This is a genomic window from Virgibacillus xinjiangensis (assembly GCF_042643145.1).
Classification (GTDB): domain Bacteria; phylum Bacillota; class Bacilli; order Bacillales; family Amphibacillaceae; genus Virgibacillus_O; species Virgibacillus_O xinjiangensis.
On record NZ_JBHRSA010000009.1, the window covers coordinates 1 to 88,340 of the forward strand.

89 protein-coding genes, 12 tRNA genes and 1 other annotated feature are annotated in these 88,340 nt (G+C 45.2%); of the genes, 23 read left to right on the plus strand and 78 right to left on the minus strand.

Annotated features, from left to right (window positions below; genetic code table 11):
- Window positions 1-140 precede the first annotated feature (140 nt).
- From ACFOGI_RS03355 to ACFOGI_RS03415, 13 genes are all read right to left on the minus strand, one after another.
- Window positions 141-214, minus strand: a tRNA-Ile gene (locus ACFOGI_RS03355).
- Between the two features lie 10 nt (window positions 215-224).
- Window positions 225-298, minus strand: a tRNA-Gly gene (locus ACFOGI_RS03360).
- 38 nt (window positions 299-336) lie between these two features.
- Window positions 337-413, minus strand: a tRNA-Pro gene (locus ACFOGI_RS03365).
- 3 nt (window positions 414-416) lie between these two features.
- A tRNA-Arg gene (locus tag ACFOGI_RS03370) sits at window positions 417-493 on the minus strand.
- A 58-nt stretch (window positions 494-551) separates the two neighbouring features.
- Window positions 552-635: transfer RNA gene (locus ACFOGI_RS03375), tRNA-Leu, on the minus strand.
- Between the two features lie 52 nt (window positions 636-687).
- Window positions 688-772: transfer RNA gene (locus ACFOGI_RS03380), tRNA-Leu, on the minus strand.
- A gap of 18 nt (window positions 773-790) precedes the next feature.
- A tRNA-Lys gene (locus ACFOGI_RS03385) sits at window positions 791-866 on the minus strand.
- A gap of 13 nt (window positions 867-879) precedes the next feature.
- Window positions 880-954 (minus strand) — tRNA-Gln (locus ACFOGI_RS03390).
- A 4-nt stretch (window positions 955-958) separates the two neighbouring features.
- Window positions 959-1,035 (minus strand) — tRNA-Asp (locus tag ACFOGI_RS03395).
- Window positions 1,036-1,059: 24 nt separating this feature from the next.
- A tRNA-Glu gene (locus ACFOGI_RS03400) sits at window positions 1,060-1,131 on the minus strand.
- 8 nt (window positions 1,132-1,139) lie between these two features.
- Window positions 1,140-1,230: transfer RNA gene (locus tag ACFOGI_RS03405), tRNA-Ser, on the minus strand.
- Between the two features lie 3 nt (window positions 1,231-1,233).
- A tRNA-Asn gene (locus tag ACFOGI_RS03410) sits at window positions 1,234-1,308 on the minus strand.
- Window positions 1,309-1,568: 260 nt separating this feature from the next.
- Window positions 1,569-2,033, minus strand: a complete 465-nt coding sequence (locus tag ACFOGI_RS03415) for a SprT family protein (protein ID WP_390268417.1) — start codon at window positions 2,031-2,033, stop codon at window positions 1,569-1,571.
- A 216-nt stretch (window positions 2,034-2,249) separates the two neighbouring features.
- Here ACFOGI_RS03415 and ACFOGI_RS03420 point away from each other — a divergent pair, with 216 nt between their 5' ends.
- Entirely contained in the window at window positions 2,250-3,713 is a 1,464-nt protein-coding gene (locus ACFOGI_RS03420) for a catalase (RefSeq protein WP_390268420.1), read from the plus strand.
- Window positions 3,714-3,796: 83 nt separating this feature from the next.
- Here ACFOGI_RS03420 and ACFOGI_RS03425 read toward each other — a convergent pair whose 3' ends face one another.
- From ACFOGI_RS03425 to acpS, 14 genes are all read right to left on the minus strand, one after another.
- Window positions 3,797-5,974, minus strand: coding sequence for a Tex family protein (locus tag ACFOGI_RS03425; protein WP_390268423.1), 2,178 nt, complete (start codon window positions 5,972-5,974; stop codon window positions 3,797-3,799).
- 195 nt (window positions 5,975-6,169) lie between these two features.
- On the minus strand, window positions 6,170-6,766 hold the full coding sequence (locus tag ACFOGI_RS03430; RefSeq protein ID WP_390268426.1) for a SpoIIE family protein phosphatase: 597 nt from the start codon (window positions 6,764-6,766) through the stop codon (window positions 6,170-6,172).
- The gene (gene sigB, locus ACFOGI_RS03435; protein ID WP_390268429.1) at window positions 6,763-7,554 is read right to left on the minus strand and encodes an RNA polymerase sigma factor SigB; all 792 of its coding nucleotides are present in this window, start codon (window positions 7,552-7,554) and stop codon (window positions 6,763-6,765) included. Before sigB ends, ACFOGI_RS03430 begins: the two co-directional genes overlap by 4 nt.
- A complete protein-coding gene (rsbW, locus tag ACFOGI_RS03440; RefSeq protein WP_390268432.1) occupies window positions 7,526-8,002 on the minus strand; it encodes an anti-sigma B factor RsbW in 477 nt (158 codons plus the stop codon). The genes sigB and rsbW overlap by 29 nt, the downstream gene beginning before the upstream one ends.
- Window positions 8,002-8,334 (minus strand): STAS domain-containing protein, encoded by a 333-nt coding sequence (locus tag ACFOGI_RS03445; RefSeq protein ID WP_390268435.1) that lies wholly within the window; start codon window positions 8,332-8,334, stop codon window positions 8,002-8,004. The genes rsbW and ACFOGI_RS03445 overlap by 1 nt, the downstream gene beginning before the upstream one ends.
- Before the next feature lie 126 nt (window positions 8,335-8,460).
- A complete protein-coding gene (locus tag ACFOGI_RS03450) occupies window positions 8,461-9,474 on the minus strand; it encodes a PP2C family protein-serine/threonine phosphatase (protein WP_390268438.1) in 1,014 nt (337 codons plus the stop codon).
- Window positions 9,475-9,581: 107 nt separating this feature from the next.
- Window positions 9,582-9,983, minus strand: a complete 402-nt coding sequence (locus ACFOGI_RS03455; RefSeq protein WP_390268441.1) for an anti-sigma regulatory factor — start codon at window positions 9,981-9,983, stop codon at window positions 9,582-9,584.
- A 2-nt stretch (window positions 9,984-9,985) separates the two neighbouring features.
- The gene (locus ACFOGI_RS03460) at window positions 9,986-10,342 is read right to left on the minus strand and encodes an STAS domain-containing protein (RefSeq protein ID WP_390268444.1); all 357 of its coding nucleotides are present in this window, start codon (window positions 10,340-10,342) and stop codon (window positions 9,986-9,988) included.
- A 6-nt stretch (window positions 10,343-10,348) separates the two neighbouring features.
- Window positions 10,349-11,227: an RsbT co-antagonist protein RsbRA gene (locus tag ACFOGI_RS03465; RefSeq protein WP_390268447.1), complete on the minus strand. Its 879-nt coding sequence runs from the start codon at window positions 11,225-11,227 to the stop codon at window positions 10,349-10,351.
- A gap of 238 nt (window positions 11,228-11,465) precedes the next feature.
- Window positions 11,466-11,825 (minus strand): type II toxin-antitoxin system PemK/MazF family toxin, encoded by a 360-nt coding sequence (locus tag ACFOGI_RS03470; RefSeq protein ID WP_390268450.1) that lies wholly within the window; start codon window positions 11,823-11,825, stop codon window positions 11,466-11,468.
- Between the two features lie 4 nt (window positions 11,826-11,829).
- Window positions 11,830-12,120, minus strand: a complete 291-nt coding sequence (locus tag ACFOGI_RS03475; protein WP_390268453.1) for a CopG family ribbon-helix-helix protein — start codon at window positions 12,118-12,120, stop codon at window positions 11,830-11,832.
- A 393-nt stretch (window positions 12,121-12,513) separates the two neighbouring features.
- Window positions 12,514-13,533 (minus strand): outer membrane lipoprotein carrier protein LolA, encoded by a 1,020-nt coding sequence (locus ACFOGI_RS03480; protein ID WP_390268456.1) that lies wholly within the window; start codon window positions 13,531-13,533, stop codon window positions 12,514-12,516.
- A gap of 50 nt (window positions 13,534-13,583) precedes the next feature.
- Complete coding sequence (locus ACFOGI_RS03485; protein WP_390268459.1) at window positions 13,584-15,101, minus strand: NAD(P)H-hydrate dehydratase; 1,518 nt, start codon at window positions 15,099-15,101, stop codon at window positions 13,584-13,586.
- A gap of 58 nt (window positions 15,102-15,159) precedes the next feature.
- Entirely contained in the window at window positions 15,160-15,516 is a 357-nt protein-coding gene (gene acpS / locus ACFOGI_RS03490) for a holo-ACP synthase (protein WP_390268462.1), read from the minus strand.
- Between the two features lie 141 nt (window positions 15,517-15,657).
- Between acpS and ACFOGI_RS03495 the strand changes: the two genes are divergently transcribed.
- The gene (locus ACFOGI_RS03495; protein WP_390268465.1) at window positions 15,658-16,428 is read left to right on the plus strand and encodes a rhomboid family intramembrane serine protease; all 771 of its coding nucleotides are present in this window, start codon (window positions 15,658-15,660) and stop codon (window positions 16,426-16,428) included.
- 85 nt (window positions 16,429-16,513) lie between these two features.
- On the opposite strand, the gene ACFOGI_RS03500 is transcribed toward ACFOGI_RS03495, so the two are convergent.
- The 3 genes from ACFOGI_RS03500 to ACFOGI_RS03510 form a co-directional block, all read right to left on the minus strand.
- Window positions 16,514-17,968 carry a PH domain-containing protein gene (locus tag ACFOGI_RS03500; protein ID WP_390268468.1) on the minus strand — a complete coding sequence of 485 codons (1,455 nt, stop codon included), beginning with the start codon at window positions 17,966-17,968 and terminating at the stop codon, window positions 16,514-16,516.
- On the minus strand, window positions 17,961-18,440 hold the full coding sequence (locus ACFOGI_RS03505; protein WP_390268471.1) for a PH domain-containing protein: 480 nt from the start codon (window positions 18,438-18,440) through the stop codon (window positions 17,961-17,963). Before ACFOGI_RS03505 ends, ACFOGI_RS03500 begins: the two co-directional genes overlap by 8 nt.
- A 115-nt stretch (window positions 18,441-18,555) precedes the next feature.
- The gene (locus ACFOGI_RS03510; protein WP_390268474.1) at window positions 18,556-20,022 is read right to left on the minus strand and encodes a DEAD/DEAH box helicase; all 1,467 of its coding nucleotides are present in this window, start codon (window positions 20,020-20,022) and stop codon (window positions 18,556-18,558) included.
- A gap of 441 nt (window positions 20,023-20,463) precedes the next feature.
- Here ACFOGI_RS03510 and ACFOGI_RS03515 point away from each other — a divergent pair, with 441 nt between their 5' ends.
- Both ACFOGI_RS03515 and ACFOGI_RS03520 read left to right on the plus strand, forming a co-directional pair.
- The gene (locus ACFOGI_RS03515; RefSeq protein ID WP_390268478.1) at window positions 20,464-21,378 is read left to right on the plus strand and encodes a DMT family transporter; all 915 of its coding nucleotides are present in this window, start codon (window positions 20,464-20,466) and stop codon (window positions 21,376-21,378) included.
- A gap of 53 nt (window positions 21,379-21,431) precedes the next feature.
- A complete protein-coding gene (locus tag ACFOGI_RS03520; RefSeq protein WP_390268481.1) occupies window positions 21,432-22,286 on the plus strand; it encodes a DegV family protein in 855 nt (284 codons plus the stop codon).
- Window positions 22,287-22,323: 37 nt separating this feature from the next.
- Here the strand turns inward: ACFOGI_RS03520 and ACFOGI_RS03525 are convergent, their stop codons facing one another.
- The 4 genes from ACFOGI_RS03525 to ACFOGI_RS03540 all read right to left on the minus strand — a co-directional run bounded on the left by ACFOGI_RS03525 (window position 22,324) and on the right by ACFOGI_RS03540 (window position 24,916).
- On the minus strand, window positions 22,324-23,010 hold the full coding sequence (locus tag ACFOGI_RS03525) for an alpha/beta hydrolase (RefSeq protein WP_390268484.1): 687 nt from the start codon (window positions 23,008-23,010) through the stop codon (window positions 22,324-22,326).
- A 173-nt stretch (window positions 23,011-23,183) separates the two neighbouring features.
- Complete coding sequence (locus ACFOGI_RS03530) at window positions 23,184-23,549, minus strand: YppG family protein (RefSeq protein ID WP_390268487.1); 366 nt, start codon at window positions 23,547-23,549, stop codon at window positions 23,184-23,186.
- A 71-nt stretch (window positions 23,550-23,620) separates the two neighbouring features.
- Entirely contained in the window at window positions 23,621-23,911 is a 291-nt protein-coding gene (locus tag ACFOGI_RS03535; RefSeq protein ID WP_390268490.1) for a glutaredoxin family protein, read from the minus strand.
- Between the two features lie 93 nt (window positions 23,912-24,004).
- Complete coding sequence (locus tag ACFOGI_RS03540) at window positions 24,005-24,916, minus strand: diacylglycerol/lipid kinase family protein (RefSeq protein ID WP_390268493.1); 912 nt, start codon at window positions 24,914-24,916, stop codon at window positions 24,005-24,007.
- A 264-nt stretch (window positions 24,917-25,180) separates the two neighbouring features.
- Here ACFOGI_RS03540 and ACFOGI_RS03545 point away from each other — a divergent pair, with 264 nt between their 5' ends.
- Window positions 25,181-26,749 (plus strand): bifunctional metallophosphatase/5'-nucleotidase, encoded by a 1,569-nt coding sequence (locus ACFOGI_RS03545; protein WP_390268496.1) that lies wholly within the window; start codon window positions 25,181-25,183, stop codon window positions 26,747-26,749.
- A 114-nt stretch (window positions 26,750-26,863) separates the two neighbouring features.
- Here ACFOGI_RS03545 and ACFOGI_RS03550 read toward each other — a convergent pair whose 3' ends face one another.
- The 3 genes from ACFOGI_RS03550 to ACFOGI_RS03560 form a co-directional block, all read right to left on the minus strand.
- Window positions 26,864-27,451 carry a PepSY domain-containing protein gene (locus ACFOGI_RS03550; protein WP_390268499.1) on the minus strand — a complete coding sequence of 196 codons (588 nt, stop codon included), beginning with the start codon at window positions 27,449-27,451 and terminating at the stop codon, window positions 26,864-26,866.
- A gap of 78 nt (window positions 27,452-27,529) precedes the next feature.
- Window positions 27,530-28,885, minus strand: coding sequence for a sensor histidine kinase (locus ACFOGI_RS03555; RefSeq protein WP_390268502.1), 1,356 nt, complete (start codon window positions 28,883-28,885; stop codon window positions 27,530-27,532).
- Window positions 28,885-29,574, minus strand: coding sequence for a response regulator transcription factor (locus ACFOGI_RS03560; protein WP_390268506.1), 690 nt, complete (start codon window positions 29,572-29,574; stop codon window positions 28,885-28,887). Before ACFOGI_RS03560 ends, ACFOGI_RS03555 begins: the two co-directional genes overlap by 1 nt.
- Window positions 29,575-29,685: 111 nt before the next feature.
- On the opposite strand from ACFOGI_RS03560, the gene ACFOGI_RS03565 reads away from it, so the two are divergent.
- On the plus strand, window positions 29,686-30,321 hold the full coding sequence (locus ACFOGI_RS03565) for a VOC family protein (protein WP_390268509.1): 636 nt from the start codon (window positions 29,686-29,688) through the stop codon (window positions 30,319-30,321).
- Window positions 30,322-30,367: 46 nt separating this feature from the next.
- Here the strand turns inward: ACFOGI_RS03565 and ACFOGI_RS03570 are convergent, their stop codons facing one another.
- Together ACFOGI_RS03570 and ACFOGI_RS03575 are read right to left on the minus strand one after the other, a co-directional pair.
- Window positions 30,368-30,688 carry a thioredoxin family protein gene (locus ACFOGI_RS03570; protein WP_390268512.1) on the minus strand — a complete coding sequence of 107 codons (321 nt, stop codon included), beginning with the start codon at window positions 30,686-30,688 and terminating at the stop codon, window positions 30,368-30,370.
- A gap of 78 nt (window positions 30,689-30,766) precedes the next feature.
- Window positions 30,767-31,576: a DUF368 domain-containing protein gene (locus ACFOGI_RS03575; RefSeq protein WP_390268515.1), complete on the minus strand. Its 810-nt coding sequence runs from the start codon at window positions 31,574-31,576 to the stop codon at window positions 30,767-30,769.
- Window positions 31,577-31,804: 228 nt separating this feature from the next.
- Between ACFOGI_RS03575 and ACFOGI_RS03580 the strand changes: the two genes are divergently transcribed.
- The 3 genes from ACFOGI_RS03580 to ACFOGI_RS03590 all read left to right on the plus strand — a co-directional run bounded on the left by ACFOGI_RS03580 (window position 31,805) and on the right by ACFOGI_RS03590 (window position 32,825).
- Window positions 31,805-31,963: a YfhE family protein gene (locus ACFOGI_RS03580; RefSeq protein WP_390268518.1), complete on the plus strand. Its 159-nt coding sequence runs from the start codon at window positions 31,805-31,807 to the stop codon at window positions 31,961-31,963.
- Between the two features lie 129 nt (window positions 31,964-32,092).
- Entirely contained in the window at window positions 32,093-32,524 is a 432-nt protein-coding gene (locus ACFOGI_RS03585) for a DUF4064 domain-containing protein (RefSeq protein WP_390268521.1), read from the plus strand.
- Window positions 32,525-32,645: 121 nt separating this feature from the next.
- On the plus strand, window positions 32,646-32,825 hold the full coding sequence (locus ACFOGI_RS03590; protein ID WP_390268524.1) for a hypothetical protein: 180 nt from the start codon (window positions 32,646-32,648) through the stop codon (window positions 32,823-32,825).
- Between the two features lie 36 nt (window positions 32,826-32,861).
- Here ACFOGI_RS03590 and ACFOGI_RS03595 read toward each other — a convergent pair whose 3' ends face one another.
- From ACFOGI_RS03595 to ACFOGI_RS03635, 9 genes are all read right to left on the minus strand, one after another.
- Window positions 32,862-33,134 carry a YkvA family protein gene (locus ACFOGI_RS03595; RefSeq protein WP_390268526.1) on the minus strand — a complete coding sequence of 91 codons (273 nt, stop codon included), beginning with the start codon at window positions 33,132-33,134 and terminating at the stop codon, window positions 32,862-32,864.
- A gap of 86 nt (window positions 33,135-33,220) precedes the next feature.
- Window positions 33,221-34,903 carry a glycoside hydrolase family 13 protein gene (locus ACFOGI_RS03600; protein ID WP_390268529.1) on the minus strand — a complete coding sequence of 561 codons (1,683 nt, stop codon included), beginning with the start codon at window positions 34,901-34,903 and terminating at the stop codon, window positions 33,221-33,223.
- 50 nt (window positions 34,904-34,953) lie between these two features.
- Window positions 34,954-35,667: a trehalose operon repressor gene (gene treR / locus ACFOGI_RS03605; RefSeq protein ID WP_390268532.1), complete on the minus strand. Its 714-nt coding sequence runs from the start codon at window positions 35,665-35,667 to the stop codon at window positions 34,954-34,956.
- Window positions 35,668-35,679: 12 nt separating this feature from the next.
- Window positions 35,680-37,338 (minus strand): alpha,alpha-phosphotrehalase, encoded by a 1,659-nt coding sequence (gene treC, locus ACFOGI_RS03610; RefSeq protein WP_390268535.1) that lies wholly within the window; start codon window positions 37,336-37,338, stop codon window positions 35,680-35,682.
- A 30-nt stretch (window positions 37,339-37,368) separates the two neighbouring features.
- Window positions 37,369-39,321 (minus strand): PTS system trehalose-specific EIIBC component, encoded by a 1,953-nt coding sequence (gene treP / locus ACFOGI_RS03615; protein ID WP_390268538.1) that lies wholly within the window; start codon window positions 39,319-39,321, stop codon window positions 37,369-37,371.
- Window positions 39,322-39,561: 240 nt separating this feature from the next.
- The gene (locus tag ACFOGI_RS03620) at window positions 39,562-41,061 is read right to left on the minus strand and encodes a glycine betaine uptake BCCT transporter (protein ID WP_390268541.1); all 1,500 of its coding nucleotides are present in this window, start codon (window positions 41,059-41,061) and stop codon (window positions 39,562-39,564) included.
- A gap of 140 nt (window positions 41,062-41,201) precedes the next feature.
- A complete protein-coding gene (gene typA, locus ACFOGI_RS03625) occupies window positions 41,202-43,031 on the minus strand; it encodes a translational GTPase TypA (protein ID WP_390268544.1) in 1,830 nt (609 codons plus the stop codon).
- An 83-nt stretch (window positions 43,032-43,114) separates the two neighbouring features.
- Complete coding sequence (locus ACFOGI_RS03630) at window positions 43,115-44,443, minus strand: sensor histidine kinase (RefSeq protein WP_390268547.1); 1,329 nt, start codon at window positions 44,441-44,443, stop codon at window positions 43,115-43,117.
- 2 nt (window positions 44,444-44,445) lie between these two features.
- Window positions 44,446-45,132, minus strand: coding sequence for a response regulator transcription factor (locus ACFOGI_RS03635; RefSeq protein ID WP_390268550.1), 687 nt, complete (start codon window positions 45,130-45,132; stop codon window positions 44,446-44,448).
- Window positions 45,133-45,269: 137 nt separating this feature from the next.
- Here ACFOGI_RS03635 and ACFOGI_RS03640 point away from each other — a divergent pair, with 137 nt between their 5' ends.
- A complete protein-coding gene (locus ACFOGI_RS03640; RefSeq protein ID WP_390268554.1) occupies window positions 45,270-46,580 on the plus strand; it encodes a S1C family serine protease in 1,311 nt (436 codons plus the stop codon).
- A 71-nt stretch (window positions 46,581-46,651) separates the two neighbouring features.
- Here ACFOGI_RS03640 and ACFOGI_RS03645 read toward each other — a convergent pair whose 3' ends face one another.
- A complete protein-coding gene (locus tag ACFOGI_RS03645; protein WP_390268557.1) occupies window positions 46,652-47,332 on the minus strand; it encodes a TraR/DksA C4-type zinc finger protein in 681 nt (226 codons plus the stop codon).
- A gap of 64 nt (window positions 47,333-47,396) precedes the next feature.
- Window positions 47,397-47,843 (minus strand): GNAT family N-acetyltransferase, encoded by a 447-nt coding sequence (locus tag ACFOGI_RS03650; protein ID WP_390268561.1) that lies wholly within the window; start codon window positions 47,841-47,843, stop codon window positions 47,397-47,399.
- 136 nt (window positions 47,844-47,979) lie between these two features.
- On the opposite strand from ACFOGI_RS03650, the gene ACFOGI_RS03655 reads away from it, so the two are divergent.
- The gene (locus ACFOGI_RS03655; RefSeq protein WP_390268564.1) at window positions 47,980-48,873 is read left to right on the plus strand and encodes an NAD(P)-dependent oxidoreductase; all 894 of its coding nucleotides are present in this window, start codon (window positions 47,980-47,982) and stop codon (window positions 48,871-48,873) included.
- A 25-nt stretch (window positions 48,874-48,898) separates the two neighbouring features.
- On the opposite strand, the gene ACFOGI_RS03660 is transcribed toward ACFOGI_RS03655, so the two are convergent.
- The 5 genes from ACFOGI_RS03660 to ACFOGI_RS03680 form a co-directional block, all read right to left on the minus strand.
- Window positions 48,899-49,201 carry a hypothetical protein gene (locus ACFOGI_RS03660; protein ID WP_390268567.1) on the minus strand — a complete coding sequence of 101 codons (303 nt, stop codon included), beginning with the start codon at window positions 49,199-49,201 and terminating at the stop codon, window positions 48,899-48,901.
- Window positions 49,202-49,207: 6 nt separating this feature from the next.
- On the minus strand, window positions 49,208-49,888 hold the full coding sequence (locus ACFOGI_RS03665) for a class I SAM-dependent methyltransferase (protein ID WP_390268571.1): 681 nt from the start codon (window positions 49,886-49,888) through the stop codon (window positions 49,208-49,210).
- A 107-nt stretch (window positions 49,889-49,995) separates the two neighbouring features.
- Window positions 49,996-50,193 (minus strand): cold shock domain-containing protein, encoded by a 198-nt coding sequence (locus tag ACFOGI_RS03670; protein WP_390268574.1) that lies wholly within the window; start codon window positions 50,191-50,193, stop codon window positions 49,996-49,998.
- 179 nt (window positions 50,194-50,372) lie between these two features.
- Window positions 50,373-51,248 carry a metallophosphoesterase gene (locus tag ACFOGI_RS03675; protein WP_390268577.1) on the minus strand — a complete coding sequence of 292 codons (876 nt, stop codon included), beginning with the start codon at window positions 51,246-51,248 and terminating at the stop codon, window positions 50,373-50,375.
- Window positions 51,249-51,322: 74 nt separating this feature from the next.
- Window positions 51,323-51,886, minus strand: a complete 564-nt coding sequence (locus ACFOGI_RS03680) for a YkoP family protein (protein ID WP_390268580.1) — start codon at window positions 51,884-51,886, stop codon at window positions 51,323-51,325.
- Between the two features lie 145 nt (window positions 51,887-52,031).
- Here ACFOGI_RS03680 and ACFOGI_RS03685 point away from each other — a divergent pair, with 145 nt between their 5' ends.
- From ACFOGI_RS03685 to ACFOGI_RS03695, 3 genes are all read left to right on the plus strand, one after another.
- A complete protein-coding gene (locus ACFOGI_RS03685) occupies window positions 52,032-53,147 on the plus strand; it encodes an MGDG synthase family glycosyltransferase (protein ID WP_390268583.1) in 1,116 nt (371 codons plus the stop codon).
- Between the two features lie 149 nt (window positions 53,148-53,296).
- Window positions 53,297-54,262 (plus strand): oxygen-dependent tRNA uridine(34) hydroxylase TrhO, encoded by a 966-nt coding sequence (trhO, locus tag ACFOGI_RS03690; RefSeq protein WP_390268586.1) that lies wholly within the window; start codon window positions 53,297-53,299, stop codon window positions 54,260-54,262.
- Between the two features lie 122 nt (window positions 54,263-54,384).
- Window positions 54,385-54,864 (plus strand): glutathione peroxidase, encoded by a 480-nt coding sequence (locus tag ACFOGI_RS03695; RefSeq protein ID WP_390268589.1) that lies wholly within the window; start codon window positions 54,385-54,387, stop codon window positions 54,862-54,864.
- Between the two features lie 81 nt (window positions 54,865-54,945).
- On the opposite strand, the gene proS is transcribed toward ACFOGI_RS03695, so the two are convergent.
- From proS to ACFOGI_RS03740, 9 genes are all read right to left on the minus strand, one after another.
- The gene (gene proS, locus ACFOGI_RS03700; protein WP_390268592.1) at window positions 54,946-56,385 is read right to left on the minus strand and encodes a proline--tRNA ligase; all 1,440 of its coding nucleotides are present in this window, start codon (window positions 56,383-56,385) and stop codon (window positions 54,946-54,948) included.
- Window positions 56,386-56,482: 97 nt separating this feature from the next.
- Window positions 56,483-56,709: a binding site (T-box leader), on the minus strand.
- A 42-nt stretch (window positions 56,710-56,751) separates the two neighbouring features.
- The gene (locus ACFOGI_RS03705; RefSeq protein ID WP_390268595.1) at window positions 56,752-57,291 is read right to left on the minus strand and encodes a GNAT family N-acetyltransferase; all 540 of its coding nucleotides are present in this window, start codon (window positions 57,289-57,291) and stop codon (window positions 56,752-56,754) included.
- Window positions 57,292-57,302: 11 nt separating this feature from the next.
- Entirely contained in the window at window positions 57,303-58,145 is an 843-nt protein-coding gene (thiD, locus tag ACFOGI_RS03710; RefSeq protein ID WP_390268598.1) for a bifunctional hydroxymethylpyrimidine kinase/phosphomethylpyrimidine kinase, read from the minus strand.
- Between the two features lie 27 nt (window positions 58,146-58,172).
- The gene (locus ACFOGI_RS03715) at window positions 58,173-58,658 is read right to left on the minus strand and encodes a DUF456 domain-containing protein (RefSeq protein ID WP_390268601.1); all 486 of its coding nucleotides are present in this window, start codon (window positions 58,656-58,658) and stop codon (window positions 58,173-58,175) included.
- Window positions 58,659-58,715: 57 nt separating this feature from the next.
- Complete coding sequence (locus ACFOGI_RS03720) at window positions 58,716-60,233, minus strand: ABC transporter ATP-binding protein (RefSeq protein ID WP_390268604.1); 1,518 nt, start codon at window positions 60,231-60,233, stop codon at window positions 58,716-58,718.
- Window positions 60,175-61,002, minus strand: a complete 828-nt coding sequence (locus tag ACFOGI_RS03725; RefSeq protein WP_390268607.1) for an ABC transporter permease — start codon at window positions 61,000-61,002, stop codon at window positions 60,175-60,177. Before ACFOGI_RS03725 ends, ACFOGI_RS03720 begins: the two co-directional genes overlap by 59 nt.
- Complete coding sequence (locus ACFOGI_RS03730) at window positions 60,999-61,988, minus strand: ABC transporter permease (RefSeq protein WP_390268610.1); 990 nt, start codon at window positions 61,986-61,988, stop codon at window positions 60,999-61,001. The genes ACFOGI_RS03725 and ACFOGI_RS03730 overlap by 4 nt, the downstream gene beginning before the upstream one ends.
- Window positions 61,989-62,016: 28 nt before the next feature.
- The gene (locus tag ACFOGI_RS03735) at window positions 62,017-63,603 is read right to left on the minus strand and encodes an ABC transporter substrate-binding protein (RefSeq protein ID WP_390268613.1); all 1,587 of its coding nucleotides are present in this window, start codon (window positions 63,601-63,603) and stop codon (window positions 62,017-62,019) included.
- Between the two features lie 137 nt (window positions 63,604-63,740).
- On the minus strand, window positions 63,741-65,129 hold the full coding sequence (locus tag ACFOGI_RS03740) for a glycoside-pentoside-hexuronide (GPH):cation symporter (RefSeq protein ID WP_390268616.1): 1,389 nt from the start codon (window positions 65,127-65,129) through the stop codon (window positions 63,741-63,743).
- Between the two features lie 138 nt (window positions 65,130-65,267).
- Between ACFOGI_RS03740 and ACFOGI_RS03745 the strand changes: the two genes are divergently transcribed.
- Window positions 65,268-66,467 (plus strand): helix-turn-helix domain-containing protein, encoded by a 1,200-nt coding sequence (locus ACFOGI_RS03745; RefSeq protein WP_390268619.1) that lies wholly within the window; start codon window positions 65,268-65,270, stop codon window positions 66,465-66,467.
- A gap of 242 nt (window positions 66,468-66,709) precedes the next feature.
- Here ACFOGI_RS03745 and ACFOGI_RS03750 read toward each other — a convergent pair whose 3' ends face one another.
- The 9 genes from ACFOGI_RS03750 to larC (ACFOGI_RS03790) form a co-directional block, all read right to left on the minus strand.
- Entirely contained in the window at window positions 66,710-68,188 is a 1,479-nt protein-coding gene (locus tag ACFOGI_RS03750; RefSeq protein WP_390268622.1) for an MFS transporter, read from the minus strand.
- Window positions 68,189-68,441: 253 nt separating this feature from the next.
- A complete protein-coding gene (locus ACFOGI_RS03755; protein ID WP_390268625.1) occupies window positions 68,442-69,443 on the minus strand; it encodes a Gfo/Idh/MocA family protein in 1,002 nt (333 codons plus the stop codon).
- Between the two features lie 164 nt (window positions 69,444-69,607).
- The gene (gene larC / locus ACFOGI_RS03760) at window positions 69,608-70,090 is read right to left on the minus strand and encodes a nickel insertion protein (protein ID WP_390268628.1); all 483 of its coding nucleotides are present in this window, start codon (window positions 70,088-70,090) and stop codon (window positions 69,608-69,610) included.
- Between the two features lie 3 nt (window positions 70,091-70,093).
- The gene (gene larB / locus ACFOGI_RS03765) at window positions 70,094-70,852 is read right to left on the minus strand and encodes a nickel pincer cofactor biosynthesis protein LarB (protein WP_390268681.1); all 759 of its coding nucleotides are present in this window, start codon (window positions 70,850-70,852) and stop codon (window positions 70,094-70,096) included.
- A gap of 108 nt (window positions 70,853-70,960) precedes the next feature.
- Window positions 70,961-72,436, minus strand: a complete 1,476-nt coding sequence (locus ACFOGI_RS03770) for a gluconokinase (protein WP_390268631.1) — start codon at window positions 72,434-72,436, stop codon at window positions 70,961-70,963.
- A gap of 145 nt (window positions 72,437-72,581) precedes the next feature.
- Complete coding sequence (locus tag ACFOGI_RS03775; protein ID WP_390268635.1) at window positions 72,582-73,352, minus strand: SDR family oxidoreductase; 771 nt, start codon at window positions 73,350-73,352, stop codon at window positions 72,582-72,584.
- Between the two features lie 19 nt (window positions 73,353-73,371).
- Entirely contained in the window at window positions 73,372-74,640 is a 1,269-nt protein-coding gene (locus ACFOGI_RS03780) for a lactate racemase domain-containing protein (protein ID WP_390268638.1), read from the minus strand.
- A gap of 334 nt (window positions 74,641-74,974) precedes the next feature.
- Window positions 74,975-75,376 carry a methylglyoxal synthase gene (gene mgsA, locus ACFOGI_RS03785; protein ID WP_390268641.1) on the minus strand — a complete coding sequence of 134 codons (402 nt, stop codon included), beginning with the start codon at window positions 75,374-75,376 and terminating at the stop codon, window positions 74,975-74,977.
- A 26-nt stretch (window positions 75,377-75,402) separates the two neighbouring features.
- Complete coding sequence (gene larC, locus ACFOGI_RS03790; RefSeq protein WP_390268644.1) at window positions 75,403-76,236, minus strand: nickel pincer cofactor biosynthesis protein LarC; 834 nt, start codon at window positions 76,234-76,236, stop codon at window positions 75,403-75,405.
- A gap of 235 nt (window positions 76,237-76,471) precedes the next feature.
- Here larC (ACFOGI_RS03790) and ACFOGI_RS03795 point away from each other — a divergent pair, with 235 nt between their 5' ends.
- Window positions 76,472-77,671 carry an ROK family protein gene (locus ACFOGI_RS03795; RefSeq protein ID WP_390268647.1) on the plus strand — a complete coding sequence of 400 codons (1,200 nt, stop codon included), beginning with the start codon at window positions 76,472-76,474 and terminating at the stop codon, window positions 77,669-77,671.
- Window positions 77,672-77,797: 126 nt separating this feature from the next.
- Entirely contained in the window at window positions 77,798-78,634 is an 837-nt protein-coding gene (gene larE / locus ACFOGI_RS03800) for an ATP-dependent sacrificial sulfur transferase LarE (RefSeq protein ID WP_390268650.1), read from the plus strand.
- 130 nt (window positions 78,635-78,764) lie between these two features.
- On the opposite strand, the gene gndA is transcribed toward larE, so the two are convergent.
- Both gndA and uxaC read right to left on the minus strand, forming a co-directional pair.
- Window positions 78,765-80,174 carry an NADP-dependent phosphogluconate dehydrogenase gene (gndA, locus tag ACFOGI_RS03805; RefSeq protein WP_390268652.1) on the minus strand — a complete coding sequence of 470 codons (1,410 nt, stop codon included), beginning with the start codon at window positions 80,172-80,174 and terminating at the stop codon, window positions 78,765-78,767.
- 35 nt (window positions 80,175-80,209) lie between these two features.
- Window positions 80,210-81,607, minus strand: a complete 1,398-nt coding sequence (gene uxaC / locus ACFOGI_RS03810) for a glucuronate isomerase (RefSeq protein ID WP_390268655.1) — start codon at window positions 81,605-81,607, stop codon at window positions 80,210-80,212.
- 275 nt (window positions 81,608-81,882) lie between these two features.
- Between uxaC and ACFOGI_RS03815 the strand changes: the two genes are divergently transcribed.
- Complete coding sequence (locus tag ACFOGI_RS03815; RefSeq protein WP_390268658.1) at window positions 81,883-82,455, plus strand: M15 family metallopeptidase; 573 nt, start codon at window positions 81,883-81,885, stop codon at window positions 82,453-82,455.
- Window positions 82,456-82,522: 67 nt separating this feature from the next.
- Entirely contained in the window at window positions 82,523-83,101 is a 579-nt protein-coding gene (locus ACFOGI_RS03820) for a GbsR/MarR family transcriptional regulator (RefSeq protein WP_390268661.1), read from the plus strand.
- A gap of 79 nt (window positions 83,102-83,180) precedes the next feature.
- Here ACFOGI_RS03820 and ACFOGI_RS03825 read toward each other — a convergent pair whose 3' ends face one another.
- Complete coding sequence (locus ACFOGI_RS03825) at window positions 83,181-84,155, minus strand: Gfo/Idh/MocA family protein (protein WP_390268663.1); 975 nt, start codon at window positions 84,153-84,155, stop codon at window positions 83,181-83,183.
- Window positions 84,152-84,313 (minus strand): YtzI protein, encoded by a 162-nt coding sequence (gene ytzI / locus ACFOGI_RS03830; protein ID WP_390268666.1) that lies wholly within the window; start codon window positions 84,311-84,313, stop codon window positions 84,152-84,154. The genes ACFOGI_RS03825 and ytzI overlap by 4 nt, the downstream gene beginning before the upstream one ends.
- A 422-nt stretch (window positions 84,314-84,735) precedes the next feature.
- Here ytzI and ehuB point away from each other — a divergent pair, with 422 nt between their 5' ends.
- The 4 genes from ehuB (at window position 84,736) to ehuA (ending at window position 87,940) form a co-directional block, all read left to right on the plus strand.
- Window positions 84,736-85,641 (plus strand): ectoine/hydroxyectoine ABC transporter substrate-binding protein EhuB, encoded by a 906-nt coding sequence (gene ehuB / locus ACFOGI_RS03835; RefSeq protein WP_390268669.1) that lies wholly within the window; start codon window positions 84,736-84,738, stop codon window positions 85,639-85,641.
- Window positions 85,642-85,827: 186 nt separating this feature from the next.
- A complete protein-coding gene (locus ACFOGI_RS03840; protein ID WP_390268684.1) occupies window positions 85,828-86,454 on the plus strand; it encodes an amino acid ABC transporter permease in 627 nt (208 codons plus the stop codon).
- Window positions 86,454-87,173 carry an ectoine/hydroxyectoine ABC transporter permease subunit EhuD gene (gene ehuD, locus ACFOGI_RS03845; protein ID WP_390268672.1) on the plus strand — a complete coding sequence of 240 codons (720 nt, stop codon included), beginning with the start codon at window positions 86,454-86,456 and terminating at the stop codon, window positions 87,171-87,173. Before ACFOGI_RS03840 ends, ehuD begins: the two co-directional genes overlap by 1 nt.
- On the plus strand, window positions 87,170-87,940 hold the full coding sequence (gene ehuA, locus ACFOGI_RS03850) for an ectoine/hydroxyectoine ABC transporter ATP-binding protein EhuA (RefSeq protein WP_390268675.1): 771 nt from the start codon (window positions 87,170-87,172) through the stop codon (window positions 87,938-87,940). The genes ehuD and ehuA overlap by 4 nt, the downstream gene beginning before the upstream one ends.
- 57 nt (window positions 87,941-87,997) lie before the next feature.
- On the opposite strand, the gene ACFOGI_RS03855 is transcribed toward ehuA, so the two are convergent.
- Entirely contained in the window at window positions 87,998-88,270 is a 273-nt protein-coding gene (locus tag ACFOGI_RS03855) for a hypothetical protein (protein WP_390268678.1), read from the minus strand.
- Between the last annotated feature and the right edge of the window lie 70 nt (window positions 88,271-88,340).

Sequence of the window (88,340 nt, forward strand, 5' to 3'; positions counted from 1 at the left end):
TTTAATAGAAAAAACGAGTTGTTTCTTCTTGACATACTGGTTGTTTTGTTCAGTTTTCAAAGAGCAAATTTTAACATCAACTTCTTAAGTTTAACACAAGCTCAAAGTTGAGTCAATATCCTTTTTCGCTCAGGGCGAAATGGGCCTGAGTGGACTCGAACCACCGACCTCACGCTTATCAGGCGTGCGCTCTAACCAACTGAGCTACAGGCCCGAATGAAAAATGGAGCGGGTGAAGGGAATCGAACCCTCGTCATCAGCTTGGAAGGCTGAGGTTTTACCATTAAACTACACCCGCAGGCACTAAGGTATATAATGAATATAAATGAAAATCGATGGTCGGGAAGACAGGATTCGAACCTGCGACCCCATGGTCCCAAACCATGTGCTCTACCAAGCTGAGCTACTTCCCGTAATGGCGCGCCCGAGAGGAGTCGAACCCCTAACCTCTTGATCCGTAGTCAAACGCTCTATCCAATTGAGCTACGGGCGCTTAAAGCAACGTTATCCAATGTAACATATCGTCTATGAAGTGTCAATAGAAAATTGAGTGCGGTCGAGAGGACTTGAACCTCCACGGGAAAAATTCCCACTAGGCCCTCAACCTAGCGCGTCTGCCATTCCGCCACGACCGCGTATAATAGTAGTAAGAAAAAATAATTGCCGTGAATATCACAGCAACAGTGATGCGGATGAAGGGAGTCGAACCCCCACGTCCTAAACGGACACTAGAGCCTGATTCTAGCGCGTCTGCCAATTCCGCCACATCCGCATAAAATAGAAAATAATATGGTGAGCCATGGAGGATTCGAACCTCCGACCCTCTGATTAAAAGTCAGATGCTCTGCCAGCTGAGCTAATGGCTCAATAAATTCAAAGTGGCTGGGCTACCAGGATTCGAACCTGGGGTACACGGGATCAAAACCCGATGCCTTACCGCTTGGCTATAGCCCAACAGTGGCGGTCCGGACGGGACTCGAACCCGCGACCTCCTGCGTGACAGGCAGGCATTCTAACCAACTGAACTACCGGACCCAACCTATATTTTTGTAAAAAAGATGACCCGTACGGGATTCGAACCCGTGTTACCGCCGTGAAAGGGCGGTGTCTTAACCACTTGACCAACGGGCCATGTTAGATGGCGGAGAAGGAGGGATTTGAACCCTCGCGCCGCTTACGCGACCTACACCCTTAGCAGGGGCGCCTCTTCAGCCACTTGAGTACTTCTCCGAATGGCTCCACAGGCAGGATTCGAACCTGCGACCGATCGGTTAACAGCCGATAGCTCTACCACTGAGCTACTGTGGAATGTTATACTCTTCGTATAAAACATGCTTCGCTCATGAGGTTTTGAATCTGTGAAGTTCCTGCGAACTTTGTCGCAATTCGTTTTCTGCAACGTTTATTATAATACATTGTTTTTCATCGTCTGTCAACAGTTTCTTTCAAAAATTTATTTGAAAGTCTGTCGCGTTTTGCTGTCATGTCTTGCTTCAAAATGTCAGCTTAATAAATTTATCACGGATGATTCGATTCGTCAATAGATTGTTTTAAAAAATGTATTTTACTCAAGAACCATCTGTAACTGCCGTCAATTTCCCTTTGCATTTCCCACAGGTATACTTTTTTACATCTACACGACGGACTCTTCTATATTCCGTCTTGCATTTAGTGCATCTATATATATGTTTATGTCGATTTTCCTGGGATGGCAGCGGGTTGCAGTGTCTTGGTGAGCCTGTCTGACGAAGCAAACGCTTGAATTCAGGGTCACCATGCCTATAGCCTTTTCCTTCTATATGAAGATGGTAATGGCATAACTCATGTTTAATGATCCCTTCCAATTCGAAGCGGTCCATTTCTTCTGCATATTTTGGGTTCAGCTCCATCAGTTTTTTGGCAGGAATATACCTTCCCCCGGTGGTTCGCAGCCGTGAGTTGAATCTTACTTCATGAAGGAAGGGCTTAGAGAAATATTCCCTGGATAGATGGTCAACTAATTGATGCAGTCCTTTCTGAGTTAACAAGTTCATATTCGTACTACCCTCTTTCTAGGTAATGCTCCTCTTATCATAAAACTTGATTCTTTACTTATCAATAAGTATATGATGACACCATGAGTGACACAAAACAAAAAACCGTTATTTATAATAGATATAAATAAATATTGATTTTTATTTGGGATGTATTATAATTAGATATAGGCAAGAAATTATTTATTATATAGATAAAGGAGAGGGGATCCATCGATGAGTAATGATAGAAAAACACTCACAACCGCTGCCGGTGCTCCGGTAGGGGACAACCAGAATTCCATCACCGCAGGCCAGCGAGGCCCTGTATTAATACAAGACTTCCACCTACTTGAAAAACTTGCGCACTTCAACAGGGAACGCATCCCAGAACGGGTCGTCCATGCTAAAGGTGCAGGGGCTTTTGGCTACTTTGAGGTCACAAACGACGAAATCTCAAAATATACCAAAGCAGACTTTCTTAGTGAAAAGGGAAAACGTACGGACATGTTCATCCGTTTCTCCACTGTAGCAGGAGAACTCGGTTCCGCTGATACAGTACGTGACCCCCGCGGTTTTTCGGTCAAGTTCTACACGGAAGAAGGTAACTATGATTTAGTAGGAAATAATACCCCTATCTTCTTCATCCGTGATGCTATTAAATTTCCGGACTTCATCCATACACAGAAGCGCCATCCAAAAACAGGATTAAAAGACCCTAATATGGTTTGGGACTTTTGGTCACTATCACCAGAATCACTTCATCAGATTACATACCTTCATGGTGACCGCGGAATTCCTGCGACTTACCGCCACATGAATGGATATGGAAGCCATACATTCAAATGGGTGAATGAACAAGGAGAACAGTTCTGGGTGAAGTACCACTTCGTCAGTGATCAGGGAGTGAAAGGGCTGGATCCTGAACTGGCTGATAAAATCGCCGGCGAAAACCCTGACTATCATCGCGAAGACTTGTACAATGCAATTGAAGAAGGTAATCATCCATCTTGGACCCTATATGTTCAGATCATACCTTTCGAGGACTACAAGAACTATAAATGGGACTTGTTCGATGTAACAAAAACTGTTTCCAAGCAAGATTATCCGCGTATTGAAGTTGGGAAAATGGTATTGAACCGAAACCCCGAGAATCACTTTGCTGATGTGGAGCAGGCTGCATTTGCACCAGGACAGTTTGTACCTGGTATTGAGGCTTCTCCGGACAAAATGCTTCAAGGTCGCCTGTTCAGTTATGCGGATGCCCACCGTTACCGTCTTGGTGTGAATAACCACCAGATTCCGGTAAACCGCCCGAAAAATGAAGTGAACAACAACCAGCGTGATGGTTATATGTCCGTAGACGGAAATGGCGGAGGCAAACCAAATTATGAGCCAAATAGCCTGAGCGGTCCGGCAGAAGATCTAACCAAGAAATCCGCCCCGTTTGAAGTAGAAGGTCAAGCCGACAGTGTAGCTTATAATAGTGAGGACCATTATACGCAAGCCGGTGACCTTTACCGTCTGATGAGTGAGGATGAGAAAGCACGTCTTATTAAAAACTTTGCAGACCATATGAGACCTGTTGAGAGCGAAGAAATCAAGCTGCGGCAGATTGAGCATTTCTATAAAGCTGACCCTGAATGGGGAAAAGCAGTTGCCGCAGATTTGGGACTATCCGTTCCAGAAAGTGTAAAATAAATATCAACTACCCAAAAAGGGATAATGCCTGATAGGCATTATCCCTTTTTATGAGAAACCCGCCTGTACCATCGGGTTTTCCCTTACTTCTCACTATTCACCATGGTTAAAGCAATCCTTCCCTTGTCGACATCTACTTGCTCGACCCATACGGTAATGACATCTCCAACCGATGCGATGTCCATTGGATGTTTGACAAAACGATCAGCCATTTTCGAGATATGCACCAAGCCATCCTGTTTGACTCCGATATCCACAAAAACACCGAAATCCACCACATTTCTTACTGTTCCCTGCATTTCCATCCCGGGCTTGAGGTCTTCCAGACTCAAGACATTGCGCTTCAAGAGTGGTTGAGGAAAGTCATCACGCGGGTCCCTTTCCGGGCGGCTCAGGGCTTGAATGATATCGATTAAAGTAGGTTCTCCTATATCCAGTGTCTCAGCCGTCTCCTTTGTATCGAGTGAATGAAGCTGCTCCTGCAACTTCTCCGTACCTATATCCTCTCTTTTACAACCAACAAGATCAAGCAGCTTCTCGGTTTGAGGATAGCTCTCCGGGTGGATTGGAGTACGGTCGAGCGGATGTTCCCCCTCTGGAATACGAAGGAATCCGATTCCCTGCTCATATGTTTTCGCCCCTAGACGCGGTATTTTCTTCAATTGTTTGCGATTCGTAAACTTACCTACTTCATTTCGCTGGTTTACGATATTATTTGCAACTGTCTTACTAAGACCGGCTACATACTGCAGGAGCGATGAAGAAGCAGTATTTACATTGACTCCTACTTGGTTGACAGCTGTTTCTACGACAAAGGACAGAGAATCATTCAACGCCTTTTGGCTGACGTCATGCTGATACTGCCCGACCCCTATGGATTTAGGATCTATTTTTACCAACTCGGCAAGTGGATCCTGTACTCGCCTGGCGATCGAAGCAGCACTTCTTTCTTCTACCTGGAGGTCCGGGAATTCCTCCCTGGCCAATTTGGAAGCAGAATAGACGCTGGCTCCCGCCTCATTGACGATGATATATGGGATATCAAGTCCATTTCCCTGAATGACATCTGCTATGAATTGCTCTGTTTCCCTAGAGGCAGTACCATTCCCTATGGCAATTAATTCGATTTCATGCTTTTTTACAAGTTCCCTCACGATTTTTTCAGCGCCAGCAGTATCCTTTCGTGGGGCTGTAGGATACATCACCGTTACATCCAGTACTTTCCCCGTCTCATCAACTACTGCTATTTTACAGCCCGTACGAAAAGCTGGATCCACTCCTAGTATTTTTTTATCCTTCAATGGCGGTTGCAGAAGAAGATTCTTCAAATTCATGGAGAATACCTCAATTGCCTGTGCTTCCGCCTTTTCAGATAGACTATTTCTTACTTCTCTTTCAATGGAAGGTTGGATCAATCGTTTATAGCTGTCTTCAATAGAGGCCTCTAAAATGTCTTTTGCTTCTTGATTGGCATTTCTTTTGATCAGCTTCTTTAGCAAGAAGCCATGGATTTGCTCGACCGGAGTCTGGATGGATACCTTCAATACCCCCTCCTTCTCCCCGCGATTGACGGCTAAGGTTCGGTGGGAGACCATGGATTTCACCGGTTCATCAAACTCATAATACATCTCATATATGCCTTTTTCATCTTTACTTTTATCTTTCGCTTCGGAATGGACGATCCCTCGTTTAAAGGTCTCCTCCCGGATACAATTTCGGAAGATGGGGTCATCAGATATCCATTCGGCGATTATATCATTAACTCCTTGAATGACATCCTCCACTGAAAGGAGTTGATGATCATCGGATAAATACTCTTCCGCTTCCTGTGAGATATCGACGGATGTTTGATCCCATACCTGCTTTGCCAAAGGCTCCAGACCTTTCTCTTTAGCAATCGCCGCTTTAGTCCGCCTCTTCTGTTTATATGGACGGTAAAGGTCTTCCACCCGCTGCAGTTGGACGGCTTCATTGATCTCGCTTTCCAGCCCTTTTGTCAATTTCCCCTGTTCTTCAATAATCCGAAGAACTTCTTGCTTTCTATTTGCTAGATTCTGGGCATATGACCACTTGTCCTGCACCTCTTTAATTTGCACCTCATCCAGACCGCCAGTTGCCTCTTTGCGGTAACGGGCAATGAAGGGAACGGTGTTTCCCTCATCTAATAGAGCTATTACTTTCTCTACTGTTTTCGTATGTATGTTGGTCTCTTCAGCGACCCATTTGGTCAAATCCACTATATTACCTCCTACAATTTCCATTCGCTATTGTCTTAAGTGCTTTGACTGACTAATTTCCGTTATAAAATAGGACTTCCACGAATATCTAAATGAAATTATATATCCTCTTACCAATAAAAAATAGCATACCAATCACGATCGATTTGGTATGCTATTCCACTTGTCCATTCAGTTTTCTCCCTCTTCGCAAATAGGATGCCGACCTTTGCTCGGGTATCAGCTGTTATAGCGGATTGCAATCAATGTTGTGTCGTCTTCTCTGACTTTATCGCTAACCAATTCGAAGGTTCGTGTAATGTCTTTGACGTTCTTATTCAATAGATACCGTTGGGACAGATCCTTATCTGTTACTCCGTCTGAGAACATAATGAAATTCGTTTGCGGCTCCAATTTCTGCTGCACTACTTTGAAAGGCCTTTGATATCCGGCAAGGTAACCACCATTGGGAATATTACGTTTCTTTTTCTGATCATTGGTTATCGTCATTACGCCAATATTGCCAATGGAAGAAAAAGAAACCCTTTCTGCTCGATAATCCAACTTTAGTATTCCGATTACCACGCCTCTTTTTCCAGATAATTCCTTGTTGCAGATTTTTACGAGCTGTTCCACCGTTGCATGAATATTATCTTTGATAATATCGATTACAATCTGTGAAGACTCCTTGGCATATTCTCCACTTCCCAGACCATCTGCCAGAGCACAGACAAACTCTTCATCGGATTCTGTGTAGAAATAACTGTCACCGCAATAATAATTGCTTTTCTTAGGTCGCTGGAATACAGACACTTCTACTCTACTCGATATTGTCAATCAAATACCTCCGAGCTTTCCGATTGAATGGCCTCACGGAGTTTGCGCAGTGCACGACGCTGGAGTCTGGATACGTGCATTTGGGAAATGCCTAGCATTTCTCCGGTTTCTTTCTGGCTTAGATTATCAAAGTAAGTGCATTGCAGGATTTGCTGCTCTCGTTCAGAGAGGATGGGCAGGACTTTTTCCAGAATCATCCTCTGGTCTATATTCTGGTACCCATCTTCCTCGTTTCCGACTAGGTCGAGGATGGATACCGTACTGCCATCTGAATCAGCCTCTATTTTATGATCTACAGAAAGGGCTTTATAACTCTTGCCCATTTCCATCGTCTCCAATATATCTTCTTCTGAGGCATCCAGATATTCAGCAATCTCTTTCACAGTTGGAGACTTCTGGTTTGCGGTGGTTAGTTCATCCACCGCTTTTCGGATTTTTGGTCCTAGTTCCTTGATTCTTCGGGGGACATGCACACTCCATGTCTTATCACGGATGAAACGCTTGATTTCCCCAATGATGGTAGGGATAGCGAATGATTCAAAGGATTTACCAAAAGATGCATCGTACCTTCTGACTGCTGCCAGCAATCCAATCATCCCGACTTGTACCAAGTCTTCATGGATGGTACTGTTTTTGGAGTATTTTCTGGCGATGGATTCGACAAGATCCTTATACGTGAGTACAAGCCTCTCCTGAACTACTTCATCGGTGGGATCTTCTTGCAGATATTCAATCCATTGGTAAACCTCATCTCTACCTCTATTGTGTGGTTGAGATTTGGTCGTCATCTAAACCCACCTCTGTTTCATTCAGATACTTGGTCATCAGCACTATGACCCCGTAATTGCTCTTAATCTGTACTTTATCCATGAGTGCGTCGATCAGGAACAGACCAAAACCCCCTTCTCTCAGACTTTCGACAGATTCCGTGTTTTTATACGGGCCAATTCCCTCTTTTATTTCATTAAGGTCAAAACTGCCACCATGGTCTGCAACCATCACTTCCAGACGATCATCGTACACTCCAAAGCCGACGGTCACTTCTCCGTCTTCCTGTTCCTGATAGGCATGATCCACTGCATTGGTGATGGCTTCGGAGATTGCCACTTTGAGATCCTCGATATCCTCATAGGAAAAACCCATCCTGTTTGCAATGCCGGAGACACTTAGACGGATGACCCCGACATATTCAGCCTTGGCCGGAACTTTCATCTCCACAAAATCAAATTGTTCCATTATTCACTTCCACCTCGAATCGTTGCGTTAATGTCCATTATTTCATCCAACGCTGTAATTTTGAAAAGGCGGTAGACCCTGTCTTGGATATTTACCAACTTCATCTTGCTGTCATTCTCATTGGTCGACTTGAGGGCACTGATGAAAATACCCAAACCTGTACTATCCATATAGTTGACATTCTCCAGGTCTACCTCCACCGTATGACCGGCATTTCTGGTCAACGGCAGCAGGGTTTCTTTCAGTTTCGGCGCTGTATAAGCATCTATTTCTCCAGACAAGTTTACGATTGATTTATCATTGCCTTCCACAACATTAAGTTCCAAATTCATATTATTAACCTCCTGGATCGCTGATGATATGTAGTAAAGCTAACATATAAGCGAACTGTATCTTATTATTTGCTTCATTTCGTTTTTTACCACATCTCATTACTAAATACCCAACATACCGAGGTTTTAAACTTCCTTCCGTAAAATCAAAAGGGTGAAATCATCTCTCAGCTGAAAATCCTGCAACCGTTCAAAATGTTTAAACACCTGGTTGACCATTTCCTGTGCCGGCAGATGAGCGAATTCCCGTATCACATCCAGTACCTCATCCATCTCGATGAACCGTTCTCCGTCGCGGCATTCTGTCACTCCGTCAGTCAACAGTATGATCATATCTCCTTTATTTATTTCCTGTTCATACTGTCGATATGCCGCATCCGTTGAGACCCCGAGGACCAACCCTCTTGCTTCAATCTCACGGAAAGAATCCGTCTCTGCATTATAGTAGAACCCTGGCTCATGTCCTGCCGAGGCATACCGCAGTTTACTCAACTCCGGCAGATACTGGGCATAGAACATGGTGATGAACATGCTCGGATCCACATTCCTCTCAACTACTCGGTTCAAATTCTTCAATATGGCTTCAGGGGACATGGATTCCTCTGGGTAACTGTCCATGGCGTATTTGATCATGGACATGCATAAAGCTGCTGGTATCCCCTTGCCGATCACATCAGCAATGGCTATGCCGATGGAACCGTCCTTTCCTTTGACAAAGTGATGATAGTCCCCATTCATTTGGTGGGCAGGAACGCTCACCACACCAATGTCCAATCCTTCTACTTCCGGTTTGGATGTACCCAGAAGTGTGTCCTGCATACTAGCAGCTACCGAAATTTCCGATTTCAAAGCAAGCTGCTGTTCTCTCAGCATCTGAATCTCCTGATGAGCCAGTCCATAAGATATCATAGCTTCCAAGAGGAAGTTCATCGAATGTTGAAATTCCTCGGAAAGTCCCGGATATAATTCGGACAGTGCTTGGATATGCAAATTCACTATTTCTTCGGGAAGGATATGGTTTTTGATAAATGATTTACTGACTTGCTCCACTCCGTATAACGACTGTTCATCTTGTGTCTGGATATAATGTTTCAATAAATCCTTATATGTGGCTGCATCTAGTTTAACAACCTCATCCATGGTTCGTTCCTCCCCCCGTTCTACGCTGAACGGCATGTTCCCTGCAATTATGGTTACATTATTCCCATTACAGCAATCAATTCATAGTCTGTCCAACTACACAACAACTATCGAACCCATTTAATTGCTTTTATTCTGGTACCTTTTTCTGCTTCCGACTGTATATCGAATTCATCCATCAGGCGTTTCACACCCGGCAATCCCGCTCCCAGCCCTCCGGATGTGGAATAGCCATCCTGCATGACTTGGCTGATATCCCCGATTCCAGGACCGGAGTCTACAGCAAGCATCGACAGACCTTTATGCTCCATATTATCGATTACTTCGAAGCAAACCTGCCCATCTTCCGCATATAGATATATATTACGGGCCAATTCGGATATCGCTGTAGCAATACGGGCCTGGTCAACTGTACCGAAACCAATTTCTTTTGCTATATCACGGCCCAGTTGTCTCGCTCCGACGATATCCCATTCTTTTTGTATATTTACACATGATTGGGGTTTCATACCTATTCCCCCAGTTCCTGATAAAGTTTAATAAGACCCTGTTCCAGGTCCAACGCAGTTGGGACGTTTTTTAAATGTATACCCAAATCAATCAGGGTCATTGCAACTGCAGGCTGGATACCGGTTAAAACCACTTTGGCCCCCATGAGGTCTGACATTGTCACTACATCGCCTAATACTTTAGCAATAAATGAATCGATGATTTCTACAGAGGTTAAGTCAATGACAACCCCTGAAGCACCGCTTTGATGTATTTTATTTAAAAGATCCTCCTGAAACTGGATGGCTGTCTTATCATCTATTTCTGTCTGTATCGATATCAGCAAATAATTGTTCAGTTTAAGAATAGGTATACGCAATGAAGATCACTCTCCCTGTACTTTCTGTATAGAATTAAGAATTTCATCGATATTGTTATCTTTGTTCTCGATTTCAACGATCTTCCTGTCAGTAAGTTCCAAAGCACGTGTGAATCCTTTTTTCAGTGAGCTTTTTGTCGGGAATTTACTTAAATCGATACCAAGATTCACAATGGTCTGCGCTATCTCCGGACGGATACCTACAAGGATGCACGTTGCTCCTATCAGGCGGACTGCCTCGGCGGCCTGGATGATGTGATGGGCAACCATGGTGTCAACCACAGGGACACCAGTAATATCGATGAGCACTACTTCTGAGCCGTGCTTGATTACGCCTTCCAGCAGATTTTCCATGATGAGCTTGGCTCTCTCCGTATCCACCGTACCGATCAAAGGCATGACCGTAATGCCTTCTGTAACAGGAATAAGTGGTGCAGACAGCTCTTGCAAGGCTACTCGCTGCAAGGAAACAATATGCTCCCAACTGCCGGAATACTCATTGACCAGCTCGCGTATAATAGGTTCCACCCATTTATCAACGCTCATCAGCACTTCGGAGATGAAATTGGAGTCCACCTTTTCAGACTGACTCAGTATATAATCAATCGTCACTCTCCTGAAGACTTGAAGACCGTCGGTAATATAACTTAGTGGCCAGCCAAGGTTTATTATTTTCTCAGAGAAGTTCTCCACAGTAGAGGTGGCGCCCTGACTTTTAATACTGGTAAATATGACATTGACAAATTCACGGTTGGTGCTTTCAAAAAGTTCATCGGAAATTGTCGCCGTATAATTTCCATCCTTCAAAGAATCAATCTCTTCCAGCCACATTTGAACTATGGTGTCGCTATTATCTAACGCGATACGCTTAAATTTCTCGTTCATGATATTCCCCTTCCACTTCCTGATTGATTATGGCAATTGTCACATGCCCGCACATTTCGTGCAAATAATACTTTTTTCTCCCGCAAAACCATCATTTTAATGTTAATGTTTATTGTATCATAAATTCAAGTATACACTTAACGAAAGCAATCATGACATTCCGTCCACAATGCGGCACCGTGTCTGTCCTGCATCAACACATTAAAAGACCCCTTGCAATTATTTACAAGGGGTCTGCCTATTGATCATACAAATCTTTAAGTCCTAGACTTATTTCTAATGCCTGATCTATCTTTTTCATCATTTCTTTATCCAACTTCGTTATCTTATCCGTTAGACGCTGCTTATCCAGAGTCCGTATCTGTTCCAGCAATATAACGGAATTGCGGTCAAATCCATAGCGCTTTGCATCTATTTCTACATGTGTTGGTAGCTTTGCTTTCTGTATCTGCGCTGTAATTGCCGCCACGATGACGGTGGGACTAAAGCGATTGCCTATATCATTTTGCAGGATCAATACCGGGCGTACGCCTCCCTGTTCTGATCCGACCACAGGGGAAAGATCGGCGAAATATACTTCGCCTCTTTGCACGATCAAGTTGTTACACCCCGATCACAGTGCGCTCTGAGGTGTGGACAGCCTCCTCTTCAGCTTGAAAAGCTTCTGAAGCAATTGTAAGGTTGATCCGTCCCATTTCTTCGTAACCCTTTTGCATTGCTTCGCGGAAATGCTGCACATGTTCTTCTTTCTTGTGCTGCAAATAGCTCTTTGTCGCCTGGCATATGAAATCACTTAAGTCGCTGTTCTCGTATTTCATAACTCCATCCACCTCATCCAATAGGTTTGTTGGTAATTTAACTAATATCTCCTGTAGACTCTCTGACAAAACCATACACCTCCGCCAACTGATGAACGATCTCTCTGAAATTCATTTTTAATCATATCATTGAAGATGGACTATTGCAAAGGGGTATCGCGAGATTTTTGAAAAAATCTTTGTTTTTGTCGTTTAGCTTCTTTTTTGAGGTGGTATATACAAATTGTTTGAAAGACTTCCGCCGGGCAATCAATATATAGATGAAATGAATGCAGAAGATCCGCGGCAGAATTCCTCCTCCCACCATTATTGTCATCCCTTCTTTATTTCATAACACTCCAATTAAATATATGCTCTTACTTGCCAAACATGCATGGTGTCTGATAAATGCTATAGGTTTCAGAGCAAAAATAAGAGCAGACCTCCTCTCCACAGCAGGAGTGTCTGCTAGTTGTCCAATTTTCCACTTTATTTCACTTCTCTGCCTTGCACCGACCTGGCTACTTCAATGAACTCCTCCCGTGTCAAGTCTTCACTGGCTACGGTATAATCCACTCCATTGTGGTGCCACTCGATCCTATTATCTGTTATTGCGGCAACTGCCGCTCCCAGATTTACAATGTCTCCGTTAACCGGCTCAGGAGAGGAAAGAGTCGGTAGGGTCTCTGCCGTCTCTTCTATCAAGGTGAAATTTTTCTCCCCAGTATACGTCATGATCACCCTTTTGCCGTTATCCAAATCTACTTCTTTTTCTTCCTCCAACTCAGCTCCTGCGGCGAATGTCGGATAAACGACTTCCATTGTATCCTGATCCCCTTGACCCGATACAGGCGTGTCACTTGCCGATGTAGTCATGTTTTTATCCATAGAGAAGTCATCTTCTCCGAATTCCGGATCCATTTCAAACTCTGAAAAACTGACTTGAACGAGAGCATTCCTGTCTTTATCCATCACTTTTACAAGTGTTGGTGTATAGTTGTCCTTATCGATATGGATCTCCTGGTATGGCAAATTGTTGTTGCTCTGATAGTTCGTTTTGGTCGTGAAGATATAATGGGTATCCGTTGCCTCGAAGGAAGCTTCCTCATCTGTAGAGACATCATTCACAAGCGATTGGTATAAATAAGGCTGACTTGAATTCTCCGGCCATTCTGATTGAAACTTGAAGCTTTTGTTCAGTGCCGGAGTCAATACGAACACACCGTCTTCATTTTTCAGAATGATTTGGTTCCCTTTTTCCTCTTGGTCACTTGTTAACGAGACACGGTACATATCCTCTTTCTTGTGCCATATATCAATCTGGAACACCTGGTCTTCCTGCCCTGTACTCATTACCATCTCTGCTTTCGCCTTATATCCCGACATATCCTCCAGGTTATCCTGCAGTTTCGAAACGACATCCTCCTGCGATTTTTCTCCACAGGCTGCCAGTACAAACACCAGTCCCAACATCATTATCATCATATTGCGTATACTCTTCATTGACATATCTCCCTTGTTGTCTCAGTCAAACATTAGGGAACATTGCCACGCATACATCAAGAAATCGCACGATAGACCATCGATATGCCCTCAATAACGTCCGTCGCCATCAAATCATGGCAGGCACGACTGTTTTCCACCATCCAGTCAGCTGCCGCACCGTGGACAAAACATGCATTGCACAGTGCCTGGAATATTCCTTGTTCCTGCATGACCATGGCATGGACGATTCCCGTCAATACATCACCACTTCCACCCTTGGCAAGCCCCGGGTTGCCAGTGTCGTTCACTGCCTGTCGTCCATCAGGGGCTGTAATGAGGGTATGTCTTCCTTTTAATATCACATACACATTGTACTTCTCTGCAAATTCCGCCGATAGTCGGAAAGGGTTTTTCAGCACTTCCGGAATGGATACATCCATCAATTCAGCCATTTCGCCCGGATGGGGCGTCAGTACAGTTGGGTGCTCTCTTTGGGCCAGTTGATCGAGCAGCGGCTTCACATGATAAAACCCATCGGCATCCACGATCAGTGGACCATTGGTATCCTGAACGGCATGACGGAAAGCTGCAGCACTCCGGTTGCTGCGTCCCATTCCGACACCAATCGCCACCGCGTCATAATCACTAACGGAAAGATCTGGATCATCCGTCAAGTAGCCGTCCGATTCCGGAACAGGCTGATACATAGCCTCCACGCAATGAGAAGCGATCATCCGTATGACTGTTTCAGAGCTCGCAACCGTCAATAAGCCAGTCCCTGCCTTCAGCGATGCTTTTGCTGCCATGGCTATCGAACCCGGCATTTTGGAGCTGCCTCCAATGATCAGCCCTTTTCCATGCTTCCCCTTATGAGCATACTTCTCCCGCTCCGGCATCGTCTCTCGGTACTGCTCTTCACCCCACAACTCTCTGCTAGAGCACATAGGGAATGAACTGGCGGGGAATCCAATATCCACCTTTTCCCAACCCCCATAATAAGGACTCGTGCTCTCCAGGAAAGCCGTCATTTTGGCTGCTCCTACCATATAGGTATAGTCTGCCTGCACTGATTGGAAGTTGGAGATGCCTTCGTCTGCCGGCAGACCAGAGGGCACGTCCACTGCAATTACGGTGGCATCGGATTGATTGATTCGCTCAGCAATATCGGATATCGGTGCCCGTAATTTGCCCGAAATTCCTATTCCTACCATTGCATCCACGATCACATCGGTTTCATCCAAGCGACTCACCAAATGGCCATGGTCATCTGACGAAAACACTCGCCCGCCGTAATTCAAATAAAGAAGTTTGTGATAATGGGCATCCCCGGTGATTTTTTGATCCGGAACTACCTGGAATACCTGGACATCATACGACCTGTTGTATAACGTCCGGGCGATGACAAAGCCGTCTCCTCCATTATTGCCAGCCCCTGCAAACACAGTAATTTTGTTTGATTTGTCCATGAACTTTTCCATTCTTCCGCTGATGGCCCTTCCCGCGTTTTCCATGAGAATCTTCCCGTCCAACCCTGCTTCATGCATCGTGTAATGGTCAATATCGTACATTTCTTTTGCGGTGACAATAAACAACTTGTTCCCTCCTACCCGCACTAAACTATATGAGACAACCTAAGCAAATATGCAACTGTCATTCCTCGATGATCACTTGAGCCGCAGCATAATCCATACTGTGCGTAATGGATACGAACAGCTGATTTTGTTCATACCCCCGCACATGGAGAACAGGCGCACCATCTTCCGTAGAGGAGGTTTCTATATGCTGGAAACTCAGTCGCCCGATGCCTTTTCCTGCGGCCTTAGCCATAGCTTCTTTTGCTGCAAACCTCCCAGCAAGGTACTCTGCCTGCCTGCGTGGGCTTGCCAATTCATCGAACTTCTTTCTTTCTTTTGCAGTGAGGATCCTGTCGGCCAGGCGTGTCCCCCTGTTCAAACTTCTGTCAATCCGTCTGATTTCCACAATATCCAAACCGATCCCTTTTATCATCCTGCTCCATTCCTTCCTGAGTAATATCTCAAGCCGAGGATTCTCGAGTACTTTCAGTTGGTTATAAGATCCATCTTTTATTATTATAATAATAGAAACAGGTAAATAAAAAAATAAAAATTCATTTGCAGGAGGATCTGCATGTTCATCCGTAACGAAAAGAGCATCAAAGAATTCATCCAATTATATCCTGTCACAGGAATTCTAGTGATCATCAATCTTTCCCTTTGGCTTCTGATCAACTTTCTGCAGCTCCCTATCGGGCAGTCTATCTATCAATGGGGTGTGGGGAGCAACTTCTTTATTGAGCATGGCCAGTACTGGCGACTTGTAACGCCTATTTTCCTTCATGGTAATCTCATGCACGTACTATTCAATTCATTTGCCCTTGTTCTCTTTGGCCCTGCTCTAGAACAAATGATGGGAAAATGGAAGTTCGTTGCAGCCTATCTCGGCGCGGGAATAGCAGGCAATATCGCTACCTACTTGCTCGGCCCAGCGTCCATCATGTACACGCACCTAGGCGCCTCCGGAAGCATTTATGGACTCTTTGGGTTGTATCTGTATCTCATCATCTATCGCAAACATCTGATTGATCCAGGCAGCAAACAGATTGTCCTGGTTTTTCTGCTGATCGGGGTAATGATGACTTTCCTGCGACCGGGGATCAATGTCCATGCCCATATTTTCGGTTTAATCGGGGGTTTTGTGCTGGGTACTATACTTCTTTCGAACGCAAGCCCTTATTCCCCTTGGAGAAACAGGCCCCATTTCCGTCACGCAGAAGAAAACGATATAGGATTCGACCCAAACCGCTGGAAGAAAAAACGTATGGACCCAACGACAAAAAAGAGAATTATTTGGGGCATCGTCATTTTGCTTTTCTTAATCGCCTGGTGGAACAGAATGTGAAGTATGATGGGAAGTCAGAGGCAGAAATTCATGGGTGGAAGAAAAGGCATTGCCAGAGCAGCAATGCCTTTTCTTGTGTCACCATCTATTGATCCATTTTTTGCCCTTCGCCGTCCCGATAGGAATACCACTCCGCCAAGCGGATGGCGTCTGATTCATCCAGCTGTTTAAGATAATAATGTTTCCCGGCTCCAAACTTACCGATGATCGATACTTTTTGAGTAGCAAGGCTCTGCATCTGCTGTAACTTGTGCTGCCTGATTTCAAATGCCTGGACCCGTTTATGGAACATTCTCACCGTAATTCGACCAAAAGTCCGATATCGCATACTCAACCTATTCCCCTTCACTAGAAAACCGGTATCCCGATACTGCAAGTAACCATAGCATAGGGCTGCTGTCGCCAGTAAAAGAACTGCCCAGAGCAGCGGAGAGAACACGAACCAAATGACTGCCCCTACCAGAAGAAAAGGCAGGACAGCACGGAGCATGTAAAACTTCCCAGCCCGTCTCGGCAACGGCTCAAAGCCTTCTTGAATACCTGCATAGTCAGGCAGGATGTCCTGCAGGAAAGGTTCCACTTCCTCTCGTTTCATGATCGGGAATAAAACCGTGGAAAATTCTTCCCCTTTATCCAAGGACCCTCCAGCTACCTCCGCAAAGACAGAAGCATAACCGAACGGCTGACGGATTGGACTTTCAGCAAACCCGACAGCTTGGATGCGTTTCAGCGGAATCGTTATTTGCTTTTTCTCCAACAGTCCTCGGGTGATGAACAACTCGTCACCCTTTTTGGTTATCGTAAAGTTGCCGTATTTTAACATGGTGCCAGCAATTCCTAGGACCCATAGTAAAAGAAGCACCAGGATGCCAAAGCCGACAAGCAGAACAATGCTCAATCCCACTACCCAATCGACTGTCGAATCATAGAACCTTTCCGGGATGAACTGCTGAATTTGCGAGAAGAAAAAAGCAAAGACAGCCAGGACTACCCCAGCACTCCCGGAAGTCGTTCCTGCCAGGAAGAGGCGCTGGAACGTAATTCGATGGGATGAATCCTCTGATTCTTCCTCCGCCCTGTCCAAGCTCTCCTCCAAATCTCCCTCCAGTTTGCTCTTCAACTCATCCCGTAACTGCTCTGCTTCAGGGAGTTTCACTGCTTTTAGTGAGGCTTCTGCCTGCATTCCGCTTCCCGCCGTCTCAATCTGAACCTTTGTCAGGCCGAACACCCGGTGGATAACCCCCGATGTCAGATCGATGGATTGGATCCGATTAACAGAAATGAACCTTTTCTTTCGGATAAAAACACCATATTCAATACGAAGCTCCCCATCCTCCACTCGGTAGGTAAACCTGTACCAGGACAGGATGCTGGAGACAATCATGATGACCAGAACCGCTGCACCCGCCAACAGGAAATAAATCATCGACTCGTTTCTGAAGGTGACAAATCCGAAAACAATGGGAAATATTGTCTCTCTTAATACCTTAAAGAAGTTAAAAAGTATACCAGCAGGGTGCATCCGTTTCGGCTCAGACATCATCTTCATCCACCCTTGCCAATGCAGAAAGCCGGTCCCTCAGCTCAGAAGCGTCTTCCTCCAATAGGGCTGGTATTTCGTGGGTTGTAGCAGCTGAAGATATGGTTACGGAAGCAAGGCGGAACTTTTTCAAGATTGGCCCCTGCTTCGTATCCACATGCTGCACCCGTATCATCGGCACCAACGTTCTGGTAACGATAAAGATACCATGTTGTATGTAAATTTCCTGTTCGAACACTTCATATCTCCATCGGCGCCACCTTATTTTCGGCAATAAAAACACAAATAGATAGGTACAAATAACACTGATGGAAGCGGCGGCAATCACTATGCCCCACGGAAAGTCGAACATATAAGCCAAGACCACTCCCGCAACAGTCAGCACCCATAAAACAATTGCATAAATAGCTGCTGTGATTTTCCATGCTTTGATCGCATCTTTAGCAATAGTATTTTTTGGCGGCTGTCTCATTCCTTCTCCCCCACTCCCTTCTGACTATCTTCCTATTACGGCCATAGCTTCATGAAAGTTTCATTTCATTAAAAAAAGCCCCTATAATTAAAGGAGCTTTTCTCTGTTGGGTTCATTAATCACGGTTGCGGCGCTTTTGGAAATTCCCTTTCCGATTGCGTCCGCCCTGGTTCCGACCACCTTGGTTTCGGCCTCCGCCTTGTCCACGCTTGCCGAAATAACGCTTATTATTAGAACGGCGGTTGTCTTTCGCTTTTTTCACACTGATAGGCGCAGCAGAAGAAATTTTTACTGGTGTATCCCTGCGTTCCTTGGTCAGCATCTTCAAAGCAGCAGAAATGACGGTCACAGAATCATGGTCTTCCAGCAACTCATTTGCTGTTTCATGATAAGACTTCAAGTCTGTCTTTTCGATGGTTTTTCTTATTTTTTCCAGTGTCACCTGCTGTTGACCGCGCTCTGCATCCTTATTGGTCGGCGGGGTCAAACGTTTCATCTTGCTCTTGGTAGTTCTTTCAATCACCTGCAGGTGCGCCATTTCTCTTGGAGTGATGAATAAGATTGCTTCCCCGGTCCGTCCTGCTCTGCCTGTCCGTCCGATCCGGTGGACATAGCTCTCTGGATCCTGAGGAATATCAAAATTATACACATGGGTCACCCCGGAGATGTCCAGCCCACGGGCAGCCACGTCTGTAGCGACAAGCACATCCACCCGGTTGTTTTTGAACTTGTTCAGTACTGACATCCGTTTTCCCTGAGTCAAGTCGCCATGGATTCCCTCTGCACGGTAACCTCGGGTCTGAAGGCCTTCCGCTACTTCATCCACACGTTTTTTCGTCCGTGCAAATACTATAGCAAGCTCCGGTGAATGGATGTCCAAATGATTATTGAGTGTATCGAATTTGAATTTCTCTGGAATCTCAATAAAGAATTGATCGATGTTCTCCACGGTCATTTCTTTTGCTTTGACCTTGATTTCTTTCGGTTCTTTCATTAGGTTGGTAGCGATATCTCGGATTTCTTTCGGCATGGTTGCAGAAAACAACAACGTCTGCCTTTCTTCCGGGATGCCTTTCAGGATGTCACGGATATCATCGATGAATCCCATGTTCAGCATTTCGTCCGCTTCATCCAAAATAGCCACTTCCACTGAATTGATCCGGATAGTTTTTCTGCGCATATGGTCAAGAAGCCGTCCCGGTGTAGCCACCACAATTTGTGGGCCGTCCTTCAGTGCTCTGATCTGTCTGTCCATATGTTGGCCACCGAATACCGATAATGCGCGAATCCCTGTAAACTTGGCAATACGGTTGAGTTCTTCAGCTACCTGTATGGCCAGTTCTCTTGTCGGTGCAACTACCAATCCCTGTACCTTGCGTTGCTTCGGATCAATCTTCTCAAGCATCGGGATACCGAATGCCGCAGTCTTCCCTGTACCAGTTTGCGCCTGTCCGATGACATCATTACCCTCCATCGCAAGAGGGATTGTTTCCGCCTGTATTGGTGTTGCTTCTTCAAATCCCATATTTTCCAACGCTTTTAGAATAGGGTTTGAGATACCAAGTTCATTAAATTTCATCACTTGAACTTCTACTCCTTCTTTTCATCAAAATTTATTCTCAAAAGAGGCCTGTCATTTTTCACATATAAATTCATTACTAATTATCCCCGCCGACAACACAGAATAAACGTATTAGCCGATTGCCGTGAATGATTTCTGCTCTGCCACCCGGGGTTTATGTTATGGGAAAACTTAGCTTGCGCCATATCTGACGCTGCTGCCGCTGACTAGTTGCACATGCGGGAAACACAAACCTGGACCAACCATGGTCTGATTTGCCCTCATGCCTGCAAAATAGGCTTCGCCAGTTTCTGGCAAGAGGCCTCGCTCGAAAATGATGCAATGTTCATCATAACATAATTTTCCTCAAGTCACTAACTATGTGAAATGATTTTTTGGACGAGGCATGGTAAAATGAACAGGATTATACAGTCATGAATGCAAGTTAAAGGAGGTTTCAGATTGCGACGCCCTCCATTCAATCCATACGCAGCTATCGTGGTAGGGGTGCTCAGCATCTCTGCTTCAGCTATACTCGTCAAGCTGGCGGACCAGGCACCAGCAGCTATTATCGCTAATTACCGCTTGCTGTTTGCCGTACTGTTGATGCTTCCAGTAGTATTATTGAAATACCGGCAGGAATTCCGCCTTATCAGCAAAAAAGACTGGATACTATCCATATTGGCAGGTGTTTTTCTCGCCCTGCATTTTATTCTCTGGTTTGAATCCCTCAATTATACATCTGTAGCAAGTTCGGTTGTTCTTGTGACATTGCAGCCCATCTTTGCTTTTTTGGGGACGTACTTTTTCTTCCAGGAACGATTCTCGGCAGGAGCCGTCATCAGTATGCTGATTGCACTTTTCGGAAGTGTCATCATCGCTTGGGGAGACTTTCAATTGAGCGGGATTGCCCTTTGGGGAGATCTGCTCGCATTGCTCGGTGCTATAGGTGTAACCATCTATTTTTTGATGGGACAGACAGTAAGAAGAAACCTTTCCTTGATGACCTATACCTTTGTTGTATATAGTGCCAGTTCTGTGACGTTGATTCTTTACAACCTGGTGCTTCAACACCCGTTTTTCGGCTATCCTGCAGACCATTGGTGGCTTTTTCTCGCTCTGGCTGTCTTCCCTACCTTTCTCGGCCATTCATTGTTTAACTGGGCCCTGAAATGGCTAAGCACCTCGACAATTTCTATGGCCATTGTGTTTGAACCGGTCGGTGCCTCCATACTGGCATACTGGATCCTGGGTGAAGTCATCACTTGGCCCCAGCTTCTTGGCGGGACAATTGTTATTTTCGGCCTGTTCTTATTTATTATGAGTACGACTCGAAAAGCAAAGGTTACCATCGCCAAGAAAGAGGGAAACAATTAAACAAATAAAGAACGTCAATAGTTCATATACTTTTAAAAAAAGCAGGTGAGGTCATGAATATACAGTTAATGACTGACAGCGGAGCCGATATTCCCAAACGCTTGAGGGAGGAGATCCCTCTTACCGTTGCACCGCTATATCTACATTTCCATGACGGTCAGTATCGTACAGGGGTGGATATGGACCTGGAAAATTATCATAAAAAAGTGGAAGAAGCTAAAGAACTTCCCCGCTCAGCCGCTCCAAGTCCAAGTGATTTTTACGAAGCCTTCAAAGAAGCTGACCCGGCAAAGCCCATTTTAATGCTCAGCCTGTCCAAGGGATTGAGCAGTACTTACGAAAACGCGGTAATGGGCAAGAATATGCTGTTGGAAGAAGAGCCTGAGCGGAGAATAGAAGTAATCAACACGAAGACCGCATCCTGCGGAATTGCTCTACAGCTTCATGAAGCGGCAAGGAAGATCAGGGAAGGTCTTACCTTCGAAGAACTTGTCCCCCATATGGAGGAGCGGATCGAACAGACAGCGACCCTGTTTGTACTGAAGACGCTGGAAAACCTGATCATCGGCGGCCGTCTGGATAAGGTGAAGGGTACCATCGCTAAAACGTTGAACATCAAATTACTGATGCAAGCTAGCGAACAAGGAACCATTGAGGTCACCGAAAAAGTCCGTGGCGACAAAAAATCTATTCGCCGGTTCATTGACCAAATCGGCGAACATATTACCAATGCGAACAAAAAAGTCATCTGTATGAGTCACTGCAATGCGGGAGAAAAAGCACAGAAAGTCATAGAAGAAATTTCTGGAAAATACAGTTTTGACGACGCCTATTTGATGGACATGGGGCCTTTGATCGCCACTTACGGTGGGGAAGGTGCGCTAGTGATTTCCTTCTACAAAAATTAAATAGCAGCACCTGTGTGGACAGGTGCTGCTATTTTTCTTATCCTGTCAGGAAGTCGAATACCATTTGGTTGAGAGTATCCTTATCATCTCCCAGGCAAATTAGATGTCTGGATCGCTCAAAGAAGACAACCTCTTTCTTTTCGGAAGGGATTTCCTTATCGAGATAGTAGGCCGTCTTATAAGGAACCATTCCATCCTGTTGGCCTTGTGCAATTAATACCGGTGACTTTACCTTCTTTAAATAGCGGCGGGTAAATTTCACCAGCTTCAGAAATTCCAGGTTGGCCTTCAAGGGTACTTGACCCATTTTTTGCCGATAATGCTGATATAACTTGTTCTTATCCAGATTGCCCTTCATTCCGTCTGCGAGGACCGAAGCTGCATCTAAGCCTATTTGCCGGAATGACAGGTATTTTCCAGATGTGGCAAGCAATACAAGATTATCGACTTTGTATTTTGCTGCAAGATAGGAAGCGATCATTCCTCCCATCGAAAATCCGATTAGATAAATTTTGCTGCATTGTTCCTTTAATTGCCTCAAGGATTTTTCCGCGGTCTTGATCCATTTCTTATAGGAGGCACCTTCCAGATCCAATTCCCTGCCATGTCCTGGGAGTGTCGGTACTTCGATCCTCCAGTCTGTGTGTTCCCTCAGGAAATCAGCCAGGGGACCTACCTCATACGGCCCTCCGGTATAACCGTGAATAATTAAACATCCTACCATCTTCTCTTCTCCTTCTCTTGCTGTTCCATATTTTCTTTTCCCCTGATTCTACCATTGCTATGACAATTCAAGATGAAATCCAACATATTTCTTCTTCCATTTTACCCTGTTTTTAACAGGAATAGGAAGAAAAAAAGCTGATATGCAGGTGGACTGTACATCAGCTTTGTAGATTATCGGATATTTTTCAAGATGGATCCAAATTCTTTTACAATGGGGGAAACTTGGTGATAAGTGTTGGCAAGCTGACTGACCGTGCCAATCATTTTTTCAATGTCTACTTGCCCCTTATTGCCCTGGAAGTAGGCGAAGAGATTGCTGCCCGGCTTCCCACCGGTGAATGATGAATAGCCCAATTGTCCTGCGTGCGGCCACTGTTCCGGATGCTTTGGTTTGGCGAATGCTTGATAGGGAGTCTGCGGGGGGACCTGCATAGGTATATTTTGTGGTGGGTACTGCGATGAATACTGGATATAAGATGGGTTTGGCTGTATGTGGTCCGGCCGCGGAGGATAACCATTAAAACCAAAATAGCTCATATACACACCCTCTTCCCCTGTTATGATCTACTATAATTTATGCGCAAGGGATATCAATTGTGTCCACGGCCTTAATAGCTGCTGTAACCATTGTAGCTTGCATCATAATGACCATCACTGCCCAGACCCAAGTTGCTCTTGATTCTGTTTTTCTGGTATCCCAAAACAGGCGCTTCATCCTCATTGATAAAGGTTGCAGGAGTTCCATAGATACCCATACCTTGCAGTTCCCTCATATACTTGCTGTCTTTGGATACATTTTTTGTTTCATAGGGTACATTCCATTCTTCCATTTGCTGAAGCAGCTTGTTGCATTGTGAATTATTTTCACTTATATAAATTGTTACCTGCTTATCCTTCATAGATGACTGACTCCTCCTGGGTATATATTGGCTGATCCCTCATATAGACTGCGTACCCATGTGGTTTTGCTGGTAAACCCTTGACTCGGATATTCACTGCTGACTAAATCCGATGATTTGGAGGTGATGGGGCAAAATCGAGATATTCGCCGGTGTTGCCCCTACAAGTTCTCCATCCATATCGGCTTCCTTTGAAGCTTGCGTTGTTATGTTCACTTCTTTTGCCTGAAAATGTTCCAGCTCTCTGAATCTCTCCATATCCGCATTCGGGTTCCGTATAGATAGGAGCTCGCGAAACGAGGCGAGGGTCGACGTTTTTACAACCAGTACATCAAGAAGGCCGTCATCTGCCTGAATCGAGGGGATTGGAACCTCCCTTGTCCCTAAAAATTTCCCATTCAACACAATGACTAGGACCGCCTCATCTTCATAGGTTGCTCCATCAGCTACGATTTTATAGTAAAATGGCTCCGCCTGATTGACCGTGCGGATTGTACTCATGAAATAGCTCAAAACCCCTAAGTTCCTTTTCTGCTCTGCGTCTATATTTCGAGAAGTCTCAGCAACCAATCCTATACCCCAGAAATTTAGAAAATACCTTTCATTTTCTGTCCCTACATCAATATTCATTACCTCTCCCTCCAGGAGGGCGGCAGCTGCCTGTTCCAAGTCCTGCGGCATTCCAAGCATTCTGCTGAAATCATTGGAGGTCCCCCCTGGAAGGATTGCAAGTACTGGACGATGGGTGAGGCCTGAAATACTATTAATGCACTGATGAACCGTCCCATCTCCACCCAAGATAATCAGCAGATCAACTTCTTTACTATGCTTTCTGCATACGTAAACGGCTTCCTCTGCAGAACTGGTCATCACCACGCGCAAGTCTCGGATGCCTTCAGCCAAAACAGGAAGGGTTTTCGCCAGTTTCCATTTGAGTTCATCGTTACCTGCATTCCCATTATATAAAAACAATGCTTTATCAAATTTGACATCTGTTTTTTCCATTTCCCACTTTCCTTTCCATTCCTATATGTATATATATTTCCGTCCACTGTACTTTGGAAACCCACCCGGATACCGGAATACCAATATGAACTAATTTACCTGCAGCCAATTTGTTTAAAAAATGTAAAAAGGAAGAAATAGTATGGAAATCTATGGCAGGATGTTATTTAATAGCAAGTGTAAGAAAATACCAATAATACCTGCAACCTTTTCAGGGAGGACCTCCTTCCTTGCAGGGGCTTTTATTCGGAAAGGAAGTTGACGATGAATACAGCAACGATTCAGATACTTTATACCAGCGATGTTCACGGTCATGCCATGCCTGTCACCTATGGAACAAAAGTGGATGGAGGACTGGCATCATATGCCACCGCCGTCAAAAATGCGAGAGCCAAAAACCCTGACATATTGGTAGTAGATAATGGGGATTTGATCCAGGGAACACCCTTGATGACCCATTACGTAAAGGAGCATGCTTCCAAGGAGAATCCAATGGTCGGTATCATGAACCGGATTGGAATAGATGCCGGTGTTCCCGGCAACCATGAATTCAACTTCGGAAAGAATATTTTTCAAGCAGCCGTAGATCAATCCGACTTCCCTTGGTTGTCTGCCAATATTATGGATAAGCGGTCAGGGCAGCCTTACTTTGGTCAGCCATATAAGATCTTTGTGATGGATCACGGTGTTCGCGTAGCCATTATCGGAGTCACGACACACTACATACCGAACTGGGAGGATCCAGAGCATATTTCTACTCTGGATTTTGCTGATGCTTTATCCACATTAGACACTTGGGTAAAACACCTCCGGCAACAAGAGAATCCGGATATCATCATAGGCATGTACCACGGTGGATTGGAAAGGGACCCTGACACGGGCGAACCGACAGAGAACCCAACAGGAGAGAATCAAGGCTTTGAAATGTGTGAAAAAATAAATGGGTTAGACATCCTCCTTACCGGTCATCAGCATCGTCAGTTGGTCTCCACTATTAATGGGGTTTTAGTCGTACAACCAGGCCACAACGCGCAGGCGTATGGAAATGTCACCATCCACCTGGAGAAGATGGAGGATCAATGGAGATTGGCCAAAAAACATGCCTCCATCGAAAAATTGAGCGGGACTGAGGCTGACTGTGGGATTTTGAACTACTTGGAAGAGATCGAATCATCCACACAGAACTGGCTGGATGAGCCGGTAGGATATATTGAAGGAGATATGACTATCGACGATCCACTTCAGACAAGAATAGAAAAACATCCGTTCATTGAATTTATCCAAAAAGTACAGATGGAAGCAAGCGGTGTGGATATCTCTGTGACAGCCCTGCTGAATAATGAAGCTGGAGGTTTTAAAGGACAGGTGACTATGCGAGATATCGTATCCAATTATATATACCCGAATACCTTGGTAGTGCTTGAACTCACCGGAAGGGACATACATGCTGCATTGGAAAAGAGTGCTGACTATTTCACTCTCGATGAAGACAGAAACATAGCGGTCAACCCTTCTTACATCGAACCGAAACCGCAGCACTATAACTATGATATGTGGGAAGGTATTGAATATACGATTGATGTGGCCAAACCAACTGGGGAAAGGATCGAAACCATTACCTATCATGGAGAACCGCTCCGCGAAGAACAGACATATCAGGTCGTATTGAACAATTATCGTGCCTCAGGCGGCGGAAACTACGATATGTTCAAAGGCAAACCCGTACTAAAAGAAATTCAAAAAGATGCCGTAGAATTGATCCGCAATTACTTTGAAAAACATCCATCAGTTCCAGCTACAGTTCGGAAAAACTTTTACGTAAAAAAAAGTTAATGAAAGGCAGCCCGCCGACGTCGGGCTGCCCCTATCTATTGGTGCTATCGCCGATTTCCTGCGTGTCCTGCTGATAAAACCTGCGTCTCTACAGGGGAGCCTCAACTGAATCCGTTAGTCTTCCTGGTCGATTTCCAGGACGATAATATCGCCTGTATAAGCATCTATCACAAGCTCCGCCTCATCTTCTCCATTGACCAGGTCGATTTCATAAACCATCCGCCCGTCGTCCTCTTCCAGTTCCAGCTGCTCCACCACTGTCCCTGGAAATTCTTGATGAGCTATTTCCTTTGCCCGCTCATAGCCGAGCAATGCACTGCCTGTATCTTCTTCCTTCCTATCCGCTTCTTCCTGTTCCGGCGGCTCTTTCTGCTCATTCTTTTCCCGTTCTCCCTGGCTCTGTTGAGGTTCTGAAGAATCATCGATCACTTCAAGGTTCAGCACCTGGCCGCTATGTCCATCCAAATGGAGGGCATATTGCTTTCCTGCCGATTCCACGTCAATAATGTAAATCGGCTCACCATCTTCATTCACAAGTTTTACTTCCCCTATGGTACCGGGATATTGATCACCAGCCATCTGCTTTGCCTCTTCCTTGCTGATGGCTGGTTCCCTTGAAATAGCTCCGGATTGAAAGATTCCTATGCCGAAAATGATCAGGACGGCAACAACCGCCAATGTAACAACCGACTTCTTATTCATCGCCCACCCTCCTTACTTTTCACTATACTGGAGCCTAATAAAAAAAAGCTGTGAAGAAGATTAGAAATCAATGAGATTTTACTTCAGGAGAGGTAGGCGCAGGTAGAACGAGGCCCCTTCCCCTTCAACACTCTCCACGGTCAATTCTCCACCATGTTCCAAAGCAATCGACCTGGCTATCGCAAGCCCGAGTCCCGTGCCACCGGAGTCCCTGCTTCTCGCCTTGTCCATCCGGTAGAAGCGGTCAAAAATGCGTTCCTGGTCTTCTTTTGGTATCCCATTTCCATAATCTCTCACCACTATTACCGCTTCTCCATCTTCTTTCGAAACGAGAACTTGGATTTTCTCATTGCTGTATTTCAGCGCATTATCGATAAGAATGTACAGAACTTGTTCCAATTGGTCCGTGTCCCCCACAACTAGCAATTCTTCTGTATTTTTCTCCAGTTGAATCGGCCGGGAATAGGCTCTTCGGAAGGTATTTGTCGTTTCCTCTGCCAATGTGGTGATATTTAATTCCTGCATATTGGCAGATTGCTTATTCTTGGCAAGGGCAAGCATTTGTTCCACCAATTTCTTCATCCGTTCAGCCTCAGAATCGATGGCCTCCAAAGACTCATCAACCAGTGCTGGATTTTCCGTTCCCCTGCGTTTCAACAACTGGGAGTAACTTTTAATAATAGAAATTGGCGTCTTCAACTCATGTGAGGCATCCGACACAAAAATTTCCTGTTTTTCAAAGTTATCCTTCAGATAATCAATCATTTCATTAAATGTTTTTTCCATTTCATGCAGTTCATCATTGGACCGGTTATCTACAGAAATCTTTTCCCATTCTGATCGGTCGATATTTATTCTCATTGCTTTAGTCAGCTGTGTGATCGGCTGCAGCAGGAATCTGCTGAGTACAGTACCTGCTATTGCCACGGGCAGAAGCATGATAGCTGATGCAATCGACAACACATAGAATAGTGTGGTCATTGTATCGCTGAGTGGTTCCAAGTGGTTCGAGACTTGCAAGGAAGCAACTTCCCCGGTATTTTCTCCTGAACTCCAGATGATCGGCTTAGTCACGTAAGCAATGTCTGCTCCATCCTCTTGGGGAAGAATGGATGATGATTCTGTCGTCGAATAGGACCCTGGTTGGCTAAGATAGTCGCTGTTTCTAGTCTGCACCGTCCATACCTCCTCCCCTTCTCCCACAATGCGAATCATGCCATTGGTCGGTAGATAAGCATTTAGAAGGCCGCTGACATCTGTTGCTGAACTGTCTGCAAGTTCCTGTGCCAGTAAATCAGCCTCATTGGAAAGCTGTTCCAATTCACTGGTTGCCGCAATATGATAGAAAAGAAAATAAATGGACGTATTCACTAATAGAATCAGAACGAGCATGAATAAGGTGGAAAACAGTTGAATCTTCGTTTTCAGTTTCATCATTCACTATCCTTTATGGTATAACCGACGCCCCGCACTGTCTGAATCAACGGGGTATCATAGCCTTTATCCATCTTTTGGCGCAGATAACGGATATAGACGTCGACCACATTCGTATCTCCATAATAATCAAATCCCCAAACCTGCTCCATCAATCGGTCTCTGGTAAGTACGATATTTTTATTTTTCAACAGGGTGACCAGCAAGTCAAACTCTCTTGGCGTCAATTCCACCTGATTGTTCCCCCTGTGGACCTCTCGACGGCTGATATCCACCTGCAGATCCGCAGCAACAAGCTTATCCCCTTTTGCCTGACGACTTCCAGGGACGCGGAGATGGGCACGGACCCGGGCAAGCAGTTCTTCAATCTGAAACGGTTTGGTAATATAATCATTGGCACCAAGATCAAGCCCGCTGACCTTATCATGTACTTCGTCCCTTGCGGTCAATAGAATTACCGGTGTTTCTTCATCCCTGCGGCGAAAGCGCCGGAGCACTTCCAAGCCGCTCAATTCTGGAATCATGATATCAAGCAGGATCAAATCCCACTGTTTTTCCTCCATCAACTGGAGTGCATCTTCCCCGTTATCTGCGATCTTTGTTCCATAATTTTCATACCCAAGCTCCAACTCCAGGACTCGGCTGATTTTGCGCTCGTCCTCGACAATCAGAATCTCTTGTCCTGCCACCACGATCACCTGCACTTTTCTATTTTACTTGTACTATACCATGAAACAGACTTTCCAATATACCTGCTGCAAGCTACAATGAATATAGAACCTATTAGAAAGGATGGTCGGATGCTTGCATTGGATCACATCGTAATTGCCGCCAGAAACCCAGAGCACGCCGCGAAGGATTATGGAAATAGACACGGCGTGGTCACTGTTCAAGGTGGGAGGCATCACGAATGGGGAACCTCCAACCACTTGGCATTTTTTAAAAATGAATGCTATATAGAGTGGATTGGAGTGGAAGATTGGCAAACGGCTGAGAAATCAAAAAATCCGCTGATTCGACAAGTTGTTGAATCTCTGCAGGAAGAGAGAGAAGGAATCATCCGACTCGCTCTAAGGACAGAGGAGATGGACAAATACCAGCAACATTTCCAAGAGTCCAACATTCCATATACAGGTCCGTTCCCTGGAAGCCGGACTCGGCCGGACGGATCCCAACTGGAATGGAAAATGCTCTTCCCAGAAGGAGAGCCGGTACTTCCTTTTCTGATTGAGTGGGGCCAAGGGATAAACAGCCCAGAAGATCCCCGCCAAATCAACACGGAATCCATTTCTTCCATAACATGGCGGGACAAATCGCTTCAGCAGTGGAGCGACATCTTCTCGCTCGCTGAAGAAAACCAGGGAGTCCGCCTGTCAAACACCCACTTACAAGGGCAGGAAAACGTACACGCACCATTCTTGAACCTAGGTTTATGATTATAAAAAAACATGATCATCCTTTTATTGGATGACCATGTTTTTTTCAGCCAAGCTGCTGATGCAAGAAGTCACTGACAGACTCTGGCGTTTTCGTATAGGCACTATGCTGGTGGGCGAGCTTTTCACCATCTTTGAAGATCAAGATGCTTGGTATGCCCATTACCTCATACTCCTGTGCAAGCCCTTCTACCTCATCACTATTCACTTCATACCAGTCAAATTGCTTGAATTCATCCATTACTCCGTCAATGAACATATCCATCCTCTTGCAGTCCGGGCACCAGTCCGCGAAGAATTTCACAATTACCGGCTCATCACTCTGAATAATTTCATCAAATTTCTCTCTCGTATCTATATGTTCCATCCCGTACCATCTCCTTCTAAGTATTTGCCTTTATTGTAACGGTTCTCTCCAGTAATGTCTTATGACATGCTTGTCCCACTAATGTTCCAACCGTCCAAGGATATAAGCTGCAGCAAGACCTGCTGCAAACGTGCCCACACTGATCATCAATCCCGTGCCGGTATCCGGCCACCCTGGAAAGACTACAAGTACCGAACCTAGTACCAAGCCAATAACTACTGAAAACGTTCCAGTATAATAATGCTTCAGGCAATAATGGATCACTTTACTCATAACCACAATTCCTGCAGCAATGCCACACCCAATGACGGCAATCAAATCCAATTGAAGATTACTGATGGCCGACATTACGGTGGCATATACGCCGATGATCAGCAATATGAGAGAGCCGCTTATTCCCGGCAAAATCATGGCACTGCTTGCAATAAAGCCGGAAAAGAACAAAAGTATATAAGTGGACATCGTGATATTCTGGATGACAGCACCTTCTTCGGGTGTGATGAATGCCATCGATCCTACCAGTATGATACCGGCAATCAGCAAAATGATATGCTTCCCTTTGAAAGAGCGCTTGGCATCTGCCTTGTCGAACAAATAAGGAACCACACCCAATATCAGACCGAGAAAGAAAAACTGTGTAGGTCCAGGATGGTGCTCAAACAACCATTCCATCAAACTGGCAAGCAGGAAGATGGCTAGTACCACTCCAAGCCCCAATGGTATCAAGAATCCCAGATGCTTTTTCCACTCTTTGCTGAAAAGTCCGTTGACCGCTGCAATCAACCGGTCGTATATTCCAAGCACTACTGCTATCGTTCCTCCACTGACCCCTGGGACCACGTCACTCGTCCCCATCAGCATTCCACGATACAAATTTCTCCATTCCATACTGCCCATTCTCCTCAATGTATCTAGCTGTCTATTATCTTCAAACAACTCTATTATATCAAATTCAGCCTGATATTATTACTAAAATCTCATCAGCTTCCGTGCATGCGTATGACCGCACCTCAGCACTTTTCAGTCACCAGCCGATGCAGGGGATGTTTATGATCCATGCTTGAGGGAATAGGAATGATAAGAAATACTTTTTAAGAAAGGAATGAATATCCAATTATGGCTAAAGCACAATATCAGCCTACCAAAAATAAACAGCTTACAGACGCACAGGAAATTCGCTATGCGAAAGATTTTAAAAGGGCAGATGCGGCTGCCGGATATCGAAGACAGAGAGTACGGGCTGCAAAAGAAGATAACCCTGATTTAATCAGATAGCGGGAAAAAGACAAACACCTTGTTAGATGTAACAAGGTGTTTTATTATTGCATTAGCGTCTTTTGAAACTTTCCAACGGTGAAATCGTATAAATAAATAATAGATCATTATGGATAAAGGGGTGGCAGGATGAAACGCACAGGAGAAGTCATACTGGGAATTATCGGAATGCTGGTATACACGTTTTTCGCTATTGTCGGCGGATTTATGGTATGGATGGGCAACAATCGGTCCCTGTTTCAACAGTTGCCAGAGGAATTGTCACAACAAGGGGTGGAAATATCAGAAGCTGAATTGAATTCCATCGTGGAGACGATGGGCAACAGCGGCACGCTGTTCTTAATCACTTCTTTGGCCGCAATTATCCTGGGGATAGTTTCCCTTGTGTTGCTTAGAGGAAATAAAAAACCGAAGGCGTCAGGAATCATACTGATTGTAACAGCTGTTATCAGTTCCATTATCATGACGATTGTCGGTTTTGCCGGTGGGCTTTTCTACCTGATCGCCGGTATAATGGCTTTGGTCAGGAAACCGAAACCCGCCATACAGGATGGAGTATAACCACCCGGCTTCACATAGCCGGGACCCCGATTACATAACCTAGTCATTAGGAATCAGGTTTTCTCTTATTGATAATCGGGTAAATGAATTGGACTTTTACCTTAGCTAATGAGGTGTTGGAATGAAACGTTATTTAACGGCAATTTTTATCGCCATCAGTGTCGTCGTCATCATCATCGGCATCAGCATCGACTTATATTGGAGCGGCATTGCTGCCTGGGGCACTGCCCTCATTTGTCTGCTGTTCGCGGCATACTATACCAAATATATTCCCAATGAGAAAAAGAAGAGAAAATCATGAGGCAGGATTGCAGATGCAGTCCTGCCTCAAGTTTCATCAGAGTTCGTATTTATCCTTCAATGATATGGGGGCACTTTTTACCATCTGTTGTAAGAGGAAAGAGGCAACCGCAATATCATCCACCAACCCCAATCCCAACAGGAAATCGGGAATCAAGTCAAAGGGCAGGAGAACATAGCCTACAGCCAGTCCTGCAAACATGATTTTCTTCTTTTTATCCACTTCCCCGGATAAAATGAAATCTTTTATGAATGGTACAGATTTCCTGAACTTCAATAAAAACTTCATTCTTCTCCATAATCTCCACATTTGTCATTCACCTTCCTTACTCCTTTATTTCACCGTTCATCAAAAAAGAAAACGCGCGCCCGGAAAGTTTCCGAGCGCACGCCTTGTTATACCCCTTTATAGACCTGGACTTCATAAGGCTTGAGGGTGAAACCTGTGTAGCTTCCTGCCTCGAAGCCTTCGTAATTCCCGATGATGGCCTCGTTGGCGGTAAAGGAAATGTCCTCCGGCAGATGAAAGTCTACTTCCTCCTCACTGAAATTGGCTGTTACCAGCAATTTCTCCTCCTTATAATTTCGCATGTAAGCATAGATTTTATCATCGTTCGGCAGAATCAACTGATAGTCGCCATACACAATCACCGGATGCTCTTTCCGCAACCGGATCAGCTCTCTGTAGTAATGATAGATGGAATGTTCATCACTAACTGCTTGTTCCGCATTGATTGTTCGATAATTCGGGTTCACTTTCATCCATGGCTCGCCTGTAGTGAAACCTCCATGCTCCTGACTATTCCATTGGAAAGGAGTGCGTGCATTATCCCTTCCTTTGGCATAGATAGACTCCATGACCTTGGCTGGATCCTCTCCATTCTCTTCTACCTTTTCCTTATACATATTGAGCGTCTCAATATCTCTATATTCCTCAATAGAATCGAACTTTATATTGGTCATACCGATTTCTTCTCCCTGATAAATATACGGTGTGCCCTGCAGCATATGGAGGAATGTACCCAGCATTTTAGCTGATTCCACCCGATATTCTGTATCATTACCAAAACGGGAGACAATTCGAGGCTGATCATGATTATTCAAGTATAGACTGTTCCAGCCGACGCCATTCAATCCAGTCTGCCACTTAGTGATATTTTCCTTTAAATCGGTGAGTTCCAATGGCTTTAAATCCCACTTTCCATTCGGGCCAGAATCCAGATCCATATGTTCGAACTGAAAAACCATATTTAATTCATTTCTAGCTGGGTCCGTGTATTTTTTAGCCTCTTCAACACCGACACCGGGCATTTCACCAACAGTCATTACATCGTAGGAATCAAGCACTTCTTGGTTCATTTCTTGCAGAAATTCGTGTATGCGAGGGCCATCTCTGAAAAACTTGCTTCCAGAGGCATATGTTTCCCCCTGTTTTACTTCCCCATCAGGCAGTCCAGGGACCTTAGAAATGAAGTTGATGACGTCCATGCGAAAGCCGTCGATTCCCTTATTCAGCCACCATTTCATCATGTCATAGACTTCCTTGCGCAGGGTAGGATTTTCCCAATTTAAATCCGGCTGTTTCTTACTGAATAGATGAAGGTAGTATTCACCCGTTTTTTCATCAAACTCCCAAGCTGAACCGCTGAAGGAAGATTTCCAGTTATTCGGTTCTTTTCCATCCTTGCCTGGACGCCATATGTAATAATCCCGATATGGATTGTCCTTTGACTTCCTCGCTTCCCGGAACCATTCATGTTCGTCAGATGAATGATTGACGACTAGATCCATAATCAGTTTCATCTTCCTCTGGTGGAGTTCCTCGAGCAACTCTTCCCAATCTTCCATGGTTCCAAATTCATCCATAATCGCCTTATAATCGGAAATGTCATAGCCATTATCATCATTTGGCGATTGGTATACAGGGGATAGCCAAACAACATCTATCCCCAGTTCCTTCAAGTAATCGACCTTTTCAATGATACCTCTGATATCTCCAATGCCATCTCCATTGCTGTCATTGAAACTACGTGGATAAATTTGATAAACGACACTTTCTTTCCACCAGTTGTTGTCCATTATTATCCCTCCATATACAAACACCACCTCCAGGGTGATGAGGTGGTGTTCTAAATTTTGACTCTCCTTGCAAAGTCGACAAATCGGAACTTGTCCGGGCGGTGGCGTGATTCGGAGTATTGGAACAAGCTGGTATCTTCCAAATATACCTGACTTTTGATCACGACAATATTTGAAAAACCCTCCAGGTCCAATAACTCCTTATCCTCTGTGCTTGGCTCTTCTACGACAATCTCTTTCTGGGCAAAAGAGATCGAAAGCCCCAGCTCCCTTTCAATATATTGATAAATGGATGTTTCACATACTTCCACAGGCAGCTTGGGCACAAACTGTTCCGTGAAATAGTCTTTATCCAAAATGATTCGTTCGCCTGCAATCTTGCGTACCCTGCTGACATGCCAGATCCTATCATCCTCCGAACCGAGCATTTCAGAAACATCATCATCCCGATCCATATAACCGATATCTTCCACAATGGTCCTGCTCTTTAGGTTGAGGTTGTCATTCAATTCCTTGAAGCTGACAATTCCTGAAACAGGAAAGGATAACTTGTTCAGGTCAAGAACAACCGACCCTTTCCCCCTGATTTTTTGGATATATCCGTTATTGGAGAGAAGCTGCAAGGCCTTGCGGATTGTCTCCCGGGAAGCATCATACATCTCCGCCAATTCATTTTCAGAAGGAAGCAGGGATGCAGTCGGCCAAACATTGGATTGTATCTTCTCCGCCAAGTCTTCATAGATTGTTAAATACTTCTTTTTCATCAATAAACCCCATTATTTTATATAATATACAACAGATTCATATGGCCGTAAGACCAACTGCTGCAGGGATTTTTCGGAATCCTGATAGTTGGACAGCAGAATTTCCGGTTCTCCTGTATCTTCCACAGGGAGATTCACATGGGTTTCTTCGGCGCTGAAGTTATTGACTACGACCAGTTTTTCCCCATTCCAACTTCTTGTATAAGCAAAAACCCGCGGGTCCTCTTCCAGAAGCAGCTCATAATCCCCATACGTAATAATATCATACTCTTTCCGTAAGCGAATCAGCTGTTGGTAATGGTAGAAGATCGAATGAGGATCCTCTACAGCCTTCGCTGCGTTGATCTCCGGATAATTTGCTGCAGGCTGGATCCACGGTGTACCCGCGGAAAAGCCGGCATTCTCTTCATCCGACCACTGCATCGGCGTTCTGGCATTATCTCTGGATTTCTGCCGAAGAATATCCAGAATTTCTTCCTCAGATTTCCCCTCATCTTTCAAGAGTTCAAAAGCATTCAGAGATTCAACATCCCGATATTGTTCGAGGGAGGTGAATTTTGGATTGGTCATGCCTATTTCTTCCCCCTGATAGATATAAGGCGTGCCTTGCATCATATGCACCACTGTGCCTAGCATCTTGGCTGAGACCGTTCGGTATTTTCCATCATTCCCGAAGCGGGATACAGCACGTGGCTGATCGTGGTTGCACCAGAACAATGCATTCCAGCCACCACCTTTATGCATGCCTACCTGCCATTCAGACAGGATTTTCTTCAATTGAAGAAAATCAAATGGCGCTTTGGTCCACTTCTCACCATTCGGATAATCAACCTTCAAATGATGAAATTGGAATGTCATATCAAGTTCTTGGCGCTCAGGATTTGTATATAATACACAGTTTTCCAACGTAGTGGATGACATTTCTCCGACTGTCATCATATTGTTTGGTGTGAGGACAGCTTGGTTCATCTCATGCAGATACTCATGAACCCTCGGTCCATCTGTATAGAATTTCCTTCCATCGCCAGTGCCATCACTTGGGAATCGTTGATCCTTGGAAATTAAATTGATCACATCTAGGCGGAAACCATCAATACCTTTCTCCGCCCAGAATTGGATCATTTCATACAGTTTATTCCGCAGCTTCTCATTCTCCCAGTTCAAGTCTCCCTGGGTAACATCAAACAAATGAAGGTAATATTGGCCTGTATGCTCGTCATATTCCCAGGCAGGCCCTCCGAATTTGGACTGCCAGTTATTCGGTTTATCGCCCTCTACTGGGTCTTTCCATATATAGAAGTCCCGATATTCATTATCTTTGGAGGAAGCTGCCTGTTTAAACCACTCATGTTCCGTAGAAGTATGATTGATCACCAGATCCATGATCAGCTTCATGCCCCGTTTATGCGTTTCCTTCAGGAGCTCTTCAAAATCTTCCATGGTGCCATACGAGGGATCAATCGAATAATAGTCGCTGATATCATAGCCATTATCCTTCTGCGGAGATTCATAGACAGGTGTCAGCCATAGGACATCCACACCTAGATCCTTTAGATAATCCAGCCTTTGGATAATGCCTTGTATATCACCTGTACCGCTTCCCGTGGTATCCTGGAAACTTTTTGGATAGATTTGATAGACTGTTGCTCTCTTCCACCATGCTTCACTCATATTTCCACTCCTCCATATGCTCGGTCTATATTAGTGCGTGTTCAGCTTCCGTTTGGCGACAAAATAGGTGATTACGAATGGGATCACAAGCACAACGGCCATGCCGATGAAGAAGGATAACCAGTTTTCTCCGACAATGGACAGAAATGCCGGAAGACCACCGACTCCGATCGAAGTTGCCTGTACATTTTGCATCGTAATGAAGGCACCAGCAATGGCTGTCCCGATCAGTGCTGCCACAAACGGATATTTGAATCGGAGGTTGACCCCGAACATTGCAGGCTCTGTAACACCAAGGAAGGCGGACACACCGGATGTACCGGCCAAGCCTTTCAGTTTCTCTTCCCTTGCCACAAGCATCATCGCAAATACAGCAGAACCTTGAGCAATATTAGACAGTGCTACAATTGGCCATAGGAAGGTGGTACCTGTACTTCCGATAAGCTGCAAGTCGACGGCGAGGAATGTATGATGCATCCCGGTAATAACAAGCGGCGCATATAATGCTCCATATAATAGGCCGCCCACAAGTGGGAAGGCTTGGAAAATAGCTACAATTCCTCCTGTGATCCATTCACCGATAGTAAATGTTACCGGGCCGATAATAATGAACGCCAAGAATCCGGTAACCAATAATGCAATGGGGGCCACTACCAAGAGTTGAAGCGAATCAACGACACGTTTACGAAGCCAGATCTCTATCTTAGCCAGTACCCATGCAGCAACCAAAACAGGGAGAACCTGTCCCTGATATCCCATCTGGCTGATTTCAAGTCCAAACAAATTCCATGTAGGTGCTGTTCCTTCTGCTGCCGCCTGTGCATACTCACTGGCAGGCATTAAGGCAGGATGGACCAGAATCAGACCCAATACTATACCAAGCAAAGGATTGCCACCGAACCGGTTGACTGCCGACCAGCCAATCAATGCCGGCAGGAAGGTGAAGGCAGTATTGGCGATGATATTGATCATCTCTGCGACACCGGCCCACTGTGGATACATTTCAATAATAGGTTGGTCCGTGAACAACGGATTGACAAGTATGTTATTCAGTCCGAGCAGCAGACCCGCAGTTACGATTGCAGGCAGAATTGGGATGAAAATATCAGCAAGAACTTTCACCCCGCGCTGGAGGAAGTTCTGCTTGTTGCCGCCTGCTTCCTTCACTTCTTCTTTCGTAGCCTCACTGATTCCCGTCTCATCGACCATTGCTTTGTATACCTTATCTACTGTACCTTGGCCGATCACTACTTGGAATTGGCCATTGGCGGCGAAAGAGCCCTTTACAATATCCAAATTTTCCAATGCTTCCTGGTTGACTTTCTCCTCATCACCCAAGGCAAAGCGTAGTCTTGTCACACAATGGGTTGCTGCATTGATGTTTTCAAGGCCACCCACTGCTGCCACAATATCCTTGGCCTCATCAGCATACGGTGTGTCACTGATGGCGCTCTTCTCCGTACGCATATCAGCAGTTTCATCAGGGACCTGCCCTTCCTCGGACTTTTCCTCCCCTTTCATGCCTGCGCTCATGAGAACCGTTTCTCCTGCTGAAACATTTGACTCCTTGGTCTTTTCAAATGTTTCAAGCGCGTCCCCATTGGTGATAATGACTGGTGTTATATGGCTTGCCGCCTTCTCTTTGATGAAATCCAGATCAAATGTGATCAATGGATCGCCGGCCTTCACTGGATCTCCTTGAGAAACATGGGCTTCGAAGCCCTCTCCATCCAAGGCAACCGTTTCCAGCCCAATGTGTATAAGTACTTCTACCCCGGAAGCTGTCTGCAATCCGACTGCGTGCTTCGTAGGGAACACTTGGACAATCTGACCGTCAACAGGGGCTACCACTTTACCGTCAACAGGTTCTACTGCAAGTCCATCCCCCATCATCTTCTGTGCGAATGTGGGATCAGGGACATCTTCAAGCTGTATGACTTTCCCTGTTAACGGGGAAAAAATCTTCGTTATATCGTTAGCCATGATGAATCCTCCCTTAAACTTTCCATGTATATACCAACTTGTATGTACATGTTAGATATCAAGTATAACTTGTACATACAAGTTTTGCAACGGCTTTCACTTCATATTCTCTTTTTCTTTTTCCCGAATACATTGAACACTAATCACTTAAGAAGTGTGCCATATTAACCTCCCCGCCTGCACCCAAGGCTTTTACCTTTCCATGGAGAAAGGGGCACAACATTGTGCCCCTTTGGCTATCTAATTATTTTTTTTTTGCATAGTTGTTTCGAGCCTATCTTTCTTCAGCGCCTTATAGAAGGACAAGACCATCAACAGCATTAAAAATGAAAAGGGAAGGGCCGCAGAGATCAATGCATTCTGAAGAGCCTGCAGGCCCCCAGTATATAAAAGTACCGCTGCAATACCAGACTGTGCAAATCCCCAAACAAATTTCACCACTGTCGGTGGTGAAAGAGAGCCGTTCGTCGTCTGCATGCCGAGTACAAAAGTAGCCGAATCAGCTGAAGTAATAAAAAACGTACCAATCAGCAGGATGGCCAATAACGAGAGGACCATTCCCCACGGCAACTCATTGAACAATCCGAATAACACTTGTTCATCCGGAAGGCTGGCAAGGTCCGCGCCATTGTTCTGTGCATCGATTCCTGAAATGCCGAATGCCGAAAACCACATGAATCCTACAATAGACGGTACAAACATGACACCCGCCACAAATTCACGGATCGTCCTCCCCCTCGACACCCTTGCAATGAATATGCCTACAAATGGAGCCCAGGCAATCCACCATGCCCAGAAGAATACAGTCCAATCCATGACCCACGCACGTTCCTCCGTATCGTTGGGAGAGATTCGAAGACTTTCGGAAGGGAGCTGTTGAAAATAATCCCCGATACTGTGCGTCAAATTGTTGAGGATATAGAGGGTCGGGCCCAGTATAAGGACGGAGATGAATAATATGGCAGCAATAGCCATATTTGCATTGCTCAAATATTTTATCCCCTTGCTTAATCCTGTATAGGCTGACAGTAAGAACAGTACCGTTACCCCCCCTATAATCAGCAACTGGACCCAGAATGCATTAGGCACATCGAATAGGTAAGAGAAGCCTCCATTTATCTGTGTAGCACCGAAACCAAGGGTGGTAGCAACCCCTACAATGGTTGCAAAAACGGCAATGATGTCTACTACTTTCCCGAAGGTCCCCTTGACTCTTTTACCGAAGACAGGCTCCAGTGTGGCACTGACCAAGCCTGGTTTATCATGTCGAAAAATGAAGTAGGCAAGAACTAGCCCAGTAACGGCATAAATCGCCCAGGCGTGGATTCCATAGTGGAAAAAGGTCACTCTCAAAGCATCTTCCAACGCCTCCCTTGTGCCCGGTTCTGCTAGGGGCGGTGTTTTAGCGTAATGTGAGAGGGGAGATGCTACACCATAAAAAACCAATCCAATCCCCATTCCAGCACTGAACAGCATGGCAAACCAACTGATGTAGCCAAATTCAGGTTTCTCCCCCGGTTTGCCCAATCGTATTTTACCGAATGGGCTGAAGATCAAATAGAGACAAAACAGAAGGAACAACGTCACGATCAACAAATAATACCAGCCAAAATGAACAGAGATATAATTCATGATGTTCCCAGAGATTTCCTCGAACGGGTCAGGTGCGACCGCGCCGAAGAATGACAGAATCAAAGTAATCCCCAATGTTATCCAGAATACCAGGGTCAATTTTTTCATGTTCATCCGCCTTTCGAAACCGTATATGCCGTATAACGGCAATTCCTTTGGTTAGTATGGATGAAATGTTAGATTCCTATTCGGTTATGGAGAATACAAAAGCCGGGAGGAACACACTTTGTGTTCCTCCCGGCTTATCTTTATCCCAGTTTCGATCTTTTCGCTGCTTTTTCACGCTCATTCTTATTCAATATTTTCTTCCGCAAGCGGATCGTCTCTGGTGTAACTTCACAATATTCATCATCATCCAGGTACTCGATTGCTTCCTCCAAGGACATGTCACGGTTTTTCTTGATGACACTTGTTTGGTCTTTGGTAGCAGAACGAACGTTGGTCAAATGCTTTTCCTTCGTGATGTTCACAGTAAGATCATTTTCCCGGTTATGCTCACCGACAATCATCCCAGCATAAACCTCTGTACCAGGTTCAACAAAAATGACACCACGGTCCTCCAGCTGCATGATACCATAGGTGGATGCTTTCCCGTTCTCGAGAGAAACAAGCACACCTTCACGCCTTCCGCCTACCTGCCCTTTGACAAGGGGCTCATAGGCATCGAACGTATGGTTGATGATGCCATAGCCACGGGTTTGGGACATGAATTCCGTCGAGTACCCCAGCAGACCGCGGGAAGGGACTTTGAATTCCAGCCGGACCTGTCCATTCCCTTGATTGACCATATCGAGCATTTCGCCTTTACGTGCTCCCAGGGATTCCATAACTGCTCCTGTATAATCTTCAGGAACATCTACTTGCACTCGCTCTACTGGTTCGCATTTCACCCCATCAATTTCCTTGATGATGACCTGCGGTTTGGAAAGCTGCAACTCATAACCTTCCCTGCGCATATTTTCAATCAGAATGGAAAGATGGAGTTCCCCTCTGCCAGATACGGTCCAGGCATCCGGAGTTTCCGTCGGGTCCACTCGTAAACTTACATCTGTTTCCAACTGCTTCATGAGGCGTTCTTCTATTTTTCGGGCAGTTATATACTTTCCTTCTCGACCAGCAAATGGACTATTATTCACAAGGAAGGTCATTTGCAAGGTTGGCTCATCGATGCGGAGCCACGGCAGTCCTTCCGGATGGTCCGGCGGGCAGATGGTTTCCCCGACATTAAGGTCTTCCATACCGGCGAGTGCTACGATATCCCCAGCCTGAGCCTCTGTAATTTCCTTCCGCTTCAAGCCGATGAAACCAAACAGTTTACTGATACGGAAGGATTTCTCAGTTCCATCCTTTTTCAGAACGACCACTTGGTCTCCGACTTTCATGGTCCCCCGTACGACACGACCTACGCCAATTCGGCCTACATAGTCATTATAGTCCAGCAAAGTGACCTGGAATTGCAGCGGCTCATCCTTTGTATCTTTCGGTGCAGGGATATGATCCAAGATTGTAGTGAAAATAGGATCCATCGTCTCCTGCTGATCTTCTGGTTCTTCACCACTTGTCCCATTCAACGCGGAGGCATAGACAACTGGGAACTCCAGCTGTTCATCATCAGCTCCCAGCTCGATGAATAAATCAAGAACCTCATCCACTACTTCGGTCGGCCGTGCATTTGGCCGGTCTATTTTATTCAATACGACAATAGGAGTCAGTTTCTGTTCCAACGCCTTCTTCAATACGAAACGCGTCTGCGGCATGGTTCCCTCGTAAGCATCGACTACCAGGGCCACCCCGTCGACCATTTTCATGATCCTCTCAACTTCTCCTCCAAAATCAGCATGTCCAGGTGTATCCAATATATTAATGGTTGTATCTTTATAGTTGATTGCTGTATTCTTTGCCAGGATGGTGATTCCGCGTTCTCGTTCAATGTCGCCAGAATCCATAGCTCGTTCGTCTACTTGCTCGTTCTCACGGAAAGTGCCAGAGTATTTCAGCATCTGGTCAACCAGCGTGGTTTTTCCATGGTCAACGTGGGCAATGATTGCAATGTTACGAATATCTTCTCTTAATTGCATAAATTGTACGCTCCTCTGTAAATAGAGATGATTCAAACCAATCAATTATAACATATTTCCTTCTATAAATGTTAAAACATAGACTATTTTCGAAAAGAAACCACGAATTCAGCTCCCCCAAGCGTTGAATTTCCTAGCTGGATGGTTCCTCCCGACTGCTCTACCACAGCCCGGGCAATGGCCAACCCCAAACCGGTTTCCCCATTCTTCCCTTTAACAAACCTGTGAAAAATATGGGGAGCCATGTCGGCTGGTACTCCTTCTCCATCATCCTCGACGCGCAGCTGGACTGCACTTCCACTTCTTCGAGCTTCAACCCTTACTGTTGTATGCGCATGGCGAACTCCATTAAAGACAAGATTCAGCATGGCCTGCAGCAATTTTTCTTCATCTGCCATAATGGAAAGCCCCTCATCGGCGTGGTGGATCAACGTTATTCCACGCTCATTTGCAATGGGAAGTGCTCGATCGCTCACGCGTTCCAACAAGAGACCAAGATCGACCTCCACCTCATCATACACCTCCGGCGCACTGTCCAGTTTCGCCAAAAGGGTCATTTCATTAATGATTGATTTCAAACGGCTGACCTCTGTCACCATTACTTCCAGCCCTTTCTCTTTATCATTTTCATCAAAAATGCCGTCTTTTATCCCTTCTGCGTAACCTTGGATCGTCATTAAAGGGGTCTTCAATTCATGACTCGCATTCTGAAAGAAGGCTTGCTGGGAATGGATATATCTCTGAAGCTCCTGGGCCATTTCATAAACACTTTGTCCGACTTCTTCAATTTCTCCTGTTGCGTCAATTTCCTCAATCTGGTCAAACTGCCGCTTTTCAATTTTCTTCATCTGCCATTTCAGACGGGTAAGAGGCGTAACCAGACGATTGGTCAGGAAATAGCTGATCGCCACTGCAATTGCAGCTCCTATCAGGAAGACGACAGCGATTAAAAAGATGAAGTCCTGCTGAACAGCCGAGATATCGCTCATGGGTGTCAGAAGGATCAGTTCAAGCCCGAGGGATTCGGGATAAAAGAGAATCCTTGAGGTAACAAAATTACTGCCACCAAACTCCCATAAAGCCTCCGTATCATCGGAGAAATCATTTGTCCGGTAAAATCCCTCCGCAATATCCTCTGACATGGTCGAAAATAATACGGCATCCTGGTTTCTGTCGTAAAGGAACAATTGAAGGTCCTGCTGCTCCAGAACTTCATTGAAGTTTTGGATATTCATGCTTCCATACTGGTCTGTCATAAGGTTGACGATAATTTCGCCACTTTGCTCCAACTGCCGGCGTTCATCCTCAATCAGAAGATCCAGGATGAGAGAATAGATGACGATGCTAGCTATCCCCATGATGAGGACCAGCAGTGTAGTGAATGCGATGTTCAACTGATGTTGCAGCTTCATCGCTAATCCTCGTCCCTGCGAAGCCTATAGCCATATCCCCAGACGGTTTCCAGAGGCAAATCAGCAAGTTTCTTACGTATCCGCTTAACAAGATCATCTACCGCACGATCACTTCCGAAATAGTCATTTCCCCACACTTTGGTCAATAATTCCTCACGGGAAAAAGCCCGGTTGATATTCTCCGCGAACAACAGCAGCATATCGAATTCCTTCGTCGTGACCTCCTGCTCTCTTCCGTTCCAAAACAGGCGCCGCTCATTTCTATAAATCAGGAGCTTCCCAGCCTGAATCCTGTCATGGACCATATCATCCCTCCGCACGGCAGGCTGGGCTCTTTTGAACAGCCGCTTCACCCTTGCCACCAGCTCCCTTGGGCTGAAAGGCTTGGTGAGATAATCGTCTCCCCCTAATTCCAGACCAAGTATCTTATCAATTTCCTCATCCTTTGCGGAAATGATAATTATCGGAACATCGCTCTCTTCCCTGATTTTTTTACAAAATTCATAACCATCCATTCCAGGAAGCATAATATCCAGTATCCACATGGTAGGTGGGTCCTCTTTCCATAAATCCCACGCCGCTTCAGCCGACTCTATTACAGATACCTTGTACCCTTCCTTTTTCAAATAAGCGGAAACGATATTTTGGATATTCTGGTCGTCTTCCACTACCCCTATGTATTCGTTCATCTTTCATCACCTCGCACATATTCCTTTCCATCTTACCATAATTCTTTTACACATTTTTTCCACATTTTTACCGAATCTATCCTAACAGGGCGTTTTATACTATGAATATACAAGGACATAGAAAGGGTGGATGAATCATGAAAGATTTCGACCATGAACGTTCATTTGACCATACAGAAGAAAACAGTGATTCCATGCAGAAACAGCCGGAAAGGGATGCTTCTGGCGAAGAGCAGGTACAGGCAGAAAGCTATGTCCAACCCACCACAAAGGACCACGATAAACAGCCGAGTCGATTTTCCGGAAAAAATGCCTTGGTCGGCGGAGTTATAGGAGGAGCTCTCTCTGCACTTGCCGTTGCCCTCTTGTTCCTGTTTGTCATCATGCCTTCTGGTGCCTCAGGAAATAACCAAACCGGCAATAATGAGGTCCCCGCAACTTCCATGGTTGAAAATATATCCAGCGAAAATGCCGCAACATCTGAAAACATCAGTGAAACGGCAGAAGCAGTGGTTGGCATCGTCAACCTCCAACAACAGAATGTGTGGACAGACAGCCAGGAATCTGGGGCGGGTTCCGGCATCGTTTATAAGAAAGAGAATGGGAAAGCATATGTTGTGACCAATCATCATGTAGTAGAAGGTGCCGAAGAACTCGAAGTAGTCCTCAATGACGAGGAGAGGGTGTCGGCAAAGATTCTCGGTTCAGACGCATTGACCGACTTAGCTGTATTGGAAATTGACGGCTCCCATATAAATACAGTGGCCAGCCTCGGTTCCTCAACAGAGTTAAAGGTTGGTGAACCGGTCATGGCAATTGGGAATCCGCTTGGCCTGGAGTTTGCAAACACGGTAACCCAAGGGATTATCAGCGGCATGAACAGGTCTGTCAGTGTAGATACCAATAGCGATGGAAGGGCTGACTGGGTGACAGAGGTACTGCAAACAGATGCCGCCATCAATCCAGGTAACAGTGGCGGTGCCCTAGTAGATGCGGATGGAAAAGTGATCGGCATCAATTCCATGAAAATAGCCAGCCAGAAAGTAGAAAGCATCGGGTTCGCCATACCGATCGATGAAGCATTGCCGATTATGGAAGAACTTCGGACAAATGGAGAAATTGTGCGTCCCCTCATCGGTATAACGACCGCTTCCATGAATCAAGTTCCACCTCAAGTCATGTATGAGTTGAACCTGCCGGAAGATGTAGAAGGCGGAATGGTGATTGCGGAAGTGCAAGATGGATCGGCTGCCGACAAAGCTGGATTACAACGATTTGATGTCATCACCGCTATCAACGGAAATAAGGTCACCTCCATCTTGGAACTGAGACAGTACCTGTATTCAGAGGCCTCTATTGGTGAAACAGTTGAAGTCGAATTCTACCGGGACGGAACCAAAAAGACATTGAACCTTGAGCTGGAAGCCCGCGAAGACAATCAGATATAAAAGCGAAGCACCACCCATGCAGAAAGGCATGGATGGTGCTTCTATCTTTAGAAACATCTCTTATATGAGGATTAATCGTCCTGCCGGTCCAGCTCTTCTTCATATTTATTATGGTGGAAAGAAGGTCCTGTATAGCTGCCATCGATATCAGCTGACAGCCATCCTTCCAAATCCTCTGCTCCCCCGGTATTTTCCTCGTTGTTCGGAAACATTTCCTCATAGTTTTCTTTGTCGCCATAGAAATCCGAAGGGGATTCCGAAGTTCCATACCTGCTCACATCCTGCCAAGAATCCTCTGCATCATAATTCACCTGCTCTTCATCGGTGGTTTCATCCGGATTGATATTCGGGCTGAATACCCCCTCTTCAACTGTCCTGGCACTTTCAAATGTATTGTCTGTAGCATGCTGCACACATCTATCCGTCGTAGGTACAGCCATCAGCCGCTCAAAAGGAATATCTTCTCCGCATTTGCTGCAGATTCCGTAAGTCCCCTGATCGATGGCATTCAATGCTTCATTGATTTCTTCCAGTTCTTTCTCAGCATGTTCATTCAGCGCAATATCCTTTTCCCTTTCATATAATTCCGTACCGAAATCACCGGGATGATTATCATAATTGGATAATTCACTCATTGATTCTTTGACCGCTTCCAGTGAATTTCCAAAGTGGTCTTCTACATGGGGAATCAATTCATTTTGTCGGTTCAATAGCGCGGCTTTGCACTGTTCCATCTGGTCGGTCGTGATCATAGAGATCATCCTCCATTAAATAGTATGCTACTTATACTATGTGTAAAAGCCGTGTATTGATTCTTTAGGAGCGTTCCCAAATCATGTCAATATGAGGAATATTATCCTCCAAATACATCTCGGAAGCCTGACGGAATCCCAAAGACATATAAAATTGTTTCAAATATTCCTGAGCCATAATATGAATGCTATCCTCTGACCAGACCTCCGTTATGTATGCCATCGCTCTTTTCATTACTTCTTTGCCATAGCCTTTGCCACGGTGTTTCTCCGCTACCATCACCCGGCCAATGGATGGATGTTCAAATTTGCTCCCTGCTGGAAGGAGTCGGACCAGCGCTGCCGGTTCCCCCTTTATATCCAAGTAGCAATGGACCGCCTTTTGGTCGTAATCATCCAATTCCGGATAGGGACAATCTTGTTCCACCACGAAGACCTCCACCCTAGCTTTCAATAGGTTGTATAACTCATTATTGCTGAGCTCATTAAATTTTCGATAATGCCATTCCAACCTTACTCTCTCCTTTTTATTTTAACTATAGCAGACCCCGCAAATTTGTAGAAGGGCCGTTAAAATTTCTTCCCTTAAGAGGAATCAGCCCACTTTTTGTCGAAATAGTTGGTAAAAGAAAAAGGAGGAATCCTCTTTGCAACAGGAACAGAATAGGACAATCGGGTTTATCGGCACCGGTGTAATGGGCCGAAGCATGGCTAAGAACCTCTTGAAATCAGGTTATTCTATGAACATATTCACGAGAACCAAAGAAAAGGCACAGGAGCTCATCGAACTAGGAGCCGCTTGGAAAGAAAGTATTGAAGGAGTAGCAAGGGATTCAGATGTCGTAATCACCATGGTCGGCTATCCGAGGGACGTGGAAGAAGTTTATTTTGGCGAGGGAGGTATTCTGCTACATGCCTCCTCTGGTACATATGTCGTTGATATGACTACCTCTAAGCCGGCGCTTGCAGAGGAAATTTTTGAAAAAGCAAAAGCTAAGGGTGTAGAAGCACTGGATGCCCCAGTATCTGGAGGCGATGTAGGTGCCAAAAACGGAAAACTTGCCATTATGGTAGGTGGAGACCAAGAAGCATATTACAAGCTCTTGCCTGTTTTTGAAGTAATGGGAGATAACATCATCCTGCAGGGAGGCGCAGGAGCAGGACAGCATACCAAACTGGCGAACCAGATTACGATAGCTTCGAACATGGTAGGTGTGTGTGAAGCCATTTCCTATGCCCGAAAAGCCGGCCTGGACGCAGAACGTGTGTTGGATAGTATTACTACTGGTGCAGCTGGCAGCTTCTCCTTATCCAAACTGGGACCGAGGATGCTGAAAGGAGACTATGCACCAGGCTTTTATGTCAAACATTTCATCAAGGACATGACCATTGCTTTGGAAGCTGCAGAGGAAATGGGGCTGTCGACGCCAGGCCTGTCCCTTTCCCTTGAACTCTACCAGGAGCTTGCAGAACAAGGGGATAGTGACAGCGGGACCCAGGCATTGATTAAACTCTTTGAGAGAAGTAACTGTTATAGTTAAAAGCCTATAAGAAAGAAGCGGCAGATTATTTTTTCTGCCGCTTCTCTATTTCTGCTTGCACTGCAAAAGCAAGATCATCATTTCCGAATAGCTGTAATGCATTCAGAACAGTCTGGTCTGCAATATCTTCCGACTCATTTTTTGGCACCGCCAATTCAAGCATATCTTGCAGTGTTTGATTTTTGGATTGCCCCGGATAAGCTTTTTCGTAAAGGGTCACAGGGTCCAATTCATTATTGACACACCATTGTACATAAATCAGGATCATCATCCGTTCTTGATTCTGATAACTTTCAATTACCTTTTTCTCCATTTCGTTTCCGTCCAATTATATTCACCTTTCTTTCTCCAGCATAAATACCCACATGAAGGTCAAAGCTTGTTTCAGTTCCAATGGCAGCATATGGACATGTTGCTGATCCAATTCCTGTTTATACACTCCGAAGCCGTCGATATAGTTCATGCCTTCTTCCTCCACCAACTTTTGAAATTCCCAGGGCATCATGGTATTACAGATAACCTTCTCACCACGTAGCCGTGAGTAGCTGTTGGTACGGGGAGCTGCCGTCGGCCCTAAAATTCCTGCACATACCTTACCGCCATCTCTGAGCACCCGCCTCATTTCCCGCAGAGCCGCAAGAGGAGATTCCGTCCATTCCAACACATTTATCGCCATAATAGCGTCATAGCTGCTGTCCAAATAGGGAAGGCTGTTGGCATCCCCCTTCTGGAAATTGATAAGTCCTCCATTATTCCGCTCTGCTGCGGCGACCATCTCGCCGGATATATCCAGCCCGGAGACGGCAAAACCCGAACGGTACAGCTTTCTTGAACCATAACCATCTCCACACCCTATATCGAGGACATTGCTTCCTTTGATCCAATGCTTCTCTATGAAGGGAATGATATCCTTTCGACTCCCATCCTCCCACATCTTCCTGCTGCGGGCCTGCCAAAAGGAAGAACGATCATTCCAGGCAGACTCTGCCTTTTCCTTCCAGTTGAAATCGTCCATTCTACCAGCTCCTTTCCTTCATTATAAAGTATGATGTGAGAAAGGAAATAATAAAAAAAGGTTTATCCCACCAAGGGGATAAACCTTTTTTATTTCAATCTCTATTATTATAGAGCAACAACGTTAGCAGCTTGCGGTCCGCGGTTGCCTTCTACGATTTCAAATTCAACGTCTTGGCCTTCTTCAAGCGTTTTGAAACCTTCAGCTTGGATTGCTGAGAAGTGTACGAATACATCGTCTCCGTCTTCACGCTCGATGAAACCAAAACCTTTTTCTGCGTTAAACCATTTTACCTTACCAGTCATTTAAAATGACCTCCTTATACAAATATCGTGCAAAGTATAATTGAGTCATAAATACTTTTACACCACTTTGTTAAAGAGATCGTAAAGTATTATTCATCCTTCAATTTCCTTTTGCTAACCTTACTTTAACCGTTTTGGAGGTAAAATGCAAGCATTTATAAAAATAAATAACATGAATGTTATCCAGCGGCTGGTTCCCTGACTGTCAGAGTATTGTTAGCCTGGACTTCCTCCACCGGCATGTCCAATTGGTGAAAAGTAATCTCCGGACGGCTGCCAAAACGAATATTGACTCCCGTCTGTCCAAGGCCTTCACTTATATAGAATGGTCTGCCACGGTATTGCTGCAAGCCTTTCACCATGTCCATGCGAACCAGCTTGCCCATTTTTATCAGGTGGTAGGGCTTAGGCCAATGAATCTGTCCGCCATGAAAATGGCCGGAAAGCAGGTAGTCAAACTGATAGTCGTCCATTTCCAAGACAACGTTGGGATCATGCGTGAGCACCAGGTTATAGCCGTCTTCTAATCCATCATAAGAAGCAGTCAAGTCGCTTCTTCCTGTTCCATAATCATCAATGCCGATGATGTTCAGGTATGCGCCATTTATATCAATGACTTCGTTTTCGTTCTGCAATGTACGGATGCCATGATCCTGCAGCAATTTTTTTAATTGGTGGAAGTGCTTATCCTTCAACACGTAATCATGATTGCCGAAATTGGCATACGTACCGTAGGCCGGCTTCACTCGACCAATGGCTTCCAAATATGGAGGCAACTTTTTCATGCTTCTTTTACGGTCCATGAAGTCACCTGTCAATGCAATCAAATCGATAGGCTGCTGTTTAATATAATCGAATAATTCCTCGGGGGAGACAGACAAATTCTCCAAGTGGATGTCAGAGAGATGAAGAATGCGTAATGGGGTGGTCGATGAATTCTCCTGCTCCCCTTTCTCTAGATTAATATGATTAATACAAACAGATGTCGTATTACGATAACCTTTATAACATAGAATACCTACAGCCACTATAATAATTGCTGCGATAAAATACATCTTATCTCCTCCTCCCTTCCATTATAAAGGGAGGAGAGCTCAAATTTTACTTGTAATTTATGGATTCATTGGATTTATCCATTGGAATATTTGCGAAATAGCTGGTCTTTGGACATGAATAAATACATAGGAAACGAATCATTTTTCTGTATAGACTTTGTAGAAGACAGAAAATGGATGGGCGTCAAAGCTGCCTTTTTAAAGTATTTATAACAGGGGTTGGAGAGTGGATGGGTATCAAAGCCGAGTTTCCGGCAACCCCGGTGCAGCATCGTTATTCCTATCAGACCTTTTACTTGTTCGTCATATCCCCTGTATTGCAAATATTTCACGATGTAAGGCAATGACTCTTGTACACTCTTATATATCTGGATCGCTCTTCGCACCTCTCCATGACCTTCCATTTTCCTGAGCAACATAACATTATGCAGGTGGATTTTCAGCATTACATCGTTTTTATGGATGGTAGTTCCATCGGAAAGTATGACGGGATTCCCCCTATACCTTGTGAGCCGGGCGCGGATGACCGTTTTTTCCCCTCCAGCTGATTCAATATGCTGCAAGCGTGTGAATCGGTAATAAATAGGGTCAACGATATTCCAGAACAAGATACAGATTTTCCTCAATTGTGTTTTCATACCGTTTCTCCTCACCAATAATTATGAATGAAACTCATCTATAATTTGACTGCATCCCATATCTCTTATGACTGGTAATTTAAGGTTCTCCGCATGGAACTAACAGCTCCTTCGCAGACTAACAGATGAAGGAGAAGGATGAATTATGCGGAAAATACTGTTTTTGCCTTTATTACGCCTGCCATCCGGGCATCATCATGTAGCGGAAAGCATTCAGCAGCAATTGGAACAGGCAGAAGATGAATTCACATATGAGAAGGTCGAGTTGATTTCCCATAGCTATGGGAGAGCAGAATCAATCATCTCTACTGCCTATTTAAGCTGGATTCATTCTTTCCCCAAGTTCTACAGTATGGTTTATCAATATGGTGCGCTGCGGGAACGAGCGGTGAATAAAAGATATCTATTGTATGAATGGCTGTTTCAAAAGAAGATTCTTCAACTGCTGTTGCAGACAAGGCCGGATGTAGTCATCTGCACCCATGCCCTCCCCTCTTATCTCTTGTCCCGCCTGAAGGCCAAAGGGGCTTGGAATGGCAAGGTGGTTAATGTGTACACGGACTACTTCATCAATAATCTATGGGGGATAAAGGAGATAAATTACCACTTAGTTCCCAGTCAGCAGGTGAAAAAGTATTTAATGGATAGGGGGGTCCTACCAGACCACATCATCGTATCAGGAATCCCCATCCATCCCACTCTTCAGACAAGGAAAAAATCCTCCGGTCATTCTACCGGCTATACCATTATCATCAGTGGAGGCAATATGGGGGCCGGCCCCATGAGAGAATTGCTCCACCATCTGAAGCCGGAAGGGCTTGTCCATTATAAAGTGCTCTGCGGGAAAAACTTCCGTCTGTATCATCATCTCCGCCATTCCGGCTTAAGCAATGTCCAACCCATCCCCTATATCTCTTCGAAACAAAAGATGAATGAATTGTATGATGCGGCAGATGCCTTCATTACCAAACCTGGCGGTATCACCGTCACCGAATGTTTATGGAAGAAGATCCCCTTGTTTGTTTATGAATCATTGCCTGGCCAGGAAGAAATCAACTTGAAGTATTTGAAGGAACATGGACTGGCATCCCATCTTCCTTCTTGGAAAAACACTACATTCAGCATGGAAAAAATCATTTTGGAGGAATTGATGGACTCGGATAGGATTTCCCGCTGGGTAAGGCAAATGGAGAAGTTTCATGAGGGATTGGAAAAAACCGATTTCCCCGAACTTATTCGGAAGATCATAACAAGTGACTGATTGATTTCGTGATCGCAACCCTTCCCTTATGGATTGTATTGTGTTTTCATCGGAAAGTTGATAGAATAAATCCTTGCAAGATTATAAAATTGAATACGACTACCATACATTTATATCTTGCAAATATGAATGAATAGGTGGTAATAAACATGGAAAATGATTATCGTGTACTGTTGTATTACAAGTATGTGACGATCGAGGATCCTGAAGCCTATGCAGTTGAGCATCTTGATTTCTGCAAGGAACTGGATCTACGAGGGCGCATCCTTGTAGCCGAAGAAGGTATTAATGGAACTGTCTCCGGCACGAAAGAACAGACCAATAAATACATGGAAGCAATGCATAATGATCCTCGCTTCGCTGACATGGTATTTAAAGTGGACGCTCATGACGGCCATGCGTTCAAGAAAATGCATGTACGTCCAAGGGAGGAACTTGTAACTCTGCGTTTGGAAGAGGATATCGATCCCCATCAAACTACAGGAAAATACCTTGAGCCGAAAGAATTCTATGAAGCAATGCAGGATGAGAATACCATTGTATTGGATGCAAGAAATGATTATGAATATGATCTTGGGCATTTCCGCGGTGCCATTCGCCCCGATATTGAAACCTTCAGAGAACTTCCTGAGTGGGTGCAGAAGAACAAACATCTGATTGAAGGAAAGAAAATCCTCACCTATTGCACAGGCGGGATCCGTTGTGAGAAATTCTCCGGCTGGCTGGTTAAAGAAGGGTTCGAGGACGTAGCCCAACTGCATGGCGGAATTGTCACGTACGGAAAAGACCCGGAAGTACAAGGCGAACTATGGGACGGAAAATGTTATGTATTTGATGAACGTATTTCCGTACCGGTCAACCAGAAAGAACACGTTGTAGTCGGCGTGGACTATTTTGATGGTGAACTTTGCGAACGGTATGTTAACTGCGCTAACCCAGAATGCAATAAACAGATCCTCTGCTCTGAGGAGAATGAGCATAAATATTTGCGTGGTTGCACCCATGAGTGCCGTGTCAGCCCACGGAACATGTATGTAAAAGAACACGACTTAACTGAAGAAGAAGTAGAACACCGTCTGAACCAGATTGGTGAAACAATAAAACAAGAAGCATAAAAAGAAGGCTGTCGAGAAAGTTCTCGACAGCCTTCTTTTTTGGTCATCTTTCTGAAATACACTCCACCTTTTGACAACGAACCATCCCATTGCTATTCTTTCCTTAAAAGGAGGGGGCTTAGATGAGCATCTATGAAATCTCTGCTAAGACCATCGAAGGAAAAGAGAAATCATTGGAAGATTACAAAGGCAAAGTTCTGCTGATCGTCAATACCGCAAGTAAATGCGGTTTCACTCCACAGTTCGAATCATTGCAAAACCTTTATGATGAATATAAGGAGCAAGGATTTGAAATTCTGGGATTCCCAAGCAACCAGTTCAAAGAACAAGACCCGGGAACGAATGAAGAAATTTCCGAGTATTGCAGGAGAAATTATGGTGTCTCTTTCCAGATGTTCAGTAAAGTGGATGTTAAAGGAGAAAACGCTCACCCTCTGTTCAGCTACCTTACTAATGAAGCAAAAGGGTTGGTGACGAACCAGATCAAATGGAACTTCACTAAATTTTTGATTGGCAGACAAGGTGAGGTTTTGAATCGCTACGCCCCGCAAACCAAACCAGAAAGTTTCCGAAGGGATATCGTGGAAGCTCTCCAGCAATAAACAGCACTAGCTGTTGGCTCTTTTGATTTTCTAGAAAAATGGAATGGACACATACCCATGTATCCATTCCATTTCCAATAGTTAGTATGCTTTTGCCCAATAAATCAATTCTTTTGCTTCTTTCCCACAACATACACAGGTCTCTGAGACGGTTTCCTGTTCAAACGGAATACAACGTGAGGTAGCAGTTGTTTCCTCTTTGATTTTCTCCTCACACGCCGTATCGCCACACCACATCGCTTTAATGAAGCCTGGATTTTCCTCCAGTTTCTGCTCAAACTCTTCCATATTCTTAGCAATACTGGTCTTTTCATTGCGATGGGCCAGTGCTTTTTGGTATAGATTCGTCTGTATCTCATCCAGCAGGGCCGGGAGGCGTTCCTCCAGTTCATCCAGGGAAATGAATTCCTTCTCTCCGGTATCACGGCGGACGAGTACTACCTGTTCCTTCTCGATATCCTTAGGTCCCATTTCAATACGGACAGGGATCCCTTTCATTTCATATTCATTGAATTTCCAGCCAGGCATTTTATCACTGCCATCGATGTCTACGCGTGCAAGGTTCTGCAAGCGATCGCGCAGATCATACGCTTTATCGAGCACTCCTTCTTTATGCTGGGCAATCGGTACAATCATCGCCTGAGTTGGTGCAATTTTTGGAGGGATGACCAGTCCGCGGTTATCTCCGTGAACCATAATCAATGCACCGATCAAACGAGTGGTAATACCCCAGGAAGTCTGATGGACATGCTGCTGCTCCCCATTTTCATCCAAATAGGTAATGTCGAAGGCCTCGGCAAATCCTGAGCCGAAGTGATGGGAGGTTCCAGATTGAAGTGCTTTCCCATCATGCATCAAACTTTCTATTGTCAAGGTGTATTTAGCTCCTGCAAATTTTTCTTTTTCTGTTTTTCTTCCCTTCACCACAGGGATTGCCAGATGATTCTCCACGACATCCGCATAGACATCGAGCATTTTATCGGCCTCTGCCTCTGCATCTTCATAGGTGGCATGTGCTGTATGTCCTTCCTGCCATAGGAACTCCAGAGAACGGAGGAATGGACGGGTGGTTTTTTCCCAACGTACAACATTGCTCCACTGATTATATAGCATGGGCAAGTCACGGTAGGAATGAATATTTTTCGAATAATACTCACAGAATAACGCCTCTGAGGTTGGACGGACAACCAGCCGCTCATTCAGTTCCTCTTCTCCACCATGGGTGACCCAAGCAACTTCCGGTGCAAAGCCTTCCACATGATCTTTCTCCTTTTGCAGCAGACTTTCTGGGATGAACAACGGAAAGGACACATTGGAATGGCCTGTCTCTTTGATCTGTCTATCCAGCTCCCCTCGGATATTCTCCCAAATGGCAAAACCTTCCGGCTTGATGATCATGGTCCCCCTGACTGGACCGTAATCAACGAGATCTGCCTGTTTTACAACATCGGTATACCATTGCGCAAAATCATCTTCCATGGCAGTGATCTTCTCAACAAACTGCTTATTTTTTTTACCCACGTTCAACACCTCTTATCTCAAAAATATGTATACCCATAACAGCTTCTCCAACTGCTGTAACCCTTACTTTTCGTGAACACAAAAAATCCTCCATCCGTAAAGGGACCGAGGTTGGTGGTACCACCCTTGTTTGCAGAACTGTTTTGAACTCTGCACACTCTAATGGATAACGGCCATGGCCGCGCAAGCCTTACAGCAGTTGCCTGCTTTTCCGGCTGCGAACTCAGAGGCAGGTTCCGATCCGTCTCTCCAGGAATTCGCAGCAACCATTCCCTCTCTTAGAAGAGCCCATTCTATCGTACTAATCCTCATCAGCGTTTCTCTTATAGTTCTTAATATATATTTATGTCACCGTAAAGTCAAGGTCTATCGGCCCACTACCTTTTCATATAAGGAAAATTCGCCTTCCGGACTTTCTGCATACCCCTTCCATGAAAAACCGGCATGCTGATAAAAATGGTTCAAGACTGGATTGTCAGCCACACAGTCAAGTCTTAGCTTCGCTTGTTCCGGGAGATTTTTGTCCATCCACTCAAGCAGTGAAGCCCCCAAATGACGACGATGGTATGCACTGGCTACAGCCAGTCGATGGAGGTAATAGGCATTGTCATCCTGTTTCATACCCCAGAGATCTACATCCCAATTGTTCTGTGTGGTGGACAATGTAAAGGTGGCAGCAGGATGGAATCCTTGGTCCAGCACTAAGTAGACCTTTCCGTCTTCAATGTCTTCCTTTGTATTTTTATCTTCCACCTGCTCCAGCAAGAAGTTCCACTGATCGATCCCCTTCCGATTCAGCCATTCCGCCGCCTCCCGAAGAATCTCGTGAACATGGAAAGTATCCAGAACTTCTGCTTGTCGTATCATATACACACCCATTTCGCTGTGTTTACCAATATTCCCCATAATATCCCTCCCTATTTCGGCATAGAGATGGTTTCTACCATAATCGGATGCGCCTCACCATACTTGCGCTCTGCCGCATGATATGTCGGCCCTACGATATCCGTATAGGAAAAGCTGTGTTCAATAGCAGTCGTCACAAAACTCTTGGCTGATTGTACAGCCTTCCCGACAGGTTTCCCTTTTGATAGATATGCAGCAATAGCTGCAGAATACGTGCAGCCTGCTCCACTTGTATTTGTTGTATCGATTCTCGGAGCTTTCAAGGTTGTGATTGTTTCACCATCGTATAGGACATCGACTGCCGGGCCTTTCAGCCTGCCGCCTTTGACGAGGACATTTGATGGGCCGAGTGCATATAATTCAACCGCCGCTTCCTGCAAGTCCTCTACAGTATCCAGCTTTTTTCCTCCCAACAATAGAGACGCCTCCGGCACGTTAGGTGTAATAATAGTTGCGCAAGGAATGAGTTCCTTTGAAAGAGCCGCAACCGCATCATCTCGAAGCAACTTGGAATTCATTTTGCCAATCATTACAGGGTCTACCACGACAAATTCAAATTGATGCTCATTTATCATGCGGACAGTAAGTTCAATAATTTCTTTAGTGAACAGCATACCTGTCTTCAGACCATCAGCACCCACCTGATGCATCAGTGTTGCAAACTGTGCTTCAATTGTTTCTACTGTTTGTGAATGGACATTGTTTCCTGTGACCGGATGCTTTCCGACAATGGCGCTTATCACACTCATCCCATAGACATCCAATTCCTGAAATGTTTTCAAATCCGCCTGTATTCCAGCACTACCACCGGCAGCAGATCCTGCAATCGTTACAACCCTAGGTGGATAACTCATATAAGCACACCTTCTTTCCAGTCTGTTCTACAACCATATGACGACAAAAAACCAGACAATCATGATGAATTGGATAATGACTTTGGCAAAAGCTCCTCCTAAAAATCCCAGCAGTGACCCAACGGAAGCTCGAACCGCTTCCTGTGCTGTTCTCTTCTGAACCATTTCAATAGCAAACACCGCAAGGAACGGGACGAGGATGATGCCGAATGGCGGATAAATAAAGGAGCCTATGATCACAGCGACTGCTGCTCCCCTTTCTCCCCATTTGCTGCCCCCGAACCTCTTTACAAAATAGCTGTTTGCCACTATGTCCGCTCCAATCAGAATGATCGTGAATATAGCCATAGCAAGCCAAAAGACCATGGTCAATTCTGCAGGATCCAAGACAAAATGAAATAGCAGGAACCCTGCCCATAATACGAGAACAGATGGGACAATCGGAAAAATGATTCCAGCAAAAGACGCAAGGAATAGTGCGATAATCAGCACCCATATAATAATATCCAGCATAGTAACCTCCTTTTATTGATATGTCATCATCCCTAACCTTTCCTGATAGAGAGTCTATCAAACAGTCAATATAGATTCATAATCAATCACCCTGGTGCTGATCCGCTCCAGCAGACTCGCATCATGACTGATGGCGAGTATACCAATGTTCCGCTGATATGCATGATGGAGCACCGCCTCCCATAACAGAGATTGTGTCCACGCATCCAGCATGGTGGTCATCTCATCAGCAATAATATATCTTACCGAGGGGTGGAATGCCCGTGCCACACAAATCCGTTGAAGTTCACCCCCAGACAATTCGCTTGGATATCTGTCCAGCCATTCTGCCCGGATTCCTAACTGCTTCATGACTTCCGGTTCAATAATTCCCGCTTCTTTCCATACTTTTTTCAATTTCCAGCGAGGGTTCACCGCCCGCTCTGGATGTTGCCAAATAAGCTGGACGGGATGCCCCCCCCGTTCAGGTACCGAACGTCCATCGACCATGACCTTCCCTTCCAACGGTTTCCTATAACCGGCGAGCAATTGAGCCAGTGTCGTCTTTCCTGAACCACTTGGCCCGTATAATCCAACGACTTCCCCACTCCCTATCGTGAAGTTCAGTTTCCTGAAGAGATTATGGGCTCTGTCATAACGGTACGTCACACCTACAGCTTCCAACGTATTGTCTTTCTTTGGCATGGAATCATCCCTGCGGGGAACAGGCGCGAAATCGTTTTGCGGAAGGGCCCTCCACAACTTCCTGGTATAGGCCTCTTTCAGTCTTTCTCCCTTCCCAGCGAAATCGGAAGCGAGGGCGGTTTCCACCGTGCGCCCCTCATTCATAATCACCAATCTATCAGAAATTTTCAAGGCAGTGGAAATATCATGGGTAATAAACATTACTCCTGCTCCGTTTTCTGCGATCTGTCGAATATGTTCCATCGTTTCCTCGAGTACCGCAGAATCAAGCCCGGGAGTTGGCTCATCCGCAATAACCAACTCTGGATCCGATTGCAGCGCGGTGGCTGTCAGAACTCTCCTTGCCATTCCACCCGACAATTCGAAGGGATATTTTCTGGCAAGATTCGCCGTCATCCCTACCCTTTCCCATGGTTGGACCGATACATTGCCTCCGCTCTTCCCCACTTGTTTTCCCGCTTTGATGAGCGGATTCAGGGATTGGACAGATTGAGGAATCAGTGCAATCTTATCCCCTCGGAACAAACGTTGCTTCGCTTGAGTAAGCTTCTCTCCATGATAAAGCAGTTCCCCCTGCGGCTGGGCATTGGCCGGAAGTATCCCCAGTATGGCATCTGCCAAGAGGCTCTTCCCCGAACCGCTGGCTCCAATGACTGCCACAATTTCACCTTTATGAATAGATAGGTCAAGTTCGCTGATCACTTGTACATTTTTTTCTTTCCATCCTCTGCTGTATTGTAAAAAAGATAAGCCAAACCCCCTCACTTCTAATAATGGGGTTTCTTTCAATCTGTTCATGACAGCCGCCTCCATTGATTCAAATCCTTCCCGGTCATTTCCGGCCATGAAAGGGATCCATCCATCTGCGAATATTTCTACCCAGTGTTTCAAATGCCGCCGCCATCAGCAGTAAAGATAAACCCGGGAAAAAGGCCAGCCACCACATGCCTGAGGATAAATACTGCATGGACTCCGATAAAATCACTCCAATGGCAGGCTGTTCCTCCGGCAGCCCGAAGCCGAGGAAAGTGATGGCGGCCTCATGCAACACAGCATGAGGGAAAAGCAGGATAAACCCGATGAACAGCTGTGGCAACAAGTGAGGAAGGTAGTGATGTACAACCATCCACCACCCCGGTTTTCCCATTCTTTTGGATATCTGTGTGTACTCCGTCTGCTTTACTTGCATTACTTCAGCACGCAGCACACGTGTCATAGTAGGCCAATGGGTAAGTGCCAGGCCAGCAGTCACCCCAATAAACCCGCCACCAAAAGCAAATGAGATCATCAATAGCAGCACGATATGGGGAATACTTAAGAACAGATCAACAAGAAAAGTCACAAGCTGATCGACCCATCTAGACCAACCGGCAAGAGAACTGAGGATAAAAGCAATCAAAGAGCTGGTCAAAGCGGCAATTATTCCCACAGCTAGGCTTAATGACAACCCTTTGACCGTCCTTGCAAACATGTCACGGCCCAGCCAGTCGGTTCCGAACAAGTGGGCATAAGATGGCCCCTGGTTTCTGGCATCCAAATCGACCCCTAGCTTTTCACCTCCAAGCAAGAATCCAGCAAGGACAATACCTGTCAAAAACACCCCCGTTAACATCATGATGGCAGCTGAACGTTTCCGTCTATTAAAAATATGGTTTCTCATCGGCTGGTCCCCCCTCTTTTTATACGGGGGTCGACTAGTTGGTAAATTCCGTCTGCTGCCATATTTCCCATATAAACGAAGATGGTACTAGCCAATACAACCCCCAAAAGGAGGGGGACGTCTCCCCCCAATCCTGCCTGCACAACTGCTTGCCCCAGTCCTGGATATGAAAAAACCTGCTCAGCCAATACCGCTCCACCGAACAGCTCTCCAAAAGAAGCAAAATGCAGAGACACTGCAGGCAAAAGGATATTCCTTATTCCATGACGCCTTACAAGTGGCAATCCACTTTCCCCACGGGCCGTGGCGAAACGGATATATTCGCTGTGCATCACTTCAATCAATTTCTGCCTGGTATGTAGTGCTATCCCACTCACACCGACAACACTCAAGGTCAGTGCAGGCAGGAACAAATGCTGTACCCTTTCGAATAGGGTGACGTCTTCCGCCAAGATACCTGCTGGTGTACCCAGTCCAACTGGGAACCAGCCAAGCCAAACGGCAAAAACCATTAACAAAACAAGTCCAAGCCAAAACGCAGGAGTGGATGCCAGCATAAAACAATACCACTTAATCAACCGGTCCACCCAGGTACCTTCTCTCATTCCTGCTATTATTCCTAACAAAAAGCCGAAAAGGCCTGAGAAACCCCAGGCCAGCCCCATAAGCGCAAATGAAGCAAGGAACCTCTCGGCAATCACCTCTATGACAGGGCTTCTATAAATCAGGGACATGCCCATATCTCCGCCCAGCATTGCCTTTCCCCATTGCAGGTATTGCTCAACAGGAGACTTCTCCAGGCCCCAATAAGCCTCAATCTCCTCCTGCTGTTCAGGACTGACCCGTGTCATTTCCGCACCAATATAGGATTGGACAGGGTCGATCGGAGAATGACTGACCAGCACGAATGCCAATATACTTGCAGCCACAAGCAGCAGGCAGAGCTTTAAAAGCTTATGGCCGAAAAATTTTAAGATTAATCCCACTACCTTTGCCGCCTTTCCATTCCAGAAATCAATCCGACCAATGCCATTGTGCAATGAAATCGGTAATCGGCCACCCATGTCCGTGCGGCTGAATTTTTTGTTCGCCGATCACCAGGTCTTCATCTATTAAATACAGATGATCCAGGTTTACTAGCCATGCCCATGGAGCGTCCCCTTGAGCGGCAACACCTGTTTCACCATCCCACTGTGCCTTTTGCCAGTAGTCATTCGCTTTTTCCTGGGAACTTGCAGTCAAGGCTTTATCCAGGTACCGATCTACCGTCGGGTTCGAGTAGTAATTCGCATTAAAGTAACCCATCCCCTGTGTTTCACTGCTGTACAGATTGTATAACTCAAGCGGATCATGGCTTCCCCATCCCATCATGACTGGTTGTGAATGCATCAGCCTTTCCAGCTCGCTCCAGCTTTTGCCTTCCGTCTGCACTTCGATACCAAGAGGAGCAATCATATCGGCAAAAGCGATGGACAAGGATTGACGAATCTGGTCACCACTCGGGTATAGCAGTGTGAAGGAAGCTTGCAGCTCTCCTTTCTCTCTGATCCCCTGCTCATTCTCCTTCCATCCTGCATCTTCCAACAGCTGTATGGCCTCTCCCATTCTTCCGTCCTCAACCACAGTATCCGGATTCCACCAAGGCAGACCGTCTGCAGCGGAGTAGGCCGGGGTGCCATACCCCTCAAGCACTCCATCGACTAGAGACTCCCGGTCAATGGCTATATTGATCGCTTTCCGTATAGCATCATCTGCTGTCACATCATTGCCAATCGGCAAGCCTCCCTCTGTCTGCTTACCTTCCGGAATATATGGGAACATAATCCCCCGGTTATCCACACTCTCCAAACTGACCAGTTTCATGCCATCCACTTCCCCGCCTGTAAAAGCAGGGGGAACAGCAGCGATATCTACATCTCCTGCTTTTGCTGCAGCATATGCTGCATCCTCCGAGAGAAACAGGAAGGTCAGTTTCTTGAATTCCGGTTGATTTCCGTAATAGTGTGGATTGGCAGACACAATGATCTGCTGCCCCTTATCCCATTGTTCCAATTGAAACGGACCAGAGCCGACTGGCCGCTCCTTATAATTTTCATCATAGGCGTGTTCCGGTACAATTCCTGTCGTAATCAATAGGTATATAAAAGTTGATTGAGGTTCATGCAGATGAAATTCCACTGTATATTCATCTACCACTTCCACTTTTTTCATGTTACTGAGATCGATTACCGACCCACTATCTTTCGTCTTATTAAAAGTGAAGGCTACATCCCCGGCAGTCAATGCTTTCCCATCGGAAAATACAGCATCCTCCCGTATGTCCACTTTCCACGTTCGGCCATCCTCACTTATTTCATAGTTTTCCGCTAAATCCTGTTCTATATTGAAATCCTTGTCATATTTCAACAGAGTGCTCTGGAAAAGCGGAGAACCATAACGCCCCCAGCCGGTAGTCGGATCAAAACCATCTTCCGGTTCACCGCCGATCGCCAACACCAGTTCATCCTTCTGCTCCGTATCAGTGGGGTCATCCTCCTGACCGGAACATGCAACAGTAAGTATTATTAGAATGATAGCCATCCATATTTGTATGTACCTCATTGTTGTCTTCCTCTCTCTCATGTTTTTCATTTTATAGTTTAACACAGCTTAACGCAATAACACGGAGGCACACCCTCTTTAGGATACTGCCATGTAAAAAGCCACCACCCCAAGGGTGATGGCCTCTTATATTCCTTCTATTGTTTTGCTGCAAGGTCTTCGTTGATTTGTTCGAACATTTTATCATTCAGTTTATAGCCGTACTTGAAGATAATGAAGCAGATGATACAGGAAATGGCTGGTACCAGCACCATCAGCACCTCTATCCCCGTCAGCGTACCAGGAGTCTGTTCAGCATTTGGAACATAGCCGATCAAGGAAAGACCAATACCACCAACAAACCCTGCAACTGCTTGGGACAATTTCCTCATAAAGCTGTACAACGAATAAGTGGTTCCTTCCTGCCTGACCCCTGTTTGCCATTCTCCATAATCAATGACATCGGAGATGAATGCCCACACAAGCATATTCGGTATGTTGATTCCGAGCATCCCGAGCCAAAGAAGCGGCAGTACGGTAAATGGCGTGGATGGCAATATGAATAACAGCCCCATTGCTGCTGCGCCCACTAGGAATCCGACCAGCGTCAATGTCTTTTTTCCTAAGATCTTCGTCAGTTTCGGAATAAACACAACCAGTAGGACGACAGAAACAATATTCAACATATTATAGACAGAGAATAGGAAAGGATTGTCCAAGTTATAGGTGAAGAAATACAATCCTACCGATTGGTTGATCAACATGGCCATCAAGATGAAAAAGGACATGAGCGAGAGAGATAAGAATGGCCCATTCCTCAGAATTCTTGTCACCATTTGAAAACTCATTTTTTCCGGTTTAGCCGATTGAACCGGCTTTATTCTTTCTTTTGTGTTTTTGTAAGTTAAATAATAGAGAATCAGGGCAATTACTCCGAAAATGGCTACAACTGCAGGATAGCCAATCTTCTCGGATGGGAACAAGGCAACCAGTGGAACGACCAGTATTCCAATAGAGAACATCCCAATTTGGCTTCCTAACCCACGGAAAGATGCCAGTGATGAACGTTCTACAGGGTCTCTAGTAATGACGGAAGCCAGAGAACCGTAAGGAATATTCACCGCCGTATAGGCCATACCAAACAAAATATAGGTTACATAGGCATATACAAGTTTCCCTGACTCAGACAAATCAGGCGTGATGAACAGCAGAACAGCCATAACCACCACTGGAATACCAGCCCACTTCATATACGGTCTGAATCGCCCCTTCGGATTATTACTGCCGAACCGGTCGATGACTGATCCCATCAACGGGTCATTAATGGCATCCCAGATTCTGGCCACCAAAAACAATGTACCAACTGCAGCCGCAGAAATACCGAAGACATCAGTATAAAACACGAGAAGATATGTGGTGACCATGGAAAATGTTAAATTGTTGGCAGTGTCCCCCAGACCATAAGAAAACTTTTCCTTCAGAGAGACTTTGTCCCCTCCTGTCGCCTCTTGTGCCACATGTTCCTCAGAGTGTTGAATTTTTTCCATATTTAAAACCTCCGTATACTTGCAATCGTTTTCATGGTTCGATTATAATAGATTTATAACATTTTTATAAGGACTTATATATCATTAAAAGGATAATTATAGCGTTTCCATGAAGCGCTTCCTAAAAGGAGTAGAAATATGGAACAATCTCACCTGGTTTCGGCAGCTATGAAACTGCATTATGTCACCGAATTGAATACATATATTCTTAGTGGAAAGGGGGACTTTCTTTTCCACCATGAAACAATCTCCCTCCCCTCTTTTATGCCCGGGTATGAACAGTCCGACATAGTGAATCTCCATTGGCAGATGGATAAGGAGGAGAGCAAACTCTATCATTATACGAACGAATGGGGACTGAATTATCTTGGACAACCATTTACTATGGACGGAGGCTATTCAGTCATCATTGGGCCTTTTCTGGATATGACACCGAATTTCTTCAGTCTTTCAAGAGAATTCAACCTAAGCAGCCATGAAAGTGAAGAATTACGCTCCGTATGTTCACAACTCCAAGTCCTATCTCTCGAAAAGGAAAATGGCTTTTCCAACCTCCTGCGTCAATTTGAACAACTTGCAGACGACTCACCTCCCACACGCCTTCAAGCGGAGAAAAGCGAGGAGTTCAAAGCAATCGAGAAAGATATTTCGGAAATGAATAGAGAGGCAGAACTCGTTAAGCTTCGATATAAAGTAGAAGGGGAGTTCATGTATGCAGTAGAACTTGGACAAAAAGAAAAAGCACAGAAACTGATAAACTCCAATAATATGCTATTCTCTTTTTCCGACCGCTTCCCAAACCAGCCAATTCGAAGAGTCAAAAACCTGGCGATTGTTTTGAATACACTACTGAGAACTGCAGTGTCCAAAAGTAAGGTGCCGTCCATACTGATTCACCGGTTGTCGGAAAAGTTTGCATTCGAAATAGAATATACCAATAAATTGTCCAAGCTACAGCAGTTGTACGACCAGATGATTGAAGAATACTGTGACCTTGTCCGGTCCAGCACATTAAGCGATTATTCGAACGTCACACAACGTGCTGTTGAATATTTAGTGAATTTCTATGATAAGCAAATCGATAAAAATGAACTGGCTGAGGTCTGCTTTACCCATCCCAGCCATTTGTCCCGCAAGTTCAAGCAAGAAACCAAGATGACCATTACAGGATATCAACAGATGCTCCGAATCAATAAAGCAAAATACCTGCTGATGAATGAAAGCATTTCCATCGAAGAAATAGCTTGGTTGGTTGGTTATGAAGATGCTTCGTACTTTACAAGAGTTTTCAAAAAGGAAACGGGTTACACCCCTTCCAAATATAAAAGTCTTCATTAATTTAGGGTTTATCGACTTAATGTTATTGCCAAACTTAGCAACCCTTCAGTTCATCATCCTGGAATTTGAACGGATGGCCATTAAAGGCCATTAAAAAAGAAGTGCTCCGAGATTTTTCTCCGAGCACTTCCTGCTACTGGTATGCTTATTTTAAAAGGACGAAGAATGACCGGCCTCCCCAATCAGATATGTTATGCTCATCAAACGAATAGAGCTGCCCCTTTGAGCAGCTCCATTCCTTGTTATACAATTTCTGGCAAATCCTTCTCGATCTCTGAATCCTGTTTCTTCTTAGCAATAGCTGATTGGACTTCTTCCATCTTTTTGCCATCCAGATGATAGAAATTCATGGCGACGATAGAAATCAGCCAACCGGCAATAGGAATCCCGAATGTAATGATCAATGTCATCACCAGTAAAGGCGTCGTCAGTGCTTCTCCTAGTTGTGGAAATTCATTTTGGTATCCAATGAATGCAACAAGGAACCCGACTAGCGCTGGTGCAAGGGAAGATACCATCTTATCGATGAAGGAAAAGATTGTTCCCATCATACCCGGAACATATCTTCCGGTTTTATAGGTTTCATAATCAGAGACATCCGCGATCATTGGAATAACAATCGAAGGCGTCAGTGTCGCTATCCCCATCCCGATGCTGTATAGCAGAAGGAAAAGTAAGGTTGTCGCACCCAGATTACTGAGCGATACTGTTGAAGGATCGATGACCAAAAAGAATCCGATCAGTATGCTGAATGAAATTACTCCTAACCATGATGCCTTTACCAGTGTACTCTTCATTCCGCGTTTTCTTGCATAATTAACACCAATGAAGGTAATCAGGACACCGGGGATAATCGTGATCATGGAGATCGTACCGCTTAGTGCATAGTCTCCCAGCATAATTCCAAAGAACATGACGGTCACTGGAGCCTGCCTCATCACTGAGGAAGCCAATTTGTCGGTAGAAGCGGATATTACCAGCATCTGCAACGGTCGATTTCCTTTCAATATCGGCCAATAATCACGGAACCTCGTATTCACGGTCAAATCGGCAAGACCAAAGAATTCTTTGCGGTCTTTCTGCCAAAGTGCGATGACAGCCAATCCTGTAAAAACTCCCGCCGCAATCATAACGATGGTGTTCAGTTCTGTAAAGAGCCCCATATTGAAGTCGCCATGTTTTCCGACAAGATAGGAAGCAACGTAGATTTGTCCACCGGTGAAAATGACAATGTTATAGACAGAGTCAAAGATGGAAAAGAGAGGACGCTGTTTTGGATTGTTCGTCAATACCGTCTGCGCTGCTTTAGTTACTGCTGTTTGCAACGTATAACCTACAATATAAATTGCATAAATCCCAATGAAGAAAATCATCTGGAAGGAAGCCGGCAATTGATGGGTTACATTATACATAATTAGAATGGAACCTGCTAAAATAATATTTCCGATAATCATTATCGGACGAAATTTACCAAATTTCGATTCCGTCTTATCAATGATAAAACCGATGATCGGGTCTGTGATACCATCAAACACCCGCATGAATGTAAGGATGGTGCTGACAATTACAACGGTCAACCCGGCAACCCCTGTTGCATAATAGGATACAAACATGAGTGCAAACATGTATAAGTTCGTTGCTGTATTGTTTAAAGCGAACAACCCTATCTGCCATAGTTTTGCTGAATGATAATTATTAGTTTCTATTGACGCTGTCGTCATGATAGATTACCTCCCCTTGGTATAAAAAAACGCTTTCATAATTGCTAAGACATTCAAGTTGCCTACGCTTCCTCCACCCCATTTACCCCCTTTGCCGAGTTTCGATTATTTTGTTCCCCAAACAAACTAATCAACTTAATATGAGTATATATGTAAGCGCTTCATAACACAAGCTTTTTTTTAAACTTTTCAGCAAGTTTTGCGGGTAAGATAAAAGCCTTCCCATACGCTGCTGTATGGGAAGGCTTTTATCTTAATGAAGCTTGACGGCTGACTGTTGATGGATGGAGGCAAAACAGGCATCGATCACACGCATATTTCCAATGGTATTTTCCCATGTATGAGCTGGTTCCGTTCCCTGAAGTACTGCACGGGAGAATAGTTCGACCTCTTCTTTATACTGATCCGCTTGAATAGTCTCCGTCCTGGTGGATCCAGTTTTCTCGACAATGACAAGCCCATCTCCCCCATTCCAATCCGGCCGAAATGCTCGTGGTACTCGAATGGTCCCTTCTGTCCCAATCACTTCATATTCTGCACGTTTCGTCCTGTCAAAGCCAGCATCAAAGACGCCACGTACTCCATTTGGAAAGTTCAGGAAGCCTGTTACACTTATATCCACCCCATATTCAGGGTCTGCATCAGCATACGCGTGGATCCACTCAGGCTCGGTCTGAAGGATGTTCCTCATTGCGTGCAGAGTATAGCAGCCGACATCATATAAGCTGCCTCCCCCCTTCTCAGTGGCCATTTTGATATTATTCTCTTTTTTCCCGAGATAGAAAGAAAAACTGGACCTGATAAATTTCACGTCCCCTATTTCCCCGTTTCCAATGATCTCTTTTACCCGATCATGCTGCGGGTGGAAATGATACATGAAAGCTTCCATGAGATGGACACCATTATCTTTACAAGCCTGCCCTATTTCTTCTGTTTCTTCTGCATTCAACGCTGCAGGTTTTTCAAGTAATATATGTTTCCCTTGATTAGCTGCTTCGATGGCCCACTTTTTATGTAAGTGATTTGGGAGTGGTATATAAACCGCATCGATTTCCTTATCATTCAACAATTCTTCATAACTGTCATAAACCTTTTCAATGTGGAACTGCTCGGCAACTTCCTTGGCTTTGCCGCTGTTGCTTTGGCTGGCGATCGCATTTACCACAGCATTCTCTGCACGCTGAAAGGCGGGAAGCAGTTCTTTTTGAGCAATTTTAGCTGTACTGAGCACTCCCCATCTTAATGATCGATTCATTCGTCTTCCTCCTATCCGTTGCGTATGTGCATCTTGTTATCAGTTTAACACCGTAACCAAAAAAATCGAAAACAGACCTATCCCATCTCATAATCCAGACATAAAAAAACTGTCCCCCGTTTAAGGAACAGCTCGAACTCACCTATTACTCCGCTGTTACAGGTTCACCACTCAGATTCAGAACCCACTCTCTGCCATACCTGTTGATAAACCTCTTTCAGCGGTATTCCCTCTCTCACTGCTATCTTTCTGCAATCCTCGAATTCGGGGGAACGCTGAAATACACGGCCATGATTAATGCCTAACTTCACCGTTACAGGCCCCCAATCAGTATCTACCCGAGTAAAAGTCCTCTCCATCCGATGCACGGTCAATGGATAATAGCGAATACCGAGAGTTGTGGTTTCATTTAGTACTATTTCTTCCATCTTCTCCAAGTCTCTACGCGCACACAGAAGCTGGAGTAGAACACCTGGGCGATTCTTTTTCATATAGATCGGCGTGTAAAAAACATCATTTGCGCCTGCCTTAAACAGGACATCCATCACATAGCCAAGCCATTCACCAGGAGTATCGTCCAAGTTGACCTCCAGCTTGATCATTTCTGTATCCAGATGTTCGTTATTGGGTGGATGTTCTCTTTCCATATGTTAATCCTCTTCCCTTGCGGACCTTGCCATCCGATCAATCATAACAGCGTTATAAGCACCGCCGAACCCATTATCGATATTCACGACACTGACACCGGAAGCACAGGAATTCAACATCGCCAATAACGCGGAGAGCCCTTGAAAATTAGCTCCATAACCGATACTTGTAGGAACAGCGATTACCGGCCGGGAAACAAGCCCCCCTACCACACTCGGCAATGCACCTTCCATGCCTGCCACAACGACAGATACCGTAGCATCGCGAATGGCTTCCACATTATCCAGCAGGCGATGGATGCCAGCCACCCCCACATCATAAAATCTGCGAACATCGCTTCCAAGAAACTCAGCAGTAACTGCAGCTTCCTCAGCAACGCGTAGATCGGATGTCCCTGCACATACAATAGCAATATAACCAGTATCCCCCATATTCGGCTGCATATCTTTCTTCCAGTAAAGAATGTTAGCCGTCTCATTATAGATGAAATCCGGCTGATATTTCAGGATTTCTTCGGCTTTTTCTTTCGCAACCCTTGTAGCCAGCACGTCATCCCCTCTAGACTTGATTGCATCCATGATGGATATGATCTGGGCAGCTGTTTTACCTTCACCGAATATGATCTCCGGAAATCCCTGACGTACTTTCCGATTATGGTCCACCTTGGCAAACCCGAGGTTTTCATAAGCAGCCAGTTGGTCTTTGGCCTCAGCTACACTTAATTGTCCGTCCTGGACTTTCTTTAATATCTCTTCCATGATTTACCTCACCTTTTAAATACCCCATGACAGGTTAATTCCTGACATGGGGCGATTTTTTAGCACAGATCGCTGGGCAGTTAAGCCCGTTCCATCACCCAAGCGCGTCCGCTATACGAAATGGATGGATATATCCTCAGCAATCTTCTCATATTTTTCATATATTTTCATGTATTTTTGGTGGTTTTCCATGTTCGGCTTCACTGCTTTTTCAGATGGTATGTTTCCCTTGATGGCCTCAAATGAGTCCACTTTTCCTACTCCCACCAAAGCCGTCCATGCTGCACCCCAGGCTGCGTTATGGTGGGTATCGGACAGATGGATTTCCTTTCCGAAGACATCTGCCATGATCTGCACCCACAGTGGCGATTTGGTAAGGCCGCCGTTCACGCTGATTTTCTTCGATTCACCCGCTATTTCCTCAAGAGATTTTCCGATCTGGTAAAGATTAAAGGTGATCCCTTCCAGTACAGCCCGTACCAGCTGGGGTTTCCGATGTCCGATACTCAGACCGTAGAAGTTACCCTTAGCATTCTGGTTCCATAACGGTGCCCTCTCGCCATTCACGTATGGGAGGAAGATTACTCCATCTGCTCCTGGCTCCACCTCTTCGGCAAGGGACGTAAGCTCATCGTGTGTACCTTGAAAATCCAGCAGGTCTTTCAGCCATTGCAAGGCAATACCGCCATTATTGGTCGGTCCCCCGATAATGGACGTGTCTTCGGTAAAGGCATAGGTGAACGTTTCATGCTTCTCGTTGACCTTTCCGCCGCGAATGAATTGGCGAATGGCACCACTTGTCCCGACCGACACATTCACTTCTCCTGGAAGAATGGAACCATTTCCCAGATTCGCCAATTGTCCGTCCGCCGCTCCGATCACAAGCGGTGTTTCTGGAGATATACCGATTTCCTCTGCAATTACTCTGTCCATTCCGCGGAGGACATGGGTGGGAGCCACGATTTGGGAGAGCTGTTCTTTCCTGATCCCAGCTATTTCCATCGCCTCTTCATCCCAAGCATGATTCTCAAGGTTATACATCCCTGTAGCGGAAGCCATTGAATAATCGATGACACGCTCACCATACCATTTTTTGAGCAGATATTCCTTCATGGATACATAGCTGGAGGCATTCTGATAACCTTCATACTCATTCTCTTTCATCCAAAGCAATTTATTCAATGGTGACATTGGATGGATTGGCGTTCCTGTCCTTGAGTATATCTCCATCCCTTTGGTATGCAACAGTTTTTCCGCTTGCGAACTGCTTCGCCCATCCGACCATATCAGCATGTTGGTCAGTGGATTGTCCTGCTCATCCAAGCAAATCAACGAATGCATGGCAGCGGATATTCCAATGGAAGTGAGTTCCCCCTCTTGAATTTCCGCCTCACTTGTCACTTCCTTCAATGCCTGTCTGCACGAAGCCTCGATTTGAGTTGGGTCTTGTTCCGCCCAGCCTGGCTGGGGGTGAAAAGTATCAATCATTTGCTCTGATTCAGCAACCAGACTGCCACTCATATCGAACAGAACAGCCTTGACACTGGTTGTTCCCAAATCCAAACCTATTACTAGTTCTCTTGCCATCTCTGCATCTTCCTTTACATAACATAATCTCTTAGCAAAACCCCATGAGCGAACATGGGGGTGATGCATCGCCTTCCATTCTATCATGTTGCCACAGCATGAGAAGAAAAGGCTTTGGATTTTCTACCAAAGCCTTCTCACCTACTTATATAGTCATTCCACCGAATCCGCCATCCACTCGGAGAAGCGAGCCTGTGACAAATCCAGATGCCTTATCAGACGCAAGATAAACCGCTGCACCTTGCAGTTCCTCCGGCTCACCAAAACGTTCCATCGGTGTATGAGCCATGATCGAATTGATCCGTCCCTCGTCAAGGATTTTCCGGTTCTGTTCAGCCGGGAAGAAACCAGGGATAATTGCGTTAACCCTGATGCCGTGCGGTGCAAACTCCTTGGCAAGATATTGGGTGACACTGTTTACACCGGCCTTGGAGGCTGAGTAAGTGAACACTCTGGATAAAGGAGTCGTAGAGGAAACAGAAGAAATATTGATGATGCTTCCTTTACGTCCTTGATCAATCATCCGCTTGGCAAATAATTGAGTAGTGAATACGAGGCCCCTAAGATTGACATCCATAATGTCATCCCATTCTTCCGGTTCGAGTTCCATGAATGGTGTGCTGCTGTTTTTACCTGGTGCATTCAAGAGCACATCCCAGCCACCGGCCCACTGTTCAATATCATCAGCAGCTTTTTCAATGGACGAAAGATCACTGACGTCTCCGACAAATGCTTTGGCTTCTCCACCAGCTTCTTTGATTTGGTTCGCTACTGCCTCGGCTTTCTCCATATTACGGCCGACAATGGCTACCTTGGCACCATGTTCAGCCATACCCTGTGCCATGGAACCTCCCAGTGTACTGTTTCCGCCGATAGCGACTACTGTTTTCCCTGTCAAGTCAAATAAGTTTGCCATTCCTAGTCCCCCTGTTTCTTTATTTTAGATTGCCCTCTTGATTGAATTCCATCTCCTGAGGCTCTGTTAGTTTCTCCATGCTGTCATGCTCCTCTACATGGTCCAACAATGCCTCGGATACTTCTATTTCACTGATTTCCAGTGTATTTTTGATACGTACGAGCTTGACTTTCGTAAAATCAAGAATATTGCAGGTTTTAATGGCCGCTTTTATCGCCTGCTCATCATTCGGGAGGGTGGTGGATATATGCGTCGGCCCCACCACTGTAGAAGTAAGTCCATTAGCATAAGTTGCCTCGCGGTCCATCTTATCGACGAGACGCTGTGTGGTGAAATCTGCAGTACCCACTCCATTGGCATTCCCTTCTGTCTCAGGTGTGAGGTCTAGGACCACCATCTTGGTTACATCAGGCCCACCATATGCATACGGAGTTGGATACCTGCCGGTTATATTCGGATCCATTCCATCTCCACTGATATTCTTGCCTATTTCATCGATTACGAGCACATCGATTTCCGGGATGTGGATCTGCGGGAGCATCTCTTTAGCCAGCTTTTGCAGTTCAGTTTCACGTTCCTCCACTTCGTCTGGAGCGAGAACTTCAATTTTGGTTACCTTGTCAAACGCATTTTCTACCGTGGCTACCGCAAACAGAATCGGCATCTTGGCCATGGTCATTTTGGCCATGGCTGGCACATGTTCCGCCATATGTTTGAATCCAAGCTGATGGCAGGCTTCCGCGCCTTTCTGCTTGCCAAGACCGATACTGATCATTTTCATAATGCCGCTTTCTACCCTGCCCCGGAACGCTGTGTGCGGCTTGACGCGGTTAATGACCACAATGCCATCAGCTTCTGAAGCAATTTTATCGACATAAACAGGAAGACCGTTATCCAGCTCTCCTACTTTGATCACTTCCATGGAGGAACGAATTTCAGCATTCACACTGTCCTCGGTAATTCCCAGATGCTCTAGCACTGCTTTTTGCCCTGGGCCGGTTGCGCCGCCATGACTTCCCATACAAGGAACAATGAATGGTTTAGCCCCTAATCCCTGAAGGAACTTCACCGTGACCTCTGTCATTTCGACTAGACGATCCATCCCACGGCTTCCAACGGCAATGGCTATTTCCATACCTGGCTTCACCGACTGTTTAATATACTCCTTGTCAAGTTCACCATTCAGTGAGGCTGTTAAGTCATCCACCTGTACCCGGTCAAACTCCTGCTTCACTTTAGCCATTTTCGGGAGCGGGATATCTTTTACCAATTCCTGAAGAATTCCCATTTCCACACACTCCTTTATAACCAATGCTTTATTTATGCATCGTACGTTGTTTATCCTATATTTCCCATTCCTCGTCATCTTAACACTATCCTACATGAAAAGTCAGGAAAATCCTTGTAATCCCTTTCAAAGACGAGAGTAATACAGGCTCTGATTCATCGTTATGTAGTTGCGTAAATTTGTTTGTTTACTAAACAAATTATTTATGTCCAGAATACCATTCTCTCATGCTGCGGTCAAATAATAATTCGCTTTTTTCGGCCCGTAGGAGGGGGATTCAGGAAAGGTTCCGGTCCTTACAGCCAACCTTTCCTGGAGTAGACGCAATTTGCGCCTACCGATCCTTTACAACTTCCCTCCATTGCAGGTCTCCCCTCTCCAAGGAATGGATGAGCAGCTCAGCAGTTCCCATATTAGTCGCAAGCGGTACATTATATACATCACTCAAGCGCATGAGGGCAGAAACATCGGGTTCATGCGGCTGGGCAGTAAGCGGATCACGGAAGAATAATACCATATCCATACTGTTATCAGCTATTAGAGCGCCGATCTGCTGGTCGCCTCCAAGAGGGCCGGACTGGAACCGGTGGACGGAAAGCCCGGTATTCTGAGCAATCCTCAAACCAGTTGTTCCTGTTGCATATAATTCATGTTTACGAAGTATATGTTGATAGGCGCGGGCAAAATTGATAATGTCCTGTTTCTTTTTATCATGAGCGATCAATGCTATTTTCATGTTCATTCCCCTTTCCGGATCAATATCTATTTTCCAATGACCGTGCGCAGCACATTTGGATGGTTTTTAAACGTTTTGCTCCCTGCCCCGTATCCTATCTCTTTTATTTCCATAGAAGGCATAGCACCGTAATCCTCTGCAAGTACTGCTGCAATTGCAGCACCTGTCGGCGTGGTCAGCTCTCCTTTGATATTACTTGTCATTATCGGGACACCCCGCAATATTTCCAGGGTAGCGGGTGCCGGCACTGGATAGATTCCATGGTCAATATGAATTTTCCCCCCGCCTACCGGAATCGGGGAACACACAATTGTTTCCACTCCCAACTGATGGATGAGGATTGCGGTTCCTACAATATCTATGATGGAATCCACTGCTCCTACTTCATGAAAATGCACCTGGTCCAGTGGTTGCCCATGAATCTTCCCTTCCGCTTCTCCGATTTTCGTGAAGATGCGCAATGCAGTTGCCTTCACACCTTCTTCCAATCCGGATTCCTCGATCATTCTGACAATATCTTTGTACGTTCGGTGTTCATGGTGATGATGACCATGATGATGGTGGTGATGTTCATGAGAATGGCTGCCATCATGGTGAGTATGCGTGTGTTCTACCACATCTTCTCCATGGGATTGCCCCTCTTCATGGGAATGATTTTCCTCTTGCAGAATAACATCAAACTTTGTACTGGTTATTCCATTTTTGTTGACGGTTGTCCATTTCAATTCATATTCATTTTCTATCTTAAGTTTCTTCAATTCTTCTTTCAAATGGGAAGCATCCGCACCGGCATCTATTAAAGAACCGATGGTCATGTCACCGCTGATACCGGAAAAACAATCAAAGTAGAGGATACTCATCTTCGATAACTCCTTCTTCTGTTGGAATGGTAAGCGAAAGTATTTATCACCTTGCATAATTGTAAACCTTTACATTATAATGGATAAGTAATGATTATAAATTTGTTTGTCAAACAAATTATGTTGTTGACTGATAAATAATAGCACTAAGGTTTTAATGACGTCAACTCCGTACCTCTAATTAATTTCACCATACACTTAGAGGCGGCCGACAGTCAAACAAGGGGGGAAAATCATGTCTACTGGCGATGGGGCATACATCAAGAAGTTGAACAGGAGCATTATATTGGAGCGCATCATTGAATATGGAATGATCTCCCGAGCAGACCTGTCCAAAATCACGGGACTGAATAAAGCGACCATTTCTGTGCAGGTAGCTGACCTGCTGGAGGAAGAGTTGCTTTATGAGACGAGGCAGGAGCACCACACCGTGGGAAGAAGACCGATCATGCTCGCCATCAACCAACAAGCTGCCTATGTATTGGGCTTCGACTTGGACTATAAGAAAATCCACTTCAGTTTATCCGACTTGCTTGGTAACCCAGTAAAAACGGGAGTCATGGAATTAGACACGATTAATTATGAAGAGATCGTTCAAATACTCGAAGATAAAATACGCTCATTGCATGAGGAATGCAAGAGCAGCAAATATGGTCTGGTCAGTGTTATGATCGGTGTCCATGGGACTGTCAACAAAGATGAACATATTTATTTTGTCCCTAAGTACCAATGGCATCATAAAAATTTGAAAGAAGACCTTGAAAAAAGACTTGGTCTGATTGTGAACGTAGAAAATAATGCCAACCTTTCCGTCTACGCAGAAAGGGTATATAAACACCAGAAAAGTGATAACTTATTAACCATTATTCTCTCTTCCGGCATCGGTGCGGGAATGATGCTAGAAGGAGAGATTCAGAAAGGCTATCATGGATACGCCGGGGAAATGGGCCACATGATTCTATCGCCCGGTGGTGAACCCTGTAGCTGCGGAAATCTAGGATGTTGGGAAAAATACAACTCAGAACCTGCCCTGTTTGCCAGATTATCCGAAGAATTAGGGGGAGCTACCCTCACTTATGATGACCTGCAACAATTGCTGAAAACGGAGGATGAGACGGCAGTTAAGCAAATGGGAAGTTTTCTCTTCCACCTAGCAATCGGGTTGAACAATATTATTAACCTGTATAATCCTGAAACGATTGTCCTGAATAGTAAAGTGCTGGAATCCACCCCAAATGCTATAGAGGAAATCGAGGCCAACTTGCATTCATCCGTCAGCCAATACAGAGAAATCGTCCTTTCCAATCTAGGTGATCAGGCATGTGTAATGGGTGCTTGTGCTCTAGCAATCAAACACTTCCTGAAGGTTCCAAAGCTCTTGCTTGACCTTCCCGAGGAACCACAACTGTATATGGAAGAGACCAAACCAGTATGATAAACAAACGCGTTCCTGCAGTTGACAGAGGGATGGGAGAGAAGTAACCTATTCTTAGGGTTGAATTTGTGAAATTGGGAAAAATCCTTATATATAAGGAAATATACGAAAAGTGAGGCGAAAAGCATGAGACAAACCACCTTGGAAAAAAATAGGCATCTCGGTCAAATCCTTTCCGGAATGAACCGCGTACTTGTAGCTTTTTCAGGAGGAGTCGACAGCACACTGGTGCTGAAGCGGGCTGAAGAAGAGCTTGGAGCAGATAACGTCCTGGCTGCTGTAGTAGCATCCGAATTATTCCGCCAGGAGGAATTTGATGGTGCTGTCAAACTCGCCGAAGAAATGGGCATTCCCGTTCTTAAAACGGAAATCAAAGAATTAGAAGACGAAAATATCGCTGCCAACACCCCGGACAGCTGGTATTACAGTAAAAAACTTCTTTACAGCCATCTGAACCAATTGGCAGAAGAAAAGGGGTATGACTATGTTCTGGATGGAATGATTATGGATGATATGGATGATTTCCGCCCAGGTCTTAAAGCAAGGACAGAAGAAGGCGCGCGCAGTGTCCTTCAGGAAGCGGATATGTATAAACAGGAAGTACGTGAACTTACCAAGGAATTGAACATTCCGGTCTGGAACAAACCGGCCTCCTGCAGCCTGGCATCCCGCATCCCTTACGGCACGAAGCTTGATAAAGCTAAAATCAAGCAGGTTGACCAAGCAGAGAAATTCATCAACCGCTTAGGTTTCGATATGGTCCGCGTCCGTCATCATGGTGAGGTGGCCCGTGTGGAAGTCACTCCGGAGAATATAACAGACCTGTTGAAGCATCGGGAAGAAATACAACTGAAACTCCAAGAGCTAGGCTTCAGCTATGTTTCCGCCGATCTGGCAGGTTACCGTACCGGGAGCATGAATGAAGTACTTCCATCTGAAACAACTTCCGCTAAAATCAGCTAAATCAAGTAAAAGAGCACTTGGAAAGGCATAAACTTTCCAAGTGCTCTTTTTTTGGCCCTTATTATTCATCACTCGCCAAAGAAAATAAAAACAGCCGGGAAGAATGCCTCCTCCGGCTGTTTTTCAGGGTTTAGAACCAGTTCGTATGGAAGACCCCTTCTTTATCTTTACGTTCGTAGGTATGTGCACCAAAGTAATCGCGCTGCGCTTGGATCAAGTTGGCAGGCAAATCTTCAGAACGGTAGCTGTCATAGTAAGCAATAGCACTTGCAAAAGTAGGAACAGCAATTCCGTTCTTGATAGCTACAGATACAACTTCACGCAGGGCAGATTGGTAGCCTTCCACAATTTCTTTGAAGTAAGGGTCCAGCAGAAGGTTTGCCAAATCTGGGTCACGGTCATATGCTTCCTTGATTTTCTGAAGGAAATGTGCACGGATGATACAGCCGCCGCGCCAAATCATAGCAATATCTCCGTATTGAAGGTCCCATCCATACTCCTGCGATGCTGCACGCATTTGTGCAAAACCTTGGGCATAGGAACATATTTTACTCATGTACAATGCCTTCCGGATGGCTTCAATCAATTCTTCTCTGTTTCCATCGAACTTTTCCGGTTTCGGTCCGTTCAATACTTTGCTTGCTTTTACGCGCTCATCTTTCAGGGAAGAGATGAAACGGGCAAAGACAGATTCAGTAATCAATGGAAGTGGTACACCTAGGTCCAGGGCGTTTTTGCTTGTCCATTTTCCTGTACCCTTCTGTCCAGCTTTATCCATGATGACATCAACCATAGGCTTTCCAGTTTCCTCATCTTTCTTCGTAAAGATATCGGAAGTGATTTCAATCAGATAGCTGTCCAACTCACCTTTGTTCCATTCCGTAAACACATCATGGAGTTCATCCGTGTCCATACCGAGTACATGCTTCAAGATGTAGTACGCTTCAGAAATCAGCTGCATATCCCCGTATTCAATACCATTATGCACCATTTTCACAAAGTGGCCGGCTCCGTTAGGACCAATATACGTTACACAAGGGTCGCCTTCTACTTTAGCGGAAATGGCTTCAAGGATAGGAGCAACCAGATCATATGCCTCTTTTTGGCCACCCGGCATGATGGAAGGGCCGTTCAGAGCTCCCTCTTCCCCGCCGGAGACTCCTGTACCGATGAAGTGGATGCCTGTCTCATCCAGCTTTTTGTTTCGACGGATCGTATCTTCGTAAAGGGTATTACCACCGTCAATCAAAATATCTCCTTCTTCAAGATACGGCTGCAAGGATTCGATGGTTGCGTCAGTAGCAGGCCCTGCTTTGACCATCAGAAGAATCTTACGAGGCTTTTCCAGTGAATTAACGAACTCCTCAATGGTTTTTGCGCCAGTAAAATTCTTGCCTTTCGCCTCATTATCAAGAAATGCTTCCGTTTTTTCATAGGAACGGTTGAAGACGGCAACAGAGTAGCCTCTGCTTTCAATATTCATCGCCAGATTTTTACCCATTACCGCTAAACCAATGACACCGATTTGTTGTTTTGACATATCTCTAACCTACCTTATTCACAAATTTAACTAAATTAGATGGAGAAATACCTTTTGGCATTTTCATAGCAGATTCCCCGGACATACTTACGAAGCAGTTCCATATCCTTTGGCACCTTGCCTTCTTCGACCCATGTACCCAGTAAATTACACAGAATCCTCCGGAAGTATTCGTGGCGGGAGAAAGACAGGAAACTGCGGGAATCAGTCAGCATTCCGATGAAGTTGCTGATAAGTCCGATATTTGCCAAGGTCTTCATCTGATCTTCCATGCCATCTATTGTATCATTAAACCACCATGCAGTTCCAAATTGAACCTTTCCAGGGACTTCCGCATTCTGGAAATTGCCTGCCATGGATGCCAGGACATTATAATCTTTTGCATTCAGGCTGTATAGCACCGTTTTTGGCAGCTTGCCAATTTTCTCCAATTCATCCAATAGGCGGGACAGCTTTTCAGCAACCAGAGGATCGCCAATGGAATCAAATCCACTGTCAGGTCCAATCTGATGGAACATTCTTGTATTATTGTTCCGTAATGGACTGATGTGGAGCTGCATGGCCCAACCTTTATCAGCATACAGTTCACCCAACGTCAGCAATGTATAGGTGCGGAACTGATCCATTTCTTTTTCGCTCAGTTTTTCACCCTTCAGCCGTTTAGCGAAAATAGCAGAAACTTCTTCCTTGGAAGCTTGCTCAAAGTAGAGTACATTTATGCCATGGTCCGAACTCCGGCATCCATGCTGATCGAAGAAATCGACCCGCTCAGCCAATGCTTGGAGAAACGCATCATACGTACTGATAGAAGATCCAGTAACATTGCCCAGTTTTTCTACCCAGTCCAGAAAATCTCCTTTTTCAATGCCAAGTCCTTTATCCGGACGGAAAGAAGGGGATACAGTAAAGGATTGATCCTCTTTGGCCAGAGCGATATGATTTGCCAGGTCGTCTGTTGGATCATCCGTTGTACCTACAAACTCCACATTATCCCTTTTCAGCAGAGAACGCACGGAAAATTCCGGCGTTGCAAGTTTCCGGTTGGCTTCTTCCCATATCGCCGGTGCTGATTCTTCATTAAAGACTTCATCTATGCCAAAATATCTCAGCAGCTCTAGATGTGTCCAATGATACAGTGGGTTACCGAAAGTGTTTGGAACGGTCTTTCCCCAAGCTAGAAACTTCTCATAATCGCTTTTATCCCCTGTTATATAGGATTCGTCAATACCATTCGCCCTGAGAGCACGCCATTTATAATGGTCGCCACCCAGCCAGATCTGTGAAAGATTATCATAGTTCTTATCTTGGAGTATCTCCTCATCGTTCAGATGATTATGATAATCAATGATCGGGAGATCTTTGGCTGTACCATGATACAGTTCTCTCGCCGTATCATTATATAGAAGAAAGTCTTCTGTTATAAACGTCTTCATTTTCATCACCCTTCCCTTTTATTGAAAACATCTTTAGCTGCTTCTTATATTAACATACATACCTTTACTAAAATAACTAGCAACTAAATTATTTTGTTTGGTAAACAAACTAATTTCACTATCACCTTCCATAATATATGTAAACGTTTTAACTTTCAAGGGGGGAACGCTTATATTTTCAACTACCAGCTCTTTTTTTACTGTCCCGCTAGAGTATTTCTTCCGGCTTCTGATAAAATGAAGTCTCTATACTCTTCTGAGAAAGGACTTCAATCATGAAAGGCATCCGAGGCATATTGCTTCCCTGGACAATTATTTTCGCTTTTTTAGCCATCGTATTTACTGCTTTTAACCAACAGCAGTCAACTGATCATAATAGGGAAGCAGGTAAGGAGCCTTCCCTCCCGGACAGTCTTCATCCGGTTGTTGAAGAAAAAAAAGATATACTGCTTGAGCGCTCCCGAGAAAAGGGGATTCGTGTAGTCATCACAGATACCGTCCGCTCCATAGAAGAACAGAATCAACTGTATGAGCAAGGACGATCAGATAATGGAAACATCGTCACCAATGCCCGAGGAGGTGAGTCCTACCATAATTACGGGTTGGCCATCGATTACGCATTGGCTGACGAAAGCGGAAACCTCCTGTGGGATATCCACTATGACGGCAATGAAAATGGAAAGTCCGACTGGAGGGAAGTTGCAGCCATTGCGAAAGAACTCGGCTTTACATGGGGTGGTGATTGGCAGAGATTTCCTGATTATCCCCACCTGCAGATGGAATTCGGCTTGAGTATACGTGAATTGCAAAACGGGGAACGCCCCGAGATAGATAAGAATGGCCAGTAATGGTATTTTCTTTTTTAAAACAGGAATGTTATTGTAACGTAAAATATAATTTCGGGGGACAGAGTTCATGAGTGAAACAACAGAAGCTTTAATAATGGAGGAACTGCAACGGGCAGAGGATCAAATTTCAGACAGGATTGCCGACAATATGAAAACATTCGGCGTCTCTTCCACCATCGGACGATTGTTGGGGATTATCTACTTGAATCGGAAACCAATGACCTTAGATCAACTTGCCGAAGAAACAGGGATGAGCAAAACCAGGATGAGTCAGGTAATGCGGCAGATGATAGCGCTGAATATTGCTGAGAAAGAATTCGTCAAAGGCAGCAGAAAAGAACATTACCGAGTGGAGAATGACTATGTTCAAACCTTTATTTCCCTATTCACCACAAATTGGAGAGAGGTAGTAAGCAAAAACTCCCATTTAGCAAGAAAATTGCAAGATCAGCTGAGAAATGTGGAACAGAGGTATGATGGGCAATTTTCAGAAACGGCACAGAAAAAGAAAGAAGAATTGGAAATAGAACTGGAGGAATGGACAGCTTACTATGACTGGATTAGCAGGCTGGTAGACTTCTTTGAAAGCGGAGAAGTTCTGAAGTCGGTTCCAATAAGGCCCGATGGGGAGAGCAAAAATAGATAGACTGAAAATGGACGAGTAAAAAGCCGCACACCCCGGCTATGGGTTGGTGCGGCTTAAATATTCTAGCTGATCCTCTCGTTCATACGGAGAATGAAAGGCCTGCTTGGCTCCGCGCTCTTTCCAGTGATTCCACGGTAAGCCTGCTTCTTTCCATGAGTGCCTCATAGAGAACCCTGTCATTATTCTCTATCATTTTCACAAAGATTTCCGCTTCATATAGCATATCATTATCCGACTGTGCCACAGCCGTTTCCTCTATCTTCTTGGACTTCCTGTCATAAAAGGTCAAGGAACCGATGGGAGCAAGATGATTCATGGTCCACGTTCCATCCTCTCCATGGATTTCTGAAGGAATAGTTGCCTGTGCAATCTTTGAGCAAAGAATGGTTATACTTGAGTCCTCATAGGTAAGAACTAAGGTACCGCTGCCATCAATCCCGTTGGCCAAGGCAACCGGAAAATAATCTACTTTTTTCGGCTCGCCAAATAAATCAATGGCCATGCTTAATGGATAGACTCCCAAATCCATCAATGCTCCGCCGGCAAATTCCGGCGAAAAAACATTCGGATTCCTTCCTTCTTTAAATGCATCGTATTTGGAAGAATACTGCACATACTGCAACACTGCGCTCCGTACCTTCCCTGCCCTGGCCAAGTGTTTCTTCAAGTTTTGATAGTTCGGAGAAAAGAGATGGCGATAGCCTTCCATGACGAAAAGATTGTTTCGATCGGCCGCTTCTTTGACCGCGTGCCATTCTTCCTCTGTAGCTACCATAGGCTTTTCACAAAATACATGCTTTCCTTTATCTAGACAACGGAGGATCTGCTCAGCATGCATGCTGTTCGGCGAGGCAATATAGACGAAATCCGAACAGTCCTCCAACATTTCATCCATCTTATCAAACCAACGGACGGCCCCATTCTTTGAAGCAAACTCTTTTGCCCTGTCTCCTGACCTCGAATACACAGAAAGGAACTGGGCTCTTCCAGAGGCTTCCGCCGCCTGAATAAAGCTCTCCGTTATCCAGCTTGTACCGATCGTAGAGAATTTCATTTCTTCTCCTCCTTCGTTTCTCTTGTCTTGCTATTATTCTGCTCATCTAAAGGGGGATCAATCGTATGTTCATATTCGTAGCCCTTTGAAATGGTAAATAAGGATAGAGCTAATACAATCGCTGCTATCACTATGGCAGCTGTTATATACATCCACATTTGTGATTCCTTCCTTTCCCATTATAAGTTCTCTATATTGTTCTGTTCCTCTTTTATTCCAATGCAATCCTACCTTTTTCCTTGCTTTTTGTCTATCATACGAGAACTCTTTAAATTCCTGTCATCCAATTATAGCTAATGACGAAAATTAGGGAATTCAAAGGATATCCATACATGGAGGAGCATAACTCTATAAGCAGGCGATGAGTTCCGATAAACACTAAATTTGACGTTATGTTGGGAATTATCAAAATATATTGCATTTGTACTCGTCTAAATTTACAGATAACATGAAAATATGATTCATGAATACTTAGTTTCATCTGCACGTCATCTTTTTTTTAGCGTTGCAGCGGTGATATATACCTAGTAGAAAAGTCACCGCAAAAGGTTTATCTAATCAAAGGGGAGGTCAAACAGGGATGAAGAAATTATTATCAACATCTTTTCTAGTACTTATGATTCTGCTACTTGCTGCCTGTGGTTCTGGCAACGAGTCAAGCGGAGGAAATGGCAACGGTGGTTCCGAGTCTGACGGCAGCAAACTGGAACAGTTGCAGGAGGCTGGTACTGTTACGATTGGATTTGCGAATGAAGCACCTTATGCCTATGAAGACAACGGAGAACTTAAGGGGGCTTCTGTCGACATTGCCAAAGCAGTTTTCGAAGAACTTGGCATCGACAACATGGAATCCCAGTTGTCCGATTTCAGCCAGTTGATCCCAGGACTTCAAGCGGGACAGTTTGATGTCGTTACAGCTGGAATGGCCATCCAACCGGGCCGGTGTGAGAATGCAGCATTCAGTGAGCCTACCATGCAGTACGGGGAAGGGTTAATTGTACAAGCAGGCAATCCACTTGGACTGGAAAGCTATGAAGATATTGCCGATAACCCTGACGCTACTGTCGTCGTTATGGAGGGAGCCACTGAGAATGAATTCTTGCGATCTGAAGGGGTAAGTGATGATCAGATCCAGACGGCATCTGATATCCCAGCAACCTTCTCGGCAGTAGAATCTGGAAGAGCAGATGCTACCACGGGTACGGAAATGACGGTTAAAATGGCGTTGGAATCAGCGGATACAGATGGACTTGAATTCGTAGAAAGCTTTGAACAGCCTGATATTGAAGGTGTACCAAGCTATGGAGCAGCAGCTTTCAGCCTGGAGAATACAGAGCTGCGTGACGCATATAATGAAGTACTTCAACAACTGAAAGAAGACGGTACAGTAGCTGAACTTCTGGAAGCTAATGGATTCAGCGAAGAAAGCAACATGGTGGAACCTGGCGAAGTGACAACCGAGGCAATTTGCAACGGAGAAGTTTAATCCACTGAGCATGCCATGCATTAGTCAATTAAACGATCAGTTGAACTAGTCGACTCCAAAGGGTCCGGTTCCCTCACCCAGGGAGCCAGGCCCTTTCATTTTTCCTGGTAACACCTGCTTATGAAAAAAAGAACAGACAAAGGAGTGATCACCATTAGTGCTATAATAGATATTTTCCCTCAGCTCATGCGAGGGCTTGGTATAACCGTCACTGTATTACTGGGCGCGGCATTTTTCGGATATCTGATGGCATTTGTCGCAGGTCTTTGCCGCTTGTCACAGAACATTTTCATACGCAAATTCACTGGATTCTACGTGGAAGTCTTCCGAGGAACTTCCTTGATTGTACAGCTCTTTTGGCTATATTATGCAATTCCGATGCTGTTCAACATTGAACTCGGAAGCAACTGGTGGGCGGGTGTCATAGCTATTGCCCTGAACTATGGAGCATACATGTCGGAGGTTGTACGGGGCTCGATCCTCTCCGTAGCCAAAGGACAAACAGAAGCAGCCACAGCATTGAATATGTCAAGGTTCCAGCGTATGCGGCTTGTCATCTTTCCTCAGGCAGTACGAATGATGCTGCCCGAATTTGGAAACTACCTGATTCAAATGCTTAAGGCTACATCTCTCGTATCATTGATCGGTATGACAGACATCCTATATTATGGAGACATATACCGAAGCTCCAACCTTTCAGAAGCACCTATTGTATACTTATTAGTACTTATCCTCTACTTTATCTTGGCATTGCCATTGATTTGGCTGACACGAAAAGGAGAAGCGATTTCTAAGAAAGGGGTGGCTGGCTGATGAATAATAATTATTGGAGCTGGGACACCTTTTCTGAAGCCTTCCCCATCATCCTTCAAGGTTTGGGTGTGACGGTAGGGTTGACATTTGCCTGTTATATCTTCGCTCTGATCTTCGGCTTTGTCTGGACATTCCTGAGGAGAATACCAAACAGGCCGTTGAACTGGGTGGTTACATGGACGATGGAATTCATCCGTTCCACTCCGCCGCTGGTTCAGTTATTCTTTATTTATTACGCATGGCCGATGATCCCTGGAATTGGTATGACACTGAGTCCATTCACAAGCGCTCTGCTCGGGCTTGGCATCCATTTCAGTACATACATCGGGGAAATATACCGGTCGGGCATTGAAGGAGTAGATAAAGGACAATGGGAAGCAGCTAGAGCATTGAACTTCTCTACCCGCAAAAAATGGACGAAGGTCATTCTGCCACAGGCACTGCCGCCTACCATTCCGATGCTTGGCAACTACTTGATCATCATGTTTAAAGAAGTACCGCTAGCTTCCACAATCGGAGTCGTCGGCATTCTCAGCCTGGCAAACAGCTATGGAGCACAATATTGGTCATACTTGGAGCCATTGACCATCGTGGCATTGATTTTCCTAGTTTTAAGCTATCCATCCGCTATCTTGATCAGAAAGCTGGAGAAGAAAATGAACACAAGATTCACTAAAAAAACAACACTTAACAGTACCAAAGGAGCGGTGACAGAATGACAGAACCAATCGTTCAATTCAAAGATGTCCATAAATCCTTCGGAGAGACGAAAGTCCTGCAGGGGATCGACCTGGACATTTTCCCCGCCGAAAAAGTCGCAGTAATTGGGCCCAGCGGTTCAGGGAAAACAACGATCATAAGAATGCTAATGACATTGGAAGAACCAACCTCAGGGGATATCCTTGTCGATGGCAGAAACCTCTGGAAAATGGAGAAGGATGGCAAAGAAATCAAAGCAAACGAGAAACATCTTCGGGAAATTCGCGGCGATATCGGAATGGTATTCCAACATTTCAATCTGTTTCCGCATATGACAATTCTCGAAAACTGTATGACTGCACCTGTCCACGTCAAAAAAGAAGATAAAAATAAAGCACGCGAACGTTCTATTGAAATGCTCAACAAGGTTGGGCTAGGTGACAAGCTGGACAGCTATCCCAGCCAGTTGTCAGGTGGCCAAAAACAGCGCGTAGCCATGGCTCGAGCCCTTGTCATGAGGCCAAAAGTCATGCTGTTTGATGAAGTCACCTCCGCCCTTGATCCGGAGTTAGTAGGTGAGGTGCTGGAAGTAATCCGGGACATTGCCAAGGAAGGTGAAATGGCGATGATTCTTGTTACCCATGAAATGGATTTTGCGCTGGACGTAGCTGATAAAGTACTCTTCTTAGATGAAGGAGTCATCGCTGAACAAGGTTCTGCCAGTGAGGTGATTGAGCATTCCGATAACGATCGTCTTAAAAGCTTTCTTCACAGGTTCCGCGCCTAATAAAAAAGCTGCCGTTTGAACGGCAGTTTTTTTATGTTTCCAGAAGGACGGCTAGACCTACAGTTCTGCACCCCTCCTGGGGATATACCCGCTCTCCCGCTGATTCCGCACTCCTCCTGCCGATATACTCCCCCTCCCGCTGATTCCGCACTCCTCCGGCTGATTCCGCACTCCTCCTGCCGATATACCCGCTCTCCCGCTGATTCCGCACTCCTCCTGCCGATATACTCCCTCTCCGCTGATTCCGCACTCCTCCTGCCGATATACCCGCTCTCCCGCTGATTCCGTGCGCCTCCTGCCGATATACCCGCTCTCCCGCTGATTCCGCACTCCTCCTAGTCAAGTCCTCATTGTTGTGTAAATTCTAGTTACAATTTTTCAACCACTTATTGATTATATG

Excerpts from the sequence above, each read along its gene's own strand:
- ACFOGI_RS03825 (WP_390268663.1), bottom strand. The coding sequence starts at position 84,155 with ATGAAATTCTCTACGATCGGTACAAGCTGGATAACGGAGAGCTTTATT.
- ACFOGI_RS03815 (WP_390268658.1), top strand. The coding sequence starts at position 81,883 with ATGAAAGGCATCCGAGGCATATTGCTTCCCTGGACAATTATTTTCGCT.
- ACFOGI_RS03740 (WP_390268616.1), bottom strand. The coding sequence starts at position 65,129 with ATGGAAAAAATTCAACACTCTGAGGAACATGTGGCACAAGAGGCGACA.
- ACFOGI_RS03530 (WP_390268487.1), bottom strand. The coding sequence starts at position 23,549 with ATGAGCTATTTTGGTTTTAATGGTTATCCTCCGCGGCCGGACCACATA.
- ACFOGI_RS03550 (WP_390268499.1), bottom strand. The coding sequence starts at position 27,451 with ATGAATAAGAAGTCGGTTGTTACATTGGCGGTTGTTGCCGTCCTGATC.
- ACFOGI_RS03590 (WP_390268524.1), top strand. The coding sequence starts at position 32,646 with ATGAAACGTTATTTAACGGCAATTTTTATCGCCATCAGTGTCGTCGTC.
- trhO (WP_390268586.1), top strand. The coding sequence starts at position 53,297 with ATGGAAAATGATTATCGTGTACTGTTGTATTACAAGTATGTGACGATC.
- ACFOGI_RS03415 (WP_390268417.1), bottom strand. The coding sequence starts at position 2,033 with ATGAACTTGTTAACTCAGAAAGGACTGCATCAATTAGTTGACCATCTA.
- ACFOGI_RS03555 (WP_390268502.1), bottom strand. The coding sequence starts at position 28,885 with ATGAAACTGAAAACGAAGATTCAACTGTTTTCCACCTTATTCATGCTC.
- ACFOGI_RS03480 (WP_390268456.1), bottom strand. The coding sequence starts at position 13,533 with ATGTCAATGAAGAGTATACGCAATATGATGATAATGATGTTGGGACTG.
- rsbW (WP_390268432.1), bottom strand. The coding sequence starts at position 8,002 with ATGGAACAATTTGATTTTGTGGAGATGAAAGTTCCGGCCAAGGCTGAA.
- ACFOGI_RS03780 (WP_390268638.1), bottom strand. The coding sequence starts at position 74,640 with ATGGGAATTCTTCAGGAATTGGTAAAAGATATCCCGCTCCCGAAAATG.
- ACFOGI_RS03580 (WP_390268518.1), top strand. The coding sequence starts at position 31,805 with ATGGCTAAAGCACAATATCAGCCTACCAAAAATAAACAGCTTACAGAC.
- ACFOGI_RS03715 (WP_390268601.1), bottom strand. The coding sequence starts at position 58,658 with ATGCTGGATATTATTATATGGGTGCTGATTATCGCACTATTCCTTGCG.
- uxaC (WP_390268655.1), bottom strand. The coding sequence starts at position 81,607 with ATGAAGACGTTTATAACAGAAGACTTTCTTCTATATAATGATACGGCG.
- ACFOGI_RS03630 (WP_390268547.1), bottom strand. The coding sequence starts at position 44,443 with ATGAAGCTGCAACATCAGTTGAACATCGCATTCACTACACTGCTGGTC.
- ACFOGI_RS03420 (WP_390268420.1), top strand. The coding sequence starts at position 2,250 with ATGAGTAATGATAGAAAAACACTCACAACCGCTGCCGGTGCTCCGGTA.
- ACFOGI_RS03575 (WP_390268515.1), bottom strand. The coding sequence starts at position 31,576 with ATGGAATGGAGAAATTTGTATCGTGGAATGCTGATGGGGACGAGTGAC.
- thiD (WP_390268598.1), bottom strand. The coding sequence starts at position 58,145 with ATGAGTTATCCACCTAGGGTTGTAACGATTGCAGGATCTGCTGCCGGT.
- ACFOGI_RS03750 (WP_390268622.1), bottom strand. The coding sequence starts at position 68,188 with ATGACGACAGCGTCAATAGAAACTAATAATTATCATTCAGCAAAACTA.
- larC (WP_390268644.1), bottom strand. The coding sequence starts at position 76,236 with ATGAGTATCCTCTACTTTGATTGTTTTTCCGGTATCAGCGGTGACATG.
- acpS (WP_390268462.1), bottom strand. The coding sequence starts at position 15,516 with ATGATAAAAGGGATCGGTTTGGATATTGTGGAAATCAGACGGATTGAC.
- ACFOGI_RS03500 (WP_390268468.1), bottom strand. The coding sequence starts at position 17,968 with ATGTCTGAGCCGAAACGGATGCACCCTGCTGGTATACTTTTTAACTTC.
- ACFOGI_RS03595 (WP_390268526.1), bottom strand. The coding sequence starts at position 33,134 with ATGTGGAGATTATGGAGAAGAATGAAGTTTTTATTGAAGTTCAGGAAA.
- ACFOGI_RS03505 (WP_390268471.1), bottom strand. The coding sequence starts at position 18,440 with ATGAGACAGCCGCCAAAAAATACTATTGCTAAAGATGCGATCAAAGCA.
- ytzI (WP_390268666.1), bottom strand. The coding sequence starts at position 84,313 with ATGTGGATGTATATAACAGCTGCCATAGTGATAGCAGCGATTGTATTA.
- ACFOGI_RS03495 (WP_390268465.1), top strand. The coding sequence starts at position 15,658 with ATGTTCATCCGTAACGAAAAGAGCATCAAAGAATTCATCCAATTATAT.
- ACFOGI_RS03585 (WP_390268521.1), top strand. The coding sequence starts at position 32,093 with ATGAAACGCACAGGAGAAGTCATACTGGGAATTATCGGAATGCTGGTA.
- ACFOGI_RS03695 (WP_390268589.1), top strand. The coding sequence starts at position 54,385 with ATGAGCATCTATGAAATCTCTGCTAAGACCATCGAAGGAAAAGAGAAA.
- ACFOGI_RS03450 (WP_390268438.1), bottom strand. The coding sequence starts at position 9,474 with ATGGATGAGGTTGTTAAACTAGATGCAGCCACATATAAGGATTTATTG.
- ACFOGI_RS03795 (WP_390268647.1), top strand. The coding sequence starts at position 76,472 with ATGTCTACTGGCGATGGGGCATACATCAAGAAGTTGAACAGGAGCATT.
- ACFOGI_RS03705 (WP_390268595.1), bottom strand. The coding sequence starts at position 57,291 with ATGGGGAATATTGGTAAACACAGCGAAATGGGTGTGTATATGATACGA.
- ACFOGI_RS03425 (WP_390268423.1), bottom strand. The coding sequence starts at position 5,974 with ATGGAAATTGTAGGAGGTAATATAGTGGATTTGACCAAATGGGTCGCT.
- ACFOGI_RS03680 (WP_390268580.1), bottom strand. The coding sequence starts at position 51,886 with ATGAAAACACAATTGAGGAAAATCTGTATCTTGTTCTGGAATATCGTT.
- ACFOGI_RS03620 (WP_390268541.1), bottom strand. The coding sequence starts at position 41,061 with ATGAAAAAATTGACCCTGGTATTCTGGATAACATTGGGGATTACTTTG.
- larE (WP_390268650.1), top strand. The coding sequence starts at position 77,798 with ATGAGACAAACCACCTTGGAAAAAAATAGGCATCTCGGTCAAATCCTT.
- ACFOGI_RS03745 (WP_390268619.1), top strand. The coding sequence starts at position 65,268 with ATGGAACAATCTCACCTGGTTTCGGCAGCTATGAAACTGCATTATGTC.
- typA (WP_390268544.1), bottom strand. The coding sequence starts at position 43,031 with ATGCAATTAAGAGAAGATATTCGTAACATTGCAATCATTGCCCACGTT.
- ACFOGI_RS03545 (WP_390268496.1), top strand. The coding sequence starts at position 25,181 with ATGAATACAGCAACGATTCAGATACTTTATACCAGCGATGTTCACGGT.
- ACFOGI_RS03685 (WP_390268583.1), top strand. The coding sequence starts at position 52,032 with ATGCGGAAAATACTGTTTTTGCCTTTATTACGCCTGCCATCCGGGCAT.
- ACFOGI_RS03445 (WP_390268435.1), bottom strand. The coding sequence starts at position 8,334 with ATGAATTTGGAACTTAATGTTGTGGAAGGCAATGATAAATCAATCGTA.
- larC (WP_390268628.1), bottom strand. The coding sequence starts at position 70,090 with ATGGAAAGAGAACATCCACCCAATAACGAACATCTGGATACAGAAATG.
- ACFOGI_RS03770 (WP_390268631.1), bottom strand. The coding sequence starts at position 72,436 with ATGGCAAGAGAACTAGTAATAGGTTTGGATTTGGGAACAACCAGTGTC.
- ACFOGI_RS03645 (WP_390268557.1), bottom strand. The coding sequence starts at position 47,332 with ATGATCACGACCGACCAGATGGAACAGTGCAAAGCCGCGCTATTGAAC.
- ACFOGI_RS03455 (WP_390268441.1), bottom strand. The coding sequence starts at position 9,983 with ATGAAACCCCAATCATGTGTAAATATACAAAAAGAATGGGATATCGTC.
- ehuD (WP_390268672.1), top strand. The coding sequence starts at position 86,454 with ATGAATAATAATTATTGGAGCTGGGACACCTTTTCTGAAGCCTTCCCC.
- treC (WP_390268535.1), bottom strand. The coding sequence starts at position 37,338 with ATGAGTGAAGCATGGTGGAAGAGAGCAACAGTCTATCAAATCTATCCA.
- ACFOGI_RS03535 (WP_390268490.1), bottom strand. The coding sequence starts at position 23,911 with ATGAAGGATAAGCAGGTAACAATTTATATAAGTGAAAATAATTCACAA.
- ACFOGI_RS03570 (WP_390268512.1), bottom strand. The coding sequence starts at position 30,688 with ATGGAACATATAGATACGAGAGAGAAATTTGATGAAATTATTCAGAGT.
- ACFOGI_RS03520 (WP_390268481.1), top strand. The coding sequence starts at position 21,432 with ATGAATATACAGTTAATGACTGACAGCGGAGCCGATATTCCCAAACGC.
- ACFOGI_RS03820 (WP_390268661.1), top strand. The coding sequence starts at position 82,523 with ATGAGTGAAACAACAGAAGCTTTAATAATGGAGGAACTGCAACGGGCA.
- ACFOGI_RS03635 (WP_390268550.1), bottom strand. The coding sequence starts at position 45,132 with ATGAACGAATACATAGGGGTAGTGGAAGACGACCAGAATATCCAAAAT.
- treP (WP_390268538.1), bottom strand. The coding sequence starts at position 39,321 with ATGGCTAACGATATAACGAAGATTTTTTCCCCGTTAACAGGGAAAGTC.
- ACFOGI_RS03735 (WP_390268613.1), bottom strand. The coding sequence starts at position 63,603 with ATGAGGTACATACAAATATGGATGGCTATCATTCTAATAATACTTACT.
- ACFOGI_RS03775 (WP_390268635.1), bottom strand. The coding sequence starts at position 73,352 with ATGGCAAACTTATTTGACTTGACAGGGAAAACAGTAGTCGCTATCGGC.
- ACFOGI_RS03525 (WP_390268484.1), bottom strand. The coding sequence starts at position 23,010 with ATGGTAGGATGTTTAATTATTCACGGTTATACCGGAGGGCCGTATGAG.
- ehuB (WP_390268669.1), top strand. The coding sequence starts at position 84,736 with ATGAAGAAATTATTATCAACATCTTTTCTAGTACTTATGATTCTGCTA.
- ACFOGI_RS03755 (WP_390268625.1), bottom strand. The coding sequence starts at position 69,443 with ATGAATCGATCATTAAGATGGGGAGTGCTCAGTACAGCTAAAATTGCT.
- mgsA (WP_390268641.1), bottom strand. The coding sequence starts at position 75,376 with ATGAAAATAGCATTGATCGCTCATGATAAAAAGAAACAGGACATTATC.
- ACFOGI_RS03675 (WP_390268577.1), bottom strand. The coding sequence starts at position 51,248 with ATGTATTTTATCGCAGCAATTATTATAGTGGCTGTAGGTATTCTATGT.
- ACFOGI_RS03840 (WP_390268684.1), top strand. The coding sequence starts at position 85,828 with ATGCGAGGGCTTGGTATAACCGTCACTGTATTACTGGGCGCGGCATTT.
- ACFOGI_RS03475 (WP_390268453.1), bottom strand. The coding sequence starts at position 12,120 with ATGGTTTTGTCAGAGAGTCTACAGGAGATATTAGTTAAATTACCAACA.
- gndA (WP_390268652.1), bottom strand. The coding sequence starts at position 80,174 with ATGTCAAAACAACAAATCGGTGTCATTGGTTTAGCGGTAATGGGTAAA.
- treR (WP_390268532.1), bottom strand. The coding sequence starts at position 35,667 with ATGAAAAAGAAGTATTTAACAATCTATGAAGACTTGGCGGAGAAGATA.
- ACFOGI_RS03465 (WP_390268447.1), bottom strand. The coding sequence starts at position 11,227 with ATGAACGAGAAATTTAAGCGTATCGCGTTAGATAATAGCGACACCATA.
- ehuA (WP_390268675.1), top strand. The coding sequence starts at position 87,170 with ATGACAGAACCAATCGTTCAATTCAAAGATGTCCATAAATCCTTCGGA.
- ACFOGI_RS03670 (WP_390268574.1), bottom strand. The coding sequence starts at position 50,193 with ATGACTGGTAAGGTAAAATGGTTTAACGCAGAAAAAGGTTTTGGTTTC.
- ACFOGI_RS03565 (WP_390268509.1), top strand. The coding sequence starts at position 29,686 with ATGCTTGCATTGGATCACATCGTAATTGCCGCCAGAAACCCAGAGCAC.
- ACFOGI_RS03600 (WP_390268529.1), bottom strand. The coding sequence starts at position 34,903 with ATGGACAACAACTGGTGGAAAGAAAGTGTCGTTTATCAAATTTATCCA.
- sigB (WP_390268429.1), bottom strand. The coding sequence starts at position 7,554 with ATGACGACCAAATCTCAACCACACAATAGAGGTAGAGATGAGGTTTAC.
- ACFOGI_RS03665 (WP_390268571.1), bottom strand. The coding sequence starts at position 49,888 with ATGGACGATTTCAACTGGAAGGAAAAGGCAGAGTCTGCCTGGAATGAT.
- ACFOGI_RS03640 (WP_390268554.1), top strand. The coding sequence starts at position 45,270 with ATGAAAGATTTCGACCATGAACGTTCATTTGACCATACAGAAGAAAAC.
- ACFOGI_RS03725 (WP_390268607.1), bottom strand. The coding sequence starts at position 61,002 with ATGAGAAACCATATTTTTAATAGACGGAAACGTTCAGCTGCCATCATG.
- ACFOGI_RS03540 (WP_390268493.1), bottom strand. The coding sequence starts at position 24,916 with ATGGAAAAAACAGATGTCAAATTTGATAAAGCATTGTTTTTATATAAT.